The sequence below is a fragment of the Mycobacterium sp. pR1184 genome, assembly GCF_041287235.1.
In the GTDB taxonomy this organism is placed as follows: domain Bacteria; phylum Actinomycetota; class Actinomycetes; order Mycobacteriales; family Mycobacteriaceae; genus Mycobacterium.
Genome location: NZ_JBGGKR010000001.1, coordinates 451,546 through 566,161, shown reverse-complemented (window position 1 = coordinate 566,161; position 114,616 = coordinate 451,546). Strand labels below are relative to the sequence as shown.

Sequence of the window (114,616 nt, the reverse complement as noted above, 5' to 3'; positions counted from 1 at the left end):
ATACCATCTTCCTAAATATACCGATATCACGATATCTAGATTAGAATCGTAGGAGTGACGCTCCGATCGGCAATTAATCTGCGAGGGCCGCAACTGACGCGGTGCCCAGCGAAGGTCGCCCAGCTGCTACTTGCCGGGTCGGCGTGCGTCGCTGCGATAGTATTCACCGCAACGGCGACAGCTGAGGATTCTGCTAGCGATGCTGGAGCTGAATCGCCCAGCATCAGAATGACACTCGGCGAGACGACGACCAAGACGACAGCTCCTTCTGAACCTCGCACGCCGTTCGCTGAGCCAGCCGTCAAGGCAATGGTGCCCTGCGGATTCACATTCGGCTGTTGAGCGTGCCCAAGAGGCTGTCAAGCTCGTCCCAATCGATCCAAACGACAGACCCAGTCTAGCCACCCGGATCTCTCATCCGAAACCCGTGAAGTGAAAGGTGTTTCGTGATCAGCAAGGACATGTCTGAGGCTGGGCGGCCGTCGCTGATGGCCATGTCTAACGATTTGACCACCAAGGTGGCAATCGCCTTCGAGTCTATCGGTCAGCCGGCAGTGCTGCGACTGACCCTGTCGATGACAGCGCAGCAGTGCAACAGCCTTCGATGCTGCGGTGTTGGACATATAGCATTGGCCCGCAACTTATTTGGAACGAGATGCTGTAGCAGGGGCTGACCAGATAATCGACTGTGACCACACCGCAGTGGACGTTGGAGCCACTCTGGTCCGGGCAAGTGTAGATGCCGGTCAGCCGTATCAGGGACCGACTTGGTGCGAGGGCTCCCTCATCGGGACACCTTGGCGCACTTGGTGTTGGATGTCGTTTTGCTTGGTCCATTGAGAAGGGTGACCGGGTAGATGCCCAGATTGCCGGCGGACTAGCTCGGTGAAGTTCCCCGAGAGCGTGGAGGCATCGACAATAGGGGTAGAGATGCCAGAGAAACGGAAGAAGTACGACTAGGAGCTCCGTGAGGGTGCGGTCCGGATCGTCGAAGAAACGGGTAAGCCGGATCGCCCAGGTTGCTCGTGACCTGAGCGCGTATGAGGGCACGCTGGGTAGCGCGGGCACGGGAGGCCCGCGAGGGTCGCGGTGAGCTGACCCAGTCTAGCTGTATGTATCGCGCCAGTGGATCATATCTTTGAGTTCGCGAAAGTCGAATCCGTCTGCGTCCGGGTGGATTTCAGTGGTAAAGAACGTTACCCCCATACTCGCAAATGCGTCGGCGTCGGCGCGGCCTGTCCAGTGCACTGCGCGTTCAATCGCCGACTCATCGCGCCCTACTACCTGTGCCAACTCGCCAAGCAGTGCATTCTTACGCCGGTACTCGGCGGGGCTGGCGAACGTATGCCAGATATCGGCGTACCGTGCCACCAAAGGCAGCGTGCGGCGCACCCCCATGCCGCCGATGAGAATCGGGATGCTGCGTGTCGGAGCCGGTATCAGTTTGTCGAGCCGCTCGCTTATGCGTTTCAGGCTGCTCTCGAATAGGTCCATCCGTGACTTGACGGTACCGTACTCGTAACCGTAAACGACGTAATCCTTTTCATACCAACCGGATCCAATCCCCAGAATCAGGCGGCCATCGCTGATGTGATCGACTGTGCGGGCCATGTCAGCGAGAAGATCCGGATTGCGGTAACCGACACCAGTTACGAGCAAGCCGATCTCGGCGCGTGAGGTGATCTCGCCCCATGAGGCCAGCGACGTCCAGCCTTCGAAATTATTGACGTCGGGCTGCACGGGTAGGAGCTCGGGCAACCCGTCGGAGGTCGGGGCGGTTGCGGGCTTATGGAAATGGTCGTAGCCGAAGATTGCGTCTACGCCGAGTTGTTCAGCGGTGATCACTGCGTCGCGCCAAGTGCGGTAGTCAGGGGTGTCTCCTGGCCACAGCTGCACACCGACGCGAATAGGCAGGTTCCGACGGCTAGACATATTGATATACCTCATATTTCAATGGGATGAACAGGACACGTATTAATCGATGCACGCTGCATTCGGCTCCCGTGTGATCGGAATTGATGGCAGCATGGACTGTGCGGTTAGCTGGTGTTCAGACGGCGGTGCGGCCGCCATCTACAGCGAGGGTGACCCCGTGGATGTAGCTGGCTTGGTCGCTCGCCAAGAACACAATCGAGTTGGCGATTTCTTCAGCCTGCGCGGGACGGCCCGCGGGAGCAGGGCCAACCAGCCTGCGAAGCCCCTCACCCATAGCTGCGGTGCCTTCGGTGAATGTCGGTCCTGGACTGACCGCGTTGACCCGTATGCCCCGCGGTCCGTACTCGGCTGCCCACGTTTTGGTGAGGGATACGACCGCAGCTTTGCTGGCGCCGTACAGGCTGGTTCCGACGTTTCCGTACTCGGCAACCATCGTAGTGACATTGACGATCACGCCATTGCCGCGTTCGGCCATCTTGGGGGCTAGTTCGGCTACCAAGAAGAACGGAACGCGAACGTTGAGATTGAACACCGCGGTGAAATCTTCTTCGGTCATCGATTCGGTTGGTCCGAACGGATAGATGCCGGCGTTGTTCACCAGCACGTCGATATGGCCGAGCCTTGTAACAGCCTCAGCAGCGAGCAGCCTCGCGGATTCGGCGTCGTGCAGGTCACTGCTGAGAAACTCGGCCTTGCCGCCCGTGGACTCGATCTCTCCTACTACCTGTTGCCCACGCTCCGCGTTCCGGCCTGACACTGCCACTACGGCACCGTGACTAGCCAGAGAGACGGCAACAGCCCGCCCGATTCCGCTAGTTCCGCCGGTGATGAGAACGCGTGCCTCGGACAGTTGGACAGCCATCGTTCATCCTGCTTTCTTATGGTCGACCGGATTGTGTGCCGCGGCCAAGGTTTTCTTCGTACGATCACATGCGACCAATGAGTGTGTGGACGACGGTCAAGCGTTACAAGTCTCGGCCGTCCCGCAGAGTGCTATAGGGTTCAGCGTGGCGATGCTCGCGCTGGAGCACCGTGTGTGCAGGGTCTGCTGGCAAGCCGATCCCGAGTGGAAGGACAAGTATTGCGTTCGTCGGGCTTACGACCCCGCCCACCGGGAACTGGACACCGCGGGCGGACTGACACATCCGGCCAGTTCTAGCGATGAGGAGGTCGTCCCGATGAGCAATTCAGAACGCGTGACGTTCGCTGGCAGTAGCGGTTCGCTGTCTGGGCGGCTGGAGACTCCAGAACAGCCGCCCACGACGTGGGCGGTATTCGCGCACTGCTTTACCTGTGGAAAAGACAACTCGGCTGCGGCGCGAATCTCTCGTGCCCTCACCGGCAGTGGTATCGGCGTCCTACGCTTCGACTTCACGGGGTTGGGGGACTCCGAGGGCGACTTCGCCGCGACAGGCTTCAGTTCCAATGTCGATGACTTGGTGTGTGCAGCCGACTTCATGCGAGCGAGCCACGGTGCGCCAACGATGCTGATTGGGCACTCCCTCGGAGGGGCTGCGGTGCTTGCGGCGGCGTCGCGAATCAATGATGTCAATGCCATTGCCGTTATTGGTACACCGGCAGATCCCGGTCACGTAGCGGGCCTGCTGCGCCAGTCACGCGACGACATCGCGGCAGGTGAGGCGACTATATCTATCGCCGGTCGCGAGTTCCGTCTGCAGCGGCAGTTCCTCGACGACATCGCAGCACAGCCCCAGCGGGAACGTATCCGAGCGGCCGACGCTGCACTCCTAGTGTTGCACTCGCCGACCGACCAGGTGGTCTCAGTCGACAATGCCCGAGAGATCTTCGACATCGCGCGGCACCCTAAATCCTTTGTCGCACTTGACGGCGCTGATCATCTGCTCAGCTGCCGCGACGACGCCGAGTACGCCGCTACTGTGATAGCTGCCTGGGCTGGCCGTTACCTGAAGCACCATGCGAGCACAGCTCTGACTCGCAGCGGCCCTCCGCCTAGTGACGACGGTGTCGTACGGGTCGCAGAGCGGGGTGATGCAGGAAGTCTCACCCAGGACATCACGGTCGGCTCGCACCGCCTTGTTGCGGATGAACCTCGTCCGATCAGCGACGACATGGGCCCCACCCCGTACGACCTATTGCTCGCCGCGTTGGGAGCCTGTACGTCGATGACGATCAGGATGTACGCCGAACGCAAACGATGGCCACTGGAAAGCGTGGTTGTCGATGCCCGCCATTCCCGTGTCCACGCGCAGGACTGTGCCGGGCTCGACAAAACGAAAGGGTTCATCGATCGCATTGAACGCCACATTATGTTGCAGGGACCACTGAGCGCCATCCAACGCGACAGGCTCATGGAGATCGCCAGCAGGTGTCCAGTGCACCGCACTCTCCGCTCCGAAGTGGACATTCGCACCACCGGGCGACTCCGTGACAGTAATCATTCCCAGCTTTCACCAGCATCCTCCATCATCGGCGACCGCTGAGCCACCCACGAGCCCGAAGCGCGGATCATGGGCCGCGAACGCTTCATCGCATGAGCCCATTGCGTCCCGTTGGCGTCGTTCGGATTAATGTCCGGTACAGAAGTGGTGACAGGATAGTTTGCGCGAATGCGCGTCCGACCGGGCACCGTGGCGCGCCGGAACCGCCCACAGGTAGCCTGAACCCCGCGGCGATGAGCTCGAAACGACTGCGTTGCTGTGCCGCAAAGTACGCCGATACTTTTTCTCACGAACGCGATATCGCGTTCCTTCTCGGCGATCCCCGTACGGAACCGGGCGCCAACTCGGCACGCTCGATCGCGGTCAGCCACCGTCCGGTGGAACCCTGTGCGCATCGGTGGCAGCGCCGTCCCGGAGCCTTTCGGCCGTCACCCATTGACGTAACAGGTGCTCGTGAACATTGAGCTCCCGGCCGATCTCGGCGCCCGGCTGGGCCACCATCAATCGCCCGCCGAGCGGCCTGAGCCTGGAACTCCGCCGTGAACGACCGACGAGTCCTGGACATACCCACATCCTCCCAGCGGAACCCCGTGCCCCGCTATCTCGGGTGTCCACTGAAACTGGGGAGGCTCACCATACACCAATGCCGTTGACCAAGAGCGTAAGCATGCAAATAGTTGCGCACGAATAGGTTTGGTCAAGTTACTCGGGACGAAGCCCGCTGCGACCTTCGCAAGCCGATGCCCGAGTCAAATAGCGCCTACCAACAACTGTGGCGCCATCCCCGCACGATCGCGCGTGCTTGCCAGGCGCCGGGACTGCTTCATTTGGCCCGCAGGTGGCACTCTGTGGTTGTAAAAGGGTGTCACCGCCAATCCTTGAAAGCCTCAAGTAGTTGCGCGCGGAATTCCGGTGCCAACTCGGTTTCACGGATCCGGCCGACCGTGCTGATAGTGACCCGAAACTGCTGCAGGTAGTTATCGCATCCGTCGCATTCGAGCAGGTGCTCGTCGAACCGCGCCCGCGTTTCGAGGTCGAGTGAGCCGTCCAGATAGGCAGTGACAATTTCGACGAGCTCGTTGCAATCGAGAGGGTTCACGACGCATCTTTCAGGTAATTTTCGAGAGCCTCTCGAATGACCGCACGGCCACGATGAAGCAGTACCCGCTGGTTCGCAGCGCTGATCTCGAGTAGTGCACAGACCTCATCGGAATCGAGACCGAGCATGTCGCGCATCGTCACGACAATGCGCTGACGCTCAGGCAAGGTATCGAGATTGCGCTTGGCGACCTCGGTGAGTTCTCTGCTGAGAGCCGAGCCCTCAGGGGTGTCCGGGAAAGGCGTCGGTGTCTCCTCCGCCTTCCAGTGCCCGGGTAGCTCGTCGCCAGCAGCACGGAACCGCTCGGGGTCAACTGTGCCGCCGGTGAACGCTTTGATCTGAGTGTCGACGTGCCTGCGTTCCTTGAGCCCTCTAGTCTTGGCGATATTGACAAGAACCGTAAAAAGCCAAGTACGTAGGGACGACCGTCCCTCGAATCTGTCCAAGCCCTTGAGGAGTGCGATCCACGTCTCCTGCACGACGTCCTCGGCATGCTGCTCACTAGGCACGTAGCCACGTGCCACCCGCAGCATCGCCGGAGTGTGACGATCGACCAACCGAGCAAAAGCTCGATGGTCGCCGGCGCGAAGTGCAGCGACCAAAGCGCCCTCGTCTTCCGAAACCGTGGCTGCGGTCATGGTCACTCAGCGACTGTACCTACCGGTATAGCGATGGCGCTACCGACGGCTCAGCCATACCCGTCATACCTCTATTGACCGGGATTCCCAATCGGGTGCGAGCCGAATTGCCTACATTTCGGCAGGCCTGCGCTCTCGAACGATTTGGTGAAATACATGTACAGTTCGGCCGGACGATGCGGCCGCGTGGTCTCATCCTTGATAGCAGTAAGGAAACTTATCACCGCGCAGGTCAGGCCTCTTGAATCACCTGGTGGTTGGCGGCGGACGGAGGGCGAAGCGTAGCGACCGGCGCGGACGGGAGCGCCAGCGGACGGGAGCAGAGGGAGCGAAGCGAAGACCGCAGGTAGCCGCCGGATGATGGTGACCCGATTGCGTGGACGCTGTGTGCTGGCGCTGTGTAGCCGCTGCGGCGTTTAGGTGGGGCTCGTAGGCTGGCCGGTATGAGTGGGGCACTGGCGCGGCGAGCACGGCGGGAGGCCGAGGCACGGCTGGTCGGGCAGCCTCAGCGGTTAGCGCATGTGCGCGGCGTGGCCGCTGCGGCCGAACGGCTGGGCCGACATTTCGATGGCGAGACTGCGCAGTGTTTGGTGGCGGCGGCATGGCTGCATGACATCGGTTACGCCCCCTCGGTGCGCCGGACCGGGTTTCATCCTCTGGACGGCGCGGTGTTTGTCCGCTCGACGGGTTTTGGCGAGCTGGTCGCCTCCCTGGTGGCCTTTCATACCGGAGCGCACCTGGAAGCATCCGAGCGCGGCGTCTCAGGACTATCGGAGTTCGGCGAACCGCCTCGTGATGTTCTGGATGCGTTGACGTTTTGCGATTTGACAACCGGGCCCGACGGGTCGCCGGTGTCAGCGGAGGACCGGCTCAGGGACGTGTTGGCGCGCTATGGGCCGCAGGATCCGGTGTATCGGGCGGTGGATGCTGGCCGCGAGGAGTTGCTGGCGGCGGTGGGACGGGTGCACGACTGGCTGTAGCCCCTGTGTGGGTCAGCCCAGGTAGGGCCTGTCGCGGTGTTGCAGGTAGTGCTCGATGCGCAGCCGCATCGACGGGTGCATATCCAGGCCGGCGATGTTGTCGGGATCGGTCCAGGCGATGTCGGTGCTTTCCTCGTCGATGGCCAGCTCACCGCCGAGCACCGTGGTCGTGAATAGCAGGGAGAATTGTTGGCGGACTTCACCATCGGTGAACGCCACGACGTGGCGCGGGTTGGTGTAGACACCGACTAGCCCGGTGACCTCGACGTCGAGCCCGGTTTCCTCTTTGACCTCTCTGACGGCGGTGTCGGCGATGGTTTCGCCGATGTCATGTCCGCCGCCGGGCAGTGCCCACAGGGTGTTGTCACGGCGTTTGATCAGCAGGATGTGACCGTGTTCGTCAGTGACGATCGCCGAGGCGGACGGGACAACACTGTTGGGTGCGGGGGCGTTCGGGTCGTTGTAGTAGTCGGTGCGCATCGACAGGTGTCAGCCTTTCGTCGTCAGAGGTGTGGCCTTGTCCCAGACCTGGGTGAAGGCCTGTTCGAGAGTGGCCCAGAGCCGAGGTTCGTGGTGACGGGACAGTACGAGGACCGGGTTGTTGCGCCCAGGTGAGCCGTAGATATGGAAGTTGACGATCACGGCGTCATCAACGCGGAAGATCGACGTGTAGAGCGTGGTGTCGTGGGTGCGGATGTCCAGTCCTGGGGTGCCGGCGTGCGGGGTGAGCAGTTCGACCGAGGTGCGGCATCGGGCGATGACGGCCTCACCGATGCCTTCCTCCTGACCGCGCAGGATCATGGTGGCGGTGTCGGGGTTACCGACGAGGAATCGCACCGCCACGCCGCGGGCGGCGGCGTCGAGCAGGGTGTCGAGGAATCCGTCGAGGGTGTCGAACAGGAACGTGGCGGCCAGGACGAGGATGTCGATGCTGGTGGTGGCGTCGGCGAAATGCTGCTGCCACGCGCTGATCGGTAGCTGGGTGCGGCTGGCGTACAGGGTCGCGGTGAACGGCCCACTGGCCGGTGACATGGTCGCCAGTGCGCTCGCCGCCGAGGGCGGGTATTGGTTGGGCCACAGATCGTGCGGGGTACAGCCGAGCAGCGTGGCGGCGCGCCGCGCGTTGTCCTCGCGGATGTTGTAGTCGGTGTTGGCCAGCCAGCGGCGCACCGTCTTGACATCCACGCTCATCGCGGTGGCGAACCGCTGTGGGGACAGTCCCTTGGCCTGCAGCCGCCGGATGAGGCGATTGTTGGGGATCGCGGCGCCCTGGGCTTGGTCGTGATCGTCCATCGTCTCAGCGCACATCTTTCCGTGTCGTCTATGTCTATCGCCAGCGCGTGGCTTCCAGTTTGCCATGCCACCGTCGCGCAGCGGTGGCGGTAGCTGCGTGGCGATGTCGGTAGGTATGTCGGTGCCATGTCCGAAATGTCCGCGGCGATGTCGGCAATGCCGCTCGATGTCCCTGGCAACGTCGGTGGTGTCCACGTGAACTGAGCTCAGCGCCCGACCAGGCGCAGTCATTTCACGAAAGGACCAGTAGGACAATGCGTTTGAGAATCGATACATCAGGAACCCGGTTCATCGTCACACGGGCGGCGGAGCCGCGGCTGAACTTCGAGACCGGCAGCCCGAAAGTCGACACCGCCACCGGGATGCCACTGTTCGCCACCCAGGTGTTGGCGTTGGATGACACCGGCGGTGAAGTCCTCAATGTCACGGTGGCCGGGGATCCGAAAGTGACAGTCACCCAACCGGTATCAGTGGCTGGCCTGGTAGCCATCCCGTGGGCCCAAGGCGATCGCAGCGGGGTGGCGTTCCGCGCCGACGCCATCACGGCCGGCACATCAAGTGCTGCGCCCAGTGCACAGGAGCGTCCGCAGAAGTAACCCCCCAAGCGGTGCGGCGCGCGGTGAGACCGATCATCGCGCCCCACCCCAGGGATCTTCTGTCGACCAAATACTTACGGAAGGGCGCGCCTGTCATGGCATCAAACACGAAGAACACCAACAACACTGAATCGAATGACGATGACTGGCTGGGGGATCTGGTCACCTCGCTGTTCACCGCGGCAGGGTATCTGCTGTGGTGGGCGGTGCTGTTCCCGGCCATCAGCATCCCGGTCATCGCCAGCCTCGCCCTCGGCCTCACCCACGGGCCCCGCGCGGGCGTGGTCTGCGCGGTCGCGCTCGGTGTCGCGTATGTGAGCTGGGCATGGCTGGACCCAGCCTGGTTTCGGGCCTGGGTGACCGAACCGGTACGCCGACGGTGGCTGACCTGGTCGCGCTACACCCGCACCTGGGAATCAACCTGCACCCTGCACGGCCTGACCGCCACCCTCGGTGACCGCACCCTGACCCCCACCCTGCGCACCATCACGATCGGCACAACCACCGATGTGCTGGCGGTGCGGATCGTCACCGGCCAATCGGCGGCCGACTGGCACAAACAATCCGACGCCCTGGCCGCCGCGTGGCGCGCCGACCGGATCACCATCGTCGCGACTGCACCCGGCGAACTGAAGATCACGTTGATGCGCGGGGACGTGCTCGCCGAACCCATCGGTCTGCCGATGCCCACCGCAGCGACACCGGTGGATCTGGGGGCCGTGGCGGTGGGGATCACCGAAACCCGACACCGCTGGCACCTACCACTATTGGGTCATCATGTGCTGATCGCCGGGGCCACCGGCGCGGGGAAAGGCAGCGTGTTGTGGTCGCTGATCGCCGGCATCGCCCCAGCGGTCAAGACCGGGCTGGTGCGGCTGTGTGTCATCGACCCGAAAGGCGGCATGGAACTCGGGGCCGGGGCACCCATGTTCACCGTCTTCACCCACGACGCCACCGACACCACCCTGGAGTTGCTGCGCCAACTCGTGGCGGTGATGCACGCTCGCGCCAATCGGCTTCGCGGCCGCACCCGCCTGCACACCCCGACCCCGGCTGAGCCGTTGTTCGTGGTGGTGATCGATGAGATCGCCGCACTGACCGCCTATGTCACCGACCGCAAGATCCGTATCGAAATCGAACAACTCCTGGGTCTGCTGCTCTCTCAGGGCCGCGCGGTGGGGATCAGTGTGGTGGCCGCGGTGCAAGACCCGGCCAAAGACACCCTGCCGGTACGACAGCTGTTCACCGTGCGGATCGGGTTGCGACTGACCGAAGCCACCCAAACCACCATGGTGCTGGGGCAAGGCGCCCGGGATGCCGGGGCAGAATGCGACCGGATCCCCGACACCACACCCGGTGTCGGCTACATGCTGATCGACGGCACCGCCCAGCCGCAGCGGGTGCGGGCCTTCCACGTCACCGACCACGACATCACCACCCTCGCGCGCCGCTTCCGCCGCCCCGCCAGCCGCCCGAACAGCACCCGCCCGTCGCGCACCACTGACACCGGCCACACCCCGAGCGAGGCTGGCGGTGAATAACTCGACACCGCCGGCGCAGCTCGCACTACCGGGAGTGCCCGCCACAGTCGATACCGCGAAGGTGATCAACGAGATGGTGCGCCGCGCATCCTCGATGGGATACGAATCATGGTGGCGGCGCGCGGAATCAGTCGGATTCTGCGCCCACCCCATCCAACTCGTCGGTGCCGACGACTACGGGCGGGCGCGGGTGGTGTGGACGCGATGCAACAACCGCCGCGCCCACATCTGTCCCTCCTGCTCCGACCTCTACGCCCGTGACACTTGGCAACTCGTCCATGCCGGCGCTGCCGGTGGCCACCACGACATGCCCACCACCGTGGCCGACCGCCCGCAAGTCTTCCTCACCCTCACCGCCCCCAGCTTCGGGGCCGTCCACACCGCACCGAAGGAAGTCAGTGACAAGAAGGCAGCGTGCCGAGATCACCACCGCCTCGGCGGCTACCGACGCTGCCCGCACGGAAACCCCTTGTGGTGCAGCACCGCCCACGACAACGGCGACGACGTGGTGGGCCAGCCGCTCTGCCGGGAGTGCTACGACTACGTCGGGCACGTGTTATTCACCTGGCACCTACCCGAACTGTGGCGCCGCTTCACCATCACCCTCCGACGCGCCCTCCGCAAAGAACTGAGATCCACAGGTGTGGACCCGGATGCGGTGCGGGTCAGCTTCATCAAAATCATCGAACTGCAAGCCCGCGCCATCCCCCACATCCACGCCCTCATCCGCCTCGACCCCTCCGAGAACAGCCGTGACGACCCGGATCAGACCGATTGGGAATCGCCTATCAGCGCAGGCGAACTCGCCACCATCATCCAGCACGCCGCCCGCACCGTCACTCTCACCGTCGACGATCCGTGTACTGATGGCACTGTCCGGGCGATCGCCTTCGGCACACAGATCGACACCCACCCCGTCACCGCGCCGAACGAGTCGATGAATTACGCTTCAACCCAGAACAATTCGCCACAGGATAGGTCGCTGTCGGGCCGGCGGGTGGCGCGCTATCTCGCGAAATACGTCACCAAGTCGTTGGCCGATCTCGGGATCAGCGCACGCCGACTCTCAACCGAAGCCATACCGGACCTGGAGGTGTCCGAGCATGTGCGCGCCATCCTGACCACCATCAGCGCGCTCGCCGACAACGGGCTATCCGGGATCAGGCGATGGCTGCACACCCTCGGGTTCCGTGGCCACATCACCAGCAAATCGCGGCGCTACTCCACCACCATGACCGCGCTACGTGAACGGCGCGCCACCTGGACCCGCGAACAACACTCTAAAAACACTGCACACCAACGTGATCCAGGATCGTTTCCCGGTTCCAGCAGCACTGCTATTGATGACGATCTGGTGGCGTGGGAGTTCGACCGCGCCGGCCACACCAGCCTCGGTGAGCGCACGTTGATCATCAGTGCCTCGCTGCGGCGCATCCAGCAGCGCCATACCGCCCGCGAGGCACGGCAACATCACCGGCGCGATGGTGCTATCGAGGTGCCCGATGGCTAGCCCCCAGGCGCACGCAACCGGACGGCAGCGCGAAAAGTCTTATAGTCATGAAGAATTCACGGCGTGGCTTGTCCAATCCTGTGAGCGACAACAACTACCGGTCACCATCACCAACCCTGCTGTTGTTGCCGACATCGCCGTTCTGCTCCGGTGAGTCCACAACCGACTCATCCGAGCGGACGAAGAAGCCTCAGCGTCTCCGTTGTTCTTCGCTTGGGTCGTACCAGCGCAATCACGTTGGCTGACAGTTGATGTCAAGGCCAACGCCGCGCGCGGTCAACCCAGGGGTTGAGCCTTGACGCCAAGCGTCAGTAAACACACGCTCGACCGCGACCAGGCTACAGCGACAAACCGTTCGTCACAGGGCGATGCCTCCGCGCGGTGCACAGTCCGTTGAGCGCCACATCTCCGGAAACACAGGATGGGGGATCGCCACGCGGGTAGTTGCGCCCCGATCACCAGTTCCGGCGTGCGTCGGATCCGGCGCCACCGCACCGCCAAAGATGTGCTCCGGTCCGCACGGGGTGCTCAGTCGCGACAGTTGTGTCACGCGGCCCATATGTCGTTTTGCGTCAGCCTTGCACCCGACCGCGGGCACGGTCACGGGCCTGCTCGCGCAGCCTGGCTCGCACCTCATCGTGGATGGTGGTTGAGGTCCGTTCGGCAGTCTCGACAGAAACGACAAGCGCGTATCGAACTTTCTTGCCCGCCCGGAGTCGCTGAGCGTCATCCATGCACTCGACATGGATGGGGAACACGTCTCCTTCGCCGAACACCATTGCGCTTGTGCCCTGGATGATCTCGTGCTGAAGACTGCCTCGCCTGACGGTGTTGTGCTCGGCGCCAGTGCGGTCCCCTCCAGCGAGATCCGTGTCAGGGGTGGCGAAGTACACTTTTGCGCCTCGGTACCGGGTGAGCTGGCCAACGGTGGGCACCATGTATGCGAGGGTGATCGTGAACCGGTGCCATTCGGCGCGTGACCGCAGAGATGGCGGCATCGGCAGCTGGTAGGTGTGACGCTCGTTGCGTGCAATGAGCCCGCCGGTGAGGAGCACTGCCCTGTTCGTCGCGGCCGTGCCGAGCCGCGTGACGTCGACTCGGCCGTAACCGAGGAGCGCAGTCAAGTGGCGGCGCGCCTGCTGATTATCCAGGCCGAGCTCGCGGCGGAGCCGTGCATCCCACTCACCCCAGCTACTCGCATGGGCGAGCAACGCCCGCACGAGCAATGGGTGGTACTGCCCGTCAGGCAACGGTGTGTCCTCAGGACCGAGCACCACAGATTCGAGGATGTCGAACAGTCGGCTGGCTTCACGGGTTACCAACGCGGTGGCGTTACTCGTGCCCGTGGTGAACACGGTGTTATTCGTCGCTCCTGCCCGCCCAGGGGCTGCGACCTGAAGACCGGGGCCTGTGGTAGCGGTGGGGGCGATCTCGACGCCAACCGTTTCGTCGCCGGATACGGTAACCGGGCGTGTGTAGAGCGCGCGGCCGCCGACATGGTGCAAGTCCGGCTTAACGGAGCGATCGACACCGGGTCCGGTCGCACCGTAGTGGGCCGGCGCTCCCGGCTGCGTGATATCCCAGACGGTGTCGGGGATATCGATCTCGCCCAAGCCGTCGTCATGGGTAGCACCGACGGTGAGCACATTGAGTGCATCCCCTGGGGGAAGAATGCCTCGCAGGAGAGTCGCGTCGTAAACAGCACGTGTGGCGGCGACCCGCGCAGTGACGGGATCGTTGGCGGAGTCGGCAGGGATCGTGATCGGGTCGAGGTGATTGCCCGCACTGACAACGAACAGCAGGTTGTAGGTGTGGGCTAGCCAGTCGAGCAGGTGTCCCACCGGACTCATTCGCCGCACTAGCGCTCTGGCCTGGGTGCCGATAGAAAGGTTGATGATGCGCACACTGGGGGCGGTGGGCTCGCGGCCAGCCTCTCCTTCAACGATGCGCCGGACCGCTCGGTGGAGCAGATCAGTGAACAGCCGGTTCGGGAGAACCTCCTCCGATCCTGCGGCAAGCTCGTGGGGACGCATGATGGGCCGCACATACAGCGGTCGATCGAGCGGCTCACCGGGCACCGACAGATCGCCGTGAATGATCAGCGACGCCATGGCGGTGCCATGGTGGCGTGAAGACAGCGGGTAGTCCTCGCCAAGCCCATCGGGGTCATCGACCAACAACCTGCCAGCCAATACGGCGTGATTCGAGAATGGCAGCCCGTCCATCAGCGCGATCCGAGGAAGCCCATCGACGCGCTCACCGGGCGGCAGTTGCACAGCCGCGACAGGGTCGAGAGTGGGCGGCGTGACACTCATCGGGATAAACGGACTGACGAACATGACCTCGTCAGTGGTGAGGAGCCGGATCGACTCGGCACCATCGTTAAGTACAGAGTGAACCTGCTGTATGGGCAACTCGGCCAGCAGTGCGTGATAGCTGATGTCGGCGATCTGGGCGCGGTCGAGGATGCGCCCGCCGCTCGTTGTTATGATCTGCGCCACATGCGACTCGGCTGTTGTGCGCTGGGCAGCGTCCCGCCGATACCACAGCTCCGCTTCGACCAGCACAGTGCTCACGGCCTCGCCCACGACCTGGAGGGTTTCCTCCCATCGTTCCCGCAGGCCGGTCTCGCGGATTCGGTCCTCAGGCCCCCAGCGGCGGATTGCGGTTAACTGCTGGAATGCGCTCTTGAACTTCCCTAGCCCGCGTTCGAACGACATCGACGGATCGTGCTGCCACAAAGCGAACAGCCGCAGCAATTCGTCGATAGCCCTGGCGTTCGACATCACGAGATAGAGCGAATGTGAGACGGGCTTGTCGGTACGACCCACATCGCGTTCGGTCATGTAGAAGTCGTCGTCGGGATCGGTTCGGTCGCCGAGCAGCTCCGAGAGGAATTCCAATCCGTCGATCTGGTTGATGGCGTTACGAAAATCTTTGATGCTGCCTGCGAGGTCGAACACGACAACCAAGGCGGGATCGACCTCGTCAGGGGTATCCGCGCCCAGACTCGCACGCTCGGCGTCGAATGCTGCGGCCAGTTCGCGGAATAGCGGTGTCAGACGCTCTCCCTGCCGGCCCGCACCAGGTTTGGACAGGCGCGGCATGTCCCGCGGGGATTGGGTCGGGCGTTCAGAGACGACCGGCGGCCCGAAAGCCAGCAAGGGACGAAGCTGTCCGGTCACTCGGCGGCCTGGCCACGTCGGTGCTCAAGCCGTTCTTGAACGATGCGGCGCAGGTTGTTGTCCGGTAACTCCAGTACGGCCCGACGACGTACGTCCAACGCGAACTCCTCCAGTTCGGCGTAACTCGCCCCGGCGAGTTTGTCTGCGAGTGTCCTCGGAGTAAAACCCAAGTCGCCACCTAGCCGCGCGGCCAGCCGCTCCAGGAACCGGGTGGCTTGGGAGCGACTGGGCGCTTCGAGTTCGGCGCGAATCTGGAAACGCCGCCACGCCGCACGGTCGAGCAATTCGCTGTGATTGGTCGCACCAACGAAGAGCACATGGGCTGGGAGCCCGTCAATCTGAAGCAGCAACGTGGAAACAACCCGTTTGATCTCGCCTGTCTCGTGTGCGTCGGAGCGCTCCTTGGCGATTGTGTCGAGTTCATCGAAAAACAAGACACACCGGCGACTTCGGGCGAATTCGAAGGCGCTGTCGAGTCGGGCGGCGGTCTCGCCAAGGAAGCTTGACACGACCCCTTCGTAGCGAATCACGTAGAACGGGAGCATCAACTCGGCGGCGATCGCTTCAGCGACACTGGTCTTACCGTTACCCGGCGGTCCGGACAGCAGCAGCCTGTTACGTGGCTCAATCCCATAGCTGCGCAAGAGCTCAGCGCGCTTCTGCTCCTCAATCAACTCGGACACAACGCGCCTGGGAACTGGGGCGAGTTCCAAGTCGTCCAACCGCCGGTTCGGCACCACTTCATGGACAAGGTCGCGAATCGCTGCGGCACGATCGTCCCGGACCAGACCCTGCCCAGTGGTGGTAATGATCTCGGATAGGCGATCAGCGAGCAGGTGGTGCTGATTGGCGCGTTCCTCCGCGATCACAGCCTCAACGAGGATTCGGAAACGATCCCGGTCGCCGCGGCGCTCGGCCTCCACGAGGTCAAGCAGGAGGTCTCCACGTGCCATCTCAGCCTCCCTCAAGCCCTATAACGTCATCTGTGCCGTGATCCTATCGTCGGCACTTTCGACGCTATAGCGCCGCGCCGACAACGAGGTGACTTCGAGCCGGTGGCCGGTCGCGCTCGGAGGTGGCGCAACAACGCGCACGGCGATCAGATTTCTCCGGAATCACCGCGGTCATAGGCGTGTGTCCAGGTTTGCCGATCTGCCTCAGAACGCTGCAACGTCCAAGATGTCGTTGCCCGCTATACCTTCCAGTGGGGTTTAACTCGGTTGATGTCAAGGCTGCGGGATCCGGGGGTGCCCGCAGCGATCACTGCGTGATCGAGCACTGATTTGATGATGGCTTGTTGGCGGTCGATGTCGAGGTCGTCCCATTGGCCGCGCAGCACCTCGCCGGTGCCCACCAAGTCCACGACGGAGCTGGTGTCGGTGGCGGTAGCGATGGCGCGGCGGGTTTGGGTGATGCGGTCGGTGATGGGGTCGCGGGCCGTGATCCATTCCCGCGCCGATACCGCCCCGTCGGCATAGAGTGCGGCCAGTTCATCCAGGCGGGCCTGGTCGGCTTCCAGCTGGGTCGCTAAGGCGGCGACATCGGCGTCGACTCTGGCTTTCCCGGCCAGGGCGTCGGCCAGCTGCGGGGAGTCCAGCCGGGTCAGCACCGCGTCAGTCAGCAGTTCCTCGACGGGTTGCGCGACCACGGTGAGTCGTCCGCAGCCGCCGTGGTCGGGGCCTTTCAAACACACGTAGCGGCGCACTCGGTTGGTCGGATTGTTGTGGCGGGCTTGGGAAAACAACCGGTTCCCGCAGCGTCCGCAGCGCAGCATCCCCGACAGCAGGTAGGTGCGTGGGGCGCGCGTCTTCGTTACCGCCCGGGCAGTGATACGGGCGAGGATGCGGTCACGCTCGGCGGGGGTGATGATCGCCGGCCACGCTGCCGGGCCGATCACCTCGCCGTGATGCTCGCGCAGCCCGGCAATACGTCCCGACGCCAAAATGTGGCGGACGGTGGTGGTCTGCCAAGACGTGGACGCGGGCGGGACGACACCCGCATCGTTGAGCCAGATCGTCAACGATCGGATCGAGGCCCCGGCCAGGTAGCGGTCGACCATCTCTCGAATCACGTTGGCTTCGGCGGGGCGGATCGTGATCTTGTCGGGTTCGTAGCCGAACGGGCGCGCCGGGCCGTGCGGCAATCCTTGTTCGGCGTTCTGCAGCATTTTGCGGCGGATACGGGCGGATTTGCGGCCGGATTCTTTGGCGGCGAACGCGGCGAAAATCCGGGCCATGAACAACCCATCATCGTTGCCGAGGTCGATGTCGGCGGTCACGGTGGCGACATCGCGCACCCCGACCGACTCACACAGGGTGACGAAGTCTTCCAACTCGACCGGGCGACGGTGCAGCCGGTCGAGGTTGTAGACGATCACCGCATCCCGCGCACCAGATTTCAGGTCATCAAGCATGCGGGCGTACTCGCGGCGGGGCTTACCCGAATAGGCCGAGACGTCGTTGTCGACATACTCATCGCCGACCGGCCAGCCCCGATCGGAAGCCAACTTGCGGCAGTCCTGCACCTGCCGGGCCACCCCCAGCCCGGTGCCCTCCGCATCGGCGGAGATGCGGGCGTAGATCGCCGCTGACTGCACCGCGGCGCGTTGACCGGGGTTTTTCGCTTTCGCCATGAGGGTAGTTTAGCGACAGTTGACCTTGGTTAGTTCGGTGGGGCCGCCGTCTTCCCAGTGCCGGAGGTGGTGGGCGTGCAGACCGCGGGTGGCACCGCATCCGGGGACCGCGCAGCTGCGGTCGCGGTGCTCGAGGGCGCGACGGAGCCGCCGGTTGATCACCCGGGTGGTGCGGCCGGCGCCGATGGGCTCGCCGTCGCGTTCGAACCAGACTTCACAGGTGGCATCACAGGTCAGGTATTGGCGTTCGGCGTCGGTGAGTAACGGGCCCAGATGCAGTGCGGCGGCACGCTGCTGCACGTCGAGGTGCACGACCACGGTGGTGTGCTGCCCGTGCGGGCGGCGGGCCGCTTCGGCGTCCCATCCCGTCTCGACCAGGCGCATCAACGCCTCGACGGTGCCCGGCAACGGCGGCCTGTGCGCGGGGTCACTTTCGGCGTGATCGCGTTTCCACTCGGCGAAAAGCGCGTCCCGGTGTGAGGCCAGTGCCGCCTCGAACTTCGCCGCGTCCAGGTGCGGAAGTTTGATCCGCCAACACGTGAACTCCTCGTCCGAGGTCTGGGTGATCGAGGCCTGCGGGTCCGGCCGGGCAGCATCGGGTTCGGGTCGCGGTTCCAGCTTGACCGCGGTACGCAACTGGCTGACCGTCGCGACCGAGGCCAGCTCCGCATAGTGCGCATCGGATCCCTGACCCGCCCGCGCCGCGATCACCCCGACCTGATCCAGTGACAACCGACCCTCGGCCATGCCCGCCGCGCAGCGCGGGAATTCCTCGAGCCGACGCGCGACGGTGGTGATGGTGTGGGCGTTGGCCGAGGACAGGGCGAGCTTCCAGCCCAGCAACGCCGCCACCGACCGCGCCCCCGTCATTCCGCACAGTTCGTCGCGCTCGATCTCGGCGGCGATCTCTACGATGCGCCCATCGATGGCATTGCGCTGACCCGCCAACTCCGCCAACTCCTCGAACAACACCCCCAGGCGATCCGCCGGGCGCGATTCCACGGCACTAGACGAGCCGGTCGAGGACATAACGACATCATCGCCAACAAGTACGACAAATCCCGGCCGCTCAAGTCCGCGCCGCACACACCTCGCGTCCCTATCCACAGTCACGGATTTGTCCACAGACTCTGCCGACCGAAGCGAGCCGCATCGTCCGGCGGGTGGCAAGTATGTGGGATCGCTGGCGACCTGCGGTCAAGCATGGTGGAGTGGTATCGCCCAACTACTCCCTACAGTGAGGATCCTTTGTGCTGGGTCTGCCAGAGAAGGTGCGTGCTTGCCTGTTCGACCTCGACGGGGTGCTGACCGACACCGCAAGCGTGCATACCAAGGCCTGGAAGGCCATGTTCGACGCTTACCTGTCCCAGCGAGCCGAGCGCACCGGGGAGAAGTTCGTGCCCTTCGATGCCGCCGCGGACTACCGGACATACGTCGACGGCAAGAAGCGCGAAGACGGGGTCCGGTCGTTTCTGCACAGCCGCGGAATCGAATTGCCGGACGGCGATCACGACGACTCCGGCGACGCCGAAACCGTTTACGGCTTGGGCAATCGCAAGAACGATATGTTCCAGAAGGTGCTCGAGCGAGACGGCGTCGAGGTGTTCGACGGGTCGCGGCGCTACCTGGAGGCGGTCTCGGCCGCGGGCCTGGGCATCGCCGTCGTGTCGTCGAGTGCCAACACCCGCGAGGTGCTCGAAATCACCGGCCTGGAGCGCTTCGTCCAGCAACGCGTGGACGGGGTGACGCTGCGCGAGGAACACATCAAAGGCAAACCCGCACCCGACTCCTATCTGCGGGGCGCGCAGCTACTCGACGTCGCTCCCGACGCGGCCGCCGTGTTCGAGGACGCGCTGTCGGGTGTGGCAGCAGGTCATGCCGGTAACTTCGGCTACGTGGTCGGTGTCGACCGAGTCGGCCAGGCCGAGGATCTCCGTCGCAGCGGCGCCGACGTCGTGGTCACCGACCTCGCAGAATTGTTGCAGGCATGATCACCCAGGAAGCCTTCCCCGTCGAACCCTGGGTGGTCCGCGAGACGCGGCTCGACCTGAACCTGATCGCCCAGTCCGAATCGCTCTTCGCGTTGTCCAACGGGCACATCGGGCTGCGCGGCAACCTCGACGAGGGCGAACCGTACGGCCTGCCGGGCACCTATCTGAACTCGTTCTACGAGATTCGGCCGCTGCCCTACGCCGAAGCCGGCTATGGCTACCCGGAGGCCGGTCAGACGGTCGTCGACGTGACCAACGGCAAGATCATCCGGCTGTTCGTCGAGGACGAGCCGTTCGATGTCCGCTACGGCGAACTCGTCTCCCACGAACGGGTTCTCGACCTGAAGGCCGGAACGCTGACCCGCAACGCGCACTGGCGTTCGCCGGTGGGCAAGGAAGTCAAACTGACCTCCACCCGGCTGGTCTCACTGGCACACCGCAGCGTCGCCGCCATCGAGTACTGCGTCGAAGCGGTTGACGAATTCGTCCGCGTCACGGTGCAATCCGAGCTCGTCACCAACGAGGATCAGCCGACGACGTCAGCTGACCCCCGGGTGGCCGCCATACTGGAAAGCCCGCTGGAGGCCGTCGAACACGACGAGACCGACTGCGGTGCGCTGCTGATGCACCGGACCCGGGCCAGCCAACTGATGATGGCCGCGGGAATGGATCACATCGTCGAGGTGCCCGGACGGGTCGAGGTCACCAACGACGCGAGTCCCGACCTGGCGCGCACCACCGTCATCTGCGGGCTGCGCCCCGGCCAGAAGCTGCGCATCGTCAAATACCTGGCCTACGGGTGGTCCAGCCAGCGGTCCCGGCCCGCGCTGCGCGACCAGGTCGCCGCCGCGCTGCACAGCGCCCGTTACAGCGGGTGGGACGGGCTGCTGAAAGCCCAGCGCGAGTTCCTCGACGACTTCTGGGAAAACGCCGACGTCGAGGTCGAGGGCGACTCGGAATCCCAGCAAGCGGTGCGGTTCGGGCTCTTTCACCTCGTGCAGGCCAGCGCCCGCGCCGAGCGGCGCGCCATCCCCAGCAAGGGTCTGACCGGAACGGGTTACGACGGCCACGCGTTCTGGGACACCGAGGGTTTCGTGCTTCCCGTGCTCACCTACACGCTGCCGCACGCGGTCGCCGATTCGTTGCGCTGGCGGGCGTCGACGATGGACATGGCCCGGGACCGCGCGAAAGAACTCGGCCTCGAGGGCGTGAGCTTCCCGTGGCGGACGATCCGCGGCCAGGAGTGTTCCGGTTACTGGCCGGCCGGCACCGCGGCCTTCCACATCAACGCCGACATCGCGATGGCCTTCGAGCGCTACCGCGTCGTCACCGGCGATCAGTCGCTGGAGGCCGATTGCGGGCTGAAGGTACTGGTCGAGACGTCGCGGCTGTGGATGTCGCTCGGACACCATGACCGCCACGGCGTCTGGCACCTCGAGGGGGTTACCGGGCCCGACGAGTACACCGCGATCGTGCGCGACAACGTCTTTACGAATCTGATGGCCGCGCACAACCTGGTGGTCGCCGCCGATGCCTGCAACCGTCACCCCGAGGCGGCCGAAGCGATGGGCGTCACCCACGAGGAGACGGCCTCCTGGCGCGACGCGGCCGACGCGGTCCACATTCCCTACGACGAAGAGCTCGGTGTCCATCAGCAGTGCGAGGGCTTCACCAAGTTCGCGGAGTGGGATTTCGAGAACAGGCACAAATATCCGCTGCTGCTGCACGAACCGTATGTGCGGCTCTACCCGGCGCAGGTGATCAAGCAGGCCGACCTGGTGCTGGCGATGCAGTGGCAAAGCCACGCATTCACGCCCGAGCAGAAGGCGCGCAACGTCGACTACTACGAGCGGCGCACCGTGCGCGACTCGTCGCTGTCGGCATGCTGCCAGGCCGTGATGTGCGCGGAGGTCGGGCATTTGGAGCTGGCGCACGACTACGCCTACGAGGCCGCACTGATCGATCTGCGCGACCTGCACTCCAACACCCGCGACGGGCTGCACATGGCATCGCTGGCCGGCGCCTGGATGGCGATCGTCGCGGGCTTTGGCGGCCTGCGCGACGACGACGGCATCCTGGAGATCGATCCCGCGCTGCCCGACGGCATCACCCGGCTGCGGTTCCGGGTGCGGTGGCGTGCCTTCCGGCTGATGGTCGACGCCAACCACAACGACGTCACCTACACCCTGACCGACGGGGACAGCGGCGAACTGGCCATCCGGCACGCCGGCGAAGAACTCGTGCTCAAGACGGACTCGCCGAAAACCATCGCGGTGCGTCAGCGCAAAGCACTGCTCCCGGCACCGCCGCAACCGCCCGGTTGCGAGCCCACGCACCGACGCACACAGGCCCACCAGCTCGGGGGCAACTGACGGCGGTTACACCACCGGTGCACCGTCTTCGGTTGCGGCGGAAGCGATCTCGTTGTCGAGTAGCTCGACGATGCGTGCCGTGACCGCGGCCGCGGTGGGATGTTCCCACAGCAGCGTCGGTGGCAACGCCAGCCCGGTCTGCTTCTCGAGCTGACGCCGCAGCGCCACCGTCATGATCGAGTCCACGCCGATTTCGACCAGCGGCATCCGGGCATCGACGCTGTCGGCGGGCAGGCCGAGTTCGGCGGCCACCGCCGTGAGCACCTGCTGGCTCACCCACTCCTCGGTGTCCATGTCGCCCGGTCCCACCACCGCGAAATCCTGATGCGGCAGAACCGAATCCGCGGCGACCGCGGCGGCGATGTCGGCAAGGATCGGCACCGACGCGGCCTCCGGGAGCACCGGTAGCACCACCGGGTTGGCCTCCTGCGACCGCATCGCGATATCCAGGGCACGCAGCGCGTCGTCCGAGCCGATGGTGTCCATGCCCAGCGCATCCAGTTGCGCGGCAACGTATCCCGAGTCCGATCCCATACCGAGACCGCGCCAGGCGGTCCAGGCCACGCTCGTCGTGACATCGCCGAGACCACGCCGGTGCCGGGCCAGCGCATCCAGGAAGGCGTTGCCGCAGGCGTAGGCGCCCTGCCCGGGGAAGCCGGCCAGGTATCCGCAGGAGGAATACAGCACCATCCAGTCCAGTTCGCCCGGCGGGAACATCTCGTGCAGGGCCAGCGCCCCGTCGACCTTCGGATGCATGGTCATCGCGATCTCGTCGATCGTCGTATTCGCCAGGAACACACCGGCTTCCACGCCGGCGGCATGAATCACGCCACGCACCGGCGGCAGGCCGGCCAGCACCGAGCGCAGTTCGTCGGCGGCACCAGCGGCGGCGATATCCAGGGCGACCGAGTGCACCCAGACCCCGCGCTCCTCTAGCGCGGTCACGGCGCGGATCTGCGCCTGATTGTCCGCGCTCGCCCACTGTGCGCGTTCCGGCAGGCCGGATCGCGACAACAACAGCACGCGGCGCGCACCCAGATCCGCCAATCGCTCGGCGATACGCAGGCCCAGCACGCCGGTCCCACCGGTGACCAGATAGGTGCCGGCCGGGCTGCATTCCATCGCCGGTCCGGCCGCGCCGACGATGCTGGCCATCCGGGCGGTCAGTGCGGCGCCGCCGCGAACCACCACCACAGCGTGGCCGCTGAGCGTTGCCAGCACACCTAGCGGCAGCCGGTCCTCGGCGAGATCGAGCACGCCACCCCACAGCGTGGGATGCTCGGTGGCGGCCACCCGCGACAAGCCCCACAGTGGGGAACGGCTCACATCGGTCCCCTCGTGCACACCCCGGGTCAGGGTCCACAGACGAGCCGAGCTGTCATGGCGCACAAGCGCTTTAAGCGCTTCCAGCACCGTGTCCACGGCTTCGAGCGGGCTCTCGGAGGCGCGGGGCAACACCAGCACGACGGACTCGGAGTCGAGATCGGCGGGGATGTCCGCGGGCGTGGCACACACCCGGTGGGCGACGCCGGCGGCTTTCAGGTCGCGTTCGCACCAAGCGCGGACGGCCGGATCGCCGCCTACCAGCACCACGTCGGCGGGCACGGCTTCGACATCGAATGATGTTGACTTCCAGTCGATTCGATGCACGACCCGCGCTACGTCGCCGCCGCTGTTCTCGAGCTCCTCGAACGTCATGCCGGTGACCTGCACCAGCGGCCGCCCGGTCAGCGAGGCGATGGTCACGTCGGTGCTGGTGCCCTGATCGCGACGGCGAACGTGCAGCAGCACCGAATCGGACTGTTTGCCAACGACTCTCACCCGCTCGATGCGAGCGGGCATGCGCAGCCGGGGCACTCCGTCGAATACCGTGGACGCTACCGAGGTGGCCGCATCGAGGAGCCCGGCCCACGTCGAGGGATGCGACCCGTCCGGTTCGGCCCGCACCTGCGCCAGGAATTCGCCGTCACCGGCCCACAGATCGACCACCTCCCAGCCGAAACCCATCTCGGCGACACCGAGTTTCGCGAGTTTGTCCACCACGCTGTCCGGCGGCAACTGCTCGGTGCAGCGGACCCGGATCGCGGTCTCGTCCAGCCGTGGCACCTCGCGGCCATCGGTGGCGGCGGCGACCGCTGTGCAGTGCGTCAGCCAGCCGCCGACGTCGGAACCGTCCTCGTCGACCAGTCGGGTGGCGATCGCCAGCGCTTGATCCTGCAGCACCACCTGCACGTCGCGGGTGCGGCCCGGCGCAACGGGTGTGCGCAGATGCACCTCGGTCAGATCGGTTCCCGCGGCCGTCAGGAAGGTGTTGAGCAGCACCGCGGCCGGCACGATCTCGGTGCCCTGCACGGGATGGTTGCCGGGGTAGGGCCGGGTCGACATGTCCAGCCGGGTCTCCCAGACTCGCGCAGGAACCGTGCCCGTGACGTCGAGTCGGCCCCCGAGCAGGGTGTGGCTGTCGGCGTCGTGGACACCGCGGCCGGCGGGCGGCGCGCTCGGGATGCGCCAGAAGTCGCGGTGCTGCCACTGGGTGCCCGGCAGGTCGCCGGCCCACGGCGTGGCCGCGGTGACCCCGTGGTCGACGGGCGCGCCATGGCAGTGCAAGGCGGCAACCGCAGCGGCGATCGAACGCCGGGTGGGTTGGTCGCGGCGTAGCACGCCGACGGCCGCGTGCGCCTCGATATCCAAGTGCAGCAACGTTTCCGCAATGGAGTGTGACACCACCGGGTGGGCCGAAACCTCGAGGAAGAGCCGGTGGCCGTCCTCGGCCGCCGCCGAAACCGCTTCGGCGAAGCGGACCTGGTCGCGCAGATTGGCGACCCAGTAGTCCGGTCCCCGCGGCGCCGAGGACCGCGGATCGGCCAGCGCGGTGGTGTACAGCGGAATCCGGGCCGGCCATGGCTTCGGCAGCGCACCGGTGAGCCGCGCCAGATCAGCGGTGAGCGTGTCCATCGCCGGGCTGTGAAACGCGACGTCGGTCTTGACGCGGCGCACCATCAGGCCGTCGTCGGCCCAGCGGCCGGCCACCTCGTCGACGGCCGCGACCGTGCCCGATATCACCGTCGAGGTCAGCGACGCGCTGATGGCCGCCACGACGTCGCTGCGGTCGCCTATCCGCTGCTGGGCATCGGCGAACGGCAGCGGTACCAGCGCCATCGCGCCCTGGCCCATCACCTTGCGGAAACCCCGGGCGCGATAGCAGGCCACGGCCGCCCCCTGCGCCAGGTCGAAGACTCCCGCGGTCACGCAGGCCGCTACCTCGCCGACGGAGTGTCCGATCACCGCAGCGGGACGCACGCCGCGCTCACGCAGCACCGCGGCCAGTCCGACCTGCATCGCAAACGTCAGCGCCTGCACCTGATCGGTGCCGCCCAGTTCGCCGCGGGTCAGCGCCTCGCGCGCCGAGAAGCCGAGTTCGGCGCCGAAGACCGGATCGACCGCGTCGATCACGGCGGCGAACGCCGGTTCGCCGGCCAGCAACTCCTGGCCCATCTGCGGCCAGTGCGAGCCGTGCCCCGAAAACACCCACACCGCACCGTCTTCGGCACCGGCCAGCACGGTGCCGCGCACCACGGCGGCGTCGCGGCCCGCGTCGGCCAGCGTGCGCAACCCGCCCAGAAGTTCCTCGGACCCGTCGGCGACCACGGCCGCGCGCACCGGTTCATGGCTGCGGCGGGCCCACAGCGTCGCCGCGACGTCGGTCAGCGAGATGTCGCGGCGATCGAGGTGCGCGGCCAGTGCGGCGGCCTGTGCACACAGCCGGCTCTCCGAACGACCCGACAGCGGAATCGCCACTGGCCCAATCAGTTTCGTGGATACCCGCGCGGCCGCGGACGGCGCCTCCTCGAGCAGCACGTGCGCGATGGTGCCACCGTAGCCGTAACTGCAGACCGCCGCCCGGCGCGGGTGATCCGCCCGCCGCGGCCAGTCCTGCGCCTCGGTCGGCACCCGCAGGCCGCTGCCGGCCCAGTCGACAGCCGGGGTGAGGTTGCGCACGCCCGCCGTCGGCGGAATCCTGCGGTGGTGCAGGGCCAGCACGGCCTTGATCAGGCCGACGGCGCCGGCACCGCCCTCGAGATGGCCGGTGTTCGGTTTGACCGACCCGACCAGCGCGGGATCGTCGTCGGGCCGGGCGGCTCCGTACACCTGCGCCAGCGCCCCCACTTCGACGGGATCGCCTGTGGGAGTGCCGGTTCCGTGGGCTTCGATGAAGTCGACGGTGGCCGGGTCGATGGCCGAGGACCGGCACGCCAGCCGGAACAGATCGGCCTGGGCGGCGCCGTTGGGCGACATGATGCCGACCGTGCGGCCGTCCTGGGCGACCGCGCCGCCGCGGACCACGGCCAGCACCCGGTCGCCGTCGCGCACGGCGTCGGCGAGCCGCTTGAGCACCACCACGGCCGCACCCTCGCCGCGACCGTAGCCGTCGGCGGCGGCGTCGAAGGTCTTGCAGCGACCGTCGGGAGCCGTCGCGCCGGCCTGGTCGAGCACCCGGGTCAATCCGGGTCCGATCAGCGCGCTGACGCCACCGGCCAGCGCCAGCGCCGTCTCGCCGGAGCGCAGCAGTTGGCAGGCCTGGTGCACCGCCACCAGCGAGGCCGCGCAGGCGGCGTCGAGCGCGACGCTGGGGCCGCGCAGGTCGAGCAGGTGTGACACCCGGTTGGCGATCCCGCACAGCGAGGTGCCGATACCGGTCCACGCCTCGATGCCGGGCAGGTCCTCCATCAGGAGCTTGCCGTAGTCGTCGGAGTTGACGCCCATCAGCACGGCGGTGTCGCTGCCGGCCAGCGACCGGGGCGGCACGCCGGCGTGTTCGAGCGCCTCCCAGCTGACCTCGAGGGCCAGCCGCTGCTGCGGGTCCATCAGTTCGGCCTCGCGCGGCGAGACCCCGAAGAACTCGGCGTCGAAACCGGCGAGGTTGTCGATGAACGTGCCCCAGGGGGTGGTGTCCTTGAGCACCGCGGCGTTGCGCGGGTCGCGCCACAGATAGGGCTCCCACCGGTCGGCGGGCACCTCGCGCACCGCACTGCCGCCGGCCAGCAGGAAATCCCAGAACGCTTCGGCGGTGCTGACATCACCGGCCAGCCGGCAGCCGAGGCCGATGACGGCGATCGGTTCCGGGTTCACGTTCGATGCCGAAAGTTGGTCATCGGGGCCACCATTCACTGTCATGTCAGTCGGAGCGTCGTTCATGCCCGGGTCAGGCTTACGACGATTTGCTTTTTGTCGACCTTGCCCACCGCGGTTTTGGGCAGCGAATGCATGGCTTCCAGTACGTCCGGCTTGGCGTGGACAGAGACGCCGCGGCCGTCGAGAAATCCGTTGAGCTCGGCCAGGGTGAACGGTGTGCCCTTGAAAACAATTGCCGCACAGATCTTTTCGCCTAGGTACTGATCCGGCAAGGCGACCGCCGCCGCGTCGGCCACGGCCGGATGGGCATGCAGGTGTTCCTCGAGGTCGGACGCCGAGACGGTCTCGCCACCGCGGTGGATCACGTCCTTGATCCGGCCGGTGACTTCGACATATCCCGCCCGCGGGCCGTCGGCGAAGATCCGCACCCGATCGCCGCTGCGGTAGAAACCATCGGGGCTGAAACAGCGCGCGTTGGCCTCGCCGGCGCGGTAGTAGCCGTTGATCGTGTACGGCCCGCGCACCAGCAGCTCGCCTTCGGCGCCCGGGGCCACCTCGTCGCCGTTCTCATCGACGACCTTCATCTCGTCAGCGGGCGACATGGGCCGGCCCTGCACGTTGTCCACCACCTCGGCGGGGTCGCCCGGGCGGGTGAAGTTGAGCATCCCCTCGGCCATCCCGAAGATTTGCTGCATGCCCGGCGTCAGGTTCTCCCGGATGAACCGGGCCTCGTCGGGCAGCAGCCGCGACCCGCCGACCTGGACCACCCGTAGCGAGGTCGGCAGCACGGGCTCCCAATCACACGCCTGTGCCCACAGCTTGGCGAGCGCATTGACCAACCCCGTGACGGTGACCTGGTGGCGGTCGATCAGCGCGAAGGCCGCCTCGGGGCTGGGGTCGTCGGTGAATACGGTTTTGGCGCCCACGGTGATCGCACCCAACAGACCCGGACAGGCCAACGGGAAGTTGTGCCCGGCCGGCAGCACCACGAGATAGGCGTCCGCTGTGGTCATTCCGTACGCGGCCGCGCAGGCCGACGCGTTGTAGCGGTAGTCGTCATGGGTCCGGGCGATCAGCTTGGGCAGGCCGGTGGTGCCGCCCGAGACCAGCAGCAACGCGGGCAGCCCCGGATCTGGTGCCGTGTTTGCCCGGACGTCCGGGCCGGCGAGGTTCGCGACGTCGGACCAGGCCCGAAAGTCGCCGGGGTCGCCGTCGACCAGCACCCTGGTCAACCGTGGGTGCTCGCGCACCAGCGCCGCGGCCATGTCGCGGTAGTCGAAGCCACCGGCCTTGTCGGTGATGATCATCCCGACCGCGCCGCTGACGCCGGCGAAGTGGTTCAGTTCGGCGGTGCGGTGGCCGGGCAGGCACATCACCGGCACCACACCGGCCCGCAACAGCCCGAACAGCGCCAACGCGAACTGGCAGGAGTTGGGCAGTTGCAGCAGCACCCGGTCGCCGGCGACGAAGCCGAGCTCGATCAGGCCGCCGGCGATGCGATCGGCCAGGGCGTCGAATTCGGCGAAGGTGTAGCTGACGCGGGCATCCGCGATGCCGCAGCGGTCCGGCCAGCGGTGCGCGGCCTCGCGCAATATCGAGTCCAAGGGCAGCCCGGCCCAATAGCCCGCCCGCCGATAGGAGTCCGCCCTGTCGCTCGGAAACGGCACGAATCCCGTTGCGAGGTCCACACTTTCGTGTCGTCCGACCTCGGCGTCGGGATGAAATCCGGTGCTCATCGCGGTTGGCGGCCCTTCCGGGGGTAAGTTACCTGAGAGAAGCCTAATATAGGGTAGCCTCCACATAGTTAGGGCAGCCTTCACTAATTGCTGAGAGGTTTCACACAATGGGTCGCGGCGCGACAAGCTCACTGAGCGTCCGAGAGCAGGTCGCCGAACTCCTCGGCGTCGCCCCCGACGAAGTGGACCCCGACGCCGACCTCATCGCCTCCGGACTCGACTCGATCCGGATGATGTCGCTGTCCGGCCGGTGGCGCCGGCAGGGCATCGACATCGGTTTCGCCGCCCTGGCCGAGAGCCCAACCGTCTCCGCGTGGACGCGGATGGTCTCGGCGCTGTGCGACAGCGCGACCGAAGACGAGGCACCCCAGGCCGCCGACGACGATGGGGGCGAAACCTTCCCGTTGGCTCCCATCCAGCACGCATTGTGGTTGGGCCGCAACGAGGAACAGGCGCTCGGCGGCGTGGCCCCGCACCTGTATGTGGAGTTCGACGGCACCGGTGTGGACCCCGACCGGCTGCGTGTCGCGGCGGCCGCGCTGGCCCGCCGTCATCCGATGCTGCGGGTGGAGATCCTGCCCGACGGCACCCAGCGGATCACCGACCGCACGCTGCCGGTCGAGGTGATCGACCTGCGTGAGCTCGACGCCGCCTCGGCCGAGCGGCGGCTCGAGGAGATCCGCGACACGAAATCGCACCAGATCCTGCAGGGCGTGGTGCTCGAAATCGCGCTGACACTGATGTCCGGCGGGCGCACCCGCCTGCACGTCGACATGGACATGTCGGCCGCCGATGCCGTCAGCTACCGCAACTTCATGGCCGACCTGGCCGTGTTCTATCGCGGCGGCGAGCTGCCCGAGCTGGGCTACACCTATCGGGAGTACCGGGCCGCGCTGACGGCGGCCACCCCGGTGTCCGAGGCGGACCGCCAGTGGTGGGCCGAGCGGGTGCCCGACCTGCCCGAACCGCCGTCGCCCCCGCTGGTGCCAGCCTCCGAACAGACCAATCCGCGCCGCAACATCCGGCTCTGGCACTACTTCGACGCCGATATTCGCGAGGCGCTGCTGGCCGCGGCCCACCGGCGCGGCATCACCCCGGCGATGGCGATCGCCGCTTCCTACGCCGGGACGCTGGCGCGCTGGTCCACCAATTCGCGGTTCCTGCTGAACCTGCCGATGTTCGGCCGCGAGCCGTTCCATGCCGACGTCGACAAACTCGTCGGCGACTTCACCACGTCGCTGATGCTCGATGTCGACCTCACCGCAGCGCCGACCGCGGCGGCCCGGTCCCGCGTGCTACAGGAGTCGTTGCACGCCAGCGCCGCACACTCCAGCTACTCGGGGCTGTCGATCCTGCGCGACCTGACCCGGCACCGCGGCCGGCCCACGCTGGCGCCCTTCGTCTTCACCAGCGGGCTCGGACTCGGCGACCTGTTCGACGGCGAAGTCACCGAACAGTTCGGCGCCTGCGTCTGGCACATCTCGCAGGGACCGCAGGTGTTGCTGGACTCCCAGGCCACCCCGTTCGACGGCGGCCTGCTGGTCAACTGGGACGTGCGCGCGGACGCGTTTCGGCCGGGCGTGGCCGAGGCGATGTTCGCTTACCACGTCGCGGAGCTGATCCGGCTGGCCAGCGACGACGCCGCCTGGGAGGCACCCGATCCGCCCGCGCTGCCGGAAGAACAGCGCGCCCTGCGCGCCGAGCTCAACGGCGTGACCACGGCGCCGAGCGCAGAAGCGTTGCACGACGGCTTCTTTCGCTGTGCGGCCGCGCAGCCCGACGCGCCCGCGGTCTACAGCAGCCTCGGCGACCTGACCTACGCGCAGTTGCGCGAACAAGCCCTCGCCGTCTGTGCGACGTTGCGGGCACGCGGGGTGGGACGCGGCGACGCGGTCGCGGTGCTGGGTCCCAAGACCGCCGAGCAGATCCCGGCGCTGTTGGGCATTCACGCCGCCGGCGGTGTATACCTGCCGATCGGCGTCGACCAGCCGGCCGATCGCGCCGCACGCATCCTGGGCGGCGCGGGTGTGCACTCGGCGCTGGTGTGCGGGCCCCGCACCCCCGGGCTCGACGAAGTGGCGGTGCCGGCGCTCACGGTGTCGGAGGCCGTCGCGCAGGGCCTGCCTGTCGCCGCCGGCACCCAGCCGGCCGTCACCGATCCGGCCGACGTCGCCTACGTGCTGTTCACCTCGGGCTCCACCGGTGAACCCAAGGGCGTGGAAGTCAGCCATGACGCCGCGATGAACACCGTCGAGTTCATCAACTCCCACTTCGAGATCGGCGCCGGCGATCGGTGCCTGGCGCTGTCCACCCTGGAATGCGACATCTCGGTGCTGGACATTTTCGGAATGCTGCGCGCCGGCAGCTCGATTGTGGTGGTGGACGAGGAACAGCGGCGCGATCCCGACGCCTGGGCCCAGATGATCGAACAACACCGGGTCACCGTCCTGCACTGGCTGCCGGGCTGGCTCGAGATGCTGGTCGCGGTCAACTCGGGACGGATCTCGACGGTACGCGTGGTGCCCACCGGCGGCGACTGGGTGCGCACCGAGCTGGTGCGTGCGCTGCGTGCCCAGGCACCGCGGGTCCGCGTCGCCGGACTCGGCGGCGCCACCGAGACGGCCATCCACAACACCATCTGCGAGCCCGCGGAGTTGCCGAAGCATTGGGCCGCAGTGCCGTTCGGCCATCCGCTACCGAACAACCGCTGCCGCGTGGTCGCCGCCGACGGATCCGACTGCCCCGATTGGGTTCCCGGCGAGTTCTGGGTCGGCGGCCGCGGCATCGCCCGCGGCTACCGCCGCCAGCCGGACCTGACCGAAGCCAAGTTCGTCGAGCATGACGGCGAGAAGTGGTATCGCACAGGCGATTTGGCGCGCTACCTACCGGACGGAACGCTGGAGTTCGTCGGCCGCGCCGACCACCGGGTCAAGATCAGCGGGTATCGGGTCGAACTCGGCGAAGTCGAGGGAGCGCTCAATCGGCTGGCGTCGGTGGACGGCGCCGTCGCCGCGGTGATCCCGGCAGCCGGGCGCGAGCAGCTGGCGGCGCTGGCCCGGGTCACCGATCCCGCGCTGACACCGTCACAGCTCACCGCCGCGCTGGCCGGATTGGTTCCGCCGCACATGGTTCCGGACCTCATCGTGCTGGTCCCCGAGATCCCCTACACCGTCGGCGGCAAGATCGACCGGAAGGCCGCGGGCGAACGGCTCGCCCGTGCCCTACCGGAACGGACCGCCGAGTTCGCCCGGCGGGCGCCGTCCACACCTCTGGAACGGGCGCTGGCCGATATCGCTGCCGGTCTGCTGCGGGTCGAGACGGTGAGCGCCGACGACGACTTCTTCGGCCTCGGCGGAGATTCGGTGCTGGCCACCCAGCTGGTCGCGCGCGTGCGCGCCTGGCTGGACACCCCCACCGTGATGGTCGCCGACATCTTTGCCGCCCGCAGCGTGGCGGCGCTGGCGTCTTTGTTGCAGGCCCGCGAACCGGGCAGCGACCGACTGGCCCAGGTGGCCGAGGTCTACCTCGAGGTGGCCGAGATGGAGCAGAACGAAGTCGCCGCCGCGCTTGACTCCACGGCGTCCTGAACTTCAAATTTCCCACTTGACCTGCCGCTTTGCGGTGGGAGCCGGTCGCGCGAAAATCCCCTTGCCGAATCTGTATACGTTTGACTACACTCTGGGTTAGTCAACTGACTACACCCGAAGTTTCAGGCAAGGACCACAGACATGACAAACCAGATAACCGTCACCAAGCTGGGCAGCCGGATCGGTGCCCGGGTCGACGGGGTGCACCTCGGCGGCGACCTCGACCCGGCCGCCGTCGAGGAGATCCGCCGGGCGTTGCTGACCCACAAGGTCATCTTCTTCCGCGGTCAGCACCACCTCGACGACCAGCAGCAGCTGGCATTCGGTGGGTTGCTGGGCACGCCCGTCGGCCATCCGGCCGCCGGGGCGCTCGCGGCCAAAGGCGCGCCGGTCGTCACCCCGATCAACTCCGACTATGGCAAGGCCAACCGCTGGCACACCGACGTGACGTTCGCCGCGAATTACCCGGCGGCCTCGATCCTGCGGGCGATCACCCTGCCCCGCTACGGCGGATCGACACTATGGGCCTCGACGGTCGCGGCCTACGACGACCTGCCCGAGCCGTTGAAGTGCCTCGTCGAAAATCTGTGGGCGCTGCACAGCAACCGCTACGACTACGTGACCGCCGAAGCGGTCCTGTCGATGAGCGACGCCCAGCGGGCGTTCCGGCAGGCGTTCGAGAAGCAGGAGTTCCAGACCAAGCACCCGGTGGTGCGGGTGCATCCGGAGACCGGTGAGCGCGCGCTGATCGCGGGCAACTTCGTGCGCAACTTCGTCGGCCTGGACAGCCACGAGTCCTGCGCCCTGCTGGAATTGCTGCAGAAGCGAATCACCAAGCCCGAGAACACCATTCGCTGGCACTGGGAAACCGGTGATGTCGCCATCTGGGACAACCGCGCGACCCAGCACCGGGCGATCGACGACTACGACGACCAGAAGCGCCTGATGCACCGGGTCACCCTGATGGGCGACGTGCCGGTCAACGTGCACGGCGAGCGCAGCATGGTGGTCAAGGGCGCCCCACTCGAGGTGATCGCGAGCTAGCCGGCCGAACTCACCGGGTCGATCGGCAGCCAGCGCAGCGCGCCGGGCGCATCGGCCGGCACCACTGGGTGCATCGGCGGAATCGGGTCCAGCCGCTGGTAGTCGTCGCCCTGCAGCGGCCGCTGGTCGACCTCACCCTTGTTGGGCCACAGCGAGGCGGCGCGCTCGGCTTGCGCGGTGATCGACAGCGACGGGTTGACACCCAGATTCGCCGAGATCGCCGCGCCGTCGACCACCAGCAGCGACGGGTAGCCGTAGACGCGGTGATAGGGATCGATGACGCCGCGTTCGGGGCTGTCGCCGATCACCGCGCCGCCCAGGAAATGCGCGGTCAGCGGCATGTTGAACAGCTCGCCCCAGGTGCCGCCGGCAACGCCGTCGATCTTCTCGGCGATGCGGCGGGTCACCTCGTTGCCCACCGGGATCCACGACGGGTTCGGCTCGCCGTGCCCCTGCTTGCTGGAATACCAGCGGATGCCCAGCTTGCCACGCTTGGTGAACGTGGTGATCGAGTTGTCCAGGTGCTGCATCACCAGCGCAATCATCGTGCGCTCGCTCCACTGCCGAGGATTGAGCAGCCGCAGCATCTTTCGCGGGTCCTCACCGCCGGCGTCGAGCAGTTGGCGCCACCGCGGCACGTCGGTGCCCTGTGGGCCTGGGCCGTCGGTCATCAGGGTCTGCAGCAGCCCCATCGCATTGGAGCCCTTGCCGTAGCGGCAGGGTTCGATGTGGGTATCCGAGGTCGGGTGGATCGACGACGTGATCGCCACCCCGTGCGTCAGGTCCAGGTCCGGGCTGACCTCCAGCCGTCCGGCGCCGACGATCGACTCCGAGTTGGTCCGGGTCAGCACGCCCAAACGCTTTGAGAGACGTGGCAATCGGCCCGTGTCCCGCATCTTGAACAGCAGATGCTGAGTGCCCCAGGTGCCCGCGGCCAGGATCAGGTGGCTCGCGGTATAGGTGCGCCGGTCCCGGCGCAGCCAGCTTCCGGTGCGCACGGTGCGAACCTCCCACAGCCCATCGGAGCGCTGCTCGAAACTCTTCACCGTCGTCATCGGAATAACTTGCGCGCCAGCCGATTCCGCGAGGCCGAGGTAGTTCTTCAACAAGGTGTTCTTGGCGCCATAGCGACACCCCGTCATGCAGCAGCCGCATTCCAGGCAGCCGGTGCGCTCCGGGCCCGCCCCGCCGAAGAACGGGTCGGGCACCGTCTGTCCGGGCGTCTTGGTGCCGTCGGGACCGAAGAACACTCCGACCGGGGTGGGCACGAAGGTGTCGCCGCAGCCCATCTCGTCGGCGACCTCCTTCATGATGCGATCGGCGTCGGTGAACGTCGGGTTCGTCACGACGCCCAGCATGCGTTTCGCCTGCTCGTAGTGCGGCATCAGCTCGCCGCGCCAGTCGGTGATGTGCTTCCACTGCTGGTCGTTGAAGAACGGATCCGGTGGCACGTACAGCGTGTTGGCGTAGTTCAGCGATCCGCCGCCCACCCCGGCGCCGGCCAGGATCAGCACGTTTTTGAGCGGGTGAATCCGCTGAATGCCGTAGCAACCGAGCCGGGGCGCCCACAGGAACTTGCGCAGGTCCCACGACGTCTTGGCGAACTCGTCGTCGGCGTAGCGCCGGCCCGCCTCCAAAACACCGACGCGGTAACCCTTTTCGGTCAACCGCAGCGCGCTGACACTGCCGCCGAACCCCGAACCAATGATCAGGACGTCAAAATCTGGCTTCATTCCCACCAGTATGAACTTACCGGCCAGTAACGAGCCAGCGTTTCCTAGTCGTCACTCTGGCGTGACGCTCGGCGGTGACGGCCACGCTGGCGTGACGCTCGAGTGCCGAACAGCTAAATGCCGACGGTCAGGCCGACCTTCTGGAATTCCTTGAGGTCGCAGTAGCCGGCCTTGGCCATCGACCGGCGCAGGCCGCCGACCAGGTTCAGGCTGCCGAACGGGTCGTCGGACGGACCGTTGAGCACCTGCTCGAGCGGCGGGCGCTCACCGACGGCGATCTGCAGCAGCGCGCCGCGCGGCAACGAGGGGTGCGCCGCCGCGGCCGGCCAGAACCAGCCGCCGCCGAGCGCCTCGTCGCTTTCGGCCAGCGGGGTGCCCAGCACCACCGCGTCGGCGCCGCAGGCGATGGCCTTGGCCAGCTCACCGGAGGTGTGGATGTCGCCGTCGGCCAGCACGTGCACGTAGCGACCGCCGGTCTCGTCGAGGTATTCGCGGCGCGCGGCCGCGGCGTCGGCGATCGCGGTGGCCATCGGCACGCTGATGCCCAGCACCTCGTCGCTGGTGGTCACGCCCCGGGTGGAGCCGTAGCCGACGATCACGCCGGCAGCGCCGGTACGCATCAGGTGCAGCGCGGTCCGATGGTCGAGCACGCCGCCGACCACGACCGGCACGTCCAGCTCGGAGATGAAGCTCTTCAGGTTGAGCGGCTCACCGTTGGAGGCGACCCGCTCGGCCGAGACGATGGTGCCCTGGATGACCAGCAGATCGATGCCGGCCTGCAGCAAGACCGGGGTGAGCGCCTGAGCGTTCTGCGGGCTGACCCGGACCGCGGTGGTCACGCCGGCCTCACGGATGCGGCCCACCGCGGCGCCCAGCAGGTCCGGATTCAGCGGCGCCGCGTGCAGCTCCTGCAGCAGCCGGATCGACGCCGACGGTTCGGGCTCCTTTTCGGCGGCCTCGACCAGCTGCGCGATCTTGGCCTGCACGTCGGCGTGCCGGCCGATCAGGCCCTCGCCGTTGAGCACGCCGAGCCCGCCGAGCCGGCCCAGCTCGATCGCGAACTCGGGCGACACCAGCGCATCGGTCGGGTGGGCCACGACGGGGATCTCGAACCGGTAGGCGTCCAGCTGCCAGGTGGTCGACACGTCCTGCGACGAGCGGGTGCGTCGGGACGGGACGATGCTGACTTCGCTGAGTTCGTAGGTGCGACGGGCGACTCTGCCCATGCCGATCTCGACCATGTTCAGTTCGCTGCTCACCGGGCGTAGTAGTTCGGTGCTTCGACGGTCATCGTGACGTCGTGCGGGTGGCTTTCCTTGAGTCCGGCGGAGGTGATCCGGACGAACTGCGCCTGCTGCAGCACCTCAATGGTCGGGGAGCCGGTGTAGCCCATTGCGGCGCGCAGGCCGCCGGTCAGCTGGTGGATCACCGACGAGAGCGGACCGCGGAACGGCACCCGGCCCTCGATGCCTTCGGGCACCAGCTTGTCCTCGGAGAGGGCGTCGTCGGCGAAGTAGCGGTCCTTGGAGTAGGACCTGCCACTAGACCCAGCGCCGCTGCGGCCCGCCATGGCGCCGAGTGACCCCATGCCGCGGTAGCTCTTGAACTGCTTGCCGTTGACGAAGATCAGCTCGCCAGGCGCCTCGGCGGTGCCGGCGAGCAACGAGCCCAGCATGGCCGTCGATGCGCCCGCGGCCAGCGCCTTGGCGATGTCGCCGGAATACTGCAGTCCGCCGTCGGCGATCACCGGCACACCGTGCGGTCCGCAGGCCGCGACGGCTTCCAGGATCGCCGTGATTTGAGGTGCGCCCACCCCGGCCACCACCCGCGTGGTGCAGATCGAGCCCGGTCCCACCCCGACCTTGACGGCGTCGGCCCCGGCCTCCACCAGCGCCAGCGCGGCCGAGCGGGTCGCGACGTTGCCGCCGATGATCTCGACCTTCTCGCCGACCTCGGCCTTGAGTTTGCCGACCATCTCCAGCACCGTGCGGTTGTGCGCGTGCGCGGTGTCGACGATCAGCACGTCGGCCCCGGCGTCGACCAGCATCATCGCGCGCACCCAGGCGTCACCGCCGACGCCGACGGCGGCGCCTACCAGCAGCCGGCCGTCGCTGTCCTTGGTGGCCAGCGGGTGTTGTTCGGTCTTGACGAAGTCCTTGACGGTGATCAGCCCGGTCAACCGGCCGTGGCCGTCGACGATGGGCAGCTTCTCGATCTTGTTGCGGCGCAACAGGCCCAGGGCCGCGTCCGCGCTGACGCCCTCGCGGGCGGTGATCAGCGGCGCCTTGGTCATCACCTCGGAGACCGGGCGGGTCTGGTCGACCTCGAAGCGCATGTCGCGGTTGGTGATGATGCCGACCAGCGCGCCGGAGTCGTCGACGACGGGCAGGCCGGAGATCCGGAACCGGGCACACAGCGCGTCGACCTGGGCCAGGGTGTTGTCCGGACGGCAGGTCACCGGGTCGGTGACCATGCCGGCCTCCGACCGCTTGACCATTTCGACCTGGCCGGCCTGTTCGGCGACCGGCAGGTTGCGGTGCAGCACACCCATGCCGCCGGCGCGGGCCATCGCGATGGCCATCCGCGACTCGGTGACGGTGTCCATCGCGGAGCTGACCAGCGGCACCCGCAGCCGGATCTTTTTCGTTAGCTGGCTGGAAGTGTCGGCGGTGGCCGGAACCACATCGGAAGCAGCGGGCAGCAGCAGCACATCGTCATAGGTCAGGCCCAGCATGGCCACCTTGTTGGGGTTGTCTCCCCCGGTCGGCACCCCTTCGTCGGCCAGCCCGCCGACCCGCAGGTAGGGACTTGCGACCAGGTCGGAGCTGTCTTCGAGGTGGGACGTGCCACGGGACATCGGTGAAACCCTCCATACGCGCGAGGAGCGAGAATCCCATCCTATCGGTCCCGAACGTCGAGGAGCCGCACCTGTTGGCGCGCCGCCCGGCCGAATCGACGCAGACCTGCCTGCTGGCGTTACCACGGCCTGGCTGCGTAGGCTAGGGGCGTGCGTGACCACCTCCCCCCGGGTTTGCCACCCGACCCTTTCGCGGACGACCCATGTGACCCGTCGGCGGCGCTGGACGCCGTCGAACCTGGACAACCGCTGGATCAGCAAGAGCGGATGGCGGTAGAGGCGGACCTGGCTGATCTGGCCGTGTACGAAGCCCTGTTGGCGCACAAGGGAATTCGTGGACTCGTGGTGTGTTGCGACGAGTGTCAGCAAGACCACTACCACGACTGGGACATGCTGCGCGCCAACCTGCTGCAGCTGCTGATCGACGGCACCGTCCGCCCGCACGAACCCGCTTACGACCCCGAGCCGGACGCCTACGTCACCTGGGATTACTGCCGGGGGTACGCCGACGCCTCGCTCAACGAAGCGACGTCAGACGCCGACGGATTTCACCGCCGCCACTAAAGCTACTGCGCAGCCCGACTAGGGCGTTTTACGGGGCGCCGACGGGGTTGCGCTCGGGCTGATCCCCTTTGGCGATGGCGGGGCGGGCAGCACCACGGAGTTCGGCGCCGGCGCGGCCGGCGGGAGCGTCGCGTTCGGATCGCGGGAATCGACTTTCGCGTTCAGCAGATCGATCTCGTCCAACAATTCCTTGCGGCCGGCACTGTCGTTCATCGACGCAACAGCGCTGCTGACTTCGGCCAGCTGATTCTCGGCCTGCGTCCACTGCCCCTTGTCGATCAGTTGCTGCACCTTCGCCAGGTCGGCCTTGGCGGACAACATGATCTGGTTCTGGTTGCTGCGCGGCTCGTCGAAGAACATCGAGTGCAGGCCGTACAGCGTTCCACCGGGACGCGCCTCGACCACCATGGCGCCGAAGCCGCTCAGGGCGATCAACGTCGCCGCCACCGAGCCGATGGTCGCCAGGCCGCGCCGGCTCCGTCGCTGCTCGATCATTCCGGCGCGCAGCGCTCCGACGGCCTCCTCCGGCGACACCAGGGCGCTGGCCGGCGGCCATCGCAGGTCGTCGCGCCAATCCCCCAGCAGTGCGGTGAGCGCGTCCTCGTTGGGGTCGTCGACATCGATCGGCGCACGTTCGGCGAGCGCGTCGAGGAGCAGATCGCTCCGGGTCAGCTCGTCGAGTCCCGGTCGGTCCGTAAAGCCAGATTCAGGCCCAAATTCAGGCATAGTCCCCCGCCGCAACCATCTCGGATTTGAGCCGCGACAAAGCTCGGTGCTGAGCTACCCGGACGGCTCCTGGTGTTGCGCCCACGGCGGCAGCTGTCTCTTCGGCAGACAGACCGACGACGACGCGAAGAATCAGAATCTCGCGCTGCTTGGCGGGCAGGATCTCGAGCAATTCATTCATGCGGCTGACCGAATCGGCTTCCAGGGCCCGCTGCTCGGGGCCCGCCTCCGAGGACCAGCGCTCGGGAACGGATTCGGACGGGTAGGCGAGATCGCGGCCGGCGGCGCGATGAGCGTCGGCCACCTTGTGCGCCGCAATGCCGTACAGAAAGGCCAGAAAGGGACGTCCTCGGTCGCGGTAGCGCGGCAGTGCTGTCAACGTCGCCAAGCACACCTCCTGAGCCACATCGTCGGCTGTCAGGCCACCCCGCTCGACGGTGCCGACTCGCGCCCGGCAATATCGCACCACTATCGGACGGATGGTCTCCAGCACCTCCCGTAGGGCGTTTCCATCTCCCGCTACGGCTTCGGCAACCACAGCGTCGAGACGTTCCGCTTGAATTGTCATCGACGGCGGTATCTCCAACGTTACAAACGAGGCACATCGCGGGCTAACTCTCGCAATGACAATAACGGCCGAAAGCCGATTCAGCCGGAAGGCCACGTCCCCCCGGCGCGCCGCACCTGGCCTGCGCAGATATCCCGAATTTCGGCCAATTTCGGCCCGGAAATCGTGACGCTTTGGATATCGAACAGCAAGCAAGCCGAGGCCCAACGCAGCGGTATCAGCCCAAGACGGCCGGTGGCGTCCAGCGCGGCGTCGGCCACGGCACGGGCGCGATCCATCTCGCCGGCACTACACAGCGCGGCGGCGAGCACCACATCGCTTTTGACCCGGTGCCGGTCCGAGGGTCGCTTCATGGCGCCCGCTAGCTCGACGGCATGCTCGGCCTGACGGACCGCGACGGCGCCGTCGCCCCTGGCCATCGCCAGCTCGGCGCCCACCCAACCCCGGCGTACCGGCAGCCGGTCGGGCACTTCCTTCGCTAATTCCGCGTCCGCGCGAGTCAGCAGTGTCGCCGCGGCGCCGAACCGGCCGACGCCCAAAGCATCGGCCGCCAATCCGATCAACGCGTCGGCGCGGGCTTCGGGATCGGCGCCGGCGAGCGCGAGAGCGCGACCGTCCCAGCCCCGGGCCCGCGTGTGCCAACCAAGTTGGCGCAGAAACGATCCCTGCGTGCTGTGGGCCAGCGAGAGCAGCGGGCCGGTCGGCACGTCGCGGCGCAACGCCGCCAGATCCCGGTAGGCGCTGCCGTAGCGGCCCTGCCCGCCGGCCGCCACGGCCCGCAGCCAGAGTTCGCTCGGAGTCCTCGCCGTCGGCAGCGGCCAGCGAGCCGGCTGGTCGCCGAAGGCGGCCGCGGACAGCGTCCGCGCAATCATGGACGTGTGACCAGTTTCAATCACGGTGATAGTAGTAAACAGTTCGTGCTGCTGGTGTTACTGAAATGTTAATCACGATCATCTCTGTAATAAATGGCGTCTGACCGCCCTCGGGCGCTGAGCTGGGAAATCTCGGTTTGGTCAAGTCCCTGGTAGCACCGTTCTCCTACGCCAAATGCGTGGCGGATGAACGCGGAGTTAATTCTGCTCCAACCTCTATATACTTTGTCACACTAAGCGCCTATTGACGTAAATTCACCGCCCCACCTAAGTTCTAGCAATGACGGGTAGTCATCGGTGACGCCACCCTTAAATCAGTTGCACACTCACTTTGCGAACCAAACCTCACTTGGGCGTGCCGTGCAGAGAGGGAACTAGCCATGCCACAGCCGGAGCAGCTACCTGGTCCCAACGCAGACATTTGGAGCTGGCAGCTGCAAGGACTGTGCCGCGGCGTCGACTCCTCGATGTTCTTTCACCCCGACGGCGAGCGTGGCCGTGCCCGCATGCAGCGTGAGCAGCGCGCCAAGGAAATGTGCCGGCAGTGCCCGGTGATCCAGCAGTGCCGCTCGCACGCACTCGACGTCGGTGAGCCGTACGGGGTTTGGGGCGGCCTGTCCGAATCCGAGCGCGACATGCTGCTCAAGGGCGACATCGGCCGCAACCGCGGCATCCGCCGCTCGGCCTGATCAACGCCCGCGGCTGCACCTGACCTCAGAAGTCCGCATCGGCACGTCCTCGCGCTGACGGTTGCATCGAACCCACCGCGACGTAGGCGAGTGAGACAACGAGCACGGCGAATTTGATCAGCGCCGCGGTGCGCGCGCGCCGCGCATTGTCCGCGACGCGGTTGCCGCGCAGCACGTTGAGCAGCGAGACGCCCTCGACCGCGTCACCGGCCACCGCGACACCCACGAGGGCGGGCAGACCCGCCGGGTGGCCACACCGTCGGCGGGTGCGTTCTACCAGCAGGGCCAACAGGTTGCCGTAGCTGGCCATATAGCCGAAATCCAGCCAGGTGGATATCCGCGCGGCACGCCGACCGTCGTCGCCCCAGGCGGCCATGATGGTCTCGGCCCGAGAAGCGTTGCCGGCCAACTCAAATGGGATGATGCCAGGGCCGCCGGTCGCACGCATGCGCCGTTCCAGCACCAGCATCACGGCGGTATAGGCGACGAAGCCGAGGGCCGATGCCCCGAGCCGCGGGGTAAGTGTGCGCCTGCTCATCAATGTTCACCTTCGTTTCGGCACCGGCCGAGGCGGGTAGGCCCCGGCTTATGAACAAGCGCGTATCCTTCGCCGTCGCGGCGCTGACCGCAACCATCGCGCCGCTGGCCGCATGCGCGAATCAGCAGGGCAACCAGGGCGCCACGTCGTCGTCCAGCGCGCCGCCCGGCGCGGAAAGATTGACCACGCAGCTCAAGGGTGCCGACGGAAATCAGATCGGCACCGCAACCATCGATTTCGCGAACGGCTACGCAACGGTGACGGTGGACGCCGGCCCTAACCAGGTGCTGACTCCTGGTTTCCACGCGCTGATGGTCCACGCGGTCGGCAAATGTGATGCGCCGGACTTCGAATCGGCGGGAAGCGTCTACCAGGCGTCGGATCACACGGGTTTTCCCGCCAGTGGTGACCTGACCGCACTGCAGGTGCGCTCCGATGGCTCGGCGAAGCTCGTGACGACCACCAACTTGCTGACGGCTGCGGACCTGCGCAACAGCGCGGGTACCTCGCTGATCGTCCACCAGAGCGCGGACAACCTGAGCAGTGCTCCCACCGGTGAGTCGAACAAGCGCGTGGCCTGCGGCGTGATTGCTGCGGCGTCGGCCTCGTCAACCTCGCCCAGCACGACGACGAGCAGCGTCACGACGGTGACCACCACGGCCGTGCTGCCCCCGCCGTCGGTCAGCACGAGCACCGTCACGGTCACCCCGAGCCTGACCACCACCTACCTGCCGACCACGACGGTGACCACGCCGCCCGGCCTGCCGCCCGGCGCGCACTGACGCGCCGGGGTTAACCCCGCCCGATCTGCTGCATGACCGCGCCCATATCGGCGAGGTCCCACACCTGCGCGAACTTGCCCTCCTCGACGCGGTAAAGAGTGAACTGCGACAGGCTCACTCGGCGGCCGGTGGGCTGCACGCCCTCGAAGACGCCGCGATGGGTGCCCGTGACGGTGAAGTGGGTCGAGATGTAGTCGTCGTCGACGACGAGATGCCGCAGGTCCCAATGCCAATCCGGGAACGCGGAGATTATCGGCGCGAATTGCGCGGCAACGGCGGCGGGATCCATCGGGGCGTCGTTGACTTTGATGGTTGGGGTGTAGAACGACGCCATGCCGTCGAAATCGTGCTCGTTACAACACTTCAGGTAGGCCTGGTACAGGGATCGATTTTCCTCGAGCCGACTCACGTTGCCGCCCTTTCCTTCTCAACGAGCCCGCAACACGGCACGTTGCCGCTGTCCATCGTGGATGTCGACCTGGCTCGAGCAGGCTATGACTATCGGTCGGCATCAAACCATGATTACGCATCGACAAGTGGCCGCAGCGCCTCGCCCACCTTGGTGATGACGCCGGGCGTGTAGCCGTGGGTCGGCAGGTTGACGATCACGCCGTCGACACCCACGTCGAGCACCCGGCGTTTGATCTGATCGGCTACCTGGTCGGCAGTGCCGATAACCGCCCGCCCACCGCGCGCCTCGCCGATATCGGCGGGAGCATCGTCGAGCACGACCGTCAACAGGGTGCTGGTCTCCAAAGTCGCCGGGTCGCGGTCGATCTCGGCGCAGCGCTGCCGGAGTACCTCCAGCTTGCCGGGCAGCGCATCGAGGTCGGCGATCAGGTTGAGGTGGTCGGCGTAGCGGGCTGCCAACCGGAACGTCTTCTTCTCGCCGCTGCCACCGAGCATGACCGGGATGTGGTCGCGGTAGCGGGGCTCGTTGATCGCGCTCTCCGTGTGATACCACTTCCCGTCGAACGTCGGCCGCTCACCGTGCAGCATCGGCACGATGATCTGCAGCGCTTCGTCGAGTTTTTCGAAGCGCTCGGTGAAGGTGCCGAAGTCGAATCCCAGCTGCTGGTGTTCCAGTTCGAACCAGCCGGCCCCGATACCCAGAATCGCGCGCCCGGCACTGACGACGTCCAGCGTCGTGATCGCCTTGGCCAACAGGGTCGGGTTGCGATAGGTGTTGCCAGTCACCAGCGTCGAGAGCTGCACGCGCTCGGTCGCCGTGGCCAGCGCTCCCAGCGCGGTGTAGGCCTCCAGCATCGGCTCGTCGGGCTCCCCCAGCCCCGGCAGCTGATAGAAGTGGTCCATCAGCAGGACCGTGTCGAATCCGGCGGCCTCGGCCTCGGCGGCCTGCGCCTTGACCGCGGGAAACAACTCGGCGACGGACGTGCCATAGGAAAAGTTCGGGATCTGCAAACCAAGTCTGATAGTCACGCCCTACTACAACCGTGCCCGCATGCGGTCGCATTCCGGGTTGGGCAGAATTCTTAGGCGCGGCGCAGCACCAGCAGCTCGCCGGTGAGCTTCCCGTCGGCCAGCAGATCACCGATGGCCGAACTCTGGCGTTCGGCCAGCCGCCAGACCTCGGTGTGCCCATGACGCTCACCGAGCGCCTTCTCGACGGCGTCGACACGCCGATTCCACTCCTCGGGTATGGCCGGCAGACGTGAGGTTGCGGTCCACTGCTCGACCCGCAAACCGGACCTCTCTATCAGGCCGAGCAGGCTGTTGGACGTCGGAAAGTGGTTGCCCTCAAGCGCATTGGCGGCCTCCTCGTCACGCGCCACGAAGACGAGCAATCCGATACTTCCGTCCGGGCGCACAATCCGCCGCAGTTGCTCGAGCATCCCGAGTTGATCCGGCGTCGTGCAGAGCACTCCCAAAGACCAAGCGGCGTCGAATGTTTCGTTCGGCCACGGCAACGCGGCGCCGTCGGCACACACCACCGGATAGTCGAACAGCGTCGCGGCGGCACGACATGCACCGAGTTCTGGCTCCACGAGCACCGGTCGCACCGATCGCGATTGCGCCGCGTAGGCGGCGGGTCCCCCGACGCCCGCACCGGAGTCCAACAACCGCGCGCCCGGCTGCAACGCCATCTGCTCGGTCAGCCAGTCCAAAGCGGCCGGGCTGCCGCTGCCCCGGCACCCCGCCGGCACGTAGTACTGCGGGCCGAGGTCCACCGCGACCTGCGCCGTCCACTCCGCCACCGTGCCGAACTCGGCCTCCATCGCCTCGGTCACGACGCCTCCGTTCGGATCAGCCGGCCTACCTCGGCTTTGATTTCCGCGCCCACCCGGCCACCGGACGCCGAAGCCAAACCGGAGACGTTGACGCCTACCACGCCGTCGATCGAGAGCAGCACGCGCGCTTCGTCGACCGCGGCCGCGATCCCGGCGGCCACCGGATCGGCCGCACCGAGCACCTGCTCGGTCACGCTTTCGTCGAGTTCAAGTCCGGGCAGGCCCTGCAGCACCGCCGCGGAAACGCTGTCGGTGAACACCGCGACGGCCGCGATCACCGGGATCGACAGGCCCGCCGATATGGCCGCCGCCATGAAGTCGGCGATCATCTTCGGGAACGGGACGTGATTGAGCACCGCCACACTCGCGCCCGCGCGCTGCTTCTCCACCAACCGATCCGGTCGGGCGGAAACGGGTGGCGCGGTGGGGGTTTCGGGCACCGCCGCAATCATGCCCACCGATGCGGCCAGCGATACCAACCGCGGCCCGTCGAGGTCGAAGGTCTGCGTGACGTCCGGGCGCACGTCGTAGCCGCGGCCGTCTCCGGTCACACACAGCACCGTTTCGACGCCGATGCTGTGCAACCCCCTGAGTTCCTGCTCGAGCACCACCCGGTTGCGGTCCCGGCACGACAGCGTTATCCACGGCGTGACGCCGGCGTCGACCAGTAGCGAGCCCATCAATGTCGGCGGGAAATCCGGCTTGTTCTGGTGCTCGCCGACCAGGACGGCGTCGCATCCGGGCGCAAGGACGGTGGCCGTCGCCGCAATGTCGTTGCGGTCGAAGGGCGTAGCGCTGAAGTCGGTGAGCACCAACGGCGCGCGAACCGGTCGCGTTGCCGGCACGATCCCCGACCAGGGTACGATGTCGTCGAATACGCATGCGCCAGAGCGCATTTCGCACTGGCCGTCCGGCCGCACGCCGCCGCACGGCCCGAACTCCATGCGTTTCGGACAGGCTGATTCCGTCAAGGTCACCGCAGCCGTATACCCCGCTGCGGACGTCGGCAAGCGTCAAGTCGTGTGCACGTCGGGAGTGCGGACATGCTCGGGGCGGAAACCGCGCCCGACAAAAATCGGCGGAAGCGCTTGCAGTGGGCCCCATCCGATGATCTTCGGGATCTGGATCGGCGACAGGTCACCGCTCAAATTGGGCGCGACCACCCGGGCCTGCGCAAAGACCTGAGCCGCCTGGATGATCCGAGTGGGCAGCTCGCGGCGCCGCTGCACCTTGGCCAGATCGGCATCGGTCAGCCGGCCTTCGCGCAGCGGAGCACACAGGATGTTCGCCGCGGCCACCGCGTCGGCTACCGCAAGGTTGATGCCGACCCCGCCGGCCGGCGACATCGCGTGCGCGGCGTCGCCGATGCACAGCAGCCCGGTGCGCCACCACGTGTCGAGCCGGTCTACCCGCACGTCGAGCTCGCTGGTGTCGTCCCACGAGGTCAGATCGTTGACATGCTCACGCAGCCGCGGTTGCGCGGTGACGATCTTCTCCTTGAACTCCTCGAGCGATCCACCGCGCGGGCTGGCTCCCTTCGGCATCAGGTAGGCGACCTGCCAGTAGTCACCCCGGTAGATCATGGCCATCATCAGGCCCTTGCGAACTACCCCGAACAGCTCCCGCGGATCGCCGGGGCGCCACTTGAGCCGGAACCACAGCACGTCCATCGGGGAGTGGGCCTGCGCGGTCTGCAGCCCGGCGGCGGCGCGCACCGCGGACTTGCGCCCGTCGGCGGCCACGACCAACTCGGCCCGCACTTCCAGATCCGGCGTGCGCACGCCGATCACCCGATTGCCGTCGAAGATCAGGTCGGTGACCTCCGCGTTGCGGACCAAGGTGAATTCCGGATAGGCAGAAGCCTTTTCAGCGAGAAAGTCGAGAAAGTCCCACTGCGGGATCATGGCGATGTAAGGCTGTTTGAAGCCGAGCCGTTTGAGTACCGTGAAGTTGCCTAACGTGCGAATCGAGCCCCCGGTGTCGAAGGCCAGACGGTCGATCTTGGTGTGTGGCAGCTTCAAGAACTCGTCGATGAACCCCAGCTCGTCCATGATCCGCAGGGTGCTCGGGTGCACGGTGTCGCCACGGAAGTCACGCAGGAAATCGTTGTGCTTTTCCAAGACCACCACCGGGATGCCGGCGCGGGCCAGCAGCAGAGCGTGCACCATGCCGGCGGGCCCGCCCCCGGCGACACATACCTGGGTCTGCATAACTTGTGTCATGGTGTGCTCCTGGTGAAGTTTGGAATAGTGTTGCAGACTACATCAAGTAATGTATCAAGGGAACCACGGAGGTGGCATGGCGCGACAGGTGGAAACATCCGACGTGGTTTCGGCCGCGCTACGCGCTGCTGAAAAGCTCGGCAAGGATGTGGCCGACGTTCCCGTCGCGATGATCGCCGCGGAGGCGGGGATATCCCGCAGCACCCTGTTGCGGCGCTTCGACGGATCCCGCGCCGCCCTGAACGACGCGGTCCGCGCGGCCGGAGTCGACCCCGGCGGCTTACCTCCGGTTCGCGCCCGGGCGGTGGCCGCCGCCGCAGCATTGATCAGCGAATCCGGTCTTGCCGCAGCAACATTGGAAGCAGTCGCCGCCCGTGCCGATTGCTCGGTTTATAGCCTGCACGCGGTTTTCGGCGGACGCGACGAGTTGATGCGAGCGGTGTTCGAACTACACAGCCCGATCCTGGACATCGAGGAATACCTGGAGCGTCCCGGCGATGACTTGCTCGAAACGGTGCGTGGCTTCTACCGAACGGTGTCGAACGCGCTGAGCCGCCAACCCCGCGTCGCCCCGGCGATTTTCGCCGAAGCCTTCGCCCGGCCCACCAGTCCCGCCGTGCAGTCCCTGGCGGCCTACGGTCCACCGCGCCTGCTCACCGCTCTCGGCGGCTGGTTCGCGGGCGAGATCCGTGCCGGGCATATCCGCGACCTGCCGCTGCCGCTGCTGGCCCAACAACTGCTGGGGCCCATCTTGATTCATATGCTCAGCCGGCCGGTGCTGCCGAATGTCACCGGGTGGTCGATGCCCGAGGTCGACACGGTCTGCGATGTATTCGCGGACAATTTCGTGCGCGCCGTCGCGCCGTCAAGAAGCTCATACTAGCCGCAAGAATAATTATGGGTTTAGGCAAAAGCTTCACCGCGGTTGCTTTTCGAAGAGGGTCTTGAGTCCTCAGGCGCTCGGTCGCCGGCTTCGAGCCAACGTGACGGTGCCGGGATGCGCATCATCGGGCGAAGGGCAACGTGAGCACGAACACCGCGGCGCTCACGAGAACGATTAACGGCCCGGCCGGCAATCCCGTGAACCGGAACAACACAATGCCGAGCACCGCTGACAAGACGCCTGTGGCGCTCGCGCCGAGGGTATACTGCCTGAGGTTCTTACCGACGTTTCGCGCGGCCGCTGGCGGGATGGCGACGAGCGCAGCGGTCAAGAGCCCGCCAACCATCTTTACTCCGAGCGCCACGACGACCGCGATCAAAAAAAGGTAGAGCAAGTTGTATCGCCTGACGTCGATTCCCTCGGCGGCGGCGAGTTCCTCCGAGATATTCCCCAGGACCAGTTTCGGGTAGGCGCGATTGACCGCGATGATCACCACGATCGACGCGGCGACAGCTAGCGCGGTGTCTGCCCAGCCGGTCTTCGAGATGTCTCCCACCAAAGCAGCCTCGGCTTGATCGACAGGCAGAAATAAGAATGCGATTGCCACGCCGGACGCGAACACGACGGCGGTCAGTGCTTCCATCGACAGTTGCGTCCTCATCCCCAGCAGCCAGATCAGGACCACCCCGAGTATGACGAAGGGGAACGCCCCGAGCGAAACGTCGAAACCCCAGACCAGCGCGAGGGCGATCCCCGGCAAGGTCAGGTGACCGAGCGGCCCGGCAACAAGCGCCATCCTGCGACTCAGCATCAGGGAGCCGAGGTAGCCAGCGGAACCGCCGATGAACATTCCCGAAATCACACTGAGCGACGTTGAAGGCATGGGCCGCTACTCGTGCTTGTGCTCGTAGAATTTGACCTCGGCACCGTACAGGCGCTGCAGGTTCTCGGGCGTGAGGATCGAGGTGGGGGACCCCTGGCAAATCGGCTGTTTGTTCAGACACAGCACGTCGGACGAGAGGCGGTGAACTACCGCCAAGTCGTGGGTGACGATGAGCATGGTGAGGTTGCGCTGCTCATGCAGCCTTGCAAGAAGCGCGTAGACGGTCTCCTCACCGCTCATGTCGACGCCCGTCGTGGGCTCGTCGAATAAGAGGACTTGCGGATCTCCGGCGAGAGCCCATGCGATAAGGACCCGTTGGAACTGCCCAGAGGACAGATCACCAATCCGTTTGTTGGCAAGCTCGCCGGAGAGTCCGACGGTCCGCAGCATTTGGTCGACGTCCGGTTCAGCGTCTTTCTTTAGCGCGAAGAAGTCCGCGACCGAGAGTGGGATGCTCTTGATGTAGGGCAGCCGCTGCGGCACGTAGCCGATGCGGGTACCTTTCCTCCACATAATCGAGCCCCCGTAGGGGATTACACCGAGAAGCGCGCGCAGCAGAACGGTCTTGCCCGCACCGTTGGGGCCCAAGATCGTCAGAATTTCGCCACGCCGCACGACGAACGACAGGTTTGCCAGCACCGTCTCACCCGCGAGCGTCACCTTGAGGTCCGAGACCTTGAGAACTGGTACGTCATCATCCATATACGTTGCACCGTCGCCGTTCTCGGGGGATGCGGCACTGATGTGGCGGTGCAACACCTTGGCTGGTTGGATGATCAGTTGTCCCTGGTCTCCGGCTTGCGCAGGTCGTCGAGTTCACGGCGGATAGGGTCGGCCTCAACCCGCCGGGAAGACGCGGGCGATGATTACCGGGATTCGAGCGGTGTTCACGACTGCGGTGCTGACCGAACCCAATAGCATGCCGGGAAAACCGCCGCGGCCGTGGCTGCCCACCACCACGAGCTGAGCTTGCTGCGCCTGTTCGAGCAGCCTCGGGGCGGGCTGGTCGCACACGACGATCTTGTGGACGCCAACATCGGGGTAGCGCGCTTGCCATCCGGATAGCCGCTCGGAGAGGACTTCCTCCTCCTCATCCCGGATGTTGCGCCACTCGATAGGCGCCCAACCGATACTCGGGAAACCGAGGGGCCCCATGTCGCTCCAAGCGTGAAGCGCCACCAATTCCACGCCGCGACGCGAAGCTTCATCGAAGGCGATCGCTGTCGCGAGCTCCGAAGTCGGGGAACCGTCTATGCCCACTACTACAGGCGCCTGCGGCGAGCGGGCCGTCGCAGCTGCTTCGTCGTGCATGACGACGACCGGGCAGTGTGCGTGATGGACCACCCCGCTGCTGACCGACCCGAGCAAGGCGCGAGCTACTGCCCCCTGGCCGCGGCTTCCCACCACCAATAGTTCGGCGTCCGTTGATAGGCGGACCAGCGCGGGCACCATCGGTGCTTTTAGCGTTTCGCTCGTCACGTTCGGTACCCAGCCGGGCGAGACGGCTTCCTCGGCGACTTTGAGCGCCTGCTCGATGATTTGGCGGGCTTGGTCGTCCTGCAGCTGCTCATACTCGGCAACCGCTGCGACAGCTGGCCCGTCATCGGTAGGCGGCACGATCGGGGCGATGGCGTGTACCAACTTCAGCGGCACGTTCCGCATCTCAGCGTCTTGCGCGGCCCATTCGACCGCCGTGGTCGACGCCGGCGACCCGTCGACGCCGACCACGATTCCGGAGTGCCTGTGCTCGAACGTCATCCGATGCTCCCTGTTGGCTGCTGCCGCGTTCACACTGACGTTAGGTAACCGCAAAAACCGGAGCATGAGGCATTGGTCCCTAGCGTCTAGCCTTTAGTCCCTAGGTACGGTTGTGGACCGCATCTTCACTGACGGTCTGAAGTCTGTCCACGACGACTAGGGCCAAGGGGCGTCGCAGCGTGCTCCAGTCAAGAAACGGCGCGAGCTGCCTGGCAAACGAAGACGCCCCCGGCCGAATGACCGGAGGGCGCTCCGCACAAAATCACTCGGCGATGGTGATGACCGTGACAACTGCTGAGCCCCATCATGATTCACATGGTCGCCGGTCGGTGCTGCCGAATATCACCGGCTGGTCGCTGCCTGAGGTCGACGCGGTCTGCGACGTATTCGCGCACAACTTCGTGCGCGCCGTCGCGCCCGACTAACGCGTGGGGCTAACACGTCGATCGTTCCAAAGACCACTGGTCACAAGCCCATACTGTTTGACATGCAGACAGTGTTGTTCACGCTTGGGTTAGTCCTGTTTCTACTCGGCCTACTCACTGGATTTGCCGTTCCGAATCTAAAGAACCCGCGCATGGCTCTGTCGAGTCACCTCGAGGCCGTCCTCAACGGCATGTTCCTCGTCCTGATCGGCCTACTCTGGCCACACATCCACTTGCCTAACGCGTGGGCGGTTACGGCAGTCGTACTGATCGTCTATGCCGCCTATGCGAACTGGATCGCGTCGCTGCTTGCGGCCGCCTGGGGCGCGGGCCGCAGATTCGCGCCGATTGCGACGGGCAACCACGAGGCCTCAGCGGCGAAGGAAGCGATAGTCAACTTTTTGTTGGTGTCGCTGTCGGTCGCAATCGTGGTCGGCGTGGGCATCGTCATCGCCGGCCTCTGACACCAAACGTAAAGCCGTGCACACCCCCGGGCCGCTCACCGGTGCGCGAATTCAGCAAGCTTGGCGTCGACGGCCGCATGATCCGGTCCGGCGTATGTCTTTGGATCACCCTTGTTCACCCATACCAGGAACGGGCAGCTGGCGGCGGGACCGTCAACCGTTCCCAGTTGTTCGATCCGCTTACCCGTCTTCGCCTCGCGGAGTTCGATGTCGTACTGCACGGCGTAGTAGTCGACGCTCACGTGTTCACCCTTGTCGGTCTTGAGGTTGCAGGCACGTGACTTCAACTCGGTTCCAGGCTTGCGGGTAAGGCAGGCAACAACATTCGTCGACAGGAAGTCGTTGGGATTGGCCGCGTAATCGGCGCGGGGCTCGAGCATCACTTCGCGCCAGTGGGTGTTCGTCATTTCCCGCATCGGGTTCGGCTCGTCGTCCGGAGCGAACGCGGCGATCTTGTACGGCTTCTCGTAGGCGGCGGCATTGCGGATCGACCCGCCGTCGCACACCGCATCGAAGTCCGTAATGGAGGCGGCCTTCCTGCTTTCGCCGCGCCCGTCGCGGGCCAGGTCGCGGACCACGAAAAAGCCGATGATCGCCGCCGGTACCAGCAGGACGATCGCGGCGAGCGAAAGCACCACGACCAGTGCGCGATTGGTCTTACGCGGCGCGGGCGCCGGCGGGTAGGGCGATGGGGGGTACGGGTGCGGCCATTGCTGTGGGCTGTGCGGCGGTTGCGGCGGCGGCCATTGCGGCGGTGGCCATTGCTGCGGATAGTTCACCCTCGTGCCCCCCACGTCATCGGTGCGGCCAGCCTAGCAATCGGCGCGGTCGCAGTAAGACCGTCGAAGACGAAACACCCCCGGCCGCATGACCGGGGGTGCTCCGCACAAACTCACTCAGTGGTGGTGGTGACCGTGGCCGTGGCCGTGGTCATCCTCCTCGTCAGCCGGCTTCTCGACGACCGCCGTCTCGGTGGTCAGCACCATGCGGGCAACCGACGCCGCATTCAGCACCGCCGACCGGGTGACCTTGACGGGGTCGATGACGCCCTGCTTGATCAGGTCGCCGTACTCCAGCGTCGCGGCGTTGAGGCCGTGCCCGGCGGGCAGCTCACGGACCTTGTGCACCGCGACCGCGCCGTCCAGCCCGGCGTTGACCGCGATCCAGTACAGCGGCGCGGTGAGGGCCTCGGCGAACACACCGACACCGGCCGCCTCGTCGCCGGACAAAGACTCGCGCAGCTTGTCCAGTGACTTGCCGGCCTGGATCAGCGCCGAACCGCCGCCGGCGACGATGCCCTCCTCGACGGCTGCCTTGGCGGCCGCGACGGCGTCCTCGACGCTTTCCTTGCGCTCCTTGAGCGCGGTCTCGGTAGCGGCCCCGACCTTGATGACGGCCACCCCGCCGGCCAGCTTGGCCACCCGCTCCTGCAGCTTTTCGCGATCCCATTCCGAATCGCTCGCCTCGATCTCGGCACGCAGCTGCTTGACCCGCTTTTCCACCGCGTCCTTGGAGCCACCGCCGTCGACGATGATGGTGTCGTCCTTGCTGACCACCACGCGCCGGGCGGAGCCCAGCACCTCGGTGCCCACCTCACGCAGCACCAGGCCGGCGTCGGGGTTGACCACCTGACCGCCCGTCACGATCGCCAGATCCTCGAGGAAGGCCTTGCGGCGGTCGCCGAAGAACGGCGACTTGACCGCAACAGCCTTGAGCGTCTTGCGGATCGAGTTGACGACCAGCGTCGCCAATGCCTCGCCCTCGACGTCCTCGGCGACGATCAGCAGCGGCTTGCCCGATTCGGCGATCTTCTCCAGCATCGGCAGCAGGTCCGGCAACGAGCTGATCTTCTCCTGGTGCAGCAGGATCAGCGGATCTTCGAGCACGGCCTCCTGCGAGTCGAAGTCGTTGACGAAGTACGCCGACAGGAAACCCTTGTCGAAGCCGACGCCCTCGGTGAATTCGAGCTCGGTGTTCAGCGTCGACGATTCCTCGACGCTGACGACGCCATCGGCGCCGACCTTGTTCATGCCCTCGCCGACCAACGTGCCGATCTGCTCGTCGCGCGAGGAGACCGTCGCGATCTGCGCGATACCCTCTCGCCCGGCAACCGGAGTGGCCGCCGCCAGCAGCGCCTCGGACACCGCGTCGGCGGCCTTGCTGATGCCCGCGCCCAGCGCGATCGGGTTGGCACCGGCGGCGACCAAGCGCAGGCCGCCCTTCACCAGCGCCTGCGCCAGCACGGTGGCGGTGGTGGTGCCGTCGCCGGCGACGTCGTTGGTCTTGGTGGCCACCGACTTCACCAGCTGGGCGCCCAAGTTCTCGAATGGGTCTTCCAGGTCGATCTCACGCGCGACGGTCACACCGTCGTTGGTGATCACCGGCCCGCCGAATGCCTTGGCCAGCACCACATGCCGGCCGCGGGGACCCAGCGTGACACGCACCGCGTCGGCGAGCTTGTTCACGCCCGCCTCCATCGCGCGACGCGCAGTCTCGTCGTACTCAATCAGCTTGCTCATCAGGCTCCTTCGCCAACGCATGCCGCCCCGGAAATCACCTGTGCTTGCGCACAGGGATCGCCGGGGCGGAACACGGTACTTACTTGGATACGACAGCCAGCACGTCGCGTGCCGACAGGATCAGGTACTCCTCGCCGCCGTACTTGATCTCGGTGCCGCCGTACTTGCTGTAGATGACGGTGTCACCCTCGGAGACGTCAAGCGGGATCCGCTTGTCGCCGTCCTCGTCCCACCGGCCGGGGCCGACTGCGACGACGGTGCCTTCTTGCGGCTTCTCCTTGGCGGTGTCAGGAATGACCAGACCGGACGCGGTCGTGGTCTCGGCCTCGTTGGCCTGCACGAGGATCTTGTCCTCGAGTGGCTTGATCTTCACCTTCGCCACGATTGGAGCCCTCCACTATTTGGATCGGGTCCGGGACGCTCGCCCGGACTGGAGTTGGCGGCCGGCCCAGGGCTTCGCCCGAACCGTCCAGTTATCAGATGATTCGGCATTCGGCCGTGCCCCTGGGCCGTCGTCGCGGGTGCCGACACAGGGGATCGTCCGATTGCCACCTAGCACTCTATACACGAGAGTGCTAGCACTCAAGGCCGCCCCGCTGCTTCCCGCGGAATTACGCTGTGAGCTCAGCCGACCTGGCCTTTTACCACCGGCAGCCCCGGGTCGCTGGGCACGTCCAGCGGCGACGGAGCCGCACCCGCGCCAATCAGGTGCGCGGCGAACGCCGCGATCATCGCGCCGTTGTCGGTGCACAGCCGTGGCCTGGGGATACGCAGCGTCAGGCCCGCCTGCGCACAGCGCTCGGCGGCCAGCTCCCGCAGCCGCGAGTTGGCGGCGACTCCGCCGGCGATCAGCAGCGTCTGCACGCCGAGGCCGGTGGCGGCCCGGACGGCCTTCATGGTCAGCACGTCGGCGACGGCCTCCTGGAATCCGGCGGCGATGTCGGCCGTCACGGCGTCCGGATTGCTCTCCACGTACCGCGCGACCGCGGTCTTGAGGCCGGAGAAGCTGAACGAGTGCGGGTCGTCTCGCGGGCCGGTCATGCCGCGCGGGAATGCTGGGATCTCCGCGGCCTCCCGGCCGCACGTGCGAGCCAGCTCGTCGAGGACCCGGCCGCCCGGATAGCCCAGGCCCAGCAGGCGGGCCACCTTGTCGTAGGCCTCACCCGCGGCGTCATCGACGGTGCTGCCGAGCTCGAGGATCGGCTCGCCGAGCGAGCGCACATGCAGCAGATGCGTGTGCCCGCCGGATACCAGCAGCGCCACGCACTCGGGCAGCGGCCCATGCTCGTACACGTCGGCGGCCAGGTGCCCGCCCAGATGGTTCACCGCGTAGAACGGCACGCCCCAGGCGGCCGAATATGCTTTGGCCGCAGCCACTCCCACCAGCAAGGCACCGGCGAGCCCGGGGCCGATGGTCGCGGCGACGACATCGGGCTTGTCCAGTTCGGCGGCGTCCAGCGCGCGGCGCATGGCCGGGCCGAGGGCCTCCAGGTGTGCGCGGGAGGCGATTTCGGGGACCACACCGCCGAACCGGACGTGCTCGTCGACGCTGGAGGCCACCTCGTCGGCCAGCAGCGTGACGGTGCCGTCGGCGTCCAGCCGGGCGATGCCGACTCCTGTTTCGTCGCAAGAGGTTTCGATGGCCAAGATGTTGGTCACTGCTGGGCCTCCCTGCGCATGGTGTACGCGTCCGCGCCGCTGACTCGGTAGTAGCGCTTGCGCAGGCCGATCTGCTCGAAACCCACGCTGCGGTAAAGCGCGATGGCCGCCTCGTTGTCGGTGCGGACCTCCAGGTAGACGACGCCGCCGTCGGCGAACTCCAGCAGCTCCCCGAGCAGCCGGCGGCCGATGCCGCGGCCCTGGTACTCCGGGTCGACGCCGATCGTGTGCACCTCGTATTCGAACGGCGGGGTGCGGCCCAACCTGGAGATGCCGGCGTAGCCGACGAGAATGCCGTCGGTACGCGCACCCACGTAATGGTTGTGGGCGCTGGCCAGTTCGCGATGGAACGCCGCCGCGGGCCAGGGGTCGTCGCCGTCGAACAGCTGGGCTTCCAGTTGCGCACACCGCTGCGCGTCGGCGCGGGTCAGCGCGCCGATCGTCACGGGTTCGCTGCAGGCCGTCATCCCCGGGCCGCCAGGGGCTTGGCGTCGGGCCGGCGCAGGTACAACGCCACCAACGGCGAAGGGCGCTGCGACCAGTCGGGAACCGCGGCGACCAGGCCGGCCGGAGTGGGATGGACGGGCTCGCGGACCGCAAGACCGAACAGCGCCGCGTGTGCGGGCGAGCCGGCGACCGCGTTCGCCGGGCCCGGGTCGACGTCGCCGGGCGCATTGACCGCCGGGCCCGCCATGCGCACCCCGTCGAGGTAGCGGGCCCAGTAGACCTCGCGCCGCCGGGCATCGGTGACCACCAGGGTGTCGCCCGTGGTCAGCGCGCCGATGGCATCCAAACTGCACACCCCCCGCACGGGGATATCCAGCGCGTGGCCGTAGGCGGCGGCCGAAGCCATCCCGGCACGCAGACCGGTGAACGGGCCCGGCCCGCAGCCGATCACGACGCCGTCGAGGTCGGCCATCGTCAGTCCGGCTTCGGCCAGCGCGGCAAGCACATTCGGGGTGAGCCGTTCGGCGTGGGCGCGGGCGTCGACGGTGACCTGCTGGGCCAGCACCGTGCACCCGTCGCCGTCGCGGCGCGCGATGCCGGCCGTCACCGCGGGGGTTGCGGTGTCCAGGGTCAAGATCAGGCTCACGACTGGCCCCACTGCCACGTCACGATCCGCACGTCGGATCCGCTGACCCGCTCCAGCCGGATGTCGAGATGGCGTTCGGAGAGGCGTTCGGCCAGGCCCTCGCCCCACTCCACCACGACGACCGCGTCCTCGAGATCGGTGTCGAGGTCCAGTGAATCGAGTTCGGCGAGCAGGTCCGCGCTCTGGTGGTCCAATAGCCGGTAGACGTCGACGTGAATCATCGTCGGCGCGCCCTCCTGCCGCGGCGGATGCACGCGGGCCAACACGTACGTCGGCGAGGTGACCGGGCCGTCGACGTCCATCGCCTCGGCAATTCCCTTGGCTAACACGGTCTTTCCCGCTCCGAGCGGGCCGGACAGCACCACGACGTCACCGGCGCGCAGCTGCTTGCCCAACCGCGCCCCGAGCGCGATCGTGTCCTCGACGCGCTCGCAGGTCGCCGCGCCGGATCTCAGTTCAGCCACGGCGCCGCAACCGTTGTCGAGTTCGCCGATACCACAGGGTCATTCTGCCCGGACGGGCCCGATTGACCAGCCGGACCAGCCCGTCGTTGATGGCCTCGGGCTTGTCCAGCAGGGCCAGGTGGCTGGCCCCACTGACGATGACCAGCTCCGAGAGCGGCAGCGAGGCCGCCATCTTCCGCGAGTATTCGTCCGGAGTGATCAGATCGTGGTCGCCGCAGGCGATCAGCGTCGGGATCCGCAGCAACGTCCACAGGCCGGCGGTTTCGTCGTGGGTTTCCAGCGCACTCAGGAACCCCACCAGGGTGGGAATCGGCGTGCCGTTCATCATCCGCTGGGAGAATGCGTCCAGGCTGCGGCTGACATGCAGATCGCTGTAGGACGCGGCCCGCAGAACCGGGCCGATCAGCGAGCGCGACACATTGCGGCCGCGGTGCATCAGCTTCGGCGCCGACCGTGCGGTGAACCGCAGTGCTTCCACCGCGGGGTTTTTCAGGATCTCGCCCAGCGGCGAACGGGTAACCCCTTCGGCGGCAGTCGAAATCAGCGCCGCCCCGACGATGCGGCTACCGTACAGGTCCGGGTACTGGCGGGCATGCGACAACACCGTCATGCCGCCCATCGAATGTCCGACCAACACGATCACCCCACGCGGCGCGACCTCGGTCAGGACACTTTGCAGGTCCTGCCCGAGCTGGGTCAGCGTGTAGGTCTCGGGCGAGGCCGCGCCGGAGCGCCCATGTCCACGCTGGTCGTAGAAGACCATGCGCACCCGCGGTCCCCACTTCTCGGCGAGTCGTTTGCGCTGAAAGTAGAAGGCACCCATGCGCAGGCAGAAGCCGTGCACGAAGACCATCGTCAGCCCAGCGTCCAGCGGGCCGACTTCACGCACCGCCAACGGCACGCCGTCGGGCGTGGTCACCACATAGCTGCGGTCGCTGTTGAGGCGTTCGAAATCCTCGTCGGCATACGGGTCCTCGCGCAGCGTGACGCGCTGCGTCATCGACCGGCGAACCGAAGCGCCGACGATGGTGGCGACCGCAGTCAGCCCCGCGCCTCCCGCAAGCCACGCCCTTCCCCTCACGCGCCTGCGAGTTTCCTCATCGTCCAACGGTTTCGGCCTCGCGATAGGTCCTGACGATGCGCCCCCGCGGGCTGGTGACCACTTCGTAGTGGATGGTGCCCAGCAGATCGGCCCAGTCCTGGGCGGTGGGTTCACCAGTGGCGCCGGGGCCGAACAGAATCGCCTCGTCGCCCTCTGACACGTCGACGGGTCCGGGACCGAGGTCGACGAGGAATTGGTCCATGCAGATCCGCCCAACGCCGGGGCGTCGCCTGCCGTTGATCAGCACGTCGAGCCGCCCGCCCAGCGATCGAAAGACACCGTCGGCGTAGCCGATCGGCATCAGTGCCACGGTCGTGTCGTGCGGCGCGACCCAGGTGTGGGCGTAGGACACGCCCTCGCCCGCGCGGACCAATTTCACCAGTGCGACAGCGCATTTTACTGTCATTGCGGGTAACAGTCCCAGGTCGCCGAGCTCGGGAACGGGACTCAGGCCGTAGACCGCGATTCCGGGCCGCACCATGTCGAAGGCCAGGTCGGGACGCGACATGGTCGCCGAGGAGTTGGACAGGTGGGCGATCTCGAATTGCACGCCCTGATCGTTTGCGTACGCCAGCATCTCGCGAAACCGTTGCGCCTGAAGATCATTGATCGGGTTGTCCGGCTGGTCGGCGAAGACCAGGTGCGACATCAGCCCCCGCGGGCGAAGCGCCCCGGAGGCAGCGCCGGCGCGCAACGCATGCAGCATCGCGGGGAATTCGGCGGCGGGCACGCCGTTGCGATTCAGCCCCGTGTCCACCTTCACGGTCACCGTCGCGGTACGCCCGGTGCGGTCCGCCGCGGCGAGCACCTCGTCGAGCTGGCGCAGCGAGGACACCGCGATCTCGACGTCGGCAAGCAGCGCGGGCCCGAAGTCGATGCCCGGCGGATGCAGCCACGCGAGCACCGGTACGCAGATTCCGTCGGCACGCAGCTGAAGCGCCTCGTCGACCGTCGCGACGCCCAACTCGGCGGCCCCGGCGGCCAATGCGGTGTGGGCCACCCGGATGGCGCCGTGGCCGTACCCGTCGGCCTTGACGACGGCCATCACCTGCGCGGAGCCGGCGTGCTCGCGCAGTACCCGCACGTTGTGCGCGATTGCACCCAGGTCCACCACGGCCTCGGCGAGGACGCCCGGTGTCAGCGATATCGGCGTTACTGCCACGGCCCCTATTGTCCCAGAGACCCAAAAAGCGCCGCGAGACTGCAACTGCCGACGCCGCTACTCGCGATTTGCGTTGCTAGATGCAGTCTCGGGAACGACGGTCAGTGCGCGAAGTGCTCACTGGTGTAGTGCCCGCCCGGCTTCAGCTTGTCCAGGGAGGCCAGCGCGCTGCGGGCATCGTCGTGCAGGGCCCGGGCCAGGTCGGCGGACAGTCCCTCGCGCACCACGACACGCAGCACCGACACGTCGGAGGCGTTATCGGGCATGGTGTAGGCGGGCACCTGCCAGCCGTAGCCGCGCAGCTCGTGGGAGACGTCGAACTCGGTGTAGCCCAGGCCACGGGCCAGCCGGAAGCTGACCACCGGGATGGCCGTGCCGTCGGAGATCAGCTCGCAATGTTCACCGTCCCGCAGCTGCTCGCCCAACCAGCGCGCCGTCGACGACAGCGTCTGCATGACCTGGGTATAGCCCTCGCGGCCCAACCGCAGGAAGTTGTAGTACTGGCCGACGACCTGGTTGCCCGGGCGGGAGAAGTTCAACGTGAACGTCGGCATGTCCCCGCCCAGGTAGTTCACGTGGAACACCAGGTCCTCGGGCAGATACTCCTTGTCGCGCCACACCACGAACCCGACACCCGGGTAGGTCAGCCCGTACTTGTGGCCGCTGACGTTGATCGACACCACCCGCGGGAGCCGGAAGTCCCACTTCAGCTCGGGATGCAGGAAGGGCACCACGAATCCGCCGCTGGCCGCGTCGACGTGCACCGGGACATCCACGCCCCCATCGGCTGCCAGCTTGTCCAGCGCCGCGCAAATCTCGGCGATCGGTTCCAGCTCGCCGGTGTAGGTGGTGCCCAGGATCGCGACCACCCCGATGGTGTCCTCGTCGACGGCGTCGACGACCTGCTCGGGGGTGATGACGTAACGCCCCTCCTCCATCGGCAGGTAACGCGGCTCGACGTCGAAGTAGCGGCAGAATTTCTCCCACACCACCTGGACGTTGGAGCCCATCACCAGATTGGGCGTGCGCCCCTTCCAGCCCTCCTTTTTCCCGGAGCCGACCTTTTCGCGCCAGCGCCATTTCATCGCCAGGCCGCCCAGCATCACCGCTTCGCTGGAACCGATGGTGGAGACCCCGGTCGCGCTGGACGGGTCGTCGTCGCGCAGACCGTCGGCGTGAAAGAGGTCGGCCACCATGGACACGCAGCGCTGCTCGATGGCGGCGGTCGCCGGATATTCGTCCTTGTCGATCATGTTCTTGTCGAAGGTCTCGGCCATCAGCCGCCCGGCCTGGGGATCCATCCAGGTCGTCACGAAGGTGGCCAGGTTCAGCCGCGAGCTGCCGTCGAGCATCAGCTCGTCGTGGATGAAGCGATAGGCGGCATCCGGGTCCATCGACTCCTCGGGCAACCGCAGCGCGGGTACCGGCGCGGTGAACAGGCGGCCGGTGTAAGCGGGCGCGATCGAGTGCCCGGGGACGGACGGATGGCTGCCAGTCATGGCGGATCCTCTCGTTGACGATTACAGAGCGGCCAGCGCGGCGCGGATGTGCGCCACGATGCGCGACGCCGAGGTGGGCGCCTCACCGGGTCCCGGGTCCGCGGCCGAGAGCGCCGCGGCGCGGGCGTGGACGTAGGCGCCGGCGGCGGCCGCCTCGGCCGGCGGCAATCCGGCGGCCAGCAGTGCGCCGATCATCCCGGACAGCACGTCGCCGGAGCCGGCGGTGGCCGCCCAGGACTGCCCGGCCGGATTGAGGTAAACCGGGCCGCCGGGGTCGGCGATGACGGTGACGTTGCCCTTGAGCAGGACGGTCGCGCCGAACGTGTCGGCCAGCTTGCGGGTGGCCGAGATCCGGTCGTCGCCGGGCGGCGCCCCGGCCAATCGGGCGAACTCCCCCGCGTGCGGGGTGAGCAATGTCGGCGCACGACGACTGGCCACCAGCTCGGGATGAGCGGCCAGAATCGTCAACCCGTCGGCGTCGACCAGCACCGGCAGGTCGGTCTCCAGCGCGAACCACAAGGCGGCGGCGCCGGCGTCGTCGGTGCCCAAACCCGGTCCGACCACCCACGCCTGCACTCGCCCGGCCGCCGCGGGAGAGGGCGTCGCGATGACCTCGGGCCACACCGCGAGAACCTGGCTGTGCCCGCTGCCCGCATAGCGCACCATGCCCGAGGTGGCCGCGACCGCGGCGCCGGTGCACAGCACGGCCGCACCCGGATACGTCGACGAGCCGGCCAGGACGCCCGTGACACCTTGGGTGTACTTGTCGTCGTGCGGCCCGGGAACCGGCCAGCGGGCCACGACGTCTTCGGCCTCGAAGCCGAGCACTGATGCCTTTGAGATGCCCGGCAGGTCGAGCCCGATGTCGACCAGCGTGACGTTGCCGCAGTCGGCCAACGCGTGCACGGGCTTGAGACCACCGAACGTCACCGTCAGCGCGGCGTGCACGGCGGGGCCGGTGATCGCACCGGTCGCCACGTCGATGCCGCTGGGGATGTCGACGGCGACCACGGGGATCTGGTGAGCGTCGACCGCGGCGAACACTTCGGCCGCCGCCGGCCGCAACGGACCCGAGCCGGAGATGCCGACCACACCGTCGATGACGAGATCGGTTGTCGCCGAGACACTTTCGACGACGCGGCCGCCGGCTTTGCAAAAGGCGGCCAGGCCCGTGCGGTGGGTGTGGTCCGGGCTGAGCAACACCGCGTCCGCGGCCGCGCCGCGACGCAGCAAGAAGGTCGACGCCCACAGCGCGTCACCGCCGTTGTCGCCCGAGCCGACGACCGCGCATACCCGCCGGCCGGCCACCCCGCCCGTGCGGGCCGTCAACTCGCCGATGATCTCGGTGGCCAGCCCGAAGGCCGCACGCTTCATCAGGGCGCCATCGGGCAGGCTGGCCAGCAGCGGCGCTTCGGCGTCGCGGATCGCATCCACAGAGTAGTAATGCCGCATCGAATTCAGCATTCCATGCTCGTCTGTGTTTGCGCACAGCAGTCGTTCACCGAGCGTCCGTACATTCGGTGGTACCGACGATTGGAGGGGCGATGACGCGGACGGATGACGACACCTGGGACCTGGCAAATGGCGTGGGAGCCACCGCGACCGGCGTAGCCGTGGGCCGCGCACTGGCGACCCGAGCACCTCAGCCACTGATCAACGACCCGTTCGCCGAGCCACTGGTGCGCGCCGTCGGCGTGGAGTTTTTCACCCGGCTCGCCAGCGGCGAATTGAATCCCGCCGAGGTGGACGACAACGGCGACTTCGGTATGGTGGGGATGGGCCTGATGATGGGCATCCGCACCCGATTCTTCGACGACTTCTTCGTGACCGCGGCCGCCGCGGGTGTCCGGCAGGTGGTGATTCTGGCCTCCGGGCTGGACACTCGCGCCTACCGGCTGCCGTGGCCGGACGCAACGACGGTGTTCGAGATCGACCAGTCACAGGTCATCGAGTTCAAGAGCGCAACCCTGGCCGGCCTGGGTGCCGACCCGACGGCCGACCGGCGTGCGGTGCCCGTCGACTTACGCCACGACTGGCCGGGCGCGCTGCGCGCCGCCGGACTGGACCCCAGCAAGCCGACCGCGTGGAGCGCCGAGGGCCTGATGCCATTCTTGCCGCCCGAGGCCCAGGATCGACTGCTGGACAACATCACTGAGCTCAGCGCGCCGGGAAGTCAGTTGGCCACCGAAAACCTGCAGGGCACCAGCGATGTCGTGGAGACGATGGCCGACCGCATGCGCGAGGTCACCGAACAGTGGCGCGAACACGGCTTCGACATCGAGATGACCGACCTCTGGTATCTGGGTGAACGCAACGACGTGGTCGAGTACCTGCGGTCCCACGGCTGGCAAACGACCGCCAGGACGGTGCCGGATCTGGCTGCGGATTACGGTGTTTCGCTGCCGCCCCGGCCGACGGTTGACAAACAGGGGACGCTCTCCTCGATGCAATACGTCACCGCGACGCGAAGCTAAATCGGCTTCTCGCCGATCGCACGCAATGCCGGTGACAGGTCGTCGGCGTCGAATGCCGCGGTCAGCCACCGACTCATCGAGGTGGCCAGCGTCTCCCGATTCTCGCGCTTGGTAATGCCGTGTCCGTCGTCGCCGAACACCAGATAGCCAACCCGACGACCGGCCTTCCGCAGCGCGTCGACGATCTGTTCCGATTGGCTCACCGGCACATTGGTGTCCTGGGCTCCGTGGACCACCAGCAACGGCGCCGTCAACGCGTCCACCCGGTGCAGGGGCGACAGGTGCTCGAGCAACTCACGATCGCTGACGGGATGGCCATACTTCGGATAGGCCGCGGCGGCAATCCACGGCTCGGTGTGCCGGTAAAACGTGCCGAGGTCGCTCATGCCGCAGATGCTGATGCCCGCCGCGAACAACGCGGGATGAAACGTCAGCGCCGCCATCGTCAGATAGCCGCCGTATGACCAGCCCGCGCAGGCGATTCGCCGCGGGTCGGCCAGGCCGTTGTCCACCAGGAACCGCACGCAGTCGGCGACATCGTCGATGGCGGCGAATCGCTTGTCCTTGTCGTCGGCATGCATGAAGGTCCGGCCGAAACCACCGGAGCCCCGTACGTTGGGCGCCAGCACCAGCATCCCGTCGTTGACCAGCCGGGCGAAGATCTCGCTGTAACCCGGGCGGGCCTGGCCTTCCGGTCCGCCGTGCAGGTAGATCACCGCACCCCGCACGTCGTCTTCGGCCGGCGGGCGGTAGAGCCAGGCGTTCAGGCGCAGCCCGTCGCGGGCGGTAATCGTCTCCGGCCTCGTCGCGGCGGAAAATCCGGGGACGACCGGGCCGTGGCTCGGTTCGCGGTCGATGAGTTCCCATCGGCGCGATCGAGGATCGACCAGTTCGACGGTGCGTGGGGCGGCCGGACCTTCGACGGTCATCGCGATCATCGAGCCGCCGGCACTGATGGACAGCTCACCGGCGACCAGCCCGGGCAACGGGATCGGGGCGTTCAGGGTGTTGTCGGCGTACTCGAGAACCTGTAATTCGCTGCGGCCCTGCATGTTCCACAGCAGAACCACGGTGGACAGATCATCGCTGACGGCGAACGCGTCGAGCTCACAGTCGGGACGCTCGGCCACCACGCAGTAGCTGACGCCGTCGTGGGTCGCCGTCACTTCCAGCAGCCGGGCGTATTCGCAACCGTTGTCGCTGCGGATCAGTGCCCGCACATATCCGTTTGCGCCCGTGCCCGGGTAGTAAAGCTTGGTCAGATCGCCGTCCGGACCGTAGCGGATGCGGCGCGGATGGTGGTCGTCGAGGATGACCCCGTCGGCCGTCGTAGACCCGGGATCGGCTGGCAATAAGGCGGTTTCGGTCGGCCCGTGCAGCATGATCATTTCCTGGTAGCCCCGTGGGCCGACCCGGATCAGCGCCGCTCCAGCCCAGGCATCGACCAGCCGGCCGCCAGACCGTCGGTCCAACACCGTGCAACAGCCGTCGGCCGGATCGATCAGACACGACTCTCCGACGCCGTCCTCGCCGGTCAGGATCGCCGCGACACGGCCACCGTCCCAGCCGACGAGCTCAGCGGTTCCGGCGTGCTCGCCGTCGACGCCGTCGATCCTAAGGGCCATCCGGTCGTCGGGATCGGTGGTGACCACCCAGATCTGGGTGCGGGTGCCGCCGCTGGGCGCCACCTCGCAAGCCAGCCACTGACCGTCGGCCGAGTGAATCACCCGCGAAACAGGGCCCTCGACCGGCAGGACCACGTCGCGCGACGAGCTCGCCCGTCGGCCTCGCAGAAACCGTTGCACCGCACGGGGATAACCGCCGTCGTCGATCAGGTGTGCGAATGCCGTCGCGTCCGGAGACAGCGACGCGCCGTAGATGGCGCGCACATGTTGCGCCATCTACTCAGACCCCCAGGCCCTGCAGCCACATTTCAAGCACCGCGAGCTGCCACAACGCGTTGGAGCCCAGTGTGGTTCGCGTCTGGTTGGGCGCCGCCAGCAGGGCATCGACGGTGTCGGCGCAATACAGCCCGCGGTTGCGGGCCGCGGCGTTGGTCAACGAGTCGCGCACCATGTCGAGAATCTCACCGTGCAGATGACGGATGCCCGGCACCAGGAAGTGGCCTTTGGTCCGGTCGATCACCTCCGACGGAAGCAGCGCTCGCGCACCCTCTTTCAGCACACCCTTGCCACCCGAGGCCAGCTTCAAATCGGGCGGACACGCCGCGGCCAGCTCGACGAAATCATGGTCGAGGAACGGCACGCGAGCCTCCAGGCCCCACGCCATCGTCATCGTGTCGACGCGCTTGACAGGATCGTCGACGAGCATCACCTGGGTGTCCAGGCGCAGTGCCGCGTCGACGGCGGAGTCAGCGCCCGGCGCGCCCTGATGGGCTGCCGCGAATGCGCGGCTGACATCGTCGTCAATCATGTACTCCGGGGCCAAGATTGACCGTAGATCGTCATGGCTGCGATCGAAGAAGACCTTCGCATATGCCTCGGTGGTCTGCTCACGGGCGACACCGGCCAGTGGCGGATACCACGAGTAACCGGCCAGGATCTCGTCGGCCCCCTGACCCGACTGCACCACTTTGACCGACCTGCTGACCTCTTGCGAAAGCAGATAGAAGGCGACGCAGTCATGACTGACCATCGGTTCACTCATCGCAGCAATGCATTTCGGTACGGCGGGTACCAGTCGCGATGCGTCGATGTGAATCTTGTGGTGGTCGGTGTCGTAGGTTTTGGCAACCAGATCGGAATAGAAATACTCGTCGCCGGACTCCCCGTCGGCGGAGTCGAACCCAATGCTGAAGGTTGCCAGCCCCTGCTGACCCTCCTCCGCCAATAACGCGACCACGACCGATGAATCGATGCCCCCGGACAGCAGCACACCCACCGGAACGTCGGCGACCATCCGGCGTTTGACCGCGGTGCGCAGTGCCTGCATCAGCGAAGCTTCCCAATCACGCGCTGACCATGAGGCTTTGGCCGGATCACGTCCGAATTCCGGTGTCCAGTAAACAGTGTCGGCCTGGGTGCCGTCGGGTTGGATCACCCGCACGGTCGCCGGCGGCAGCTTGCGCACTCCCCGAAATATGGTCAGCGGCGCCGGTACCACCGAGTGAAAAGTCAGGTAGTGGTGCAACGCTTCCCGGTCGAGCTCGGTGTCCACCCCGCCGGCCTCGAGCAGCGCCCGCACCGAGGAGGCAAACCGCAGCCCGCCGGGTAACGACGCGATATAGAGCGGCTTGATGCCGAGTCGGTCGCGGGCCAGGGTCACCGCGCCGGAGTCCCGGTCCGCGATGGCGAACGCGAACATCCCTTTGAACTTCTCGACACAGCGCTGCCCCCATTTGTGGAACGCCTTGATCACGACCTCACTGTCGGCGGTCGAGAAGAATCGGTAACCGTCGGCTCGCAGTGTCTCGCGCAGCTCCTGGTAGTTGTAGATGCAGCCGTTGAACACCAGCGTCAACCCGAGATCGGCGTCCACCATGGGCTGAGCGCCGCGCGTGGACAAGTCGATGATGGACAGCCGCCGGTGCCCGAGAGCGACGGGCCCGTGCGCCACCACACCGTCGGCGTCGGGCCCGCGTGAGGTCATCGCCCCCGTCATGCGGGCGACGGCACCGACGTCGGCCGCGTGGCTGTCCCAGCGGATCTCACCGCAAATACCGCACATATCAATCGCTTTCGCTCAATGGCTCGCTGAGGATCCAGGTATCTTTGCTGCCGCCGCCGTATGACGAGTTGACGATGCGCGAGCCGCGGCTGGCTACTCGCGTCAGCGCCGCGGGCATCACATGTGCCGTTACCGCGCCGTTCGCGCCGGCACGAAGATGCACGAATGCGCGCAAGTCGACGTGATGAGGGTATAGGCCGTCGCCGTCGAAGGTGGGATGGGTCGACAAGTTGACCGGCTCCTGGGCGATGAAGCGTTCCGGTTGGGTTTCCAGCTCGCGCCGGCGCGCGTCCAGCGCGGCCTCGGAGGCGTCGGGCCCGATCAGCACCCCGCTACCGCCCAGCCCATCGATCGGTTTGACGACCAGGTCGCCGAGATTCGCCAACACGTGGTCGCGCTGGTCTCGCTCGGCGCAGATCCAGGTGGGCACTTGGGCCAGGCTGGGCTCCTCGCCGAGATAGAACTTGATCATGTCCGGCACGTACGCGTAGATCGCCTTGTCGTCGGCGACCCCGTTGGCCAGCGCATTCGCAATGGTCAGATCGCCGTTGGCGATGGCGCGAAGCAGGCCCGGCCGCAGCGGCGCACCGTCGTGTCCGGTCGACGACAACAGCATGTCCTCGTCCATCCGCGCATACACGACATCGATGCGCCGGATACTCGATCCGACGTGCTGTACCAGCTTGCCGTCGCGCAGTGACAGATCGGACGGCTGCACCAGTGCCACGGCCATTTCCTCGGCCAAAAAGGTGTGCTCGAACCAGGCGCTGTCCTCCCAGCCGGCCGACAGCACCGCCACGGTCGGGTCGTCCGGCGCGCGCGGGGGCGCCGCCGCGCGCAGCGTCTCGAGCAGCAGCGCGGGTGCCTGGGCCACGTCCTCGACCGCGACCGGTGGCCCCAATTCGCCGAGGTGCTTGGCGACCAATCGATGGTTGACGACGGCATAGGCCAGCCCCGAGGGCACGCGCAGATTGTCCTCGAGCACCAGCCACCCGCCGGCGCGGTCGCACACGATGTCGGTGCCGCTGATGTGGGCTCGGACGGTGTCGCCGGCAAGCCGCCCGGTTGAGCGAAAGCCGGGTGCCCGGTCGAGAATCTGTTCGCCGATGACCCCTGCCGCGATGATTTCTTGTGCGGAGTAGATGTCACGCAAGAACGCGTCGAGTGCGCGCGCCCGCTGCGCCAAGCCGTCGCGCAGCTGCGCCCACTCCGGCGCGGTCACCATGCGCGGCACCAGGTCGACGGGGAACAGCTGGGCCCGGCTTTGACCACTGACGCGAAAGGTGACGTTGTCGGCGCGCTGCTCCTGCTCGATGGCCGCTTCCCGGGAACGCAGTTGGGCCACCCCGATCCGGGCGATGGCATCCAGGACATCTCGATAGTGGGGGCGCGGTTGACCACTGTCGTCGACCGCTTCGTCGTAACTGTCGTCGAGAGCGCCACGAGCGGTATCGGCCGGCAGTTTGCTGCCCGGCTGGTAGCCGTACAGGAGCGTTCGATCGTCACCGACGGCCATCAACGTCGGGCCGGAGGCCGCCGTCTCGGCGATCAGCTGGTCGACCACGTCGGTGAGACGCCCGCGGCGGCGCAGTGCCCGCCGCTGCCGAGCCGACGACGTTCCCTTCTGCAGGGCTTGCCGGGTCAGCTCGCTGACGGTTTCCCAATCACCGGTCTGCTCTAATTGCGGGCGCAGTCCGTCGACCAACTCGAAGACCACCTCGGCGGCCGGCCGGCTGACGGGTCCGCGGACGTCGACCAGCTCGCCCTCCAATCCCGAGCGGGCGGCTCGCCACACCGCGGCCCGGCTCACCGCCGGTGAGAGGACCCTCGGCGCGGTTCCCGCGTGCGCGGCCGCGGCCTCGCGCTCTACCAGGGCTCTGAATATCCCGGCGATCAAGACGACCGTGTCCACGGACGGGCAGCTGTCGCACACCCGCAGCTCCAGCGTCGGCGCCGCGCTAGCCGGTCGCACGTCGAAATAGACCATCCCGACATCGGAGATGACGCCGCTGGCCACCAGGTCGGCGACCAGTTGGTCGTATTCTGCGGCCGTGTGCACCGGAGCGGCCGGACCCGTGGTGGGCCAGCGCTGCCAAACCAGCGTGCGCATACTCGCATAACCGGTGTCAGACCCGTCCGACGCGAAGGGCGAGCTGGCGGATAAGGCGAGCAGCGCCGGGAGGTACGCGGCCACCCGGTAGCCGACCTCGACCGCTTCGTCGCGATCTGCGACGCCCACATGTATCTGGGTACCGCAGATCAGCTGCTCACGGGCCAGCAGTTGGTAATCGGCGAGCATCTGCCGGTAGCGCGGTGTTTTGGTCACCTGCATTTCGGCCGGCACCGCCAGCGGCACCGCACCGGCCGCCACGACCCCCATCCCCAATTCCGTGGCGGCCTCGGCCAAAACCTTGCGCTGACGCACGAGTTCCTGGCGCAACTCGCCGATCGAATCAACCACTTGAGTGTTCGTCTCGACGACACAGCGCTGCAGCTCGGCCACGTAGTCGTCGGTCAGCTCGGCCAGCAATTCGGGCGCGCGCGCGGTGAGCCGCCTGGTCTTCAGATCGACAAGGTGAAACTCCTCTTCGACGCCCAGCGTTCTCGCCGACTCAGGTCGCATCACGCCACGCTATGGTGGCGCAATTACCGTGGCGTTAAACGCACATCGCGTTCGCAACAGCAAACCACCTCGTCAGATCGGATCCTCGCGGGAGCGGAATCGTCGTACCGCGGCTCGGAACCGGGCCGGACTCCACGGCTTGTCTTTTCTCGCCCGGGCCATCGGATAGAAGCAGAGCCCGATCAGGATCGACGTGAAGTGACCGATCGCGGTGAAGTTCAGCCCGTGTTTGGCCATCGTGATCAGAGGAAAGCCGAAGATGACCAGCAGCACGCCGAGGTAGAGCCAGCGCCATGGCCGCTCGATGCGATACGCCAACACCGCCATGATGCCGACCAGGAAGTAGCTGACCCCGATGTCGCGTGAGCGCACCAGCCGTTCGGATGCGTCGTGTTCCTCTATCGCGAAGTACAGGATGCCCTCGCTGATGTAGGTCGAAAGGATGTGGCTGGTCAATCCCACGGTGAGCCAGTTCAAGTGGCCCAGCCAGTGTTCGGCTGGGGCGAGAAACAAGGTGAACAGCAGCAGGTAGGGCTCCAGGCTCTTGCCGTCGATCCACAGCAGGCTGGAAAACAGCACCGAAAGCGGATCGGTGCCCAACTCGTGGATGTTGGTGGAGCGGTGCAGCAACACCGAGTGCAATTGCCGCCCGGAGAGCTGGTTTTGGATGACCGTTGTGACCATCAACACCAGCAGCCAGCCGTAGGTCAGCGGCGCGCTGGTGACGAAATGCCAGACCCCGATGGCCAAGCTCCGTAGTCGCGCCCCCACCGATCCATCCGCCACGGCGTCCACCTTTGCATGCGCGGCGGCTTGGGCAAACTTTTATGCCGCCTTTTCAGGTTCGGGTCTCAGATGCCGCCACCAGCAAGAGATGTAGAGCCCCATCGAAATCACCAATACGACGATCACCCACAGCACGATCGTGACGTCGATGAAAGCCCCGAAGGGAGGCGCGTCGGGAAGCGCATTTCGCAACGGCACCACCGCGAAGAGCATCGCCGCGTACCACGTCGTCATCGGCGGCTGGAATCTGCGCTTGTCGCGCCAGGTCTGGACCGCGACAAAGAGCGCAAACGCGGCGAGCGCGATCAGTACACCGAGGATGACGACCGCGAACGCAACCGTGCTCATCGATCGGGACAGATCCACTTGGTAGGGACCGAGCAGATCGACGTCGCTGATGCGGCTGACGTCGATATCCCAGCCGAGCAGGCGATCGGCCATGGTCACCACCGCCGGCACCCGGGTGGACGTGGGGCCGGATAGGAGCTCGGAGACGATGGGCCCCGAGTGGTATTCGTCCAGCGGCCAGACGGCCACTTCACCGCCCACGGCCAGTGAAACCCGAAACACGTCGGGCACAGTGCCTTTCGGCCACGTCCGCTTGCTGGCGGTCACCGCGGACGTGACCGCGATGGTGAGATCTTCCTTGAGGTTGTGGGTTCGCGGGTCGAGTAGCGCGGGTCCGGGGAAGACACTGACGTTGGCGACGAGCAGGCTGTTGGCCGACTGAACTTCCTGGACATCGATGGTCACCCGGGTCAGGTCGGGCTCCGACTGACCTCGAACGACAATGCTGCGGTGGCTCAGGCCGCCGTCGACGTACAGCGCAACCGAGATGCCGTAGGCCGCAAGGAACAACACGACACCGACGATGCCGAATATCCTGCGGTGACTATTCAACCGTGACCGACTTGGCCAGATTTCTCGGTTTGTCGACGTCGTACCCACGGGCTTGCGCCACCGACGCGGCGAACACCTGCAGCGGAATGGTCGACAGCAGCGGCTGCAAAAGCGTTGATACCGAAGGGATTTCGATCAAATGATCGGCGTAGGGGCGCACGGTGTCGTCCCCTTCCTCGGCGATGACGATGGTCACCGCACCACGCGTCTGAATCTCGCGGATATTGGACATCAACTTCGCGTGCAGCGTGGCCGACCCCTTCGGTGACGGCATCACGACAATGACCGGCAGATCGTCCTCGATCAGCGCGATCGGGCCGTGCTTGAGCTCGCCGGCGGCGAAACCCTCGGCGTGCATGTAAGCCAGCTCTTTGAGTTTGAGCGCGCCTTCCAGGGCCACCGGGTAGCCGACATGGCGGCCCAGGAACAGCACGGTCGAGGATTGAGCGAACCGATACGCCAGGGCGGCAACGGGTTCGATCGTCGCGAGCACCCGCGAAACGATCTCGGGCATCGCTTCCAGCTCACGGTATTCGCGCTCGACCTCGTCGGGGTATTTGGTGCCGCGGGCCTGCGCAAGCGCCAGGCCGACCAGGTAGTTGGCGGTGATCTGGGCCAGGAAGGTCTTCGTCGAGGCCACCCCGATTTCCGGCCCGGCGCGCGTGTAGAGCACCGCGTCGCATTCGCGGGGGATCTGCGAGCCGTTGGTGTTGCAGATCGCCAGCACCTTGGCCTTCTGCGCCTTGGCGTGGCGGACCGCTTCCAGGGTGTCCGCGGTTTCACCGGACTGCGAGATGGCGACCACCAGTGTGCTGCGGTCCAAAACCGGGTCCCGGTAGCGGAATTCGCTGGCAAGCTCGACTTCCACCGGCAGCCGCGTCCAGTGCTCGATCGCATACTTCGCCAGCAGGCCGGAGTGATAGGCGGTGCCACAGGCGACGACGAATACCTTGTCGACCTCGCGCAATTCCTGATCGGAAAGGCGTTGCTCGTCGAGCACGATGCGGCCGTTGACGAAATGGCCGAGCAGCGTGTCGGCCACCGCCGTGGGTTGCTCGGCGATCTCCTTGAGCATGAAGTACTCGTAACCGCCCTTTTCGGCGGCGGCGAGGTCCCAATCGATATGGAACTCGCGATAATCGACGTCTTCGTTGCCGTCGAAGTCGGTGATCCGGTAACCGTCGGCGGTGAGCACCACGCATTGGTCCTGGCCGAGTTCGACGGCGTTGCGGGTGTGCGGAATGAAGGCCGCCACGTCGGAGCCAACGAACATCTCGCCGTCGCCGACACCGACCACCAGCGGGGTCGACCGTCGCGCGGCCACGATGGTGCCGGGCTCGTCGGCGTTGGCGAACACCAGCGTGAAGTGGCCCTCCAGCCGGCGCAGCACCGCGAGCACCGAAGCGGCGAAGTCGCCGGCCGTCTCACCCTCGCGATACGCCCGGGCGACCAGGTGCACGGCGACCTCGGTGTCGGTGTCGCTGGCGAACTCGACGCCGGCCGCCTCCAGCTCCTGACGCAGGGTCGCGAAGTTCTCGATGATGCCGTTGTGGACGACGGCGATCTTGCCGGCGGCGTCGCGGTGCGGGTGGGCGTTGCGGTCGGTCGGGCGGCCGTGGGTGGCCCAGCGCGTGTGGCCCAGGCCGGTGGTGGCGCCCAGGTCCTTCGGCGGCATCTCGGCCACCGCTTTGTCCAGGTTTTCCAGCCGGCCGGCGCGTCGGCGCACGGTGAGCCTGCCCGCGCCGTCGACCAGCGCGATGCCCGACGAGTCGTAGCCGCGGTACTCCATGCGGCGAAGTGCGTCCATGACGACTTGGCAGGCAGGGGCCCGCCCGACATAGCCGACAATTCCGCACATTGTGACCAGGGTAGTGCAGATGAAAGGTCCGCTCGGTGCGCTGCCAGGCCCAACCCGGATCGAGTGTGCGCTCACGGCGGTTTTTGGGCCGAAATGCCGCCCTGAGCTCACACTCAACGCCCTGAAGTGACACACGACGCCCAGCCGGTAACGTTTGGCCCGCCCACCAGCGCGAAAGGCCCGCTTTGACCGACCCGTACCGCCGCTTCTCCGTCAGGCTCCACGAGCACACCGGCATCCTGGTCTTTTGGGTCCAGCGCAGCATCACCGTCACCGGCACGCTCGAGCAATGCGAAAAGGCATACCGCGATGCGCAGCTGCACTGCCTGGTTACCGGCTGGTGGGGCCTGGTGTCGCTCGTCCTGATGAACCCGATCGCGCTGATCTCGAACTACACGGCGATTCGACGCGTGCGCGCCCAGGCGAAGGAGGCCCCGGCGCCGCCCCACGCCGCGACGCCCTATGCCCCCGTCGGCCAGGCTGCTCCCGCCGTTGCACCCCGCCAGGCCGTCGCGCCGCCCCCGACCGCCCCACCCCGACCGGTCGGGCCGCCGCCGGGCTGGTATCCCAACCCGGGCGGGCCGGGGCAGCGCTACTGGGACGGTGTCGCGTGGACTCACTGGACCCATCCCCGCTAACGTCGACGGGTGGCCCGCATCCGCAAGCTCGTCACCGCCCTCAGCCGCCGTGGCCCGCATAAGGTTTTGCGCGGTGACCTGGCTTTTGCCGGATTGCCGGGAGTGGTCTACACCCCCGAATCCGGTCTGAACCTGCCCGGTATCGCGTTCGGCCACGACTGGCTCACCGGCACCGCCCGGTATTCGGGTCTGCTCGAGCATCTGGCGTCCTGGGGCATCGTGGCCGGTGCGCCCGACACCGAGCGGGGGCTGGCGCCGTCGGTCCTCAACCTGGCCTCTGATCTGGGCACCGCGCTCGACATCGTGGCTGGGGTGCGGCTGGGGCCGGGCAACATCAGCGTGCACCCGGCGAAGCTCGCCGTGGTGGGCCACGGATTCGGCGCCTCGGCGGCCGTGTTCGCCGCTGCCGGAATGCCGACCGCGCTGGCTGCAGCCGTCGCGGTGTTCCCGACCGTCACCACCCCTCCGGCCGAGCAGCCGGCCGCGTCGCTGAAGGTCCCGGGGTTGATCCTGACCGCGCCGGATGATCCAAAGACGTTGAACGCCAACGCGCTTGCGCTTGCCAGCGCGTGGAGTTCGGCCACGCTGCGCATCGTCAGCAAAGCCGAACCCCGCGGGCTTGGCGAAGGCCGACGATTGGCGTCGGTGTTCGGGCTACCCGGTTCCCACCGCCGCACCCAGCGATCGGTGCGCGCCCTGCTGACCGGGTACCTGCTCGCCACACTGGCCGGTGACAAAACCTATCGCGAGTTCGCCGATCCGAACACGGTGCTGCCCAAGACAACTCCGATCGACCCCGAGGCCGAACCGGTCGCTCTCGAAGAGAAGATCGTCGCGCTGCTGAAGTAGCGTCATGCGGGCCAGCGCGAAGTCAACGCGCTCGGCGCCCAGGCCGGCCAGTTAGGTGCTCCGACAAGCTGGCCACCGCTCATTTGGGCGACGATGCGGGGGCCTTTCAGCGCGCTGTTGTCGTAGACGGTCGCGGAGTCACAGTGCGTGATCGCGGCGACGACCAGCGGCCAAAGGCGTTGATAGCGTTGACGAATCTTGTCCTCGGGTACGGCATGCCCGCCGGCTTTTACTCTGTATCTGACCCGCTCCACCGCGAGCTCCTCGGCGACGAGCAGTACATGCAGGACGACGGTGTACGTCGCCGCGTGGGCGCTGTCGATCAGCTCCAGCTTGGACGGATGAGAAAACACCGTCTCGGCGATGAACGATCGGCGCAGTTCGATGAGCCTTGCCCTGGTGTCGGCCGCGACCCGGGCGGCCTCGTACGAATGCGTAGCCGGGTCGGCCGGCCAGCGTTGTCGGGCGATCTCGTCGGCATTGACGAAGACGGCAGTCGGCAACAGCGGCGCGAGCGTGAACTCGACGAAGGTTGACTTACCCGCGCCATTAGGCCCGACGACCAGGTCGAGCCGGTTCATCGGGCCTCGGCGTTCCCCTTCTTGCGCCGCCTGGGCCGTGGCTTGGCCGCCAATACCGCCGAGCCGCCATCGGGCCGGTATTCGACGATCTCACCGGCGTCGTTGAGCGCGACGGTGGTAACGCCGCGCTTGGCCAACAGCTCGCCGTAGTTGGCTTCGTTGAGGTTTTCCTGGATTGCCGCGGCGATCTCGGCGTTGACGACGACGCCTTCCTCGACGCTGAGCTCGCTCAGCTCCAGGTCTCCGGCCAGCGCCGCCTCCACCCGGCGACGGGCAGCGGTGTGCTGGCTCGATACCGCGCGTCCGACCCGCACCCAATGGTCGAGTTGCTGCTTGGCCGAGCGGCTCTGCCGCACACCCTCGGCCGCGGCGCTATCGACCAGGTCCGCAGCGAACCGAGTCACCCGATCGGCGCTGTCAGCCATTTCCCCTCCACCCGTAACAGGTTGTAACAACTGTAGCAATTTGCTACAGCTCATGCGAACGATGACCGGCACCGCACCGCGGGGCGTCCGGCCCGGCGTGATTAAGTGTCGTTCATGCGAATCGGAATCGCCCTGGACTATTCGGGCGGCTTTCACGAAGCCGTCGACCGCATCGTCGAACTCGAAAAGTCCGGCCTCGACATCGCCGTGGTGGCGGAGGCCTATTCCTACGACGCCATCAGTCAGCTGGGGTATCTGGCCGCCAAGACCAACACCATCGAATTGGCCACCGGTGTGGTTCCCATCTACATCCGCACGCCGTCGCTGCTGGCGATGACCGCCGCGGGCCTGGATTTCGTGTCGGGCGGCCGGTTCCGGCTTGGCATCGGGACCTCGGGGCCTCAGGTGATGGAGGGGTTTCACGGCGTCGCGTTCGACGCCCCGCTCGGGCGCACCCGCGAGGTCGTGGAGATCTGCCGCAAGGTGTGGCGGCGCGAGCGGTTGCAATACGACGGCAAGTACTACCAGCTGCCGCTGCCGCCGGACCGTGGCACCGGTTTGGGCAAGCCGCTTGCGCTCATCAATCACCCTGTGCGCGAACGTATTCCGATAACGATCGCGGCGCTGGGCCCGAAGAACGTCGAGCTCACCGCCGAGATCGCCGAGGGCTGGCAACCGGTGTTCTACCTTCCGGAGAAGGCCCGCACCGTCTGGGGCGAGGCGCTGGCCGCCGGCACTGCCAAACGGGATCCGGCCCTGGGCCCGCTGGACACCATGGTGCACGCGTCGGTGGCGATCGGCGACAACGTCGAGGAGCGGCTGGCCTGGGTGAAGCCGCAGCTGGCGCTCTACCTCGGTGGTATGGGCGCCAAGGGCAAAAACTTCTACCACAACCTGGCCACGCGCTACGGCTACGGCGAGGTCGCAGACAAGATCCAAGAGCTGTACCTGACCGGCCGCAAGAGTGAGGCCGTCGACTTGGTGCCCGACGAGCTGGTGCGGGGTATGTCGCTGATCGGCCCGCGCGGTTTCGTCAAAGAGCGCATCGCCGCCTTCGCCGAGTCCGGTGTGACGACGCTGTTGGCAAGTCCGGCGGCGGCCGACCCTCGAGAGGCAGTGCGCTTCGTCGAAGAAGTGCTCGAACTGCGCGGCTGAGCCGTCACTGCCCTGCCTGCGGAACCTGGTCTGCGGCAATCTCACACGGCGTTGCCCCGTCAGTCGGCGGTGCCGGGGCGACCGCCGGCGTCGGCGGCGGGTGAGGCGGATCGGCCGGGACCGGCTCGCCAACCGGTAGCGGCGGCGTCTCGACGGCGGCCGGCGGGGCGCTCACGGGCTGAGCCTCGTCGGCTTCCTTTGGCTCATCGGTCTTTTCAGCGCCGGCCTTGTCGCGCTCATGCTCGTCGTCGTCATGCTCGTCGTCGGGTTTGAATGGGTCCTCATCCTCGTCGAACGGGTCGTTACCCAGTGGATCGTCGAGCCCCGAGGAATCGCCGAGCCCGTCTGTCGCCGAACCCAGCAGACCGCCCAGTGCGTCGACGATGCGGCCGGCCAGCCCGCTGAGGCCGCCCAGTCCGCCGGCTCCACCACCACCGGGATCGCCGAGTCCGCCGGCACCCGTAGGCAGGGCAGCGGCATCGCCCAGGCCGGCGCCCACCTCCGAGAGCGGTGGCGCCAAGTCCGATGCCGCTGGCGAGGGGCCCGGGAGCGGTGGCGCGGCAGCGGGGACGGGGGCCATGGGGGTCGGGTCCGGTGCGACGGCGGGCAGCACCGCCGCGGGAGCCGTCGCGACCGGAGGCGGCACGGCCTGGGGAGGCAACGCCGGGGACGGTTGGGGTGGCTGGAAACCGGGGCCGAGGTCGTCGGGCATGTCGAAGTACGCAGCGGGTGCGCCGGCCATCCGGTCGTTCACCATGTCGTAGGCGGTGCCGAACGCGGCCCGCGACGAACGCATCGCCGTCAGCCAGTCGTTACGAATGTCGTTGTCCACGTATGGCATTACCTGCCCGCGGACGACCTGCTCCGCCGTCGAGCGCTCCCCCGCCCCGGCCGTCACCACCGCGGCGGCGGCCAACCAGTCCGATCGCTGCGCCTTGCTGCGATCGTCGATGGCGATGGTGGCACCGACCTTGGAGTCGAGCAGGTACCACAAGTTGTCGCGTAGCGATTCGCACCGCTGCGCGGCGGCGCGCACCTCGGTGGCGACCATGTTGGCGGCGTCGCAATGGCGTTGCAGGAACGCGACGGCGGCGTCGCTTCCCGCGCCCATCCAGGCCGCCACCAACTCGGCGAGCTGATCCTGCTGAATCCGCAAGCCCTCCAATGCCGCGGCGCCGGCCGCCCGCAGTAAAGCGCAGTCGCGGTCGAGGACACGAAGATCGAGGCCGTCTTCACTGTCGAACCAGTCACGGATCTGCGACGGATGTGACGTCAAGTCCGGATGCTCGTATCCCATTGCCTGACAGGCCCGTACGTAGGCCTGGGTGTGTTCGATCGCGACCCGGCCCTCGGCGAGGCGTTCGGCTACGTCTAACCGATCGGCCACGGTCAGGCGATTCGCGCCGCGGCGTACAGCTCGGCGTCGGCATAGCGCTGCGCTCCGGACCGCAGCGCGACGGCGATCGCGACCGAGGCACGTGACCACTGCGACAATTGCGTCGTCAATCGCTCCAGCTCGGCCCGTAACGCATCCCCGCGCGCCGTGTATGCCCGTCCGGCCGTCGCGCCGCTAAAAGCCAACGCCGCCAGGTGATCACAGACCGCGCTGTCGACCAGCTCGGCGGCGGCCCGCAGTTGATCGGCAACGCGATGTACCGCCGCGACGTCGATTCCAGTGCGGTCAAAAGTGGCGTGTCGTATTCCCATGCCTAGTCAGACGCCGGACTCCCCATTGGGGTTCCAGCGAAAAGGAACTAGCGCTGGTCGCTGACCGCTTCGGCGACGCGGCTGGCCACCCGCTGGGCGATGTCTTCTTCGGGCGCTTCGACCATGACGCGGATCATCGGCTCAGTTCCCGAGGGGCGCAACAGGATTCGACCGGTGTCGCCGAGTTCGGCCTCGGCCTCGTCGACCGCGCTGCGCACCGACGGCGCGGCGGCGGCGGTGGCCTTGTCGGCAACCTCGACGTTGATCAGCACCTGCGGGAACGACTGCATCGGCGCGGCGAGGTCGGCAAGCGACAAGCCGGTTTGCACCATGCGGGTCATCAGGCGCAACCCGGTGACGATGCCGTCGCCGGTGGAGCCCAGCGCGGGCATCACGATGTGACCGGATTGCTCGCCGCCCAGGCTGTATTCGCCGGACCGCAGTTCCTCGAGGACATAGCGGTCGCCGACGCCGGTGGTGCGGACGGTGACACCCGCCGCGCGCATCGCCTGATGCAGTCCGAGGTTGCTCATCACGGTGGTGACCAGGGTGTTGGAGGCCAGCTCGCCGGCTTCCTGCATCGCCAGCGCGAGCACCACCATGATGGCGTCGCCGTCGACGAGCTCGCCCCTGGCGTCCAGCGCCAGGCACCGGTCGGCGTCGCCGTCGTGCGCCAGACCCAGATCGGCGCCATGAGCGAGCACCGCGGCGCGCAGCGAGTCCAGGTGCGTCGATCCGCAGCGGTCGTTGATGTTGAGGCCGTTGGGCTGGGCGTTGATCGCGATGACCCGGGCTCCGGCGGCGTGGTAGGCGCGGGGTGCGGCCGACGACGCCGCGCCGTGGGCGCAGTCGACGACGACGGTCAGGCCGTCGAGTGGCAGCGTGTTGGCCTTGCCGACGTGGCGCAGGTAGCGATCGGCGGCGTCCTCGGCGTCGATCACGCGGCCGATCGCGGCGCCGACGGGTCGCGCGCCCGGGCCGGCGGCGACCAGCTCCTCGATCTGGTCTTCGGTGTCGTCGTCCAGCTTGTGACCGCCGGGCCCGAAGATCTTGATGCCGTTGTCGGGCATCGGGTTGTGCGACGCGGAGATCATCACGCCGAAGTCGGCGTCATAGGCGCCCGTCAGGTAGGCCACCGCCGGGGTGGGAAGGACCCCGACGCGCAGCGCGTCGACACCCTGGCTGGTCAGGCCCGCGATCACCGCAGCTTCGAGCATTTCGCCGCTGGCCCGCGGATCGCGCCCGATCACGGCGACGTGCCGGCCCGGTTTTCCCGGTCCCGCCAGTCGCCGCGCGGCCGCGCTGCCCAGCGATAGTGCCAGCTCAGCGGTTAATTCGCGATTGGCGACTCCGCGAACACCGTCGGTGCCGAATAGTCGAGCCATCGGACAAACCTCTCACAGTGACGTCATGCGCACAAAGTGCACTTCCTTTTGTGACCGCAACCGCGCATGTTTGTGCGCCGACACGCCGAAAGGGTGCCCAAAAGACGCGCAACGAAGCTCCCCCCGTGAAACAGGGGGAGCCCCGCCGCGGCCAGAAAATGATCGCTGATCAGCGCTTGCTGTACTGAGGTGCCTTACGGGCCTTCTTGAGGCCGTACTTCTTGCGCTCGGTGGCACGCGGGTCACGGGTGAGGAAGCCGGCCTTCTTCAGCGGGGGCCGGTCCTCGGGCTGGGCCAGGATCAGCGCCCGGGCGATGCCCAGACGCAGCGCACCGGCCTGACCCGACGGGCCGCCGCCGTGCAGCAGCGCGTAGACGTCGAAGGTCTCCAGCCGGTCGACGGTGACCAGCGGGGCCTTGATCAGCTGCTGGTGCACCTTGTTCGGGAAGTAGGCCTCCAGGCTGCGCCCGTTCAGGTCGAACTTGCCGGTGCCGGGCACCAGGCGGACCCGCACCACGGCCTCCTTGCGGCGGCCGACGGTCTGGATGGGCCGCTCGAGCACGATCGGCTCGCTGGGCTTGGCCGCGGGGGCTTCGGCGGCGGGCTCGGCCGGGGTCTCGGCGGTGTCGGCCGGGGCTTCCTCAGTGGTCACCTCGACGACCACCTCGGCCGTTTCGTCGTTGTTTTCGACGTTGGTCTCGGTCACTGGGCCACCTGCTTGATCTCGAACGGAACCGGCTGCTGCGCCGCGTGCGGGTGCTGCGGGCCGGCGTAGACGTGGAGTTTGCGCTGGATCTGCTTGCTGAGCTTGTTGTGCGGCAGCATGCCGACGATCGCGTTCTCGACGACGCGGGTGGGGTGCTTCTCCATCAGCTCACCGATCGTGCGCTTGCGCAGACCGCCGGGATACCCCGAGTGGCTGTAGGCCAGCTTGCTCTGCAGTTTGTCGCCGCTGATGGCGACCTTGTCGGCGTTGATGACGATGACATAGTCGCCGCCGTCGACATTGGGGGCGAACGTGGGCTTGTGCTTACCGCGCAACAGGGTGGCTGCCGCGACGGCAAGGCGACCAAGCACTACGTCCGTGGCGTCGATGACGTACCACGACCGCGTGGTGTCACCCGCCTTTGGCGCGTAGGTGGGCACAGCGCTTACCTTCTTTTCTCTCGGGTGGATCCCGGTTCGAGCCGGGTGCCGGTCAGGGCGTCCCTGGTGGGTCTGCGGTTGGGGTTTGGTCTCGGCGACCGACATTGACCCGAGCCCCCGGCGTACCGCACGCCAACGGAGCAGCTTACCGACCCACATCCCCGCAGGTCAAAATGACTGTGCGGTCCCAACGGCTCTCCTTCCGCCGGGACCGCACAGTGGCTCATGGGGTGCGCTACCTTGCCCAGACTCCGGCCGCCCGGCGGTCGGCGTCGGCAACCTCGTCGGCGCCGTCGCGCACCGCGTTTCCCAGGTCGACCAAGATCTCGTTCAACGCGACCGCTGCCTGATGCCATTTGAGCTGCTCAGCCTGGTAGGCGGCAGCCGCTTCACGGGTCCACAGCTGTTGCAGCGGGGCGATTTGCGAGCGCAATTCGTCAAGCGCCGCATTGAGACGAGTCGAGGTGGTGTGGATCTCCTGACGCACCGAGTGTTCGATTTCGCCGAAGTTATAGGACAGCACTGGGTCCACCGGAATGTCCTTTCACAGATCGCCGCCGGCAACGCCGATGTGGTGGGCATGGTTCAGGCCGGCATCGCGCAGCGTGGCCTCGTTGTACCGAATGGTCTCCGCGATCGCGTGCAGCACGTGATACAGCCGCAACGACTCGGCATTCCAGCGATCCACCACGTCCTTGAACCGGGCGGCGGCGAGCCCACCCCACACCGATGGCGGCACGAGGCTCATTCGGCCGATGAATGCCTGCAGCATCGCCCGGATCTCTTCGTTGCGGCTGTCCGTGGTGCCTGCGACCGAGCGCATCAGATCAAAATCGGTGCTCAGCGTGTTCGCACCTGGCGGTGTAGTCACCCTTCTCCTTCCTCTCCGATACCAAGTACGACCACCCGCACCTGGGTTTGGTTCCCTCCAAATTTCCCGGCCCCGCGGCAACGGCTCATGCGATCGCGTGGGCTGACCGCACCGCCTCCTCGCACGCGGCGCGGACGGCATCCTCACCACCGGGCCGGCTCTGGCAGCCGATGCTGATCCGAACCGATCCATCAACAATCACCGTCCATCGCACGTGATGATTGGCGCGGACTTCGCGATACGTCACGGCGGGGCGTCCCGCGGTGACCCCGGACGGATTGAAGTCGACAAACACCCCGGCGGGCTCGCTGTCGATCGCGAGCTTCAACCGGTCGGCGGTGGCGCTGAGCGTCTCACCCGGAATCGGCGACTGGGTAATGTGCAACGCCACTTCACGATCCGACTGCGACGTGACCTGCACCCGTGCCGAACCCGGCCCCGCGATCACCCGTTGCGTCGTCCAATCCGCCGGCACCGTCAGTGCAACCCGGCCTTCCACGAGAAATGTCGTCGACGCCGCAGTCACGGGGGCAACGCCGCGATGACCGCCCGCCACGATCGCCGGCGCCGTCGCGGCCAGCACGACTGTGGCGGCCGCTAGAGCGCCAAACATCCGGATGCGGGACCGCACCCGACCGGCGTTGACGCCCGACGGCGGCGGCAGCACCTGAGCTCCGATGTCGGAAGTCACCGACAACGCCAACCGAGATAGCCGGGCGTCGTCAACCAGCACTATTCTCTGCCCGCGTCGGCGCATGCTGCCGGCGAGCAGCGTCGCAAGCTCTCGGGCCCCGGCGACGTTGCCAGGCACATCGATCAGCACGGTTGCTGTTGCTTCGCAAGTCATTTCCTCGACGCGACCCATGACTTCTTCGGCCACGGACCGCGGCTCGGCCCGGCGCGCGACGGCCGCGACATCGTCCCCCACGATCGCGACCAGCCGCTCGGCGATCTCCACCACCGGCACGTCCGGCTCCGCCTTCGACACCCGGCGAACCAACCACGACCGCGGGTGCACCTGCACGTCATCGGACACCGCAGCGGCCGCGGCGGCAACCACATCGACTCGCGACGCGGGCCACCAGGATGGATGTACTATCCGAATCGCTTTGCCCGCTTGCGGGTCCCCGCAGGCCAACGACCGCAGTCCACTGCGCCACAGCCGATCGACCGCCACGGGCAATCCGTCGACCAAGGCCACCTGATCGTCGATCGCGTTCAGAGCAGCGTGCAGGGTCTCCGCTGCTTCATCGGCGACTGCGCTTGTGGCACAACACAACCGGTGAATCGTCCCCGGGCCCGCCGCGATAATGGCGTGATGCCCGTTCACGGTGGCGGACTCCAGCCCACCTGGATTACCTGCTCGTCGCCGGCATCGTTGAGCAAAACGCCACGCCCCGCCGGCAATCGCACCGGGCGTCCCGCACCCAACAGCGAGCCATCATCCGGTCGCGCACTCATCATCAGCCCCATGCAGCCGATCTCCCGCAGACCCGCCAGCAGCGGCTCGAACAACCCGCGCGACGCACCCCCGCTGCGCCGGGCCGCGATGAGGTGCAATCCCAGATCCTTGGCATGCGGCAGGTATTCGAGAACGTCCAACAGCGGATTTCCGGCCGGAGCGGCGACCAGGTCGTAGTCGTCGACGACGACATAAATGTCCGGACCGGACCACCATGACCTCGCCCGCAGCTGCGCCTGTGTCACGTCCGGCGGCGGCATCCGCCGCTGCAGCAGATCGAGCAGGTCCGGCATCAGCGCCCTGAGAGCAGTTGGCGCCATGGCATAGCCGCCGAGATGTTGTGACTCCACGACGCCGAGCAGGGTGCGCCGAAAGTCGACGATCAGTAGTCGCGCCTGTGCGGCCGTCTTCGTCCGAACAATTTCGCGGCACAGAGTCCGCAACGCGGTGGTCTTTCCGCACTCGTTTTCCCCGAGGATCAGCAGATGCGCATTCCGCTCGAAATCAATTGCTACGGGCCGTAATCGACGCTCCTCAAGACCAAGGATTATCTGCGTGTCGCCCTCGTCGTCCGCCGACTCGACGACGGCACAGTGGTCGACGTGCGTGGGTAGCAGCGGTATGGCGGGAGCCGCCAGCTCGCCGTAACGGCATCGCAATTCGTCGGCGTCGATCGGCCGGCACATGACCATGTGCAGACCGTCGTGGGACAGACCGCGGCCCGGTCGGTCGCGGGGCACTTCGTGCGCTCGTTTGCGGTCAAGCTCCGAATCGGCCGGATCGCCCAGCCGCAGTTCGATACGGGTGCCGATCTGATCCCTCAACGAGGGCCTGATCTCGGCCCAGCGCGAAGCCGATAGCACGACGTGCACCCCAAATGACAACCCCTGGGCCGCAATAGCAGCCACTGATTCCTCCAGCATCTGGAACTCATCACGCAAACCCGCCCAGCCGTCGACGACGAGAAATACGTCGGCACGCTGCTCGCAGGGCTCGACCTCCCGAGCGCGCATGATCGATTCGATCTCGGCGATCATGCGCACGACGAGCCGGGGCTCGGCTCTGCTCGCGATCGTGCCGATATGGGCCAAAGTGCGCAGCGATGCGAACGTTCCACCGCCAAAGTCCAGACAGTAGAACTGGACCCGCCCCGGATCGTGAGCGGCCGCCAGCGCGGTGATCAGCGTCCGCAGGGCTGTCGACTTGCCCGTTTGGGGCGCGCCCACGACCGCGACATTGCCTGCCGCTCCCGATAAGTCGACCATCAGCGGTGTGCGGCACTGTTCAAACGGGCGATCGACGATGCCGACGGGCACTCTCAGGCTTCCCGGTCCTGCGTCGCGCAGCAGACTGTCCAGTGGCGGCGCCAGGCCCAACGGGGGCAACCACACTCGGTGCGCCGTCGGACCGTGCCCGCGCAGCCGGTCCAGCACAGTCCGCAGGATGGTGGGCGCGGGCGACGCGCCCGACCCGACGACGTGGGCGATCGGTCCGACGGCGTGTGCGGTGAACACCCGCACCGCTGCCGGCATCTGCGGGAGCGCAGGCGCGACGCCAGGCGCCGAGCTGTCTGGACCTGACACAAATGCGGTTTGGAAACGGATCAGCTCCCCGCTGCCGCAGCGCAGCAAGCCCGCTCCGGGAGTGTTCGGTAGCTCGTATGCGTCGGGTGTTCCCAGGACGATTCGTGATTCGCTGGCGGACAACGTCTTCAAACACACCCGGTAGGATAGGTGCGCTTCCAGCCCACGCAGCCGGCCTTCGTCGAGGCGCTGACTCGCAAGCAAGAGGTGCATGCCCAGTGACCGGCCGAGCCGACCGATCGCGACGAACATATCGGCGAAATCGGGATGCCGGCTGAGTAATTCGGAGAACTCGTCGACAACGATGAACAGCACCGGCAGGGCAGTCATCATCGCGCCGGCCCGACGGGCCTGCTCGTACGCCGCAATGCTGGAGCACCTCGCCCTCCGCAGTAACTCCTGCCGACGATTCATCTCACCGGCCAGTGCGTCGCGCATCCGGGCGACCAGCGATGCTTCCTCCGCGAGGTTGGTGATGACCGCGGCGACGTGCGGAGCCTGTGCCAAGTCGAGAAACGTTGCGCCACCTTTGAAGTCGACGAGCAATAGGTTCAGCACTTCTGGAGAGTTGCGCGTCATCATGCCCAGTGCGACGGTACGCAGCAGTTCGGACTTGCCCGACCCGGTCGCGCCCACACAGAGCCCGTGCGGCCCCATGCCGTCTTCGGCGGCCTCCTTGATATCGAGTTCGAGAGCGACTCCGTCCGGCGTGCTTCCGATCGGAGCGCGCAGCCGAGCACGGTGATCTCGGCTGCGCCACAACACGACCGGGTCGTAGCCGGCGACATCGTCGAGACCGACCAGGCCTGGCCAGCCTGAATCGCCACCAGGGCCGGACGCGGTGCCTGCCCGGTAGGCGGCAAGACGGCGCGCGCATATCTGCGCGTCGAGCAGATTCATCCGGTCGGGGTACGTCAGGGCGTGCTCCACGCCGCAAACCCGCATGCTCAACGGCGAGCGGGCGAGGCCGGGGCCCGTCTCGATGATGGTCGCACCCGTGATGGCCCCCGCGCTGTCGACGTCGCCGAGCCCCTGCTGGTCGACGACGATCACCGCGCGCGCCGGAAGTGCGGGCCCGGCCAGAGCGCGCTGCAGCTCCGCAGCGCTGTCATACAGCATGCGCGCACTGCCTAGCGAGTCCTTCGCCGCCGGGTGTTGACTGTGCGGCAGCCATTTCAACCAATCCCATTGTGCCCGAGTATCGTCGGTGATCACAGCGGCAATCAGCAATCGGTCCGGCGGGTGCAGCACGGCGAGCTGACAGATCATCGCGCGCAGCAGTCCGCGCACCTCGGCCAGATCACCATCGACAATCACCGACGTTGTTGGGCTCAGGGGAAGGACGATCGGCACGTCCGCGATCGTCTCGTGTGCCCGGATGAAGCGCTGTGCGGCAGTGATGGTGACCGGATCGGTACGCTGCCCGGCGGGCATTTCAGGGGCTACCAGCCTGGCCGAAAGTGGCGCAGTACCGATGCCGACGCGAACCGAACAGAAGTCGGGGTCGCTCGCTCGTCGTTCCCACATCCGCGGACCGCCGATCAATGTCCATAACGCAGTCGGGTCGGGGTGACTCCAGTTGAGTGAGACCCGCTGTGCTGCAGCGATTTCGGTTACCGACCGGCGCAGCCCTGTCAGATATCCGAGGTAGTCGGCACGGTTCGCGCCGATCTCGTTACCCTGCCGGCGGCCACGTTGCGCGATCGATGTCAGCACCATCGACACCAGCATCATCACCGGGAAGGCGAGAAATCCGGGATTGCGGGTAGCGGTCGGACCGGAGCAGAAGGCCAGCGCCATGACTGCGACGGTTACCACAGACATGACAACCGGCAGCAGGCGCATCGGCAGACTTGGTGTTGTCGACTGCGGCAGCTCCGGCGGCGCGGCAACGACGATGTCCGCGGTCGCGGCTTGCGGCGGCAGCTGGCGCTGCACCGGCACGAACACCTCTGTCATCCCGGCCCCTCCCCGCGTGCGACGACGGTAAGCAGTGCCGGGATGGACCGCAACTCACCTGTGGACAGCCGAATACCGATGTGTCGAAACTGCTTTAACGTCTCGCTCATCCGAATCTGAAGAGGTCGCGTTGTCTGTATCCGATCCGGCGCTTCGCCGCGTGTCCGTGCATGCCGGCACCGCCATAGTTGACGTGGTTCTGCCGTCGGAGATGCCGGTCGCCAACCTGCTGTCGCCTATCGTCGAGACCCTTAAAGGCCACGGCGTCAGCAATCCCACCCGGTATCAGCTGTCGATCCTGGGTTCGTCGACTTTGGATTCGTCCACGACGCTGGCGCGCAGCGGTGTCCGCGACGGCGATGTGCTCGTCCTGAGCCAGTTTAAAACGCCGCCTCCCACAGTGCGATACGACGATGTAGCAGAGGCTGTGTCGGCAACGCTGGACGGCGGGAGATGGAGTCCGTCTCGAAACGCGCTGGCAACGCGTCTTTCCGCCGCCGTGGGGGCCGGCTTTCTCAGCGGTACCGGATGCCTGACACTCATTCGAAATACGTTTGCCACCACCGCTATCCGTGACATGAGCCGCACGGCAGGAATCGCTGCGCTCGTCGCGTTCGCGGCTGTGATGTTGGCGGCGCTGGCGAATCGCACGTACCGGGACGCCATGGCCGCCCTCACGCTGGGTCTGGTCGCTACGGCATTCTCCGCAGTCGCGGGCTTTCTCGCGGTATCCGGGCCCCCAGGCCTGCCCCACGTGCTTCTGGCGGCTGCCGCCGCCGCGGCCACCGCTGTGCTGGCGATGCGCGTATCCGGTTGTGGAATAACGGCATTGACCGCGGTAGCGTGTTTCGCGGTGATCGTTGCCGTCGCCGCGTTCGGAGGTCTGATCACCGACGCCTCGTTGCAGATGGTCGGTGCGGTGTTGGCGCCGGTGTCGCTTGGGCTACTCGCGGTTGCGGCACGCGCGGCACTCATCCTGGCCGGATTGTCGCCCAAACCAGCCGACCCACAACCAGTTACCGACGATGTGGCCGCCAACGCTGTTCGCGCCGATGCCTGGCTGGCCAGCCTGCTGGCGGCCTTCTCGTCGTCAGCGGCCACCGGCGCCATCGTCACCGTAGCGGCGGGCGCACCTCGGCTGGGATGCACTGCGCTGGCGGCAGCCACCGGTGCGCTACTGCTGCGGCGCGCCGCGTCGGCCGACAGAAAGGCGACGTTGGTAAGCGTCATAGCCGGTATCGCAACCATCGGAACAACGTTCGGAGTTGCCGCGCTCAGGGCTCCGGAGCGCGGGGCATGGATTGCCGCGGCGACGGCGTTGTCGGTCGCTGGTGCGGTCTACCTCGGGTTCGTAGCGCCGCGCAGACCGCAGTGGGCCATCGCACGAAAAAGCGTCGAGGTGCTGGAGTGCTTGGTCCTGATCGCGACCGTGCCACTGGCCTGTTGGATATGTGGCCTCTACGACGCCGCCCGCGGTCTGCATCCGTCATGGGGTTGAGGACGTCGCGCCTCGCCCGACTGGTTGCGATATCGGTGTTGACGGCATCATCGAGCTGGGGAATGCCGTCGGCACAAGCGGTTTCGCCGCCGGAGATCGATGACAGGTTATTGCCGAAGCCGGCGTTGCCGGCACCCACCAGGCCGACGGTGCAACGCGAGGTCTGCACGATGGTGACCGGGGATCCGGGTCCGGGGCGAAACCAGCTCACAGATCTGGATTTACCGCACGTCTGGCAGCTGACCCGCGGCGCCGGCCAGCGAGTCGCGGTCATCGACACCGGCGTTTCGCGTCATCGCCGGTTGCCCGGTGTGGTGCCGGGCGGCGATTACGTATTCACCGGCGACGGCACTCAGGACTGCGACGCTCACGGGACGTTGGTCGCCGGAATCATCGCCGCCACAGCCGATTCCACAGCCGATAGTTTCAGCGGCGTCGCGCCCGACGTCACGTTGATCAGCATTCGGCAGTCCAGCTCGAAATTCGCACCGGCCAGCGCCCCGTCGCGCTCGGGCATCGGCGATGTAGACACCATGGCCAAAGCGGTCCGGACTGCCGCGGACCTGGGCGCGTCGGTGATCAACATTTCGTCGGTGGCGTGTGTTCCGGTCACGTCGGCACTCGACGACCGGGCGCTGGGCGCCGCCCTGGCCTACGCGGTCGACGTCAAGAACGCCGTCGTGGTCGCCGCGGCCGGAAACACCGCCGGCGGGCAGTGTCCGGCCCAGCGCCCCGACGCGACGTGGCAAACCGTCTCGGTCGCGGTCAGTCCCGCCTGGTACGACGACTACGTGCTGACCGTCGGTTCGGTGAACACCGACGGGACGCCCTCGGCCTTCACTCTTGCCGGTCCGTGGGTCGACGTCGCCGCCGTCGGGCAGGGGGTGACGTCGTTGACTTCCGCGCCGTTATCCGGAACCAGTTACGCCGCACCGGTTGTCAGCGGACTCGCCGCGTTGATCCGGGCCCGGTTCCCCGCGCTGACGGCGCGGCAGGTGACGCAGCGCATCGAGTCGACCGCGCATCATCCGCCAGGGGGATGGAATCCGTTCGTCGGCAGCGGCACCGTCGACGTCCTGGCCGCGGTGAGCACCGACTCCGGCGCGCCCGTCAATGTCGTCAAGCCGCCGCCGGCACACGTGCCGATCGCCACGCCGATACCGAAGCCGGCGAATTCTGTTGGGCGGGATACCGCGCTGCGCGGTGCGGCCATGTGCCTGGTCGCTCTGCTGTGCGCGCTGATCGTCGGTGCGGCCAAGCGGCGGCTACCAGGATCCCGCAATGGTGTCGCGGGCGACTGACGCGCCCGCCCTGCTCAGTTCCGGCCCGGACGGAAGTACCGCGATCATCGACCAGGGCACGGGAACAGGGTCCGTCTGCAGGCCGAGGTTGCGGGCGGCCTCGTCGTCGTGAATCGCGTACCGCACACCGGTGTCGATGACGAGGTAGCGTGTTCCCGCCCCGCCATCGCCCCGCACATACGCGCTGCGGCCGGGTGGCAAGTAGACAGCATCGAGTGCGCGACCGCGGCCGTCTGCTTGTGATAACGACACCGGGGCCTGGCCCGGCGGAAGCGGCAAACCACTCGCGGTCAGGATCGTTGCACCGGACCCGGCGGGCCCCGAACTCGCACACACGGTCATAGCGCCGATCAAGCCGTTGTCCCGGGGCGCGCGTTCCGGGAACGTACCCACCGGCAGCGTGTCGACGATCGGGGCACCCCGGATCACGTCCGGTGCCACCGCGATCATGTTGGCAGTGCCGCGCGAGTCGCCGAAACGCAGAAGATCCGCGGCTACCTGGCTTACTCGCTGGACGCCGGCGCTCAGGACCGCGTAGTACTCGTCGCCATCTCCGCGTGTGATACGCAGCACAGTGCCGACAGGAAAGTCGGGCAGTCCGGCCGCTCTGCCTCCGGCCCCCCGGATTCGTGGAGCCGTGATCGGCGGCGCCTCCGGGATCGTGTTGAGCACGGACTGCGAGACGACCTTGGGCGGGTGGCCCTCCAGCCGCAGTGCGCGCACGACCGCGGTGTCGGCGAGGTCCACGACAGCCCGCTCGCCGTTGTACAGCAGGTACACCGGCGGACCCGTACCCGGTGCGACCAGCAGTGCCTCATCGCGGGCCAGGCGATGGGCCGACGCCGCGCCGGCCGGCCCGACGATCAGCGTCGTGGAAGTTCCGCCTGGCGTATCGCAGATCGTCCAGACCGCATCGTTGCCGGACAACAGCGGACCGAGAAGCTGTGGTGCGCCCGGAATGCCCAGCAGCGGACCACGTTTGGTGCGGCGCAAGTCGGACTCGGGCACTGGCTGAGGATTGGCATCGGTGGCCGCGACCAGCCGCGCCGAGGCCAGGTTCAGCACCGGGTGCCAGGTATCGCCGACTCGCACATACAGCGCTCCGGTCTCCTTGCCCATCACGATCTGGGCGTGATCCAGCCGGACGTGGGGCCGTAGCAACCCGATGAATGCACAGCCCAACGCCGCGACGGCGGCCAGTGCGCAGCCCACCGTCAGGGGTCCGGTGCGCGCTCGCAGCGGTTGATCGGACAGCCCGGCAGCGCCGCCCAGTAGTGCGCGCTCAACCCGCCGTAGCAGGAATCGATAGCCGCTGGCATGCGCCCAAGTCGTCGATTGGTGGGGCACTGGCCTCCCAAAGTCCGCGAATCCGCTGGTGACAGTAACCGCGCGACAACGCCCCGCGCCGCCGGTTATCCACAGCCGCGTAGGTTTGGCGAGGTCACAATCTGGGTAAAATTGGCGCGTGATTTTTCACCGCATCCGTACCCGTCGGGAGGGCAGCGTGCGGTTAGCCGGTCGCCTGGTCGGCCTGGGCGCTGCCGCCCTGGTCATCGCCGCGGGCCTGCTCGCCACGCCGAGTGCCCCCGTCGCGCGCGCCTTCGACTGCCCCGACGTCGAGGTGATCTTCGCCCGCGGCACCAACGAGCCGGCCGGCCTGGGCCGCGTCGGTGACGCGCTGGTCGACTCGCTGCGCCAGCAGACCGGTTTGAACATCCTGCCGTACGGGGTGAACTACGCCGCGAGCAAGCTGCAGCTGCACGGCGGCGACGGGGCCAACGACACCATCGACCGCGTCAAGAAGAGCGTGGAAACCTGCCCCAACACCAAGATCGTGCTGGGCGGCTACTCGCAGGGCGCGTCGGTGATGGACATCGTGGCCGGCGTCCCGATCGGCGGCATCAGCTGGGGCAACAAGCTGCCGCCGCAATACGCGGACAACATCGCGGCCGTGGTCACCTTCGGTGACGTGGCCGACCGTGCCGGCGGCACACTGCCCACGCAGAGTGCATTGCTCGGCTCCAAGGCCATGGACTACTGCAACCCCAACGACCCGATCTGCCACGCCGGTCCCGGCAACGAGTGGAGCGGTCACACCGAGGGCTATGTCCCCGTCTACACCACTCAGGCGGCGCAGTTCGTGGCGTCCAAGTTGGCCGGCACCGGCCAGTCGATGCCCGGGTACGGACCGTCGGCTCCGGGTGCCGGTCCCAACACGCCCGGCTACGGGCCGCAAACGCCGGGGCAGGCACCGGGTCCCGGCTCGCCGACGCCTGGGCCGTTGAGCCCCAGCTACGCACCGCAAGCACCGGCCCCGTCGGCGCCCGGACCCACGGTTCCCCAGACCGACGTGGTTGCCGCGGTTCACTAACCCGCGATCAACAACCCGTACTATCGCGGCATGAGCCTTGCCGCGAAAAGATCACGGGCGCATAACTTTTCCCTGTTAGCAGTCGCCGCACTGCTGGCTGGCGCCGCGATGGTGCTGGGGTCTCCGCTGGTCCCCCGTGCGTTTGCCGGTTGCCCGGACGTCGAGGTGGTGTTCGCCCGCGGAACCGACGAGCCCCCCGGACTCGGCAAAGTCGGCGGCGCCTTCGTCACCGCGCTGCGCGCGCAGACCACCCGCAATGTGGGGTCCTACGCCGTCAACTACCCGGCCAACGACGATTTCCTGGCCGCCACCGACGGGGCGAACGACGCCAGCGGCCACGTCCAGCACATGGCCGACCACTGCCCCAACACCAAGCTGGTGCTGGGCGGCTACTCCCAGGGCGCCGCCGTCATCGACATCGTCACCGCCGCACCCATCGCCGCCCTCGGCTTTCGCGATCCGCTGCCGGCCGATGCCGCCGACCACGTCGCCGCGGTGGCCCTGTTCGGGAATCCGTCGGGACGGGCCGGCAATCTGATGACGGCCCTGAGCCCCGATTTCGGCGGCAAGATCCTCAACCTGTGTAACCCCGGCGACCCGATCTGCTCCAACGGCAACTCATGGCCCGCCCACCTCAGTTACGTGCCCGGATTGACCAATAAGGCAGCACATTTCGTCGCCGCCAAGATCTAGCGGCACAAAGATCCGGTCACACCGTGGTCGCGGAGTGATCACGGCCGTTCACTAGCACCCGCCGAAAATGCGTACCATCGGCTCATGGGGGTTAGACCGCTTGGCCACGCACTGTTCGCGACATGCATGATCGCCGGCTCGGCTTTGACGCTGGCTCCGGTGGCCTCGGCAGGCCCGCCGTGCCCGGGCGCCGAGGTGGTGTTCGCCCGCGGCCGTGAGGAGCCGCCGGGCGCCGGCCTGGTCGGCGACGCGTTCGCCAACTCGCTGCGCTCCAAGACGCAGCTGCCGGTCGGCGTCTACGGGGTCAACTACCCCGCCGACGTCGATCCCGCCAAGGGCGCCAACGACATGAGCAGCCACGTCCAGTACATGGCCAAGCATTGCCCGACCACCCGCGAGGTGCTCGGCGGCTACTCGCTCGGGGCGGTGGCGGCCGACCTGGTGATCGCGGTGACCCAGCCCTCGTTCGGCTTCAAGAACCCGCTGCCTCCGGGCATCGATCAACACGTGGCCGCGGTCGCGTTGTTCGGCAACGGCACTCAGCGGGTGCTCGGCCCGGTGCCCGGCTTCAGCCCGGCCTTCGCCGGCAAGACGATCGAGGAGTGCGCCCCCGGCGACCCGATCTGCAATGGCAACGGCAAGGCGGTGTGGGCGTCGCATCTGCAGCCCTCCTACATCGACTCGGGATTGGTCGATCAGGCGGCCAGCTTCGCCGCCGGCAAGCTGTAGTCGTATTCAACGGCGCCCAGGCATACAAGCAAGCCGACCGGTAACGAGAGTCCAGACGTCGAGCCGGTAATTTTGCAGACCTCTCGCGGCGTGTCGTCTGCAAAATTACAGTGTCGCGCCGACTGAGGGGCGCTCTAGGCCCAGTGCTAGCGGGTGCGCAGATCGCGGGTGATCAGGATGCGCGACGCGAGCTCGTCGTCGGGCGGATAGTCCACACCGACTAACGTCAGACCCTGCGCCGGAGCGGCCGCGAAGTCGCTGGATCGTGTTGTCGCGCTGAGCAATCCACGGCACCACTCTCGAGATCGCCGGTGTTCGCCGACGGCCAGCAGCGCGCCGACCAGTGACCGCACCATCTGCCAGCAGAACGCATCGGCGCTGACGTGCGCGGTGATCAGGTCGCCGTCGCGCGACCAGTCCAGCCGCTGCAGGTCGCGAATCGTGGTGGCACCGTCGCGATAACGGCAGAAAGCCGCAAAGTCGTTCAGCCCCACCAGATCTTGCGACGCTTCGCTCATCGCATCCGCGTCCAGCTCCCGCGGCCACGCGGTGATGTAGCGCGCCTGCTGCGGCTGCACGCCGTAGGCGGCCGTCGACAATCGGTACTCGTAATGACGCCGCAGCGCCGAGAAGCGTGCATCGAAACCAGCTGGGGCGCGGGCAATTCCGAGCACCCGGACGTCGGTGGGCAAAAAGCGGCCCAGCCGGCGCAGCAGCGGCAGGAACTCCGGATCGCCGGCGCGCGGCGCACGCGGGTAGGCGTTGGGCAAGGCGGCGGCGGGCACATCGACATGGGCCACCTGTCCGGTGGCATGCACTCCCGTGTCGGTGCGCCCGGCCGCCCACAGCTTTACCGGCGTGCGGAAAACCGTCGTCAGCGCGTCATCGATGACGCCGGCGACAGTGCGCTGCCCGGCCTGCGTTGCCCAGCCCGCGAAATCGGTTCCGTCGTAGGCGATATCGAGCCGAAGACGGACGTCTCCGCTACTTGTCGTCTGCCTCGTCACCCTGGTCGGCGGCCTCGGGCTCGGCGGCGGCCTCGGCCTCGGCAGCCGGCTCGGCCGCTTCGGTCGTGGTCTCTTCGGCCTCGGGAGCCGTCACCTCTTCGGCGGTCGGGCCTTCGGCGGCCTCGGGCTCGACCGCGGCCTGCGGCGCGGCGGCCGCAGCCACCGGCGCGTCGGCCGTTGCCGAAGCTTCCGAAGGCTTCTTCGAAGCCTTCACCCGACGCGCCCGGTCGGCCTCCGAGGTGACGGTCTTTTCCTGTACCAACTCGATCACGGCCATCGGGGCGTTGTCGCCCTTGCGCGCCTCGACCTTGATGATGCGGGTGTAGCCACCGTCACGATCGGCGAAGTGCGGCCCGATCTCGGCGAAAAGGGCGTGCACCACGTCCTTGTCGCGGATCTTCTTCATCACCTCTCGGCGATTGTGCAGCGTGCCCTTTTTCGCGTGCGTGATCAGCTTCTCCGCGTACGGCCGCAGCGCACGCGCCTTCGGCTCGGTCGTCTTGATGCGACCGTGCTCGAACAGCGACGTGGCCAGGTTGGCCAGCAGAGCCTTCTGGTGCGAAGACGACCCGCCGAGGCGAGGGCCCTTGGTGGGCTTGGGCATTGCACTATCTCCTATTTAGCGGCCGACCCCCGTATCAGGTAGGGCCGGGACGGATTCTTTAGAGCTGTTCGGTTTCGGCGTAGTCCGCGTCGTCGTACGACGCCTCGCTGGACCAGGTGCCGGTGGCGACGTCGTAACCCGCGACCTCCGACGGGTCGAAGCTCGGCGGGCTGTCCTTGAGCGACAGGCCCAGCTGGTGCAGCTTGACCTTGACCTCGTCGATGGACTTCTGCCCGAAGTTGCGGATGTCGAGCAGGTCGGACTCGGTGCGGCTGACCAGCTCGCCGACGGTGTGCACGCCCTCGCGCTTGAGGCAGTTGTAGGACCGCACGGTCAGATCCAGGTCGTCGATCGGCAGCGCGAACGAGGCGATGTGGTCGGCCTCGGCCGGCGACGGCCCAATCTCGATGCCTTCGGCCTCGACGTTGAGTTCGCGTGCCAGGCCGAACAATTCGACCAGGGTCTTACCCGCCGACGCCAGGGCGTCGCGGGGGGTGATGGAACTCTTGGTCTCGACATCCAGGATCAGCTTGTCGAAGTCGGTGCGCTGCTCGACACGGGTGGCGTCCACCTTGTAGGTGACCTTGAGCACCGGCGAGTAGATGGAATCGACTGGGATACGGCCGATTTCGGCACCGGAAGCACGGTTCTGCACGGCCGGCACGTAACCACGACCGCGTTCGACGACGAGCTCGACTTCGAGCTTGCCCTTGTCGTTCAGCGTCGCGATGTGCATGCCGGGGTTGTGCACCGTGACACCGGCGGGCGGCACGATGTCACCCGCGGTGACCTCACCCGGGCCCTGCTTGCGCAGGTACATGGTGACCGGCTCGTCCTCCTCGGAGGACACGACCAGACCCTTGAGGTTCAAGATGATGTCGGTGACATCCTCCTTGACGCCGGGCACGGTGGTGAACTCGTGCAGCACGCCGTCGATGCGAATGCTGGTCACGGCCGCGCCGGGAATCGACGACAGCAGGGTGCGCCGCAGCGAATTGCCAAGGGTGTAACCAAAACCCGGCTCCAGCGGTTCGATGACGAACTGGGACCGGCTGTCGGTGAGGATTTCCTCGGACAGTGTGGGTCGCTGAGAAATCAGCATGGTGTTTCTATTCTCCTTCTCGGCACCCGCTATTTGATGCCGTTAGGGTTTTCCAGTCGGCGGCTGCCGAACTGGAAGTCTCTAGTTACTTCGAGTAGTACTCGACGATCAGCTGCTCGGTGAGCGGCACGTCGATCTGGGCGCGCTCGGGCAGCTGGTGCACGAGGATGCGCTGACGCTCCCCGACCACCTGCAGCCAGGCCGGGATCGGACGGTCGCCCGCCGTCTCCCGCGCGATCTGGAAAGGCACGGTGTTCAGCGAACCGTCCCGCACGTCGATGATGTCGTACTGCGACACCCGGTAGCTGGGCACGTTGACGTGCACGCCGTTGACGCTGAAGTGCCCGTGGCTGACCAGCTGGCGGGCCATTCGGCGAGTCCGCGCGATGCCGGCGCGGTAGATCACGTTGTCCAGCCGGCTCTCGAGGATCTGCAGCAGGTTCTCACCGGTCTTGCCGGTGTGGCGGACGGCCTCTTCGTAGTAGCGGCGGAACTGCTTCTCCATCACGCCGTAGGTGAAGCGGGCCTTCTGCTTCTCCTGCAGCTGCAGCAGGTATTCGCTCTCCTTGATCCGCGCGCGGCCGTGCTGACCGGGCGGGTAGGGACGCTTCTCGAAGGCCTGGTCGCCACCGACGAGGTCGGTGCGCAGCCGGCGCGACTTGCGGGTGATGGGTCCGGTGTAACGAGCCATGGTTGTCCTCCTAGACCCTTCTGCGCTTGGGCGGACGGCAGCCGTTGTGCGGCTGGGGGGTGACGTCGGAAATCGCGCCGACCTCCAGGCCCGCGGCCTGCAGCGAGCGGATCGCGGTCTCCCGGCCCGAGCCCGGGCCCTTCACGAACACGTCGACCTTGCGCACCCCGTGCTCCTGGGCCTTGCGCGCGGCGTTCTCGGCAGCCAGCTGTGCGGCGAACGGAGTCGACTTACGCGAGCCCTTGAAGCCGACGTGGCCCGACGACGCCCAGGCGATGACGTTGCCCTGCGGGTCGGTGATGCTCACGATCGTGTTGTTGAACGTGCTCTTGATGTGCGCGGCGCCGTGCGGGATGTTCTTCTTTTCCCGCTTGCGGGTCTTCTGCCCCTTCTTGGGGGCCGACGCTGCTGCCTTCTTGGCTGGTGGCATGGGCGGTTACCTGGCCTTCTTCTTGCCGGCGATGGTGCGCTTGGGACCCTTGCGGGTACGCGCGTTGGTCTTGGTGCGCTGGCCACGCACCGGCAGGCCGCGGCGATGCCGCAGGCCCTGGTAGCAGCCGATCTCGATCTTGCGGCGGATGTCTGCCTGAACCTCGCGGCGCAGGTCACCCTCGACCTTGAGGTTGGCTTCGATGTAGTCACGCAAGTGGGTCAGCTGGTCGTCGGTCAAGTCCCTGGTCCGCAGGTTCCTGTCGATACCCGTCGCTTCGAGAATCTCGTTCGAACGGGTCCGGCCGACGCCGAAGATGTAAGTCAGCGCGATCTCCATCCGCTTGTCACGCGGCAGATCGACGCCTACTAGTCGAGCCATAGGTGGCGTTTCCTCTTTTTCTAAGCGGAGGTCTTTTCCCAGCCCGTTCCCGAATTGATCGGGGCCCGGCCTCCGACCGGGCGTGGATGAGCGACGTATTCGCTCAGTGGTGCTGGGAGGTCTGCATTCAGTTGTGGGTGGTACCTGGCCGGGAGAGTTAGCCCTGGCGCTGCTTGTGGCGTGGATCGGAGCAGATCACCATGACCCGCCCATGCCGACGGATCACCCTGCACTTGTCGCAAATCGGCTTCACGCTGGGGTTGACCTTCACGGCTGTTCGATCCTGTTCTCGTCTGTTGGTTGGTTACTTGTACCGGTACACGATGCGGCCCCGGGACAGGTCGTAAGGAGACAGCTCCACTACCACCCGGTCCTCGGGCAGGATGCGGATGTAGTGCTGCCGCATCTTGCCGCTGATGTGGGCAAGCACCTTGTGGCCGTTCTCCAGCTCAATGCGAAACATCGCATTGGGCAGAGGCTCGACCACCCGGCCCTCGACCTCGATGGCGCCGTCCTTCTTGGCCATAACTACTCGTTGAATCCTCGTCGTTTAGTTTCGTTGTCGTCTGCGCCAACAACGGCACAGCATTCACACCGACTTTGGAACGTGAGCCGGTGACAGGAAATTCCTAGGGAACGGACACACAAAAAAGCCGGCGCGAAATGTCGCACCGTCGTTCCATGGTACCCGCTCGTGCGGCGTGGCCAAAATCCGCGATCCGGGCGCTCGCGGGCGCCACCTCGACCCACCACACCAGGCCTGACAAGCGCATACTTGACCACGATGACACGTCCCCTTGATGGCACCGCGCAGGCACGCAAACCGGTGATCCTGACCGTCGACGACGATCCAGCCGTTTCCCGCGCTGTGGCCCGGGACCTGCGGCGCAAATACGGCGAAGATCACCGCATCGTGCGCGCGGAGGCCGGTCCCGAGGCGCTGGAAACCCTCAAGCAGCTCAAGCTGCGCGGCGAAACGGTGGCCGCGCTGATCGCCGACTACCGGATGCCGCAGATGAGTGGCATCGAGTTCCTCGAACAGGCGATGGATTTGTACCCGGTGGCGCGCCGCGTGCTGCTGACCGCCTATGCCGACACCCATGCCGCGATCGACGCGATCAACGTCGTGGACCTGGACCACTACCTGCTCAAGCCGTGGGATCCGCCGGAGGAAAAGTTCTACCCGGTCATCGACGGCCTGCTCGAAGCCTGGCGGGCGGCACCGGAACACCCCGTCCCGCACACCAAGGTGATCGGGCATCGCTGGTCGGCGCGGTCCTGGGAGGTGCGCGACTTCCTGGCCCGCAACGGCCTCTACTACACCTGGTTCATGGCCGACGAGCCCGACGGCGAGCGACTCCTGCAGGCGGCCGGCGAAGACGGCAAGCGGCTGCCCGTCGTCGTCACCGAGCACGGCGACCCGCTGGTAGAGCCCTCCGACGCCGAACTGGCCGACAAACTGGGCCTGTCCTCCACCCCGTCGCAGGAGTTCTACGACCTGATCGTGATCGGCGGTGGGCCCGCGGGCCTGGCCGCCGCCGTGTACGGCGCTTCCGAGGGACTGCGCACGGTGCTGATCGAGCACACCGCGACCGGCGGGCAGGCGGGACAGAGTTCGCGCATCGAGAACTACCTGGGCTTCCCGGACGGAGTATCGGGCGGCCAGCTGGCCGAACGGGCACGCCGGCAGGCCGAGAAGTTCGGCGCCGAGATCATCACCGCCCGCAGGGCGACCGGCCTCGAGGTGAACGGATCCAAGCGCACCGTGCGCTTCGCCGACGGCGGGTCGATCGACGCGCACGCCGTCATCCTGGCCACCGGTGTCTCCTACCGTCAGCTCAGCGCCGAGGGACTCACGGAGCTGACCGGCTGCGGCGTCTACTACGGCGCGGCGGTGTCGATCGCCTCGGACTGCGAAGACGAAGAGGTCTATGTGATCGGCGGCGCCAACTCCGCCGGCCAGGCCGCGATGTATCTGTCGCGCACGGCCAAATCGGTCAACATCGTGGTGCGGGCGCCGTCGCTGGAGGCGTCGATGTCGTACTACCTGATCCAGCAGATCGAGGCGAACCCCAAGATCAACGTCCTGACCTGCACCGAGGTGCGGCGCGCCGCCGGCGACGGCCACCTGGAGAAGCTGACCCTGGTCAACAACCGGACCGAGCAAGTCGAGGACGTCGCCTGCGGCCGGATGTTCATCTTCATCGGCGCCGCCCCCCGCACCGAGTGGCTGGACGGGGTGCTGGCCCGCGACAACCACGGCTTCATCCTGACCGGCCCGGACCTGCGCAACGTGTGCGGCTGGACGCTGGACCGGCCACCGCATCACCTGGAAACCAGCGTGCCGGGCGTCTTCGCCACCGGCGACGTCCGCTCCACGTCCGCCAAACGGGTCGCGGCCGCCGTCGGTGAAGGCTCGATGGCCGTGATGCTGGTGCACCGCTACCTGGCCGAGTCCTAGAAGGGTCGCGCGTCATGACCGCCAATACGCCGTGTGAGCCCGACGAACTGCGCTCCCTGTTCCTGTTCGAGTCGCTGACCGACGAACAGCTCGCGGTGCTGTGCAGCAACGGGTGCATCGAGGAGTATCAGCCGGGGCCGATCTGCGTGGAAGGCGAGCCGGCGACCTGCTTCTACGTGCTGCTCGAGGGCGAACTGACGATGTCCAAGCTCTCCGGCGGCCAGGACATCGAAACCAACCGCACCTCGCAACGCGGCGTGTACGCGGGAGCCTGGCGGGCGTTCACCGGCGGGAAGCAGAAGACCTACGACGCCTCGGTGCACGTGACCAAGCCGTCGCGGTTTTTCGTGATGGACGCGCCCGTCTTCGCCCAGTTCATGCGCGACCAGTTCCCGATGGCGGTGCACCTGCTCGACGGCATCGCCGTCGGCACGGACCGGACCCGCCGCATCATCGACAACCGGGAGAAGCTGCTGGCGCTGGGCCGGCTGTCGGCCGGGCTGACGCACCAGCTCAACAACCCGGCCGCGGCGATCGCGCGGGCCGCGGCGGATCTGCGCGAACGCGTGGCCAACATGCGCCACAAGCTGGCGATGCTCGCCGACGGGACGATCTCCCCCGAGGTGCTGGGCGCACTGGTGCGGTTGCAGGAGCGGGTCGCCGAGCAGGTCGCCAAGAAGTCGTCCGATCACCTGAGCGCGCTGGAGACCTCCGACCGCGAGGACGCGGTCGGCGACTGGCTGGACGAGCACGGCATCGACGGCGGCTGGGACATCGCGCCGACGTTCGTCGAGGGCGGCATCGACACCGATTGGCTGGAGCGCATCGCCGCGGTTAGTGACGAGCTGGCCGCGTCGGACTCGCTGGAGATGGCGATTCGATGGATCAACTACACCATCGAGAGCGAGCTGCTGATGAACCAGATACTCGAAGCGAGCAAACGGATTTCGGCGCTGGTCGCCGACGCCAAGCAGTACTCGCAGATGGATCGGGCCCCGTTCCAGGTGGCCAACGTGCACGACCTGCTCTACAGCACGCTGGTGATGTTCGCCGACCGGCTGACCAAGGACGGCAGCAAGGACGGAAAATCGATCACCCTCGTCAAGGATTTCGACAAATCACTACCCGAAATCCCTTGCTATCCAGGCGATCTCAATCAGGTGTGGACCAATATCATCGACAACGCGCTGGCCGCGATGCGCGATACCGGCGGCACGCTGACGGTCCGCACCTGCCGCTTCGGAGACAGCATGGCCCGTGTCGAGATCTGCGACACCGGGCCAGGGGTGCCGGCCGAGATCCGCGAACACATCTTCGAGCCGTTCTTCACCACCAAACCGTTCGGCGAGGGCACCGGCCTCGGGCTGGATCTGGCGTTCAACATCGTCGTCAAGAAACATCGGGGCGACCTGCGGGTGGAGTCGGTGCCCGGCGACACCCGATTCATCGTCCTGCTGCCGCTGGAGATGCCCGTCGCCGACGTCGCCGCCGTGGATGACGACGAGGATCTGGACGAGGCGGAATAGCACCCACGGCGACCGGGTTGGAGACGGCATGACCGATGCAGCTGCAAGCAAGCCCAATCTTGGCCGGTTCGGATCGTTCGGACGTGGCGTAACGCCACAACAAGCAAAGGAAATCGAGGCACTCGGCTACGGAGCCGTCTGGGTGGGCGGCTCACCGCCCGCCGAGCTGGCTTGGGTGGAGCCCATCCTGGAAGCGACAAGCACGTTGCAGGTGGCCACCGGCATCGTGAACATTTGGACCGCACCCGCCAACGAGGTCGCCGAGTCGTTCCATCGGATCGACAAGGCCTACCCGGATCGGTTTTTGCTCGGCATCGGCGTCGGCCACCGCGAGGTGATCAGCGAATATCGCAAGCCCTACGACGCGCTGGTCGAGTATCTGGATTCACTCGACGAGTACGGCGTGCCGGCCCATCGCCGGGTGGTGGCCGCGCTGGGCCCGCGGGTGCTGGGGATCTCGGCGCAGCGCAGCGCCGGCGCGCACCCGTATTTGACGACGCCGGAGCACACCGCGCAGGCGCGCGAGCTGATCGGGCCCTCGGCGTTCTTGGCGCCCGAGCACAAGGTGGTGCTGACCACTGACGCAGACGAGGCCCGCGCGGTCGGGCGCGAGGCGCTGGACATCTACTTCAACCTGGCCAACTACCGCAACAACTGGAAGCGGTCGGGCTTCGGCGAGGACGAGGTCGTCCGTCCGGGCAGCGACCGCCTGGTCGACGCGGTGGTGGCCTACGGCACTCCCGACGCGATCGCCGCGCGGCTGGGCGAGCATCTTGAAGCGGGGGCCGACCACGTGCCCGTGCAGGTCCTCACCAAAGATGAAAACCTGGTGTCGGCTTTGGCTGAGCTAGCGGGGCCGCTCGGACTGAACCGCTCGTAACCGACCGCCCAGGGGGACCTCGATGAACGACGCCGCAGCACTCAAGCCCAACCTCGGACGCTACGGCGCCTGGCTGCCCACCCGATCCATCACACCCGAGCTGGCCGCCGAGATCGAAGCCCTCGGGTATTCGGCGGCCTGGGTCGGCGGATCACCGGACGCCGATCTGGCGTGGGTGGAACCAGCACTGGCGCAGACTAATTCGCTGCAGCTGGCCACCGGCATCGTCAACATCTGGACGGCGGCGGCCGCACCCGTCGCCGAGTCGTTCAAGCGCATCGAAAGCGCTTATCCGGGAAGGTTTCTGCTCGGTATCGGGGTGGGGCACCCCGAGCACACCCAGGAGTACGTCAAGCCCTACGCGGCACTGGTCGGCTATCTCGACGCCCTCGATGAGGCGCTGGTGCCGACCAGCCGGCGGGTACTCGCCGCGCTCGGGCCCAAGGTGCTGGCGTTGTCCGCCGAACGCAGCGCGGGCGCTCACCCGTACCTGACCACGCCCGAGCACACGGCCAAGGCGCGCGAGCAGCTCGGCAATTCGGTGTTCCTGGCCCCGGAGCACAAGGTGGTGTTGACAACCGACCGCGACAAGGCGCGCGAGGCCGGCCGTCAGCTCGTCCAGCACTACCTGGGGCTGAGCAACTACGTGAACAACTGGCTGCGGCTGGGATTCACCGAGAACGACCTGCGCGGGTCGGGCAGCGACCGACTGATCGACGCGGTGGTCGCCTACGGCACTCCGGAGGCCATCGTGAAGCGGCTGGGCGAGCACCTCGACGCCGGCGCGGACCACGTAGCCATCCAGGTGCTGGGCGGTTACGACGAAGAGACGCTGCTGCCCTCGTTAAGGGAACTGGCCGGGCCGCTTGGGCTGACCCCCGCGAGCTGACCGCCGCCCTCGGTTAGGGTTTGACCATGCGGCTGCTGGTCACTGGTGGCGCCGGTTTCATCGGCGCGAATTTCGTGCACAGCACCGTGCGCGAACGTCCCGACGTTTCAGTGACGGTGCTGGACGCCCTGACTTACGCGGGCCGGCGTGAATCGCTGGCCGATGTCGATGACGCGATCAGGCTGGTCGAGGGCGACATCTGCGACGCCGAGCTCGTGTCCGTGCTGATCGCCGAATCCGACGCGGTGGTGCACTTCGCCGCGGAGAGCCACGTCGACAACGCGCTGGACAATCCCGAGCCGTTTTTGCACACCAACGTGGTCGGCACGTACACGATCTTGGAGGCGGTGCGACGGGCCGGGATACGGCTGCACCACATCTCGACCGACGAGGTCTACGGCGACCTGGAGCTCGACGATCCTCAGCGGTTCACCGAGTCGACGCCCTACAACCCGTCGAGCCCGTACTCGGCGACCAAGGCCGCGGCCGACATGCTGGTGCGCGCGTGGGTTCGCTCGTACGGCGTGCGCGCGACGCTGTCCAATTGCTCGAACAACTATGGGCCGTATCAGCACATCGAGAAGTTCATCCCGCGCCAGATCACCAATGTGCTGACCGGCAGACGGTGCAAGCTGTACGGCGCCGGCGCCAACGTCCGCGACTGGATCCACGTCGACGACCACAACAGCGCGGTCTGGCAGATCCTGGACAAGGGCCAGATCGGTCAGACCTACCTGATCTCCGCCGAGGGCGAGCGCGACAACCTGACCGTGCTGCGCACGCTGTTGCGGATGATGGGTCGTGACGAAGACGACTTCGACCATGTCACCGATCGCGTCGGCCACGATCTGCGGTACGCCATCGATCCGTCGCTGCTGTATGACGAACTGCACTGGGCGCCAAAGCACACCGACTTCGAAGAGGGATTGGCCGAAACCATCGACTGGTATCGGGCAAACGAATCCTGGTGGCGTCCGCTGAAGGACGCATCGGAAGCCCGCTACGAACAACGGGGGCAGTGAGATGGAAGTTCGTGAACTCAAGGTGCCCGGCGCCTGGGAAATCACCCCGAGAATTCACGGGGATTCGCGCGGCATGTTCTTCGAATGGCTGAAAAACACCGATTTCGGTTCGTTCGCCGGTCATGGGCTGAATGTGCAGCAGGCCAACTGCTCGGTATCGGCCGCCGGGGTGCTGCGCGGGCTGCACTTCGCCCAGCTCCCACCCAGCCAGGCCAAATACGTGACCTGCGTGCGCGGGGCGGTGTTCGACGTGGTGGTCGACATTCGGGTTGGCTCACCGACGTTCGGCCAATGGGACTCGGTACTGCTCGACGACAAAGACCGGCGCACCATCTACATCTCCGAAGGCCTCGGGCACGGTTTCCTTGCGCTGCAAGATGATTCGACGGTGATGTACTTGTGCTCCGCGGAATACAGCCCACAGCGCGAGCACACCATCTGCGCCACCGACCCGGCCCTGGGCATCGACTGGCCGCTGGTCGACGGTGCCGCCCCGAGTTTGTCCGACCGCGACGCCGTCGCCCCCAGCTTCGACGAAGTGCGTGCCGCCGGGCTGCTGCCCACCTGGGACGAGGCGCAGAAGTTTGCCGCGCAGCTGCGCGGCAAATCCTGAGATACTGATTGCCGGGCCGGAACTGCAAAAGCCAGTGGACGTCGGCGCCACCCACGCGTAGCAAAGCGGCAACGTCGAGTTGGCGTGAACTCACATTTATTGCCGGTTCATCGACTACCTTGGGCATTCCGTGCGGAAACTCTGGCCGGCCGCGCGGTGTCGACGACAGATACGGATTTGCACGCATGAAGCTCGTGGAGGTTTTCGATCCTCGATGTAACGCCCTGAACCTGTTTCGGCTCGGGCTAGCCGCCGAGGTCATGCTGTTTCACTCCTGGCCGATCACGGGCCACATGCCGCCACACGCGGCGCTGCAGCTGATGTTCGCGGTGGGCGTCGACGGGTTCTTCGCGATCTCGGGATTCCTGATCACCGCAAGCTGGCTCCGCGACCCGCACGTCCGGGACTATCTTGCCGCCCGAGCCCTGCGCATCCTGCCCGGGCTCTACGTCTGCCTGATCATCACCGCGTTCGTGTTTGCCCCGCTCAGCGTCGCGGTCCAGGGCGGCTCGGCGGCGAAACTACTGCTGTCCAGCGCACCGTTCGAATATGTCTTGAAAAACGCCACCCTGGTGGCGGTGCTTCAGTTCGATGTCGCCGGCACACCGCTGCAGGTCGCGTCCCCGGGAATCTGGAACGCTTCGCTGTGGTCGCTGATCTGGGAAGTTCTGTGCTACATCAGCATTGCGCTTATCGGCATTGCCGGGCTTGCCAACCGCCGCTGGATTTCGCCCGCGATCCTGGTGCTCGCGGCGAGTGCCGCGACATTGTTACCGCCACTGACCTTCCCCGGATCATGGACCATCCCTCAGCTCGCCGTGCGCTCGGCCATCATGTTTTCCGCTGGCGCCCTGATGTATCAGTGGCGTGACGTGATTCCCGCTCGGTGGTCGCTCGTCGCGGTGAGCGTGGTCATCGTCGTCGCAGCTGGCGTTCTGCTGCCGGATTACCGGGTGGTCGCTGCCCTTCCACTGGCATACGCCGTAATTGTTTCGGGCGCCCTCATCCGCAAGAAACGCCTGACGTTGCGGACGGATCTGTCTTACGGCTACTACATTTATGCATTTCCGACTCAGCAGTTGCTGGTGATTTTTGGGCTCGGATTCCTGCATCCGGCGGTGTTCTTTGTCGTTGCGGTCATCGCGACGCTGCCGCTGGCTGCGATGAGCTGGTTCTGCGTCGAGAAGCCCTCGATGGCGCTGAAGTCTCGTCTCAAACGGAAGTGGGGTGCGCCCGCCGGCCCCGGAGCCGACGGCGCACAAGGCAGCCCGGCGATCGATCCGACCGCCGGGCAGCCGGCTCCAGACGTTCACGGCACGGGGTAGACAGGCCTGCTTTCGCCCTCGCTCGCCGGGGGCGTGAATCGACTACCTTGGGCATCCGGCGCCGTATTCGGGCGCCCGACAGGGGTTGTCGAGAGATGCAGGCGGGGGTCTATGAAGCTGGTTCAGGTTTTCGATCCCCGAAACAACGCGCTGAACCTGTTTCGACTGGGACTGGCCGCCGAAGTCATGCTGTTCCACTCCTGGCCGGTCACCGGACGGACCCCGCCGCACGTACTGCGCCAGCTTCTCTTCTCGGTGGGTGTTGACGGCTTCTTTGCGATTTCGGGCTTCCTGATCACCGCGAGCTGGCTCACCGATCCGAAACTGCGTCACTTTCTCACGGCGCGGGCACTGCGCATTCTGCCCGGGTTCTACGCCTGCCTGATCGTCACCGCCTTCGTGTTCGCCCCGCTCAATGCGGCGATCGCCGGTGGTTCGGCCATGCGGCTGCTGAAGTCCTTCGCGCCGTTCGAGTACGTTCTGAAAAACGGTGCGGTGGCCTACATCCAGCACTTCATCGGCGGAACCCCGCGCGGCGTCCCGTTTCCCGTTGGTGGCTGGAACGCGTCGCTGTGGTCGCTGATCTGGGAACTGATGTGCTATCTCACCGTCGCCGGTATCGGGCTGGCCGGACTGGCCAATCATCGCTGGATTTCACCAGTACTGCTGGGCATGGCCACAATTGGCGCAACCTTGGTGCCACCGCTAGCGTTCCCGGGAGTATGGACCTTTCCGCAACTCATGGTGCGTTCGGCGATCATGTTCGCCGCGGGCGCGCTGCTGTACCAGTGGCGCGATGTGATGCCCGCTCGATGGTCACTTGTCGCGGTGAGCGTGGTCATCGTTGTGGTCGCCGCCGCCCTGCTGCCCGATTACCGGGTGGTCGCTGCCCTTCCACTGGCCTATGCCGTCATCGTTTCGGCAGCCAAGATCCACAACCAACACTTGCGATTGCGGACGGACCTTTCCTACGGCGTCTACATCTACGCGTTCCCGACTCAGCAGTTGCTGGCCAGTTGCGGTGTCGCGACGCTGAATCCGATCGCGTTCGCCGGTCTTTCGACGACGGTGGTGGTGCCGCTGGCCGCACTGAGTTGGTTCGCGATCGAAAAACCCGCGCAGTCTCTCAAGTTTCGACTCAGACGAAAATGGTCCGGCTCACAGCTCGCCAAAGCGAGCCAACCCTAACGCCGCTCGGGATGGCAAACCGCGTTTTCGGGACCAAAGACCCGATGCGAAATCGGCGCGATGCGCTTAAATGCAGGAACGTGGGAATGCCGGGAACGGGGACGGCTGGTGACAACGAATGAAACTCGGGCAAGTATTCGATCCGCGAAGCAATGCACTGAATGCGTTGCGGCTGGCGATGGCCGCCGAAGTGATCCTTTGGCATTCGTTCGCCGTCACCGGTGGTGTCCTGCCGAACGCGCATGTACGGCAGTTGCTGTTCGGGGTGGGCGTCGACGGGTTCTTTGCGATCTCGGGCTTCCTGATCACCGCGAGCTGGCTTAATAACCCGCAGATCCGTGACTATGTCGTCCATCGCGCTCTTCGTATTCTCCCCGGGCTCTATGCCTGCCTAGCGGTGACCGCGTTTGTCATCGCGCCGATCGGTGTGGCGATTCAGGGTGGACCGGCGTTAAAGCTGCTGCTGTCCAGCGCTCCCTTCGAGTACGTGGTGGAAAACGCCGCCATAGCGGTGCTCAAATTCGACGTCGGTGGAACTCCGACCGGAGTCCCGGTGGCGGGGATGTGGAATGGATCACTGTGGACCCTCATCTATGAGGTGCTGTGCTACGCCGCCGTGGCGGTTCTCGGGCTGGTGGGACTGGCTGCGCGTCGATGGACTTCTGCGGTGGTGTTGGCATTGGCGGTGCTTCTCGCCGCGTACTTGCCGCCCATGACATTTCCCGGGATCTGGAGCAACGAGCAGTGCATCGCGCGCTTCGCCATCGTGTTTGCCGCCGGCGCCCTGATGTATCAGTGGCGTGACGTGATTCCCGCTCGGTGGTCACTGGTCGCACTGTGCGTGGGCATCGTTGTGCTGTCCGGCCTGCTGCCTGACTACCGGCTGGTCGGCGCCGTTCCGTTGGCGTACGCCGTCATCGTTTCCGGCGCACTGGTCCACAACAGGTATCTACGGTTGCCGACGGATCTGTCTTACGGCGTCTACATTTACGCTTTCCCGGTCCAGCAGTTGCTTGTGATCAGCGGGCTGGTCGGGACGAATCCCTTTGTGTTCGCTGTCATTGCGACGATAGCTACCCTGCCGCTGGCCGCTCTGAGCTGGTTCCTGATCGAAAAGCCAGCACTGGCCCTGAAATCTCGATTCACGAAGAAGTCGGTTGGCGCCGAGCTCCCCGAAGCCAGCCGAACCTGACGCCGCCGGGAAGGTCGGCAAGCGTCCACAACAGCACGGTCAGCACTTCGGCCCCCACGCTGATCGCCGCGTACGGCACTGGGTCCCAGCCCTGCTCGGAAAAGCCGAAAAGCCCGGCGGTGCGCGACAATGCGAAGGCTATCAGCGAACCCCCGGAGATCGCGGCACCGGCCCAGCGCAGCCACCAGGGACCACCCAGGAGGATCAGCAAGCCCACCGCGAACGAGAAGCTCGCCTGGACCAGGAACCCGGTTCCGATCGTCGGAATGTGCTGGTAACCGTGGACATACAGGTAGGCATGGCTGACGGCGCTGGCGAGCAACGACGCGGCGAAGCCGACCCGGATCAAGATATTCATTGCAGCCTCTGCTCTTTCAACGCCAGGGCGGTCTCGCCCTTGGTGTAACTGACCTCGCGAATCCCGAGCGCGTCGTGCAGCTTGCCGGCCGGCAGCGTGATCGGCTTGGGTGCCGGCCCATCGCCGGGGTGGGGCAGCGGGTAGGCGGTCGTAGTCCCGCTGTAGAACGACACGTTGCCTTCGGTCTTCGAAAACAATTGGTGCACATGGCCGTTGATGCATGTCACCGAGGCAAACCGGCGCAGGTAACTGAGGGCCTGGGTGGCATCGTCGGTGCCCCAGCCCCAGTCCGGATACATCGCGAACAGCGGGATATGACTGAACACGATGATCGGCGTGTCGCTGGACAGCCCCGCGACGTCCTTCTCCACGAACTCCAGCTGGTCGACGCCGAGATGTCCGAGCTTGCGCAGGTTCAGCGTGTTGACCAATGCGATCACGTGAACGCCGGCGGCGTCGAAGCTGTACCACCCGTCGCCTACCGATCCCGCTCCGAATACCTTGCGGTACTTCTGCCCCGCGTCGTCGACCGAGTCGTGCTCCCCCGGCACGGTGAACACGTGTGGCGTCTTCAGCCCGCTCATCATCTGCTTCACCTGGTCGAACTGCTCGGGGGTGGACAGGTGCGTGAGGTCACCGGTGTGAACGACGAAATCCGGTGTGTAGCCAAGGTTGTTAACCTGGTCGATCGCGTGGCCGAACGTGCCGGACACGTCCGGGTTGGGCGCACCGGTGAAGCCCAGGTGACTGTCGCTGATCTGGGCGAAGCGCAGAGCAGGCCGGATCTTCGCGCGCTCGGCCGCGGCGGCCCCGGCGACATGGGAGATCACCTCCCCGCCGGCCACGGCGAACCCGACCGCCGCACCGAACCAGGCCCCGTGCCGGATCAGCTGCCGGCGACTCATCGTGTTCGGGCCGCGGTTCGCGTCCGTCTCCGAATTCATTGCGTCACCACCACGGTGCCGTGCATCATCGGGTGAATCGAGCAGACATAGTCGAAAGTCCCTGCGGTGGAGAAGGTATGGGTGAAACTGGCTCCGGTCCCCATGCCGGGTGAATGAAACGAACCGTCGCTCGCGGCCACCGTGTGGGGTTCTTCGTCACGATTGATCCAGGTGACGGTGGTGCCCACGCTGACCTTCAGCGTCGCGGGAGCGAACGCGAAGCCGTCGATGGTGACTTGGTTACCGCTGGCCGGTGCCGACGGCGCGGTCACCGACGGCGTCGCACCCGAATCCGGCTTCATGGTGACCGACGCGTGCGCATCGGGCCGCGACGCAGAGCACCCGGTGAGCAACAGCGCCCCCGCCGCCAGCAAGGCAAGGTGTTTTCGGAACGTGGCAATCGTCATGCCCAGTGATAGGGCGGGTGGTTACACCGTTAGGCCGGGCGCTCGGGGTACGGCGGCGGGGCGAGCACCTCAACGACTCCGTTGACCTCGCGAACCATCAATGTGGGCAACGGCTTTGGGGCGATCGGTAGTTGATGGGTGAGCACTTCTCCCGCGGGCGAGAACGAGGTCGAGTGGCAGGGGCAGCGCAACCTGTCGTCCGGCGCGTCGAACCACAACTTGCACCCTTGATGTGTGCACACCCCGGATACCGCCTCGAGTTTGCCGTCGACGCGGCGAACGAATCCGCTGACCGATCCCAGATCGAACCCATGCATGCGACCGTCCGGCACGTCCGAACTGGCCGCGACGCGCTGCCAGCTTCCGTCGTTGGGCGTGAGCTGTCCTGCGACGGTTGGACCTTCGGTGATGCCTCCGGTCACGGCTCGATCGATGGAAACCGCGGTGACCGCGGCGGCGGCCGCGGCCGACGTGCCGACGATCACCTGACGTCGCGTGGTGTTCTGTTTGGGTGCCGGTGGCGCGGGCGCTACGCCGGCCATCTGTTCGGCAAGCCGCCGGTGCAGGTCGGTGAGGAATTCCTGGCGCGGCGTGGACCCCTCCTTCGAACCCTCTCCGGCAGCGCGCAGTTCGATCGCCATGCGGATCTGGGCGGCCTCGAAATCGGTTGGCGCAAACGGTTTCGGCCGTCGGCCCCGCAGCAAATCGTCGACGTAGCGACGCAATCCTCGCGCGTTCATGCCTGGCCCCCATCGTTGACCTGTGCCGCCAGCCGTAGCGCGCGATGTTGAAGCACCTTGGCGTTGGCGACGCTGATTCCAAGTTCCGCGGCTGACTCCTTGATTGAATTGCCTTGCAGGAAACGTAGTTCCAAAATCTGTCGATATCGGTCGGGCAGGCTCTCGAGAACGTGGGCGACGCGCGCCGGCGCGTTGCTGATTGCCTCCTCGCTATCGGGTGGTTGCTCGATGTCCTCCTCGATCGACGTTATCTCCCGTCCCAGGGTCTCGCGCCAGTGCGCGGCCAGTACCGTTCGCGCCGTGGCGCGCAGGTATGCGCGCACCTCACCGACGCTCGCGGTCAGCCGCAGTGGCCGCAGTGCGGCCAGGAACACCTCGGCGGTGAGATCCTCGGCGTCCGCCCGGTTGCCGACCCGGGCGAACAGCGTGCGGTACACCCAGTCCGCGTTGTCCTGGTACACGGCTTGCCAGTCGGCGTAACCCTGCGCGCCTGGGTCGGGCACCGCACGCAGGGGGCGCGGGCCCGCGGGTTCGTTTCGTGACGTCACATGTCTCCCTCACCCGATCAATATCAGCGGGGGTTACACGCGGTCAGGGCGCGGCGAGCGAAGATTCATCGACGACCAGCTCGTCGAGCTTCGCCGCGGTGGCGGACAGGACTGTTTTGGCCATGCCGAGTATTCGCTCGCGCACCCGGGGTTTGGCCGAGGCCGGCGGTAGCAACTGGCCCACCAGGTGACCGAAGAGGTCCAGGCGCGAGCCGGACAGCCAAGCGGTCAGGCCGGGGTCGTCGAACCAGCGCAGTTGACTGCTGTAGTCGGCCAGCGCGATGCGTAACCAGTCCAGGTCGGTGTCGGGGTGCGGCAGCGGCACACCCAGGCGGTTGCGGGTCGCGTCATCGGGATAGGCCGCCTCCAGGTGGGCGATCAGCGAGGCGCTGAATATCTGCTGGCAACCTCGCACGCTTTGCAGCGTGATGCGCCCGGAATCGAAAATTGGAGTGGCGGGCCGCTTTTCGGCTCCGTCGGCGGTGCAGTCGAGGTAGAGTGCGCGTCCGCGGATCCCCACGTCACCGCCCTCGAGGACCATCTTGTCGTCCGCATTGTCCTTCTCAATGGCCAGCAGATGGCCCTTGCGGACGATGTCGCCGATGCGGCGCAGCTGCTCCAGCTCGGCCTGGGTGACGGTCGCGCAGCGGTACATCGTGGGGCGCACGGCCGGGTCTATCCGCAGCAGGGTGCCGGCGTCCTCGAGCCGGGCGAACAGGTCGTCGGCCGAGGTGGCGTCCCTGATCGCGCGCAGCTGGGCGATGAATCCGGCTTTGATGCGGCCGGCGAACGCCGCCCCGGGCTGCATCGTGGCGCGATCCAGCAGCCACGAGTCGCGCGGCATGATCCAGGTCAGCCGGTCCGGTGCCACGCCATGGCCGAGCAGCCACAGGCAGGTGTCGATGCCCGTCTTGCCGGCCCCGACGATGACGTAGCGCTCGTGGGCGCCGCGGCCCGGCAGGTCGTTGGGTGCGACGCAGACAGTGCCGGGCGCGATCGGATACGGCGGCGGGCGCATCGCGGGCACCATCACGCGCATGTAGGTCGCATCCACCACCCGGCGGGCCACGTCGACGGTGTACTCGTCACCGGCCAGCGTGACGAAGCGGCCCGCACCGAGGTACTCGCTCATCGGGAAGTAGCGGACCCGCCCGGTCGGCACCAGCTGCTGGCGCATGACGTGGTCGTAGTACGAGCAGACTTCTGCGGCCGTTGCCAGCTCGTACAGCCCCCGGTTCCAGCCGGCCTGGTCGATCGTGTCACGGCCCAGCCGCAGCGAGTTGACCCCGTAGAAAACCGACGGCTGATGCAAGCGGACGAACGGGTAGGCGGTGGTCCAATGTCCACCCGGCGCGTCGTTGCGGTCCACCACCACGACGCTGGCCTCCGTCTCGGAGACCAGCGTGTCGATGAACGCCATGCCCATGGCGCCCGCGCCGATGACCAGGTAATCGGCCTCGATCGTCTGCATACCGGGTCAACGCTAGCCCGCGTTGTCAGCGCAGGTAACCACCTTGCCAAGGCCGGAACGCCGTTACTAGGATATGCAAGTATCCGCTTACGCACAGGAACAAGACCCAAGGGCACCCCATGACCACACAGATCCCGCACTTCATCGACGGGAAGCGCGTCGCCGGCCAATCCACTCGCACGGCCGATGTCTTCAACCCCAGCACCGGTGAGGTGCAGGCAAAAGTCCCGATGGCGTCGGTGGCCGACGTCGACGCCGCGGTCGCCTCGGCGGTCGAGGCCCAAAAGGGCTGGGCCGCAACGAACCCGCAGCGTCGTGCCCGGGTCATGATGAAGTTCATCGAGCTGGTCAACCGCGACATGGACGAGCTGGCCGAGTTGCTGTCCCTCGAGCACGGCAAGACCGTGCCCGACGCGCGCGGCGACATTCAGCGCGGCATCGAGGTGATTGAGTTCGCGATCGGCATCCCGCATCTGCTCAAGGGCGAATACAGCGAGGGCGCCGGACCGGGCATCGACGTCTACTCGCTGCGCCAGCCCCTGGGCGTGGTCGCGGGCATCACCCCGTTCAACTTCCCGGCGATGATTCCGCTGTGGAAGGCCGGGCCCGCCCTGGCGTGCGGAAACGCGTTCGTGCTCAAGCCAAGTGAGCGTGACCCGTCGGTGCCGGTGCGACTGGCCGAGCTGTTCGGAGAAGCCGGCCTGCCGCCCGGTGTGTTCCAGGTCGTGCACGGCGACAAGGAAGCCGTCGACG

Annotated in this window: 102 protein-coding genes and 2 pseudogenes (1 of these 104 cut by a window edge); 34 read left to right on the top strand and 70 right to left on the bottom strand. The window is 66.7% G+C overall.

From position 1 onward, the window contains the following. Nucleotides 1-1,104: 1,104 nt before the first annotated feature. Nucleotides 1,105-1,932 (bottom strand): LLM class F420-dependent oxidoreductase, encoded by an 828-nt coding sequence (locus tag ACAG21_RS02840; RefSeq protein WP_033717695.1) that lies wholly within the window; start codon nucleotides 1,930-1,932, stop codon nucleotides 1,105-1,107. 118 nt (nucleotides 1,933-2,050) lie between these two features. Then, entirely contained in the window at nucleotides 2,051-2,797 is a 747-nt protein-coding gene (locus tag ACAG21_RS02835; RefSeq protein WP_127821016.1) for an SDR family NAD(P)-dependent oxidoreductase, read from the bottom strand. A 151-nt stretch (nucleotides 2,798-2,948) separates the two neighbouring features. Here ACAG21_RS02835 and ACAG21_RS02830 point away from each other — a divergent pair, with 151 nt between their 5' ends. After that, nucleotides 2,949-4,397 (top strand): bifunctional alpha/beta hydrolase/OsmC family protein, encoded by a 1,449-nt coding sequence (locus ACAG21_RS02830; RefSeq protein ID WP_225593105.1) that lies wholly within the window; start codon nucleotides 2,949-2,951, stop codon nucleotides 4,395-4,397. Nucleotides 4,398-5,220: 823 nt separating this feature from the next. Here ACAG21_RS02830 and ACAG21_RS02825 read toward each other — a convergent pair. Next, complete coding sequence (locus ACAG21_RS02825; protein WP_127821061.1) at nucleotides 5,221-5,454, bottom strand: anti-sigma factor; 234 nt, start codon at nucleotides 5,452-5,454, stop codon at nucleotides 5,221-5,223. Beyond that, a complete protein-coding gene (locus ACAG21_RS02820) occupies nucleotides 5,451-6,092 on the bottom strand; it encodes an RNA polymerase sigma factor (RefSeq protein ID WP_127821062.1) in 642 nt (213 codons plus the stop codon). Before ACAG21_RS02820 ends, ACAG21_RS02825 begins: the two co-directional genes overlap by 4 nt. Before the next feature lie 443 nt (nucleotides 6,093-6,535). Here ACAG21_RS02820 and ACAG21_RS02815 point away from each other — a divergent pair, with 443 nt between their 5' ends. Continuing rightward, the gene (locus ACAG21_RS02815; protein WP_127821060.1) at nucleotides 6,536-7,072 is read left to right on the top strand and encodes an HD domain-containing protein; all 537 of its coding nucleotides are present in this window, start codon (nucleotides 6,536-6,538) and stop codon (nucleotides 7,070-7,072) included. Nucleotides 7,073-7,084: 12 nt separating this feature from the next. Here ACAG21_RS02815 and ACAG21_RS02810 read toward each other — a convergent pair whose 3' ends face one another. Both ACAG21_RS02810 and ACAG21_RS02805 read right to left on the bottom strand, forming a co-directional pair. Then, nucleotides 7,085-7,552, bottom strand: a complete 468-nt coding sequence (locus tag ACAG21_RS02810) for an NUDIX hydrolase (RefSeq protein WP_127821059.1) — start codon at nucleotides 7,550-7,552, stop codon at nucleotides 7,085-7,087. 9 nt (nucleotides 7,553-7,561) lie between these two features. Then, entirely contained in the window at nucleotides 7,562-8,365 is an 804-nt protein-coding gene (locus ACAG21_RS02805) for a hypothetical protein (protein WP_225593068.1), read from the bottom strand. A gap of 254 nt (nucleotides 8,366-8,619) precedes the next feature. Between ACAG21_RS02805 and ACAG21_RS02800 the strand changes: the two genes are divergently transcribed. The 3 genes from ACAG21_RS02800 (at nucleotide 8,620) to ACAG21_RS02790 (ending at nucleotide 12,012) form a co-directional block, all read left to right on the top strand. Beyond that, nucleotides 8,620-8,961: a hypothetical protein gene (locus tag ACAG21_RS02800; RefSeq protein WP_127821057.1), complete on the top strand. Its 342-nt coding sequence runs from the start codon at nucleotides 8,620-8,622 to the stop codon at nucleotides 8,959-8,961. A 95-nt stretch (nucleotides 8,962-9,056) separates the two neighbouring features. After that, nucleotides 9,057-10,502 carry an FtsK/SpoIIIE domain-containing protein gene (locus ACAG21_RS02795; RefSeq protein WP_127821056.1) on the top strand — a complete coding sequence of 482 codons (1,446 nt, stop codon included), beginning with the start codon at nucleotides 9,057-9,059 and terminating at the stop codon, nucleotides 10,500-10,502. Continuing rightward, a complete protein-coding gene (locus ACAG21_RS02790) occupies nucleotides 10,495-12,012 on the top strand; it encodes a replication initiator (RefSeq protein WP_127821055.1) in 1,518 nt (505 codons plus the stop codon). Before ACAG21_RS02795 ends, ACAG21_RS02790 begins: the two co-directional genes overlap by 8 nt. Before the next feature lie 572 nt (nucleotides 12,013-12,584). Here ACAG21_RS02790 and ACAG21_RS02785 read toward each other — a convergent pair. From ACAG21_RS02785 to ACAG21_RS02770, 4 genes and pseudogenes are all read right to left on the bottom strand, one after another. Next, nucleotides 12,585-15,197: a S8 family peptidase gene (locus ACAG21_RS02785; protein ID WP_225593069.1), complete on the bottom strand. Its 2,613-nt coding sequence runs from the start codon at nucleotides 15,195-15,197 to the stop codon at nucleotides 12,585-12,587. Further along, nucleotides 15,194-16,150 (bottom strand): AAA family ATPase, encoded by a 957-nt coding sequence (locus ACAG21_RS02780; RefSeq protein ID WP_127821053.1) that lies wholly within the window; start codon nucleotides 16,148-16,150, stop codon nucleotides 15,194-15,196. The genes ACAG21_RS02785 and ACAG21_RS02780 overlap by 4 nt, the downstream gene beginning before the upstream one ends. A 239-nt stretch (nucleotides 16,151-16,389) precedes the next feature. Beyond that, nucleotides 16,390-17,829 carry a recombinase family protein gene (locus ACAG21_RS02775; RefSeq protein ID WP_225593070.1) on the bottom strand — a complete coding sequence of 480 codons (1,440 nt, stop codon included), beginning with the start codon at nucleotides 17,827-17,829 and terminating at the stop codon, nucleotides 16,390-16,392. A gap of 21 nt (nucleotides 17,830-17,850) precedes the next feature. Beyond that, nucleotides 17,851-18,858: pseudogene (locus ACAG21_RS02770) on the bottom strand (HNH endonuclease signature motif containing protein); the annotation flags it as partial. Nucleotides 18,859-19,032: 174 nt separating this feature from the next. Between ACAG21_RS02770 and ACAG21_RS02765 the strand changes: the two are divergent. Both ACAG21_RS02765 and ACAG21_RS02760 read left to right on the top strand, forming a co-directional pair. Then, nucleotides 19,033-19,820 (top strand): annotated as a pseudogene (locus ACAG21_RS02765) (beta-phosphoglucomutase family hydrolase). Continuing rightward, nucleotides 19,817-22,192 carry a glycoside hydrolase family 65 protein gene (locus ACAG21_RS02760; RefSeq protein ID WP_370494485.1) on the top strand — a complete coding sequence of 792 codons (2,376 nt, stop codon included), beginning with the start codon at nucleotides 19,817-19,819 and terminating at the stop codon, nucleotides 22,190-22,192. The pseudogene ACAG21_RS02765 and the gene ACAG21_RS02760 overlap by 4 nt, the downstream one beginning before the upstream one ends. Before the next feature lie 6 nt (nucleotides 22,193-22,198). Here the strand turns inward: ACAG21_RS02760 and ACAG21_RS02755 are convergent, their stop codons facing one another. Together ACAG21_RS02755 and ACAG21_RS02750 are read right to left on the bottom strand one after the other, a co-directional pair. Then, the gene (locus ACAG21_RS02755) at nucleotides 22,199-27,367 is read right to left on the bottom strand and encodes a beta-ketoacyl synthase N-terminal-like domain-containing protein (protein WP_370494484.1); all 5,169 of its coding nucleotides are present in this window, start codon (nucleotides 27,365-27,367) and stop codon (nucleotides 22,199-22,201) included. 17 nt (nucleotides 27,368-27,384) lie between these two features. Next, the gene (locus tag ACAG21_RS02750; RefSeq protein ID WP_370494483.1) at nucleotides 27,385-29,061 is read right to left on the bottom strand and encodes a (2,3-dihydroxybenzoyl)adenylate synthase; all 1,677 of its coding nucleotides are present in this window, start codon (nucleotides 29,059-29,061) and stop codon (nucleotides 27,385-27,387) included. A 107-nt stretch (nucleotides 29,062-29,168) separates the two neighbouring features. Here ACAG21_RS02750 and ACAG21_RS02745 point away from each other — a divergent pair, with 107 nt between their 5' ends. Both ACAG21_RS02745 and ACAG21_RS02740 read left to right on the top strand, forming a co-directional pair. Continuing rightward, a complete protein-coding gene (locus tag ACAG21_RS02745; protein ID WP_370494482.1) occupies nucleotides 29,169-32,648 on the top strand; it encodes an amino acid adenylation domain-containing protein in 3,480 nt (1,159 codons plus the stop codon). A 141-nt stretch (nucleotides 32,649-32,789) separates the two neighbouring features. Beyond that, the gene (locus ACAG21_RS02740) at nucleotides 32,790-33,692 is read left to right on the top strand and encodes a TauD/TfdA dioxygenase family protein (RefSeq protein ID WP_370494481.1); all 903 of its coding nucleotides are present in this window, start codon (nucleotides 32,790-32,792) and stop codon (nucleotides 33,690-33,692) included. Here the strand turns inward: ACAG21_RS02740 and ACAG21_RS02735 are convergent. The 3 genes from ACAG21_RS02735 to guaB all read right to left on the bottom strand — a co-directional run bounded on the left by ACAG21_RS02735 (nucleotide 33,689) and on the right by guaB (nucleotide 38,282). Continuing rightward, entirely contained in the window at nucleotides 33,689-35,425 is a 1,737-nt protein-coding gene (locus ACAG21_RS02735; protein ID WP_370494480.1) for a GMC oxidoreductase, read from the bottom strand. The genes ACAG21_RS02740 and ACAG21_RS02735 overlap by 4 nt on opposite strands. Nucleotides 35,426-35,538: 113 nt before the next feature. Further along, nucleotides 35,539-36,666 carry a GuaB3 family IMP dehydrogenase-related protein gene (locus tag ACAG21_RS02730; protein ID WP_370494549.1) on the bottom strand — a complete coding sequence of 376 codons (1,128 nt, stop codon included), beginning with the start codon at nucleotides 36,664-36,666 and terminating at the stop codon, nucleotides 35,539-35,541. A gap of 14 nt (nucleotides 36,667-36,680) precedes the next feature. Further along, nucleotides 36,681-38,282, bottom strand: a complete 1,602-nt coding sequence (gene guaB / locus ACAG21_RS02725) for an IMP dehydrogenase (protein WP_370494479.1) — start codon at nucleotides 38,280-38,282, stop codon at nucleotides 36,681-36,683. 150 nt (nucleotides 38,283-38,432) lie between these two features. Between guaB and ACAG21_RS02720 the strand changes: the two genes are divergently transcribed. Continuing rightward, nucleotides 38,433-38,846, top strand: a complete 414-nt coding sequence (locus tag ACAG21_RS02720; protein WP_003879523.1) for a DUF5319 domain-containing protein — start codon at nucleotides 38,433-38,435, stop codon at nucleotides 38,844-38,846. Between the two features lie 18 nt (nucleotides 38,847-38,864). Here the strand turns inward: ACAG21_RS02720 and ACAG21_RS02715 are convergent, their stop codons facing one another. From ACAG21_RS02715 to ACAG21_RS02705, 3 genes are all read right to left on the bottom strand, one after another. Then, on the bottom strand, nucleotides 38,865-39,572 hold the full coding sequence (locus ACAG21_RS02715; RefSeq protein ID WP_370494478.1) for an anti-sigma-D factor RsdA: 708 nt from the start codon (nucleotides 39,570-39,572) through the stop codon (nucleotides 38,865-38,867). Continuing rightward, nucleotides 39,565-40,140: a sigma-70 family RNA polymerase sigma factor gene (locus ACAG21_RS02710; protein ID WP_207768468.1), complete on the bottom strand. Its 576-nt coding sequence runs from the start codon at nucleotides 40,138-40,140 to the stop codon at nucleotides 39,565-39,567. The genes ACAG21_RS02715 and ACAG21_RS02710 overlap by 8 nt, the downstream gene beginning before the upstream one ends. An 80-nt stretch (nucleotides 40,141-40,220) precedes the next feature. Beyond that, complete coding sequence (locus ACAG21_RS02705; protein WP_370494477.1) at nucleotides 40,221-41,036, bottom strand: hypothetical protein; 816 nt, start codon at nucleotides 41,034-41,036, stop codon at nucleotides 40,221-40,223. A 356-nt stretch (nucleotides 41,037-41,392) separates the two neighbouring features. Here ACAG21_RS02705 and ACAG21_RS02700 point away from each other — a divergent pair, with 356 nt between their 5' ends. Then, nucleotides 41,393-41,701, top strand: coding sequence for a WhiB family transcriptional regulator (locus ACAG21_RS02700; protein WP_036466967.1), 309 nt, complete (start codon nucleotides 41,393-41,395; stop codon nucleotides 41,699-41,701). A gap of 25 nt (nucleotides 41,702-41,726) precedes the next feature. Here ACAG21_RS02700 and ACAG21_RS02695 read toward each other — a convergent pair whose 3' ends face one another. After that, a complete protein-coding gene (locus ACAG21_RS02695) occupies nucleotides 41,727-42,239 on the bottom strand; it encodes a hypothetical protein (protein ID WP_370494476.1) in 513 nt (170 codons plus the stop codon). 50 nt (nucleotides 42,240-42,289) lie between these two features. Between ACAG21_RS02695 and ACAG21_RS02690 the strand changes: the two genes are divergently transcribed. Then, on the top strand, nucleotides 42,290-43,021 hold the full coding sequence (locus ACAG21_RS02690; RefSeq protein WP_370494475.1) for a superoxide dismutase family protein: 732 nt from the start codon (nucleotides 42,290-42,292) through the stop codon (nucleotides 43,019-43,021). A 10-nt stretch (nucleotides 43,022-43,031) separates the two neighbouring features. Here the strand turns inward: ACAG21_RS02690 and ACAG21_RS02685 are convergent, their stop codons facing one another. From ACAG21_RS02685 to ACAG21_RS02665, 5 genes are all read right to left on the bottom strand, one after another. After that, nucleotides 43,032-43,430 carry an ester cyclase gene (locus ACAG21_RS02685; protein WP_370494474.1) on the bottom strand — a complete coding sequence of 133 codons (399 nt, stop codon included), beginning with the start codon at nucleotides 43,428-43,430 and terminating at the stop codon, nucleotides 43,032-43,034. Nucleotides 43,431-43,543: 113 nt separating this feature from the next. Then, nucleotides 43,544-44,461 (bottom strand): LLM class F420-dependent oxidoreductase, encoded by a 918-nt coding sequence (locus ACAG21_RS02680; protein ID WP_370494473.1) that lies wholly within the window; start codon nucleotides 44,459-44,461, stop codon nucleotides 43,544-43,546. Nucleotides 44,462-44,514: 53 nt separating this feature from the next. Further along, nucleotides 44,515-45,270: a class I SAM-dependent methyltransferase gene (locus ACAG21_RS02675; protein ID WP_370494472.1), complete on the bottom strand. Its 756-nt coding sequence runs from the start codon at nucleotides 45,268-45,270 to the stop codon at nucleotides 44,515-44,517. Then, nucleotides 45,267-46,247, bottom strand: a complete 981-nt coding sequence (locus tag ACAG21_RS02670; RefSeq protein WP_370494471.1) for a methylenetetrahydrofolate reductase C-terminal domain-containing protein — start codon at nucleotides 46,245-46,247, stop codon at nucleotides 45,267-45,269. The genes ACAG21_RS02675 and ACAG21_RS02670 overlap by 4 nt, the downstream gene beginning before the upstream one ends. Before the next feature lie 36 nt (nucleotides 46,248-46,283). Beyond that, nucleotides 46,284-47,492: an FAD-dependent oxidoreductase gene (locus ACAG21_RS02665; protein ID WP_370494470.1), complete on the bottom strand. Its 1,209-nt coding sequence runs from the start codon at nucleotides 47,490-47,492 to the stop codon at nucleotides 46,284-46,286. A gap of 76 nt (nucleotides 47,493-47,568) precedes the next feature. On the opposite strand from ACAG21_RS02665, the gene ACAG21_RS02660 reads away from it, so the two are divergent. Then, nucleotides 47,569-48,375 (top strand): TetR family transcriptional regulator, encoded by an 807-nt coding sequence (locus tag ACAG21_RS02660; RefSeq protein WP_370494469.1) that lies wholly within the window; start codon nucleotides 47,569-47,571, stop codon nucleotides 48,373-48,375. Between the two features lie 121 nt (nucleotides 48,376-48,496). On the opposite strand, the gene ACAG21_RS02655 is transcribed toward ACAG21_RS02660, so the two are convergent. From ACAG21_RS02655 to ACAG21_RS02645, 3 genes are all read right to left on the bottom strand, one after another. Continuing rightward, nucleotides 48,497-49,258: a metal ABC transporter permease gene (locus tag ACAG21_RS02655; protein WP_096284956.1), complete on the bottom strand. Its 762-nt coding sequence runs from the start codon at nucleotides 49,256-49,258 to the stop codon at nucleotides 48,497-48,499. Nucleotides 49,259-49,264: 6 nt separating this feature from the next. Beyond that, complete coding sequence (locus tag ACAG21_RS02650; protein WP_370494468.1) at nucleotides 49,265-49,960, bottom strand: metal ABC transporter ATP-binding protein; 696 nt, start codon at nucleotides 49,958-49,960, stop codon at nucleotides 49,265-49,267. Between the two features lie 135 nt (nucleotides 49,961-50,095). Beyond that, complete coding sequence (locus tag ACAG21_RS02645; RefSeq protein ID WP_096284954.1) at nucleotides 50,096-51,016, bottom strand: universal stress protein; 921 nt, start codon at nucleotides 51,014-51,016, stop codon at nucleotides 50,096-50,098. 284 nt (nucleotides 51,017-51,300) lie between these two features. Here ACAG21_RS02645 and ACAG21_RS02640 point away from each other — a divergent pair, with 284 nt between their 5' ends. Further along, entirely contained in the window at nucleotides 51,301-51,441 is a 141-nt protein-coding gene (locus ACAG21_RS02640) for a hypothetical protein (protein ID WP_165796302.1), read from the top strand. A gap of 62 nt (nucleotides 51,442-51,503) precedes the next feature. Beyond that, nucleotides 51,504-51,905, top strand: a complete 402-nt coding sequence (locus ACAG21_RS02635) for a hydrogenase (RefSeq protein ID WP_096284952.1) — start codon at nucleotides 51,504-51,506, stop codon at nucleotides 51,903-51,905. Nucleotides 51,906-51,940: 35 nt separating this feature from the next. Here ACAG21_RS02635 and ACAG21_RS02630 read toward each other — a convergent pair whose 3' ends face one another. The 11 genes from ACAG21_RS02630 to ACAG21_RS02580 form a co-directional block, all read right to left on the bottom strand. After that, complete coding sequence (locus tag ACAG21_RS02630) at nucleotides 51,941-52,684, bottom strand: hypothetical protein (protein WP_370494467.1); 744 nt, start codon at nucleotides 52,682-52,684, stop codon at nucleotides 51,941-51,943. Nucleotides 52,685-52,801: 117 nt separating this feature from the next. Beyond that, complete coding sequence (groL, locus tag ACAG21_RS02625) at nucleotides 52,802-54,424, bottom strand: chaperonin GroEL (RefSeq protein ID WP_096284950.1); 1,623 nt, start codon at nucleotides 54,422-54,424, stop codon at nucleotides 52,802-52,804. Nucleotides 54,425-54,503: 79 nt separating this feature from the next. Then, nucleotides 54,504-54,806, bottom strand: a complete 303-nt coding sequence (gene groES, locus ACAG21_RS02620; protein WP_090600574.1) for a co-chaperone GroES — start codon at nucleotides 54,804-54,806, stop codon at nucleotides 54,504-54,506. A 242-nt stretch (nucleotides 54,807-55,048) separates the two neighbouring features. Continuing rightward, entirely contained in the window at nucleotides 55,049-56,083 is a 1,035-nt protein-coding gene (gene tsaD, locus ACAG21_RS02615) for a tRNA (adenosine(37)-N6)-threonylcarbamoyltransferase complex transferase subunit TsaD (RefSeq protein ID WP_370494466.1), read from the bottom strand. After that, nucleotides 56,080-56,550: a ribosomal protein S18-alanine N-acetyltransferase gene (gene rimI, locus ACAG21_RS02610; protein ID WP_370494465.1), complete on the bottom strand. Its 471-nt coding sequence runs from the start codon at nucleotides 56,548-56,550 to the stop codon at nucleotides 56,080-56,082. Before rimI ends, tsaD begins: the two co-directional genes overlap by 4 nt. After that, a complete protein-coding gene (tsaB, locus tag ACAG21_RS02605; RefSeq protein WP_370494464.1) occupies nucleotides 56,547-57,176 on the bottom strand; it encodes a tRNA (adenosine(37)-N6)-threonylcarbamoyltransferase complex dimerization subunit type 1 TsaB in 630 nt (209 codons plus the stop codon). Before tsaB ends, rimI begins: the two co-directional genes overlap by 4 nt. Next, a complete protein-coding gene (gene tsaE / locus ACAG21_RS02600) occupies nucleotides 57,173-57,640 on the bottom strand; it encodes a tRNA (adenosine(37)-N6)-threonylcarbamoyltransferase complex ATPase subunit type 1 TsaE (protein ID WP_370494463.1) in 468 nt (155 codons plus the stop codon). Before tsaE ends, tsaB begins: the two co-directional genes overlap by 4 nt. Further along, nucleotides 57,633-58,685 carry an alpha/beta fold hydrolase gene (locus ACAG21_RS02595; RefSeq protein ID WP_370494548.1) on the bottom strand — a complete coding sequence of 351 codons (1,053 nt, stop codon included), beginning with the start codon at nucleotides 58,683-58,685 and terminating at the stop codon, nucleotides 57,633-57,635. Before ACAG21_RS02595 ends, tsaE begins: the two co-directional genes overlap by 8 nt. Before the next feature lie 52 nt (nucleotides 58,686-58,737). After that, on the bottom strand, nucleotides 58,738-59,904 hold the full coding sequence (gene alr, locus ACAG21_RS02590; RefSeq protein ID WP_370494462.1) for an alanine racemase: 1,167 nt from the start codon (nucleotides 59,902-59,904) through the stop codon (nucleotides 58,738-58,740). Between the two features lie 101 nt (nucleotides 59,905-60,005). Next, nucleotides 60,006-61,403, bottom strand: coding sequence for a glutamate decarboxylase (locus ACAG21_RS02585; protein WP_370494461.1), 1,398 nt, complete (start codon nucleotides 61,401-61,403; stop codon nucleotides 60,006-60,008). A 21-nt stretch (nucleotides 61,404-61,424) separates the two neighbouring features. Further along, nucleotides 61,425-62,855 (bottom strand): NAD(P)H-hydrate dehydratase, encoded by a 1,431-nt coding sequence (locus tag ACAG21_RS02580; RefSeq protein WP_370494547.1) that lies wholly within the window; start codon nucleotides 62,853-62,855, stop codon nucleotides 61,425-61,427. Nucleotides 62,856-62,947: 92 nt separating this feature from the next. Here ACAG21_RS02580 and ACAG21_RS02575 point away from each other — a divergent pair, with 92 nt between their 5' ends. Beyond that, entirely contained in the window at nucleotides 62,948-63,877 is a 930-nt protein-coding gene (locus ACAG21_RS02575) for a class I SAM-dependent methyltransferase (RefSeq protein WP_370494460.1), read from the top strand. Here ACAG21_RS02575 and ACAG21_RS02570 read toward each other — a convergent pair. From ACAG21_RS02570 to glmS, 6 genes are all read right to left on the bottom strand, one after another. Next, entirely contained in the window at nucleotides 63,874-65,778 is a 1,905-nt protein-coding gene (locus tag ACAG21_RS02570) for an alpha/beta hydrolase family protein (RefSeq protein ID WP_370494459.1), read from the bottom strand. The genes ACAG21_RS02575 and ACAG21_RS02570 overlap by 4 nt on opposite strands. A gap of 4 nt (nucleotides 65,779-65,782) precedes the next feature. Continuing rightward, the gene (locus ACAG21_RS02565; protein ID WP_370494458.1) at nucleotides 65,783-67,564 is read right to left on the bottom strand and encodes an N-acetylglutaminylglutamine amidotransferase; all 1,782 of its coding nucleotides are present in this window, start codon (nucleotides 67,562-67,564) and stop codon (nucleotides 65,783-65,785) included. 1 nt (nucleotide 67,565) lies between these two features. Next, the gene (locus ACAG21_RS02560) at nucleotides 67,566-70,187 is read right to left on the bottom strand and encodes a glutamate--cysteine ligase (RefSeq protein WP_370494457.1); all 2,622 of its coding nucleotides are present in this window, start codon (nucleotides 70,185-70,187) and stop codon (nucleotides 67,566-67,568) included. A 72-nt stretch (nucleotides 70,188-70,259) separates the two neighbouring features. Next, entirely contained in the window at nucleotides 70,260-70,973 is a 714-nt protein-coding gene (locus tag ACAG21_RS02555; RefSeq protein WP_370494456.1) for a rhomboid-like protein, read from the bottom strand. A gap of 39 nt (nucleotides 70,974-71,012) precedes the next feature. After that, a complete protein-coding gene (locus ACAG21_RS02550; protein WP_370494455.1) occupies nucleotides 71,013-71,873 on the bottom strand; it encodes a DUF4436 domain-containing protein in 861 nt (286 codons plus the stop codon). Beyond that, nucleotides 71,866-73,731: a glutamine--fructose-6-phosphate transaminase (isomerizing) gene (gene glmS / locus ACAG21_RS02545; protein ID WP_370494454.1), complete on the bottom strand. Its 1,866-nt coding sequence runs from the start codon at nucleotides 73,729-73,731 to the stop codon at nucleotides 71,866-71,868. Before glmS ends, ACAG21_RS02550 begins: the two co-directional genes overlap by 8 nt. Before the next feature lie 185 nt (nucleotides 73,732-73,916). On the opposite strand from glmS, the gene ACAG21_RS02540 reads away from it, so the two are divergent. Next, nucleotides 73,917-74,369 (top strand): DUF2510 domain-containing protein, encoded by a 453-nt coding sequence (locus tag ACAG21_RS02540; RefSeq protein ID WP_370494453.1) that lies wholly within the window; start codon nucleotides 73,917-73,919, stop codon nucleotides 74,367-74,369. A gap of 9 nt (nucleotides 74,370-74,378) precedes the next feature. Beyond that, nucleotides 74,379-75,218, top strand: coding sequence for a dienelactone hydrolase family protein (locus ACAG21_RS02535; RefSeq protein WP_370494452.1), 840 nt, complete (start codon nucleotides 74,379-74,381; stop codon nucleotides 75,216-75,218). A 2-nt stretch (nucleotides 75,219-75,220) separates the two neighbouring features. On the opposite strand, the gene ACAG21_RS02530 is transcribed toward ACAG21_RS02535, so the two are convergent. Then, a complete protein-coding gene (locus ACAG21_RS02530; RefSeq protein ID WP_370494451.1) occupies nucleotides 75,221-75,799 on the bottom strand; it encodes a zeta toxin family protein in 579 nt (192 codons plus the stop codon). Next, nucleotides 75,796-76,224 (bottom strand): hypothetical protein, encoded by a 429-nt coding sequence (locus tag ACAG21_RS02525; RefSeq protein WP_370494450.1) that lies wholly within the window; start codon nucleotides 76,222-76,224, stop codon nucleotides 75,796-75,798. Before ACAG21_RS02525 ends, ACAG21_RS02530 begins: the two co-directional genes overlap by 4 nt. Nucleotides 76,225-76,338: 114 nt before the next feature. Between ACAG21_RS02525 and ACAG21_RS02520 the strand changes: the two genes are divergently transcribed. After that, nucleotides 76,339-77,379, top strand: a complete 1,041-nt coding sequence (locus ACAG21_RS02520) for an LLM class F420-dependent oxidoreductase (RefSeq protein WP_370494449.1) — start codon at nucleotides 76,339-76,341, stop codon at nucleotides 77,377-77,379. A gap of 4 nt (nucleotides 77,380-77,383) precedes the next feature. Here ACAG21_RS02520 and ACAG21_RS02515 read toward each other — a convergent pair whose 3' ends face one another. The 9 genes from ACAG21_RS02515 to eccCa all read right to left on the bottom strand — a co-directional run bounded on the left by ACAG21_RS02515 (nucleotide 77,384) and on the right by eccCa (nucleotide 87,492). Beyond that, nucleotides 77,384-78,766: a hypothetical protein gene (locus ACAG21_RS02515; protein ID WP_370494448.1), complete on the bottom strand. Its 1,383-nt coding sequence runs from the start codon at nucleotides 78,764-78,766 to the stop codon at nucleotides 77,384-77,386. Nucleotides 78,767-78,768: 2 nt separating this feature from the next. Next, on the bottom strand, nucleotides 78,769-79,086 hold the full coding sequence (locus ACAG21_RS02510) for a type VII secretion target (protein ID WP_370494447.1): 318 nt from the start codon (nucleotides 79,084-79,086) through the stop codon (nucleotides 78,769-78,771). 47 nt (nucleotides 79,087-79,133) lie between these two features. Continuing rightward, nucleotides 79,134-80,471 (bottom strand): phosphoglucosamine mutase, encoded by a 1,338-nt coding sequence (gene glmM, locus ACAG21_RS02505; RefSeq protein WP_370494446.1) that lies wholly within the window; start codon nucleotides 80,469-80,471, stop codon nucleotides 79,134-79,136. Between the two features lie 169 nt (nucleotides 80,472-80,640). Continuing rightward, entirely contained in the window at nucleotides 80,641-81,123 is a 483-nt protein-coding gene (rpsI, locus tag ACAG21_RS02500) for a 30S ribosomal protein S9 (RefSeq protein ID WP_370494546.1), read from the bottom strand. Nucleotides 81,124-81,173: 50 nt separating this feature from the next. Continuing rightward, on the bottom strand, nucleotides 81,174-81,617 hold the full coding sequence (gene rplM, locus ACAG21_RS02495; protein WP_342925788.1) for a 50S ribosomal protein L13: 444 nt from the start codon (nucleotides 81,615-81,617) through the stop codon (nucleotides 81,174-81,176). A gap of 235 nt (nucleotides 81,618-81,852) precedes the next feature. After that, nucleotides 81,853-82,155, bottom strand: a complete 303-nt coding sequence (locus ACAG21_RS02490; protein ID WP_370494545.1) for a WXG100 family type VII secretion target — start codon at nucleotides 82,153-82,155, stop codon at nucleotides 81,853-81,855. Between the two features lie 6 nt (nucleotides 82,156-82,161). Beyond that, the gene (locus ACAG21_RS02485) at nucleotides 82,162-82,488 is read right to left on the bottom strand and encodes a WXG100 family type VII secretion target (RefSeq protein WP_370494445.1); all 327 of its coding nucleotides are present in this window, start codon (nucleotides 82,486-82,488) and stop codon (nucleotides 82,162-82,164) included. Nucleotides 82,489-82,573: 85 nt separating this feature from the next. Beyond that, nucleotides 82,574-83,818 (bottom strand): type VII secretion-associated protein, encoded by a 1,245-nt coding sequence (locus ACAG21_RS02480; protein ID WP_370494444.1) that lies wholly within the window; start codon nucleotides 83,816-83,818, stop codon nucleotides 82,574-82,576. Beyond that, nucleotides 83,815-87,492 carry a type VII secretion protein EccCa gene (gene eccCa / locus ACAG21_RS02475; protein ID WP_370494443.1) on the bottom strand — a complete coding sequence of 1,226 codons (3,678 nt, stop codon included), beginning with the start codon at nucleotides 87,490-87,492 and terminating at the stop codon, nucleotides 83,815-83,817. The genes ACAG21_RS02480 and eccCa overlap by 4 nt, the downstream gene beginning before the upstream one ends. Nucleotides 87,493-87,652: 160 nt before the next feature. On the opposite strand from eccCa, the gene eccD reads away from it, so the two are divergent. Continuing rightward, on the top strand, nucleotides 87,653-88,990 hold the full coding sequence (eccD, locus tag ACAG21_RS02470) for a type VII secretion integral membrane protein EccD (protein WP_370494544.1): 1,338 nt from the start codon (nucleotides 87,653-87,655) through the stop codon (nucleotides 88,988-88,990). Next, complete coding sequence (gene mycP, locus ACAG21_RS02465) at nucleotides 88,981-90,291, top strand: type VII secretion-associated serine protease mycosin (RefSeq protein WP_370494442.1); 1,311 nt, start codon at nucleotides 88,981-88,983, stop codon at nucleotides 90,289-90,291. The genes eccD and mycP overlap by 10 nt, the downstream gene beginning before the upstream one ends. Here mycP and eccB read toward each other — a convergent pair. Beyond that, entirely contained in the window at nucleotides 90,256-91,638 is a 1,383-nt protein-coding gene (eccB, locus tag ACAG21_RS02460; protein WP_370494441.1) for a type VII secretion protein EccB, read from the bottom strand. The genes mycP and eccB overlap by 36 nt on opposite strands. A gap of 157 nt (nucleotides 91,639-91,795) precedes the next feature. Between eccB and ACAG21_RS02455 the strand changes: the two genes are divergently transcribed. The 3 genes from ACAG21_RS02455 to ACAG21_RS02445 all read left to right on the top strand — a co-directional run bounded on the left by ACAG21_RS02455 (nucleotide 91,796) and on the right by ACAG21_RS02445 (nucleotide 94,084). Next, entirely contained in the window at nucleotides 91,796-92,662 is an 867-nt protein-coding gene (locus ACAG21_RS02455; protein WP_370494543.1) for a cutinase family protein, read from the top strand. A gap of 30 nt (nucleotides 92,663-92,692) precedes the next feature. Continuing rightward, nucleotides 92,693-93,355 carry a cutinase family protein gene (locus ACAG21_RS02450; protein ID WP_370494440.1) on the top strand — a complete coding sequence of 221 codons (663 nt, stop codon included), beginning with the start codon at nucleotides 92,693-92,695 and terminating at the stop codon, nucleotides 93,353-93,355. Nucleotides 93,356-93,439: 84 nt separating this feature from the next. Next, the gene (locus ACAG21_RS02445; RefSeq protein WP_370494439.1) at nucleotides 93,440-94,084 is read left to right on the top strand and encodes a cutinase family protein; all 645 of its coding nucleotides are present in this window, start codon (nucleotides 93,440-93,442) and stop codon (nucleotides 94,082-94,084) included. Nucleotides 94,085-94,230: 146 nt separating this feature from the next. Here the strand turns inward: ACAG21_RS02445 and truA are convergent, their stop codons facing one another. The 8 genes from truA to infA all read right to left on the bottom strand — a co-directional run bounded on the left by truA (nucleotide 94,231) and on the right by infA (nucleotide 98,825). Beyond that, nucleotides 94,231-95,136 (bottom strand): tRNA pseudouridine(38-40) synthase TruA, encoded by a 906-nt coding sequence (gene truA / locus ACAG21_RS02440; protein WP_370494542.1) that lies wholly within the window; start codon nucleotides 95,134-95,136, stop codon nucleotides 94,231-94,233. After that, nucleotides 95,069-95,695 (bottom strand): 50S ribosomal protein L17, encoded by a 627-nt coding sequence (gene rplQ, locus ACAG21_RS02435; protein ID WP_370494438.1) that lies wholly within the window; start codon nucleotides 95,693-95,695, stop codon nucleotides 95,069-95,071. The genes truA and rplQ overlap by 68 nt, the downstream gene beginning before the upstream one ends. A 58-nt stretch (nucleotides 95,696-95,753) precedes the next feature. Then, on the bottom strand, nucleotides 95,754-96,797 hold the full coding sequence (locus tag ACAG21_RS02430) for a DNA-directed RNA polymerase subunit alpha (protein WP_096284885.1): 1,044 nt from the start codon (nucleotides 96,795-96,797) through the stop codon (nucleotides 95,754-95,756). 85 nt (nucleotides 96,798-96,882) lie between these two features. Next, nucleotides 96,883-97,488, bottom strand: a complete 606-nt coding sequence (gene rpsD, locus ACAG21_RS02425; RefSeq protein ID WP_370494437.1) for a 30S ribosomal protein S4 — start codon at nucleotides 97,486-97,488, stop codon at nucleotides 96,883-96,885. 10 nt (nucleotides 97,489-97,498) lie between these two features. Beyond that, the gene (gene rpsK / locus ACAG21_RS02420; RefSeq protein WP_090600535.1) at nucleotides 97,499-97,918 is read right to left on the bottom strand and encodes a 30S ribosomal protein S11; all 420 of its coding nucleotides are present in this window, start codon (nucleotides 97,916-97,918) and stop codon (nucleotides 97,499-97,501) included. Between the two features lie 6 nt (nucleotides 97,919-97,924). Then, nucleotides 97,925-98,299, bottom strand: a complete 375-nt coding sequence (gene rpsM, locus ACAG21_RS02415; RefSeq protein WP_066880444.1) for a 30S ribosomal protein S13 — start codon at nucleotides 98,297-98,299, stop codon at nucleotides 97,925-97,927. Between the two features lie 157 nt (nucleotides 98,300-98,456). Next, entirely contained in the window at nucleotides 98,457-98,570 is a 114-nt protein-coding gene (gene rpmJ, locus ACAG21_RS02410) for a 50S ribosomal protein L36 (protein WP_003879483.1), read from the bottom strand. A 33-nt stretch (nucleotides 98,571-98,603) separates the two neighbouring features. Next, on the bottom strand, nucleotides 98,604-98,825 hold the full coding sequence (gene infA / locus ACAG21_RS02405; protein WP_003418601.1) for a translation initiation factor IF-1: 222 nt from the start codon (nucleotides 98,823-98,825) through the stop codon (nucleotides 98,604-98,606). 258 nt (nucleotides 98,826-99,083) lie between these two features. Between infA and ACAG21_RS02400 the strand changes: the two genes are divergently transcribed. The 9 genes from ACAG21_RS02400 (at nucleotide 99,084) to ACAG21_RS02360 (ending at nucleotide 109,395) form a co-directional block, all read left to right on the top strand. Next, nucleotides 99,084-100,760 (top strand): FAD-dependent oxidoreductase, encoded by a 1,677-nt coding sequence (locus tag ACAG21_RS02400; protein WP_370494436.1) that lies wholly within the window; start codon nucleotides 99,084-99,086, stop codon nucleotides 100,758-100,760. Nucleotides 100,761-100,774: 14 nt separating this feature from the next. Then, complete coding sequence (locus ACAG21_RS02395) at nucleotides 100,775-102,286, top strand: ATP-binding protein (protein ID WP_370494435.1); 1,512 nt, start codon at nucleotides 100,775-100,777, stop codon at nucleotides 102,284-102,286. 28 nt (nucleotides 102,287-102,314) lie between these two features. After that, on the top strand, nucleotides 102,315-103,166 hold the full coding sequence (locus ACAG21_RS02390; RefSeq protein ID WP_370494434.1) for an LLM class F420-dependent oxidoreductase: 852 nt from the start codon (nucleotides 102,315-102,317) through the stop codon (nucleotides 103,164-103,166). 22 nt (nucleotides 103,167-103,188) lie between these two features. After that, complete coding sequence (locus ACAG21_RS02385) at nucleotides 103,189-104,055, top strand: LLM class F420-dependent oxidoreductase (RefSeq protein ID WP_370494433.1); 867 nt, start codon at nucleotides 103,189-103,191, stop codon at nucleotides 104,053-104,055. Nucleotides 104,056-104,081: 26 nt separating this feature from the next. Beyond that, nucleotides 104,082-105,077, top strand: a complete 996-nt coding sequence (gene rfbB / locus ACAG21_RS02380) for a dTDP-glucose 4,6-dehydratase (RefSeq protein ID WP_370494432.1) — start codon at nucleotides 104,082-104,084, stop codon at nucleotides 105,075-105,077. Nucleotide 105,078: 1 nt separating this feature from the next. Next, a complete protein-coding gene (gene rfbC / locus ACAG21_RS02375; protein ID WP_370494431.1) occupies nucleotides 105,079-105,690 on the top strand; it encodes a dTDP-4-dehydrorhamnose 3,5-epimerase in 612 nt (203 codons plus the stop codon). 185 nt (nucleotides 105,691-105,875) lie between these two features. Further along, entirely contained in the window at nucleotides 105,876-107,015 is a 1,140-nt protein-coding gene (locus ACAG21_RS02370) for an acyltransferase family protein (protein WP_370494430.1), read from the top strand. A gap of 111 nt (nucleotides 107,016-107,126) precedes the next feature. Further along, nucleotides 107,127-108,203, top strand: a complete 1,077-nt coding sequence (locus ACAG21_RS02365; protein ID WP_370494429.1) for an acyltransferase family protein — start codon at nucleotides 107,127-107,129, stop codon at nucleotides 108,201-108,203. Between the two features lie 118 nt (nucleotides 108,204-108,321). Then, a complete protein-coding gene (locus ACAG21_RS02360; RefSeq protein WP_370494428.1) occupies nucleotides 108,322-109,395 on the top strand; it encodes an acyltransferase family protein in 1,074 nt (357 codons plus the stop codon). Here ACAG21_RS02360 and ACAG21_RS02355 read toward each other — a convergent pair. The 6 genes from ACAG21_RS02355 to ACAG21_RS02330 are packed head-to-tail and all read right to left on the bottom strand — an operon-like array spanning nucleotide 109,346 to nucleotide 113,863. Then, a complete protein-coding gene (locus ACAG21_RS02355; RefSeq protein WP_370494427.1) occupies nucleotides 109,346-109,753 on the bottom strand; it encodes a hypothetical protein in 408 nt (135 codons plus the stop codon). The genes ACAG21_RS02360 and ACAG21_RS02355 overlap by 50 nt on opposite strands. After that, on the bottom strand, nucleotides 109,750-110,697 hold the full coding sequence (locus ACAG21_RS02350) for a metallophosphoesterase (RefSeq protein WP_370494426.1): 948 nt from the start codon (nucleotides 110,695-110,697) through the stop codon (nucleotides 109,750-109,752). Before ACAG21_RS02350 ends, ACAG21_RS02355 begins: the two co-directional genes overlap by 4 nt. Then, the gene (locus tag ACAG21_RS02345; protein ID WP_370494541.1) at nucleotides 110,694-111,110 is read right to left on the bottom strand and encodes a cupredoxin family copper-binding protein; all 417 of its coding nucleotides are present in this window, start codon (nucleotides 111,108-111,110) and stop codon (nucleotides 110,694-110,696) included. Before ACAG21_RS02345 ends, ACAG21_RS02350 begins: the two co-directional genes overlap by 4 nt. Nucleotides 111,111-111,133: 23 nt before the next feature. Beyond that, nucleotides 111,134-111,844, bottom strand: coding sequence for a Rieske (2Fe-2S) protein (locus ACAG21_RS02340; protein WP_370494425.1), 711 nt, complete (start codon nucleotides 111,842-111,844; stop codon nucleotides 111,134-111,136). Beyond that, nucleotides 111,841-112,392, bottom strand: a complete 552-nt coding sequence (locus ACAG21_RS02335; RefSeq protein WP_370494424.1) for an RNA polymerase sigma factor — start codon at nucleotides 112,390-112,392, stop codon at nucleotides 111,841-111,843. The genes ACAG21_RS02340 and ACAG21_RS02335 overlap by 4 nt, the downstream gene beginning before the upstream one ends. 43 nt (nucleotides 112,393-112,435) lie before the next feature. Next, on the bottom strand, nucleotides 112,436-113,863 hold the full coding sequence (locus tag ACAG21_RS02330) for an NAD(P)-binding protein (protein ID WP_370494423.1): 1,428 nt from the start codon (nucleotides 113,861-113,863) through the stop codon (nucleotides 112,436-112,438). Nucleotides 113,864-113,982: 119 nt separating this feature from the next. Between ACAG21_RS02330 and ACAG21_RS02325 the strand changes: the two genes are divergently transcribed. Further along, nucleotides 113,983-114,616: the beginning of a CoA-acylating methylmalonate-semialdehyde dehydrogenase gene (locus tag ACAG21_RS02325; protein WP_370494422.1), read on the top strand. It continues 887 nt past the right edge of the window; the window shows 634 of its 1,521 coding nt (coding positions 1-634); it begins with the start codon at nucleotides 113,983-113,985; the stop codon falls past the right edge of the window.

What these genes read in the sequence shown, in the direction of transcription:
- ACAG21_RS02840 (WP_033717695.1), bottom strand. Translation starts at nt 1,932, where the DNA reads ATGTCTAGCCGTCGGAACCTGCCTATTCGCGTCGGTGTGCAGCTGTGG.
- ACAG21_RS02835 (WP_127821016.1), bottom strand. Translation starts at nt 2,797, where the DNA reads ATGGCTGTCCAACTGTCCGAGGCACGCGTTCTCATCACCGGCGGAACT.
- ACAG21_RS02830 (WP_225593105.1), top strand. Translation starts at nt 2,949, where the DNA reads ATGCTCGCGCTGGAGCACCGTGTGTGCAGGGTCTGCTGGCAAGCCGAT.
- ACAG21_RS02820 (WP_127821062.1), bottom strand. Translation starts at nt 6,092, where the DNA reads ATGACCGCAGCCACGGTTTCGGAAGACGAGGGCGCTTTGGTCGCTGCA.
- ACAG21_RS02815 (WP_127821060.1), top strand. Translation starts at nt 6,536, where the DNA reads ATGAGTGGGGCACTGGCGCGGCGAGCACGGCGGGAGGCCGAGGCACGG.
- ACAG21_RS02810 (WP_127821059.1), bottom strand. Translation starts at nt 7,552, where the DNA reads ATGCGCACCGACTACTACAACGACCCGAACGCCCCCGCACCCAACAGT.
- ACAG21_RS02805 (WP_225593068.1), bottom strand. Translation starts at nt 8,365, where the DNA reads ATGGACGATCACGACCAAGCCCAGGGCGCCGCGATCCCCAACAATCGC.
- ACAG21_RS02800 (WP_127821057.1), top strand. Translation starts at nt 8,620, where the DNA reads ATGCGTTTGAGAATCGATACATCAGGAACCCGGTTCATCGTCACACGG.
- ACAG21_RS02795 (WP_127821056.1), top strand. Translation starts at nt 9,057, where the DNA reads ATGGCATCAAACACGAAGAACACCAACAACACTGAATCGAATGACGAT.
- ACAG21_RS02780 (WP_127821053.1), bottom strand. Translation starts at nt 16,150, where the DNA reads ATGGCACGTGGAGACCTCCTGCTTGACCTCGTGGAGGCCGAGCGCCGC.
- ACAG21_RS02775 (WP_225593070.1), bottom strand. Translation starts at nt 17,829, where the DNA reads ATGGCGAAAGCGAAAAACCCCGGTCAACGCGCCGCGGTGCAGTCAGCG.
- ACAG21_RS02760 (WP_370494485.1), top strand. Translation starts at nt 19,817, where the DNA reads ATGATCACCCAGGAAGCCTTCCCCGTCGAACCCTGGGTGGTCCGCGAG.
- ACAG21_RS02755 (WP_370494484.1), bottom strand. Translation starts at nt 27,367, where the DNA reads ATGACAGTGAATGGTGGCCCCGATGACCAACTTTCGGCATCGAACGTG.
- ACAG21_RS02750 (WP_370494483.1), bottom strand. Translation starts at nt 29,061, where the DNA reads ATGAGCACCGGATTTCATCCCGACGCCGAGGTCGGACGACACGAAAGT.
- ACAG21_RS02745 (WP_370494482.1), top strand. Translation starts at nt 29,169, where the DNA reads ATGGGTCGCGGCGCGACAAGCTCACTGAGCGTCCGAGAGCAGGTCGCC.
- ACAG21_RS02740 (WP_370494481.1), top strand. Translation starts at nt 32,790, where the DNA reads ATGACAAACCAGATAACCGTCACCAAGCTGGGCAGCCGGATCGGTGCC.
- ACAG21_RS02735 (WP_370494480.1), bottom strand. Translation starts at nt 35,425, where the DNA reads ATGAAGCCAGATTTTGACGTCCTGATCATTGGTTCGGGGTTCGGCGGC.
- ACAG21_RS02730 (WP_370494549.1), bottom strand. Translation starts at nt 36,666, where the DNA reads ATGGTCGAGATCGGCATGGGCAGAGTCGCCCGTCGCACCTACGAACTC.
- guaB (WP_370494479.1), bottom strand. Translation starts at nt 38,282, where the DNA reads ATGTCCCGTGGCACGTCCCACCTCGAAGACAGCTCCGACCTGGTCGCA.
- ACAG21_RS02715 (WP_370494478.1), bottom strand. Translation starts at nt 39,572, where the DNA reads ATGCCTGAATTTGGGCCTGAATCTGGCTTTACGGACCGACCGGGACTC.
- ACAG21_RS02710 (WP_207768468.1), bottom strand. Translation starts at nt 40,140, where the DNA reads ATGACAATTCAAGCGGAACGTCTCGACGCTGTGGTTGCCGAAGCCGTA.
- ACAG21_RS02700 (WP_036466967.1), top strand. Translation starts at nt 41,393, where the DNA reads ATGCCACAGCCGGAGCAGCTACCTGGTCCCAACGCAGACATTTGGAGC.
- ACAG21_RS02695 (WP_370494476.1), bottom strand. Translation starts at nt 42,239, where the DNA reads ATGAGCAGGCGCACACTTACCCCGCGGCTCGGGGCATCGGCCCTCGGC.
- ACAG21_RS02690 (WP_370494475.1), top strand. Translation starts at nt 42,290, where the DNA reads ATGAACAAGCGCGTATCCTTCGCCGTCGCGGCGCTGACCGCAACCATC.
- ACAG21_RS02665 (WP_370494470.1), bottom strand. Translation starts at nt 47,492, where the DNA reads ATGACACAAGTTATGCAGACCCAGGTATGTGTCGCCGGGGGCGGGCCC.
- ACAG21_RS02660 (WP_370494469.1), top strand. Translation starts at nt 47,569, where the DNA reads ATGGCGCGACAGGTGGAAACATCCGACGTGGTTTCGGCCGCGCTACGC.
- ACAG21_RS02655 (WP_096284956.1), bottom strand. Translation starts at nt 49,258, where the DNA reads ATGCCTTCAACGTCGCTCAGTGTGATTTCGGGAATGTTCATCGGCGGT.
- ACAG21_RS02650 (WP_370494468.1), bottom strand. Translation starts at nt 49,960, where the DNA reads ATGGATGATGACGTACCAGTTCTCAAGGTCTCGGACCTCAAGGTGACG.
- ACAG21_RS02645 (WP_096284954.1), bottom strand. Translation starts at nt 51,016, where the DNA reads ATGACGTTCGAGCACAGGCACTCCGGAATCGTGGTCGGCGTCGACGGG.
- ACAG21_RS02635 (WP_096284952.1), top strand. Translation starts at nt 51,504, where the DNA reads ATGCAGACAGTGTTGTTCACGCTTGGGTTAGTCCTGTTTCTACTCGGC.
- groL (WP_096284950.1), bottom strand. Translation starts at nt 54,424, where the DNA reads ATGAGCAAGCTGATTGAGTACGACGAGACTGCGCGTCGCGCGATGGAG.
- rimI (WP_370494465.1), bottom strand. Translation starts at nt 56,550, where the DNA reads ATGACGGCCTGCAGCGAACCCGTGACGATCGGCGCGCTGACCCGCGCC.
- ACAG21_RS02585 (WP_370494461.1), bottom strand. Translation starts at nt 61,403, where the DNA reads ATGACTGGCAGCCATCCGTCCGTCCCCGGGCACTCGATCGCGCCCGCT.
- ACAG21_RS02580 (WP_370494547.1), bottom strand. Translation starts at nt 62,855, where the DNA reads ATGCGGCATTACTACTCTGTGGATGCGATCCGCGACGCCGAAGCGCCG.
- ACAG21_RS02575 (WP_370494460.1), top strand. Translation starts at nt 62,948, where the DNA reads ATGACGCGGACGGATGACGACACCTGGGACCTGGCAAATGGCGTGGGA.
- ACAG21_RS02570 (WP_370494459.1), bottom strand. Translation starts at nt 65,778, where the DNA reads ATGGCGCAACATGTGCGCGCCATCTACGGCGCGTCGCTGTCTCCGGAC.
- ACAG21_RS02565 (WP_370494458.1), bottom strand. Translation starts at nt 67,564, where the DNA reads ATGTGCGGTATTTGCGGTGAGATCCGCTGGGACAGCCACGCGGCCGAC.
- ACAG21_RS02560 (WP_370494457.1), bottom strand. Translation starts at nt 70,187, where the DNA reads ATGCGACCTGAGTCGGCGAGAACGCTGGGCGTCGAAGAGGAGTTTCAC.
- glmS (WP_370494454.1), bottom strand. Translation starts at nt 73,731, where the DNA reads ATGTGCGGAATTGTCGGCTATGTCGGGCGGGCCCCTGCCTGCCAAGTC.
- ACAG21_RS02530 (WP_370494451.1), bottom strand. Translation starts at nt 75,799, where the DNA reads ATGAACCGGCTCGACCTGGTCGTCGGGCCTAATGGCGCGGGTAAGTCA.
- ACAG21_RS02525 (WP_370494450.1), bottom strand. Translation starts at nt 76,224, where the DNA reads ATGGCTGACAGCGCCGATCGGGTGACTCGGTTCGCTGCGGACCTGGTC.
- ACAG21_RS02520 (WP_370494449.1), top strand. Translation starts at nt 76,339, where the DNA reads ATGCGAATCGGAATCGCCCTGGACTATTCGGGCGGCTTTCACGAAGCC.
- ACAG21_RS02510 (WP_370494447.1), bottom strand. Translation starts at nt 79,086, where the DNA reads ATGGGAATACGACACGCCACTTTTGACCGCACTGGAATCGACGTCGCG.
- glmM (WP_370494446.1), bottom strand. Translation starts at nt 80,471, where the DNA reads ATGGCTCGACTATTCGGCACCGACGGTGTTCGCGGAGTCGCCAATCGC.
- eccCa (WP_370494443.1), bottom strand. Translation starts at nt 87,492, where the DNA reads ATGACAGAGGTGTTCGTGCCGGTGCAGCGCCAGCTGCCGCCGCAAGCC.
- mycP (WP_370494442.1), top strand. Translation starts at nt 88,981, where the DNA reads ATGGGGTTGAGGACGTCGCGCCTCGCCCGACTGGTTGCGATATCGGTG.
- ACAG21_RS02450 (WP_370494440.1), top strand. Translation starts at nt 92,693, where the DNA reads ATGAGCCTTGCCGCGAAAAGATCACGGGCGCATAACTTTTCCCTGTTA.
- ACAG21_RS02445 (WP_370494439.1), top strand. Translation starts at nt 93,440, where the DNA reads ATGGGGGTTAGACCGCTTGGCCACGCACTGTTCGCGACATGCATGATC.
- rplQ (WP_370494438.1), bottom strand. Translation starts at nt 95,695, where the DNA reads ATGCCCAAGCCCACCAAGGGCCCTCGCCTCGGCGGGTCGTCTTCGCAC.
- ACAG21_RS02430 (WP_096284885.1), bottom strand. Translation starts at nt 96,797, where the DNA reads ATGCTGATTTCTCAGCGACCCACACTGTCCGAGGAAATCCTCACCGAC.
- rpsD (WP_370494437.1), bottom strand. Translation starts at nt 97,488, where the DNA reads ATGGCTCGTTACACCGGACCCATCACCCGCAAGTCGCGCCGGCTGCGC.
- rpsK (WP_090600535.1), bottom strand. Translation starts at nt 97,918, where the DNA reads ATGCCACCAGCCAAGAAGGCAGCAGCGTCGGCCCCCAAGAAGGGGCAG.
- rpsM (WP_066880444.1), bottom strand. Translation starts at nt 98,299, where the DNA reads ATGGCTCGACTAGTAGGCGTCGATCTGCCGCGTGACAAGCGGATGGAG.
- infA (WP_003418601.1), bottom strand. Translation starts at nt 98,825, where the DNA reads ATGGCCAAGAAGGACGGCGCCATCGAGGTCGAGGGCCGGGTGGTCGAG.
- ACAG21_RS02400 (WP_370494436.1), top strand. Translation starts at nt 99,084, where the DNA reads ATGACACGTCCCCTTGATGGCACCGCGCAGGCACGCAAACCGGTGATC.
- ACAG21_RS02395 (WP_370494435.1), top strand. Translation starts at nt 100,775, where the DNA reads ATGACCGCCAATACGCCGTGTGAGCCCGACGAACTGCGCTCCCTGTTC.
- ACAG21_RS02390 (WP_370494434.1), top strand. Translation starts at nt 102,315, where the DNA reads ATGACCGATGCAGCTGCAAGCAAGCCCAATCTTGGCCGGTTCGGATCG.
- ACAG21_RS02385 (WP_370494433.1), top strand. Translation starts at nt 103,189, where the DNA reads ATGAACGACGCCGCAGCACTCAAGCCCAACCTCGGACGCTACGGCGCC.
- rfbB (WP_370494432.1), top strand. Translation starts at nt 104,082, where the DNA reads ATGCGGCTGCTGGTCACTGGTGGCGCCGGTTTCATCGGCGCGAATTTC.
- rfbC (WP_370494431.1), top strand. Translation starts at nt 105,079, where the DNA reads ATGGAAGTTCGTGAACTCAAGGTGCCCGGCGCCTGGGAAATCACCCCG.
- ACAG21_RS02370 (WP_370494430.1), top strand. Translation starts at nt 105,876, where the DNA reads ATGAAGCTCGTGGAGGTTTTCGATCCTCGATGTAACGCCCTGAACCTG.
- ACAG21_RS02365 (WP_370494429.1), top strand. Translation starts at nt 107,127, where the DNA reads ATGAAGCTGGTTCAGGTTTTCGATCCCCGAAACAACGCGCTGAACCTG.
- ACAG21_RS02360 (WP_370494428.1), top strand. Translation starts at nt 108,322, where the DNA reads ATGAAACTCGGGCAAGTATTCGATCCGCGAAGCAATGCACTGAATGCG.
- ACAG21_RS02355 (WP_370494427.1), bottom strand. Translation starts at nt 109,753, where the DNA reads ATGAATATCTTGATCCGGGTCGGCTTCGCCGCGTCGTTGCTCGCCAGC.
- ACAG21_RS02350 (WP_370494426.1), bottom strand. Translation starts at nt 110,697, where the DNA reads ATGAATTCGGAGACGGACGCGAACCGCGGCCCGAACACGATGAGTCGC.
- ACAG21_RS02340 (WP_370494425.1), bottom strand. Translation starts at nt 111,844, where the DNA reads ATGAACGCGCGAGGATTGCGTCGCTACGTCGACGATTTGCTGCGGGGC.
- ACAG21_RS02330 (WP_370494423.1), bottom strand. Translation starts at nt 113,863, where the DNA reads ATGCAGACGATCGAGGCCGATTACCTGGTCATCGGCGCGGGCGCCATG.